The 112,387-nt window shown below is 63.4% G+C and carries 95 protein-coding genes, 3 tRNA genes and 2 pseudogenes (2 of these 100 cut by a window edge); 53 read left to right on the top strand and 47 right to left on the bottom strand.

What is annotated here, in order from left to right:
- A protein-coding gene (locus ACN8M7_RS02115; RefSeq protein ID WP_490259608.1) for a phosphodiesterase crosses the window boundary here: on the top strand, window positions 1–608 show its 3' portion. Its footprint begins 244 nt before the window's first position; only the last 608 of its 852 coding nucleotides appear in the window; the start codon falls outside the window, past its left edge; the stop codon is at window positions 606–608.
- Window positions 609–633: 25 nt separating this feature from the next.
- On the opposite strand, the gene ACN8M7_RS02110 is transcribed toward ACN8M7_RS02115, so the two are convergent.
- On the bottom strand, window positions 634–1,758 hold the full coding sequence (locus ACN8M7_RS02110; protein WP_490259607.1) for a methyltransferase: 1,125 nt from the start codon (window positions 1,756–1,758) through the stop codon (window positions 634–636).
- 257 nt (window positions 1,759–2,015) lie between these two features.
- Between ACN8M7_RS02110 and ACN8M7_RS02105 the strand changes: the two genes are divergently transcribed.
- Complete coding sequence (locus tag ACN8M7_RS02105) at window positions 2,016–2,792, top strand: ferredoxin--NADP reductase (protein ID WP_490259606.1); 777 nt, start codon at window positions 2,016–2,018, stop codon at window positions 2,790–2,792.
- On the opposite strand, the gene ACN8M7_RS02100 is transcribed toward ACN8M7_RS02105, so the two are convergent.
- Complete coding sequence (locus ACN8M7_RS02100; RefSeq protein WP_490259605.1) at window positions 2,793–3,818, bottom strand: CNNM domain-containing protein; 1,026 nt, start codon at window positions 3,816–3,818, stop codon at window positions 2,793–2,795.
- Between the two features lie 198 nt (window positions 3,819–4,016).
- Here ACN8M7_RS02100 and ACN8M7_RS02095 point away from each other — a divergent pair, with 198 nt between their 5' ends.
- Both ACN8M7_RS02095 and ACN8M7_RS02090 read left to right on the top strand, forming a co-directional pair.
- Window positions 4,017–4,265 carry an HP1242/YdcH family protein gene (locus tag ACN8M7_RS02095; protein WP_061240475.1) on the top strand — a complete coding sequence of 83 codons (249 nt, stop codon included), beginning with the start codon at window positions 4,017–4,019 and terminating at the stop codon, window positions 4,263–4,265.
- Between the two features lie 68 nt (window positions 4,266–4,333).
- Window positions 4,334–4,612: an HP1242/YdcH family protein gene (locus ACN8M7_RS02090; RefSeq protein ID WP_061240476.1), complete on the top strand. Its 279-nt coding sequence runs from the start codon at window positions 4,334–4,336 to the stop codon at window positions 4,610–4,612.
- 74 nt (window positions 4,613–4,686) lie between these two features.
- Here the strand turns inward: ACN8M7_RS02090 and ACN8M7_RS02085 are convergent, their stop codons facing one another.
- The gene (locus ACN8M7_RS02085) at window positions 4,687–5,181 is read right to left on the bottom strand and encodes a GNAT family N-acetyltransferase (RefSeq protein ID WP_490259604.1); all 495 of its coding nucleotides are present in this window, start codon (window positions 5,179–5,181) and stop codon (window positions 4,687–4,689) included.
- Between the two features lie 96 nt (window positions 5,182–5,277).
- On the opposite strand from ACN8M7_RS02085, the gene radA reads away from it, so the two are divergent.
- The 3 genes from radA to yjiA all read left to right on the top strand — a co-directional run bounded on the left by radA (window position 5,278) and on the right by yjiA (window position 8,196).
- Window positions 5,278–6,636, top strand: coding sequence for a DNA repair protein RadA (gene radA / locus ACN8M7_RS02080; RefSeq protein ID WP_061240478.1), 1,359 nt, complete (start codon window positions 5,278–5,280; stop codon window positions 6,634–6,636).
- A 217-nt stretch (window positions 6,637–6,853) separates the two neighbouring features.
- Complete coding sequence (locus tag ACN8M7_RS02075) at window positions 6,854–7,003, top strand: hypothetical protein (RefSeq protein ID WP_197432195.1); 150 nt, start codon at window positions 6,854–6,856, stop codon at window positions 7,001–7,003.
- A gap of 218 nt (window positions 7,004–7,221) precedes the next feature.
- Window positions 7,222–8,196 (top strand): GTPase, encoded by a 975-nt coding sequence (gene yjiA, locus ACN8M7_RS02070; protein WP_490259603.1) that lies wholly within the window; start codon window positions 7,222–7,224, stop codon window positions 8,194–8,196.
- A gap of 5 nt (window positions 8,197–8,201) precedes the next feature.
- On the opposite strand, the gene ACN8M7_RS02065 is transcribed toward yjiA, so the two are convergent.
- Window positions 8,202–8,573, bottom strand: a complete 372-nt coding sequence (locus ACN8M7_RS02065) for a PilZ domain-containing protein (protein ID WP_061240480.1) — start codon at window positions 8,571–8,573, stop codon at window positions 8,202–8,204.
- Window positions 8,574–8,742: 169 nt separating this feature from the next.
- Here ACN8M7_RS02065 and ACN8M7_RS02060 point away from each other — a divergent pair, with 169 nt between their 5' ends.
- The gene (locus tag ACN8M7_RS02060; protein ID WP_490259602.1) at window positions 8,743–9,249 is read left to right on the top strand and encodes a DUF3015 domain-containing protein; all 507 of its coding nucleotides are present in this window, start codon (window positions 8,743–8,745) and stop codon (window positions 9,247–9,249) included.
- 61 nt (window positions 9,250–9,310) lie between these two features.
- Here ACN8M7_RS02060 and glyA read toward each other — a convergent pair whose 3' ends face one another.
- Complete coding sequence (glyA, locus tag ACN8M7_RS02055; RefSeq protein WP_061240482.1) at window positions 9,311–10,564, bottom strand: serine hydroxymethyltransferase; 1,254 nt, start codon at window positions 10,562–10,564, stop codon at window positions 9,311–9,313.
- 125 nt (window positions 10,565–10,689) lie between these two features.
- The gene (locus ACN8M7_RS02050; RefSeq protein ID WP_490259601.1) at window positions 10,690–14,910 is read right to left on the bottom strand and encodes a sensor domain-containing protein; all 4,221 of its coding nucleotides are present in this window, start codon (window positions 14,908–14,910) and stop codon (window positions 10,690–10,692) included.
- A gap of 410 nt (window positions 14,911–15,320) precedes the next feature.
- Here ACN8M7_RS02050 and ettA point away from each other — a divergent pair, with 410 nt between their 5' ends.
- Window positions 15,321–16,988: an energy-dependent translational throttle protein EttA gene (gene ettA, locus ACN8M7_RS02045; RefSeq protein ID WP_061240483.1), complete on the top strand. Its 1,668-nt coding sequence runs from the start codon at window positions 15,321–15,323 to the stop codon at window positions 16,986–16,988.
- A gap of 96 nt (window positions 16,989–17,084) precedes the next feature.
- Here the strand turns inward: ettA and ACN8M7_RS02040 are convergent, their stop codons facing one another.
- Both ACN8M7_RS02040 and ACN8M7_RS02035 read right to left on the bottom strand, forming a co-directional pair.
- A complete protein-coding gene (locus ACN8M7_RS02040; RefSeq protein ID WP_061240484.1) occupies window positions 17,085–17,417 on the bottom strand; it encodes a PilZ domain-containing protein in 333 nt (110 codons plus the stop codon).
- A 9-nt stretch (window positions 17,418–17,426) separates the two neighbouring features.
- Entirely contained in the window at window positions 17,427–19,751 is a 2,325-nt protein-coding gene (locus ACN8M7_RS02035) for a DUF1631 domain-containing protein (RefSeq protein WP_490259600.1), read from the bottom strand.
- A gap of 206 nt (window positions 19,752–19,957) precedes the next feature.
- On the opposite strand from ACN8M7_RS02035, the gene ACN8M7_RS02030 reads away from it, so the two are divergent.
- From ACN8M7_RS02030 to ACN8M7_RS02020, 3 genes are all read left to right on the top strand, one after another.
- A tRNA-Asn gene (locus tag ACN8M7_RS02030) sits at window positions 19,958–20,033 on the top strand.
- Window positions 20,034–20,042: 9 nt separating this feature from the next.
- A tRNA-Pro gene (locus ACN8M7_RS02025) sits at window positions 20,043–20,119 on the top strand.
- A gap of 5 nt (window positions 20,120–20,124) precedes the next feature.
- Window positions 20,125–20,200, top strand: a tRNA-Lys gene (locus ACN8M7_RS02020).
- A gap of 165 nt (window positions 20,201–20,365) precedes the next feature.
- On the opposite strand, the gene ACN8M7_RS02015 is transcribed toward ACN8M7_RS02020, so the two are convergent.
- The 4 genes from ACN8M7_RS02015 to ACN8M7_RS02000 form a co-directional block, all read right to left on the bottom strand.
- Window positions 20,366–21,667, bottom strand: a complete 1,302-nt coding sequence (locus ACN8M7_RS02015; protein ID WP_490259599.1) for an NAD(P)/FAD-dependent oxidoreductase — start codon at window positions 21,665–21,667, stop codon at window positions 20,366–20,368.
- A 63-nt stretch (window positions 21,668–21,730) separates the two neighbouring features.
- The gene (locus ACN8M7_RS02010) at window positions 21,731–21,904 is read right to left on the bottom strand and encodes a DUF3094 domain-containing protein (RefSeq protein WP_490259598.1); all 174 of its coding nucleotides are present in this window, start codon (window positions 21,902–21,904) and stop codon (window positions 21,731–21,733) included.
- 24 nt (window positions 21,905–21,928) lie between these two features.
- The gene (locus ACN8M7_RS02005; protein ID WP_490259597.1) at window positions 21,929–22,477 is read right to left on the bottom strand and encodes an MOSC domain-containing protein; all 549 of its coding nucleotides are present in this window, start codon (window positions 22,475–22,477) and stop codon (window positions 21,929–21,931) included.
- Window positions 22,474–23,103 (bottom strand): DUF1780 domain-containing protein, encoded by a 630-nt coding sequence (locus tag ACN8M7_RS02000; RefSeq protein WP_061240489.1) that lies wholly within the window; start codon window positions 23,101–23,103, stop codon window positions 22,474–22,476. Before ACN8M7_RS02000 ends, ACN8M7_RS02005 begins: the two co-directional genes overlap by 4 nt.
- Window positions 23,104–23,328: 225 nt before the next feature.
- Between ACN8M7_RS02000 and ACN8M7_RS01995 the strand changes: the two genes are divergently transcribed.
- Window positions 23,329–24,018, top strand: coding sequence for an energy-coupling factor ABC transporter permease (locus ACN8M7_RS01995; RefSeq protein WP_490259596.1), 690 nt, complete (start codon window positions 23,329–23,331; stop codon window positions 24,016–24,018).
- Between the two features lie 106 nt (window positions 24,019–24,124).
- Window positions 24,125–24,340: a hypothetical protein gene (locus ACN8M7_RS01990; RefSeq protein WP_490259595.1), complete on the top strand. Its 216-nt coding sequence runs from the start codon at window positions 24,125–24,127 to the stop codon at window positions 24,338–24,340.
- A 76-nt stretch (window positions 24,341–24,416) separates the two neighbouring features.
- Here ACN8M7_RS01990 and yacG read toward each other — a convergent pair whose 3' ends face one another.
- The 5 genes from yacG to pilB all read right to left on the bottom strand — a co-directional run bounded on the left by yacG (window position 24,417) and on the right by pilB (window position 29,257).
- A complete protein-coding gene (yacG, locus tag ACN8M7_RS01985) occupies window positions 24,417–24,611 on the bottom strand; it encodes a DNA gyrase inhibitor YacG (protein ID WP_061240492.1) in 195 nt (64 codons plus the stop codon).
- Window positions 24,608–25,216 carry a dephospho-CoA kinase gene (coaE, locus tag ACN8M7_RS01980; RefSeq protein WP_490259594.1) on the bottom strand — a complete coding sequence of 203 codons (609 nt, stop codon included), beginning with the start codon at window positions 25,214–25,216 and terminating at the stop codon, window positions 24,608–24,610. The genes yacG and coaE overlap by 4 nt, the downstream gene beginning before the upstream one ends.
- 246 nt (window positions 25,217–25,462) lie before the next feature.
- Entirely contained in the window at window positions 25,463–26,329 is an 867-nt protein-coding gene (locus tag ACN8M7_RS01975; RefSeq protein WP_490259593.1) for a prepilin peptidase, read from the bottom strand.
- 3 nt (window positions 26,330–26,332) lie between these two features.
- On the bottom strand, window positions 26,333–27,553 hold the full coding sequence (locus ACN8M7_RS01970; RefSeq protein ID WP_490259592.1) for a type II secretion system F family protein: 1,221 nt from the start codon (window positions 27,551–27,553) through the stop codon (window positions 26,333–26,335).
- Window positions 27,554–27,556: 3 nt separating this feature from the next.
- A complete protein-coding gene (gene pilB, locus ACN8M7_RS01965; RefSeq protein WP_490259591.1) occupies window positions 27,557–29,257 on the bottom strand; it encodes a type IV-A pilus assembly ATPase PilB in 1,701 nt (566 codons plus the stop codon).
- A gap of 275 nt (window positions 29,258–29,532) precedes the next feature.
- Between pilB and ACN8M7_RS01960 the strand changes: the two genes are divergently transcribed.
- The 5 genes from ACN8M7_RS01960 (at window position 29,533) to ACN8M7_RS01940 (ending at window position 32,869) form a co-directional block, all read left to right on the top strand.
- Window positions 29,533–29,718 carry a prepilin-type N-terminal cleavage/methylation domain-containing protein gene (locus ACN8M7_RS01960; protein WP_490259590.1) on the top strand — a complete coding sequence of 62 codons (186 nt, stop codon included), beginning with the start codon at window positions 29,533–29,535 and terminating at the stop codon, window positions 29,716–29,718.
- A 15-nt stretch (window positions 29,719–29,733) separates the two neighbouring features.
- Window positions 29,734–30,165: a hypothetical protein gene (locus ACN8M7_RS01955; protein ID WP_490259589.1), complete on the top strand. Its 432-nt coding sequence runs from the start codon at window positions 29,734–29,736 to the stop codon at window positions 30,163–30,165.
- A gap of 147 nt (window positions 30,166–30,312) precedes the next feature.
- Window positions 30,313–31,119 carry a hypothetical protein gene (locus ACN8M7_RS01950; protein ID WP_490259588.1) on the top strand — a complete coding sequence of 269 codons (807 nt, stop codon included), beginning with the start codon at window positions 30,313–30,315 and terminating at the stop codon, window positions 31,117–31,119.
- Entirely contained in the window at window positions 31,116–31,961 is an 846-nt protein-coding gene (locus ACN8M7_RS01945) for a hypothetical protein (protein WP_490259587.1), read from the top strand. The genes ACN8M7_RS01950 and ACN8M7_RS01945 overlap by 4 nt, the downstream gene beginning before the upstream one ends.
- Window positions 31,958–32,869 carry an ABC transporter ATP-binding protein gene (locus ACN8M7_RS01940; protein WP_490259586.1) on the top strand — a complete coding sequence of 304 codons (912 nt, stop codon included), beginning with the start codon at window positions 31,958–31,960 and terminating at the stop codon, window positions 32,867–32,869. Before ACN8M7_RS01945 ends, ACN8M7_RS01940 begins: the two co-directional genes overlap by 4 nt.
- Before the next feature lie 136 nt (window positions 32,870–33,005).
- Here ACN8M7_RS01940 and nadC read toward each other — a convergent pair whose 3' ends face one another.
- The gene (nadC, locus tag ACN8M7_RS01935; protein WP_490259585.1) at window positions 33,006–33,854 is read right to left on the bottom strand and encodes a carboxylating nicotinate-nucleotide diphosphorylase; all 849 of its coding nucleotides are present in this window, start codon (window positions 33,852–33,854) and stop codon (window positions 33,006–33,008) included.
- 423 nt (window positions 33,855–34,277) lie between these two features.
- On the opposite strand from nadC, the gene ACN8M7_RS01930 reads away from it, so the two are divergent.
- The 5 genes and pseudogenes from ACN8M7_RS01930 to ACN8M7_RS01910 all read left to right on the top strand — a co-directional run bounded on the left by ACN8M7_RS01930 (window position 34,278) and on the right by ACN8M7_RS01910 (window position 40,516).
- The gene (locus tag ACN8M7_RS01930) at window positions 34,278–36,578 is read left to right on the top strand and encodes a DUF1631 domain-containing protein (RefSeq protein WP_490259584.1); all 2,301 of its coding nucleotides are present in this window, start codon (window positions 34,278–34,280) and stop codon (window positions 36,576–36,578) included.
- A 160-nt stretch (window positions 36,579–36,738) separates the two neighbouring features.
- Window positions 36,739–37,290 carry a 1,6-anhydro-N-acetylmuramyl-L-alanine amidase AmpD gene (ampD, locus tag ACN8M7_RS01925; protein WP_490259583.1) on the top strand — a complete coding sequence of 184 codons (552 nt, stop codon included), beginning with the start codon at window positions 36,739–36,741 and terminating at the stop codon, window positions 37,288–37,290.
- Window positions 37,291–37,292: 2 nt separating this feature from the next.
- Entirely contained in the window at window positions 37,293–38,126 is an 834-nt protein-coding gene (gene ampE, locus ACN8M7_RS01920) for a regulatory signaling modulator protein AmpE (RefSeq protein WP_490259582.1), read from the top strand.
- A gap of 392 nt (window positions 38,127–38,518) precedes the next feature.
- Window positions 38,519–39,661, top strand: a pseudogene (locus ACN8M7_RS01915) (HAMP domain-containing protein); the annotation flags it as partial.
- Between the two features lie 141 nt (window positions 39,662–39,802).
- On the top strand, window positions 39,803–40,516 hold the full coding sequence (locus tag ACN8M7_RS01910) for a methyl-accepting chemotaxis protein (RefSeq protein WP_490259819.1): 714 nt from the start codon (window positions 39,803–39,805) through the stop codon (window positions 40,514–40,516).
- 84 nt (window positions 40,517–40,600) lie between these two features.
- Here ACN8M7_RS01910 and ACN8M7_RS01905 read toward each other — a convergent pair whose 3' ends face one another.
- Window positions 40,601–41,380, bottom strand: a complete 780-nt coding sequence (locus ACN8M7_RS01905) for a TatD family hydrolase (RefSeq protein ID WP_490259581.1) — start codon at window positions 41,378–41,380, stop codon at window positions 40,601–40,603.
- 136 nt (window positions 41,381–41,516) lie between these two features.
- Between ACN8M7_RS01905 and ACN8M7_RS01900 the strand changes: the two are divergent.
- A pseudogene (locus ACN8M7_RS01900) lies at window positions 41,517–43,571 on the top strand (AsmA family protein).
- Window positions 43,572–43,577: 6 nt separating this feature from the next.
- Here the strand turns inward: ACN8M7_RS01900 and cra are convergent.
- Entirely contained in the window at window positions 43,578–44,564 is a 987-nt protein-coding gene (cra, locus tag ACN8M7_RS01895; RefSeq protein WP_490259580.1) for a catabolite repressor/activator, read from the bottom strand.
- A 341-nt stretch (window positions 44,565–44,905) separates the two neighbouring features.
- On the opposite strand from cra, the gene ptsP reads away from it, so the two are divergent.
- From ptsP to ACN8M7_RS01875, 4 genes are all read left to right on the top strand, one after another.
- Complete coding sequence (gene ptsP / locus ACN8M7_RS01890; RefSeq protein WP_490259579.1) at window positions 44,906–47,767, top strand: phosphoenolpyruvate--protein phosphotransferase; 2,862 nt, start codon at window positions 44,906–44,908, stop codon at window positions 47,765–47,767.
- Window positions 47,767–48,687 carry a 1-phosphofructokinase gene (pfkB, locus tag ACN8M7_RS01885; protein ID WP_490259578.1) on the top strand — a complete coding sequence of 307 codons (921 nt, stop codon included), beginning with the start codon at window positions 47,767–47,769 and terminating at the stop codon, window positions 48,685–48,687. Before ptsP ends, pfkB begins: the two co-directional genes overlap by 1 nt.
- A 12-nt stretch (window positions 48,688–48,699) precedes the next feature.
- The gene (locus ACN8M7_RS01880) at window positions 48,700–50,427 is read left to right on the top strand and encodes a fructose-specific PTS transporter subunit EIIC (protein ID WP_490259577.1); all 1,728 of its coding nucleotides are present in this window, start codon (window positions 48,700–48,702) and stop codon (window positions 50,425–50,427) included.
- 147 nt (window positions 50,428–50,574) lie between these two features.
- On the top strand, window positions 50,575–52,755 hold the full coding sequence (locus tag ACN8M7_RS01875; RefSeq protein WP_490259576.1) for a hypothetical protein: 2,181 nt from the start codon (window positions 50,575–50,577) through the stop codon (window positions 52,753–52,755).
- A 144-nt stretch (window positions 52,756–52,899) separates the two neighbouring features.
- On the opposite strand, the gene cobB is transcribed toward ACN8M7_RS01875, so the two are convergent.
- The 4 genes from cobB to ACN8M7_RS01855 all read right to left on the bottom strand — a co-directional run bounded on the left by cobB (window position 52,900) and on the right by ACN8M7_RS01855 (window position 58,182).
- Window positions 52,900–53,607: a Sir2 family NAD+-dependent deacetylase gene (gene cobB / locus ACN8M7_RS01870; protein WP_490259575.1), complete on the bottom strand. Its 708-nt coding sequence runs from the start codon at window positions 53,605–53,607 to the stop codon at window positions 52,900–52,902.
- A 37-nt stretch (window positions 53,608–53,644) separates the two neighbouring features.
- A complete protein-coding gene (locus ACN8M7_RS01865; RefSeq protein WP_490259574.1) occupies window positions 53,645–53,950 on the bottom strand; it encodes a hypothetical protein in 306 nt (101 codons plus the stop codon).
- 154 nt (window positions 53,951–54,104) lie between these two features.
- Window positions 54,105–54,812 (bottom strand): response regulator, encoded by a 708-nt coding sequence (locus tag ACN8M7_RS01860; RefSeq protein WP_490259573.1) that lies wholly within the window; start codon window positions 54,810–54,812, stop codon window positions 54,105–54,107.
- Entirely contained in the window at window positions 54,787–58,182 is a 3,396-nt protein-coding gene (locus tag ACN8M7_RS01855) for an ATP-binding protein (protein ID WP_490259572.1), read from the bottom strand. Before ACN8M7_RS01855 ends, ACN8M7_RS01860 begins: the two co-directional genes overlap by 26 nt.
- Window positions 58,183–58,468: 286 nt before the next feature.
- Here ACN8M7_RS01855 and urtA point away from each other — a divergent pair, with 286 nt between their 5' ends.
- The 11 genes from urtA to ACN8M7_RS01800 all read left to right on the top strand — a co-directional run bounded on the left by urtA (window position 58,469) and on the right by ACN8M7_RS01800 (window position 72,234).
- The gene (gene urtA, locus ACN8M7_RS01850; protein ID WP_061240515.1) at window positions 58,469–59,701 is read left to right on the top strand and encodes an urea ABC transporter substrate-binding protein; all 1,233 of its coding nucleotides are present in this window, start codon (window positions 58,469–58,471) and stop codon (window positions 59,699–59,701) included.
- Between the two features lie 87 nt (window positions 59,702–59,788).
- A complete protein-coding gene (urtB, locus tag ACN8M7_RS01845; protein ID WP_061240516.1) occupies window positions 59,789–60,706 on the top strand; it encodes an urea ABC transporter permease subunit UrtB in 918 nt (305 codons plus the stop codon).
- Between the two features lie 163 nt (window positions 60,707–60,869).
- Window positions 60,870–62,048, top strand: coding sequence for an urea ABC transporter permease subunit UrtC (urtC, locus tag ACN8M7_RS01840; protein ID WP_490259571.1), 1,179 nt, complete (start codon window positions 60,870–60,872; stop codon window positions 62,046–62,048).
- Window positions 62,045–62,806: an urea ABC transporter ATP-binding protein UrtD gene (gene urtD / locus ACN8M7_RS01835; protein ID WP_061240518.1), complete on the top strand. Its 762-nt coding sequence runs from the start codon at window positions 62,045–62,047 to the stop codon at window positions 62,804–62,806. The genes urtC and urtD overlap by 4 nt, the downstream gene beginning before the upstream one ends.
- Window positions 62,807–62,868: 62 nt before the next feature.
- Window positions 62,869–63,558 (top strand): urea ABC transporter ATP-binding subunit UrtE, encoded by a 690-nt coding sequence (gene urtE, locus ACN8M7_RS01830; protein WP_061240519.1) that lies wholly within the window; start codon window positions 62,869–62,871, stop codon window positions 63,556–63,558.
- A gap of 304 nt (window positions 63,559–63,862) precedes the next feature.
- Window positions 63,863–65,092, top strand: coding sequence for a formamidase (gene fmdA / locus ACN8M7_RS01825; protein ID WP_061240520.1), 1,230 nt, complete (start codon window positions 63,863–63,865; stop codon window positions 65,090–65,092).
- A gap of 95 nt (window positions 65,093–65,187) precedes the next feature.
- On the top strand, window positions 65,188–65,535 hold the full coding sequence (locus tag ACN8M7_RS01820) for an FmdB family zinc ribbon protein (RefSeq protein ID WP_490259570.1): 348 nt from the start codon (window positions 65,188–65,190) through the stop codon (window positions 65,533–65,535).
- 203 nt (window positions 65,536–65,738) lie between these two features.
- Window positions 65,739–66,782: an aliphatic amidase gene (locus tag ACN8M7_RS01815; protein ID WP_490259569.1), complete on the top strand. Its 1,044-nt coding sequence runs from the start codon at window positions 65,739–65,741 to the stop codon at window positions 66,780–66,782.
- 96 nt (window positions 66,783–66,878) lie between these two features.
- Entirely contained in the window at window positions 66,879–67,901 is a 1,023-nt protein-coding gene (locus ACN8M7_RS01810) for an AAA family ATPase (RefSeq protein WP_490259568.1), read from the top strand.
- A gap of 162 nt (window positions 67,902–68,063) precedes the next feature.
- A complete protein-coding gene (locus ACN8M7_RS01805; protein ID WP_490259567.1) occupies window positions 68,064–70,463 on the top strand; it encodes a membrane-bound PQQ-dependent dehydrogenase, glucose/quinate/shikimate family in 2,400 nt (799 codons plus the stop codon).
- A 196-nt stretch (window positions 70,464–70,659) separates the two neighbouring features.
- Window positions 70,660–72,234 carry a methyl-accepting chemotaxis protein gene (locus tag ACN8M7_RS01800; protein WP_490259818.1) on the top strand — a complete coding sequence of 525 codons (1,575 nt, stop codon included), beginning with the start codon at window positions 70,660–70,662 and terminating at the stop codon, window positions 72,232–72,234.
- 60 nt (window positions 72,235–72,294) lie between these two features.
- On the opposite strand, the gene ACN8M7_RS01795 is transcribed toward ACN8M7_RS01800, so the two are convergent.
- From ACN8M7_RS01795 to ACN8M7_RS01785, 3 genes are all read right to left on the bottom strand, one after another.
- A complete protein-coding gene (locus ACN8M7_RS01795; protein ID WP_490259566.1) occupies window positions 72,295–73,878 on the bottom strand; it encodes a peptide chain release factor 3 in 1,584 nt (527 codons plus the stop codon).
- A 96-nt stretch (window positions 73,879–73,974) separates the two neighbouring features.
- The gene (locus tag ACN8M7_RS01790) at window positions 73,975–74,703 is read right to left on the bottom strand and encodes a tetratricopeptide repeat protein (protein ID WP_490259565.1); all 729 of its coding nucleotides are present in this window, start codon (window positions 74,701–74,703) and stop codon (window positions 73,975–73,977) included.
- Complete coding sequence (locus ACN8M7_RS01785; RefSeq protein WP_490259564.1) at window positions 74,700–75,380, bottom strand: Fe2+-dependent dioxygenase; 681 nt, start codon at window positions 75,378–75,380, stop codon at window positions 74,700–74,702. Before ACN8M7_RS01785 ends, ACN8M7_RS01790 begins: the two co-directional genes overlap by 4 nt.
- Before the next feature lie 176 nt (window positions 75,381–75,556).
- On the opposite strand from ACN8M7_RS01785, the gene ACN8M7_RS01780 reads away from it, so the two are divergent.
- The 3 genes from ACN8M7_RS01780 (at window position 75,557) to ACN8M7_RS01770 (ending at window position 82,152) form a co-directional block, all read left to right on the top strand.
- Complete coding sequence (locus ACN8M7_RS01780; RefSeq protein WP_490259563.1) at window positions 75,557–77,884, top strand: TonB-dependent receptor; 2,328 nt, start codon at window positions 75,557–75,559, stop codon at window positions 77,882–77,884.
- 165 nt (window positions 77,885–78,049) lie between these two features.
- Window positions 78,050–80,575 (top strand): PepSY domain-containing protein, encoded by a 2,526-nt coding sequence (locus ACN8M7_RS01775; protein ID WP_490259562.1) that lies wholly within the window; start codon window positions 78,050–78,052, stop codon window positions 80,573–80,575.
- 413 nt (window positions 80,576–80,988) lie between these two features.
- Window positions 80,989–82,152 carry a type III PLP-dependent enzyme gene (locus ACN8M7_RS01770; protein WP_061240531.1) on the top strand — a complete coding sequence of 388 codons (1,164 nt, stop codon included), beginning with the start codon at window positions 80,989–80,991 and terminating at the stop codon, window positions 82,150–82,152.
- 107 nt (window positions 82,153–82,259) lie between these two features.
- Here the strand turns inward: ACN8M7_RS01770 and ACN8M7_RS01765 are convergent, their stop codons facing one another.
- Window positions 82,260–84,491: a TonB-dependent receptor domain-containing protein gene (locus tag ACN8M7_RS01765; RefSeq protein WP_490259561.1), complete on the bottom strand. Its 2,232-nt coding sequence runs from the start codon at window positions 84,489–84,491 to the stop codon at window positions 82,260–82,262.
- Window positions 84,492–84,719: 228 nt separating this feature from the next.
- Between ACN8M7_RS01765 and ACN8M7_RS01760 the strand changes: the two genes are divergently transcribed.
- Window positions 84,720–85,463 carry a 5-oxoprolinase subunit PxpA gene (locus ACN8M7_RS01760; protein WP_490259560.1) on the top strand — a complete coding sequence of 248 codons (744 nt, stop codon included), beginning with the start codon at window positions 84,720–84,722 and terminating at the stop codon, window positions 85,461–85,463.
- A gap of 4 nt (window positions 85,464–85,467) precedes the next feature.
- On the opposite strand, the gene ACN8M7_RS01755 is transcribed toward ACN8M7_RS01760, so the two are convergent.
- Both ACN8M7_RS01755 and ACN8M7_RS01750 read right to left on the bottom strand, forming a co-directional pair.
- On the bottom strand, window positions 85,468–85,758 hold the full coding sequence (locus ACN8M7_RS01755) for a DUF2218 domain-containing protein (RefSeq protein WP_490259559.1): 291 nt from the start codon (window positions 85,756–85,758) through the stop codon (window positions 85,468–85,470).
- Between the two features lie 43 nt (window positions 85,759–85,801).
- Window positions 85,802–86,443, bottom strand: coding sequence for an NAD(P)-dependent oxidoreductase (locus ACN8M7_RS01750; RefSeq protein WP_490259558.1), 642 nt, complete (start codon window positions 86,441–86,443; stop codon window positions 85,802–85,804).
- A gap of 100 nt (window positions 86,444–86,543) precedes the next feature.
- Here ACN8M7_RS01750 and ACN8M7_RS01745 point away from each other — a divergent pair, with 100 nt between their 5' ends.
- Both ACN8M7_RS01745 and ACN8M7_RS01740 read left to right on the top strand, forming a co-directional pair.
- Window positions 86,544–87,431, top strand: a complete 888-nt coding sequence (locus tag ACN8M7_RS01745; protein ID WP_490259557.1) for a LysR family transcriptional regulator — start codon at window positions 86,544–86,546, stop codon at window positions 87,429–87,431.
- 87 nt (window positions 87,432–87,518) lie between these two features.
- Complete coding sequence (locus ACN8M7_RS01740) at window positions 87,519–88,406, top strand: PA4780 family RIO1-like protein kinase (RefSeq protein ID WP_490259556.1); 888 nt, start codon at window positions 87,519–87,521, stop codon at window positions 88,404–88,406.
- A gap of 87 nt (window positions 88,407–88,493) precedes the next feature.
- On the opposite strand, the gene cueR is transcribed toward ACN8M7_RS01740, so the two are convergent.
- The 3 genes from cueR to ACN8M7_RS01725 form a co-directional block, all read right to left on the bottom strand.
- A complete protein-coding gene (cueR, locus tag ACN8M7_RS01735; protein WP_490259555.1) occupies window positions 88,494–88,931 on the bottom strand; it encodes a Cu(I)-responsive transcriptional regulator in 438 nt (145 codons plus the stop codon).
- Window positions 88,928–91,309, bottom strand: coding sequence for a heavy metal translocating P-type ATPase (locus ACN8M7_RS01730; protein ID WP_490259554.1), 2,382 nt, complete (start codon window positions 91,307–91,309; stop codon window positions 88,928–88,930). Before ACN8M7_RS01730 ends, cueR begins: the two co-directional genes overlap by 4 nt.
- Window positions 91,310–91,477: 168 nt before the next feature.
- Complete coding sequence (locus ACN8M7_RS01725) at window positions 91,478–91,870, bottom strand: hypothetical protein (RefSeq protein WP_061240540.1); 393 nt, start codon at window positions 91,868–91,870, stop codon at window positions 91,478–91,480.
- A gap of 112 nt (window positions 91,871–91,982) precedes the next feature.
- Here ACN8M7_RS01725 and ACN8M7_RS01720 point away from each other — a divergent pair, with 112 nt between their 5' ends.
- A complete protein-coding gene (locus tag ACN8M7_RS01720; RefSeq protein WP_061240541.1) occupies window positions 91,983–92,180 on the top strand; it encodes a heavy-metal-associated domain-containing protein in 198 nt (65 codons plus the stop codon).
- A 75-nt stretch (window positions 92,181–92,255) separates the two neighbouring features.
- Here the strand turns inward: ACN8M7_RS01720 and ACN8M7_RS01715 are convergent, their stop codons facing one another.
- Both ACN8M7_RS01715 and ACN8M7_RS01710 read right to left on the bottom strand, forming a co-directional pair.
- Window positions 92,256–92,876: a TetR family transcriptional regulator gene (locus tag ACN8M7_RS01715; protein ID WP_490259553.1), complete on the bottom strand. Its 621-nt coding sequence runs from the start codon at window positions 92,874–92,876 to the stop codon at window positions 92,256–92,258.
- A 26-nt stretch (window positions 92,877–92,902) separates the two neighbouring features.
- Window positions 92,903–93,040, bottom strand: coding sequence for a hypothetical protein (locus tag ACN8M7_RS01710; RefSeq protein ID WP_490259552.1), 138 nt, complete (start codon window positions 93,038–93,040; stop codon window positions 92,903–92,905).
- A gap of 93 nt (window positions 93,041–93,133) precedes the next feature.
- Here ACN8M7_RS01710 and ACN8M7_RS01705 point away from each other — a divergent pair, with 93 nt between their 5' ends.
- Window positions 93,134–94,303 (top strand): multidrug effflux MFS transporter, encoded by a 1,170-nt coding sequence (locus tag ACN8M7_RS01705; protein ID WP_061240543.1) that lies wholly within the window; start codon window positions 93,134–93,136, stop codon window positions 94,301–94,303.
- A 7-nt stretch (window positions 94,304–94,310) separates the two neighbouring features.
- On the opposite strand, the gene ypfJ is transcribed toward ACN8M7_RS01705, so the two are convergent.
- Both ypfJ and ACN8M7_RS01695 read right to left on the bottom strand, forming a co-directional pair.
- A complete protein-coding gene (gene ypfJ / locus ACN8M7_RS01700) occupies window positions 94,311–95,171 on the bottom strand; it encodes a KPN_02809 family neutral zinc metallopeptidase (RefSeq protein ID WP_061240544.1) in 861 nt (286 codons plus the stop codon).
- A 52-nt stretch (window positions 95,172–95,223) separates the two neighbouring features.
- On the bottom strand, window positions 95,224–95,658 hold the full coding sequence (locus ACN8M7_RS01695) for a DUF411 domain-containing protein (RefSeq protein ID WP_490259551.1): 435 nt from the start codon (window positions 95,656–95,658) through the stop codon (window positions 95,224–95,226).
- A 129-nt stretch (window positions 95,659–95,787) separates the two neighbouring features.
- Between ACN8M7_RS01695 and ACN8M7_RS01690 the strand changes: the two genes are divergently transcribed.
- Entirely contained in the window at window positions 95,788–96,171 is a 384-nt protein-coding gene (locus tag ACN8M7_RS01690; RefSeq protein ID WP_061240546.1) for a DUF4345 family protein, read from the top strand.
- A 93-nt stretch (window positions 96,172–96,264) separates the two neighbouring features.
- On the opposite strand, the gene trmA is transcribed toward ACN8M7_RS01690, so the two are convergent.
- Both trmA and ACN8M7_RS01680 read right to left on the bottom strand, forming a co-directional pair.
- Window positions 96,265–97,353, bottom strand: coding sequence for a tRNA (uridine(54)-C5)-methyltransferase TrmA (trmA, locus tag ACN8M7_RS01685; RefSeq protein ID WP_490259550.1), 1,089 nt, complete (start codon window positions 97,351–97,353; stop codon window positions 96,265–96,267).
- 202 nt (window positions 97,354–97,555) lie between these two features.
- Window positions 97,556–98,848, bottom strand: a complete 1,293-nt coding sequence (locus tag ACN8M7_RS01680) for an NCS2 family permease (protein WP_490259549.1) — start codon at window positions 98,846–98,848, stop codon at window positions 97,556–97,558.
- 200 nt (window positions 98,849–99,048) lie between these two features.
- Here ACN8M7_RS01680 and ACN8M7_RS01675 point away from each other — a divergent pair, with 200 nt between their 5' ends.
- A complete protein-coding gene (locus ACN8M7_RS01675) occupies window positions 99,049–99,600 on the top strand; it encodes a DJ-1 family glyoxalase III (RefSeq protein WP_061240549.1) in 552 nt (183 codons plus the stop codon).
- Window positions 99,601–99,675: 75 nt separating this feature from the next.
- Here the strand turns inward: ACN8M7_RS01675 and ada are convergent, their stop codons facing one another.
- Window positions 99,676–100,704 (bottom strand): bifunctional DNA-binding transcriptional regulator/O6-methylguanine-DNA methyltransferase Ada, encoded by a 1,029-nt coding sequence (gene ada, locus ACN8M7_RS01670; protein ID WP_490259817.1) that lies wholly within the window; start codon window positions 100,702–100,704, stop codon window positions 99,676–99,678.
- A gap of 171 nt (window positions 100,705–100,875) precedes the next feature.
- Here ada and ACN8M7_RS01665 point away from each other — a divergent pair, with 171 nt between their 5' ends.
- Window positions 100,876–102,048 carry an HD-GYP domain-containing protein gene (locus tag ACN8M7_RS01665; RefSeq protein ID WP_490259548.1) on the top strand — a complete coding sequence of 391 codons (1,173 nt, stop codon included), beginning with the start codon at window positions 100,876–100,878 and terminating at the stop codon, window positions 102,046–102,048.
- 61 nt (window positions 102,049–102,109) lie between these two features.
- Here ACN8M7_RS01665 and ACN8M7_RS01660 read toward each other — a convergent pair whose 3' ends face one another.
- The 7 genes from ACN8M7_RS01660 to ACN8M7_RS01630 form a co-directional block, all read right to left on the bottom strand.
- The gene (locus tag ACN8M7_RS01660) at window positions 102,110–103,081 is read right to left on the bottom strand and encodes a peptide ABC transporter ATP-binding protein (protein WP_061240551.1); all 972 of its coding nucleotides are present in this window, start codon (window positions 103,079–103,081) and stop codon (window positions 102,110–102,112) included.
- On the bottom strand, window positions 103,081–104,037 hold the full coding sequence (locus tag ACN8M7_RS01655; RefSeq protein ID WP_490259547.1) for an ABC transporter ATP-binding protein: 957 nt from the start codon (window positions 104,035–104,037) through the stop codon (window positions 103,081–103,083). The genes ACN8M7_RS01660 and ACN8M7_RS01655 overlap by 1 nt, the downstream gene beginning before the upstream one ends.
- A 159-nt stretch (window positions 104,038–104,196) precedes the next feature.
- On the bottom strand, window positions 104,197–105,099 hold the full coding sequence (locus tag ACN8M7_RS01650) for an ABC transporter permease subunit (RefSeq protein ID WP_490259546.1): 903 nt from the start codon (window positions 105,097–105,099) through the stop codon (window positions 104,197–104,199).
- A 117-nt stretch (window positions 105,100–105,216) separates the two neighbouring features.
- Window positions 105,217–106,227: an ABC transporter permease subunit gene (locus ACN8M7_RS01645; RefSeq protein ID WP_061240554.1), complete on the bottom strand. Its 1,011-nt coding sequence runs from the start codon at window positions 106,225–106,227 to the stop codon at window positions 105,217–105,219.
- Window positions 106,228–106,411: 184 nt separating this feature from the next.
- Window positions 106,412–108,013 (bottom strand): ABC transporter substrate-binding protein, encoded by a 1,602-nt coding sequence (locus ACN8M7_RS01640; protein ID WP_490259545.1) that lies wholly within the window; start codon window positions 108,011–108,013, stop codon window positions 106,412–106,414.
- A gap of 41 nt (window positions 108,014–108,054) precedes the next feature.
- Window positions 108,055–109,653, bottom strand: a complete 1,599-nt coding sequence (locus tag ACN8M7_RS01635) for an ABC transporter substrate-binding protein (protein WP_061240703.1) — start codon at window positions 109,651–109,653, stop codon at window positions 108,055–108,057.
- Window positions 109,654–109,874: 221 nt separating this feature from the next.
- Window positions 109,875–110,588: an SIMPL domain-containing protein gene (locus ACN8M7_RS01630; RefSeq protein WP_061240556.1), complete on the bottom strand. Its 714-nt coding sequence runs from the start codon at window positions 110,586–110,588 to the stop codon at window positions 109,875–109,877.
- Between the two features lie 194 nt (window positions 110,589–110,782).
- Here ACN8M7_RS01630 and ACN8M7_RS01625 point away from each other — a divergent pair, with 194 nt between their 5' ends.
- Both ACN8M7_RS01625 and ACN8M7_RS01620 read left to right on the top strand, forming a co-directional pair.
- Window positions 110,783–112,036, top strand: a complete 1,254-nt coding sequence (locus tag ACN8M7_RS01625) for an ATP-binding protein (RefSeq protein WP_490259544.1) — start codon at window positions 110,783–110,785, stop codon at window positions 112,034–112,036.
- A gap of 15 nt (window positions 112,037–112,051) precedes the next feature.
- On the top strand, window positions 112,052–112,387 hold the 5' portion of the coding sequence (locus ACN8M7_RS01620; RefSeq protein ID WP_061240558.1) for a response regulator transcription factor. It continues 225 nt past the right edge of the window; only the first 336 of its 561 coding nucleotides appear in the window; it begins with the start codon at window positions 112,052–112,054; its stop codon lies off the right edge, out of view.

Here is a 112,387-nt window from a genome sequence, read left to right as displayed (position 1 = left end):
TGCCCTATTACCTGGTGCCCGGCAACCATGATGATCGCGCCCATCTGCTGGCAGCCTTCGCCGATCACACCTATCTTCCACCATCGCCCGAGGCGCCGCTGGACTGGGTCGTCGATACCCATCCCGTGCGCCTGATCGGTCTCGACACCACGATTCCCGGCAGCCACGGCGGGCAGCTACAGGACAGCCAACTGCGCTGGCTGGATGCCCAGCTGGCGTTGCGCCCGCAGGTGCCGACGGTGCTGGTTCTGCATCACCCGCCCTTCATCAGCGGCATCGGCCATATGGACCGCGAGCCGTTTGGCCAGGCGGTGGCGCTCGAGCGCGTGATTGCCGGCCATGCGCAGGTCGAGCGCTTGCTCTGCGGGCACCTGCACCGGCCAATCCTGCGGCGCTTCGGTGGCAGCCTGTGTTGCGTGTGCCCCGGGGTTTCCCATCAGATCGTGCTGGACCTGCAGCCCAGCGCCCCGGCGCATTTCAATCTGGAGCCACCTGGCTATCTGCTGCACCACTGGCACGCGGAACATGGGCTGGTCACGCACAGTGGCGTGTTCGGTGAATATCCGGGGCCTTATCCGTTCTATGACGCCCATGGCCTGATCGACTGAACGGTGGCTCCCCGGTACTCGCGGCTTACTTGGTCGCCTTGAGCACCACGAACTTCGGGTTGGCCGCGACCTGTTCGACACCACGGAACAGACGCTTGAGCTTGGCGTGATAGCCCAGGTGGCGGTTGCCGACGATCCACAGTTCGCCGCCCGTGACCAGCGCCGCGCGGGCCTGCTGGAACATGCGCCAGGCGAGGAAGTCGCCGACCACCTGCTGCTGGTGGAAGGGCGGGTTGCACAGCACCAGATCCAGCGAGTCGGCCGGCTGCTCGGCCAGGCCATCGCCGGCGCGGATGGTCACCGGGCGCTGGCCCAGGGCCGCCTGCCAGTTCTCTGCAGCGGACTGCACGGCCATATAGGACTCGTCCACCAGGGTCAGCTCGGCTTGCGGGCTGCCGAGGGCATAGGCGATGCCGAGCACGCCGTTGCCGCAGCCGAGATCGGCAACCCGACGCGCGTCCAGATGGTGCGGCAGATGCGGCAGGAAGGCGCGGGTGCCGATGTCCAGGCCGTCGCGGCAGAACACGTTGGCATGGTTGAGCAACTCCAGTGCCGGTTTGTCCAGGCGATAGCGAGTCGGGTAGGGCGAGCGGGGTGCTGCCTTGGTTTCTGGTGTCGCACTGAGCAGGCGGGCTTTCTTCACCGCCAGCGAGGCCTGCACCGGGCCGATGTATTGCTCCAGCAGATCGCCAGCGGCGCGGGGCAGGTGCTTGATCATCGCGCCGGCAATCACCTGGGCGCCCGGCGCCAACTGGCCGTGCAGGCGAAGCAGTTGCTCCTCCAGTAGCGCCAGGGTCTTGGGTACGCGGATCAGCACCCAGTCGAACGGCCCCTGTGGCGTTTCGCTGCTCGGCAGAAAACTCACCCGGTCATGGCTCAAGCCGTTGTTGGCGAGGTTCTTCTGCAGGGCCAGATAGCCCAGGTGCGAGTCGCCACTGCTGGTCACCTGGCAATGCCCGGCCAGCGAGCAGGCCAGGGCGCCGAAGCTGTCGTTGAGCAGCAGCACGCGGCTGCCTGCTTCGAGACCTTGTTCATGCAGGTGGTTGAGCAAGTATTCGTCGGCCGCGTCGAATGCCTGCAGAGGTTCGTTCTGCTGCTCGGGCTGGCGAATCAGATCGAGGTTGGCGAATGGGGTGTCGAGAATAGGCATGCAAACCTTCGGTGTTTGTCGTCGGCCGATTGCGCCAGACTGGGCGGGTATTCAATTAAGAGGTGCCTCTCAACACGTAGGCGAGGCAGTCAGCACAAGGCCGATGGCGGCCCCGCAAAAACAAGCGAAAAACGGTCGGAGTCGCGCTCGACTTTACGAGTTGTAAATGAGCATTTGACCGAGCTGGCGTTCCAGCTTGTTTTTAACGCAGTGATGACAACGCAGGTAGTGTTTAGAGGCGCCTGAAGGGGGCGATTATGACCGTCAGCGATGACAAGTTCACCCGTCAGACCCTGCTCGATGTGCAGACGCTGACGCCGAGTCTGTTCACCCTGCGCACCACGCGCGATGCCGGGTTTCGTTTTCGTGCCGGGCAGTTCGTGCGCCTGGGGGTGGAAAAGACCGACGGTTCGTTGGTGTGGCGCGCCTACTCGCTGGTGTCTGCGCCGCATGACGAGTTCCTCGAGTTCTTCTCCATCGTGGTGCCGGGCGGTGAGTTCACCAGCGAACTGAGTCGCTTGCGCGTTGGTGACAGCCTGCTGGTGGAGAAACAGGCCACCGGCTTTCTGACCCTGGATCGCTTCGTCGATGGCCGCGATCTGTGGCTGCTGGGTAGCGGCACCGGTATCGCCCCATTCCTGTCGATCCTGCAGGACTTCGAGGTGTGGCAGCGCTTCGAGCGCATCGTATTGGTCTACAGCGCGCGAACTGCCTCCGAGCTGGCTTATCAGCCGATGATCCGTGGTTTCGCCGAGCTCGAGCACCTGGCCGAGTTCGCCCACAAGCTCACCTACTTGCCGGTTGTCACCCGCGAACAGGTGCCGGGTTGCCTGGCGGCGCGCATCACCGACTTGCTCGACAACGGCGAACTGGAGCGTGCCGCTGCTCTGCAACTGACACCGGAGCACTCGCGGGTGATGATCTGCGGCAACCCGCAGATGATCGACGACATTCGTCAGCGTCTGAAGGCGCGCGGGCTGAACCTGAGCCTTACGCGGCGGCCCGGGCAGGTGGCAGTCGAAAACTACTGGTGATCAATCGGCGCGGATTGCCTTGATCCGATGCTCCCAGCGGCGCTTGGCGAACCGGCGCATGTTGGGGATATCGTCGGTTTCGTCGAGGATCGGTTTACCGATGATGGTTTCCATGATGTCTTCCAGCGTCACCAGGCCGCGCCAGCTGCCGAACTCGTCGTACACCAGGCACATGTGCTGACGCTCCTGCATCAGCAGGGTCATCAGGTTTTCCACGTTCATGCTTTCCGGCACGACCTTGAGCGGCTTCATGATCTGGGTGATCGGCTCGCCATCGTTCTCGGCTGCTAGGGCGTCATAACGGAACACCACGCCCAGCGGCGACTCGTCTTCGCCGATTACCGGGTAACGGGAGAACTGGCTCTCGCGGGCGCGCGCCTTGAACGCAGCGATGGACTCGTCCGGCGCCGCCGATTCGCAGACGATACGCGGGGTCATGATGTCGCGCAGACGAATTTCGTGCAGGTCGAGAATGTTGCTGATCACCCGGTGCTCGTCTTCGTCGAGCTTGCCCACTTCGCGGCCTAGCAGGGTCAGCGCCTTGATTTCCTGGCGAATGTCGTGCTCCGGCTCCTTGCCGCCGAACAGGCGCATGATCAGGTCTGACATCACGATAAACGGCTTGAGCAGCAGGATCATCGCCCGCAGCAGGCCCGGCAGGATGGGCGCCAGGGTACGCCAGTAGCGGGCACCGATGGTCTTCGGCAGAATTTCCGAGAGCACCAGAATCAGCAGGGTCATGATCGCCGAGGCGACGCCCAGGTAACCGTCACCAAAGACGATGGTGACCTGTGCACCGACGCCGGTCGCACCGACGGTATGTGCGACGGTGTTGAGGGTCAGGATGGCCGCCAGCGGCTGGTCGATCTTGTCTTTGAGTTCTTTCAGCCTTTCGTACAGCTGCGGTCTTTCGACCTTCTGCTGAGCGATGTAACTGGGCGTGAGGGAGAGCAGGGCGGCTTCGAGGATGGAACAGATGAACGAAACCAGAATGGAGAGGACAGCGAACGCTATCAGGAGTGTCATGTAGGGGGATAAGTGACCAAGGGCCTGCCAATCTAACGCAAGCTCCGTGGAAAAAGCAGAAAAGCTGCAACATTTCATTTCGTGATGCCGGCGCAGGCAGCGTTCGCTGGCCCGACCTCTTGCTTGCCCGGATATCACCGACTGCACCTGGCCAAGCTTCGACTAGGCTAAAGGAACAATCTCTGGGGAGGCTCCTCCATGCCGCTTGAACATCACCCGCTGAATCGCGAGTTTCCGCAGCATCACGATGCGCTGCGCCAGCTGATGCAAAGTGACCCGCACTTTCCTCGCCTGGCAGAGGAATACGAGGCGCTGGACAAGCGCATCTACGAAATCGAGGACGGTCGCGAGGCTGCTGACGACCTGATCCTGCAGGGGCTCAAGCTGCAGAGGGTGGGGCTCAAGGATGAAATCGCCGAACTGCTGCGCAAGGCAGGCGGTGCTTGATCCTGATCAAATGAAAGGTCGACGTGTGGCGCTAGGCTGGAGCCCTCTTTCCTGTCGGAGGCTTCATCATGCACGTCGACCATCATCCGCTGGTTCATGACTTTCCCGAACTGCGCAGCGAACTGCAGCGCCTTAGGCAGAGCGACGAACAGTTCTCTCGCCAGGCCGAAGAATACGAAGCGCTGGACAAGCGCATCTGTCGTATCGAAGACGGTATCGAGTTGCTCGATGACGTCACTCTCAGCGCCCTGAAACTCAACCGCGTCGCGCTCAAGGACGATCTGGCGCGCCAGCTCAAGCGTGCCTCCGGGCAGTGCTGTGGGTGTGGCAACGGTTGCAAGGGGTGATCGCCTAGCAACTACGGTGCGCGCAGCGGCCCTCTCGGAATTCATCCGGGCGATGCCAGCAAAACTGACAGCCTTCAATGCACGGGCGGGTTGATCAGATAGGTCAGCAACCCGTCCGCCTCGTCTTCCGTCCAGACTGCCCTTGGCGGTCTCGGCAACTCGCTCAACAACTGCTGCCAGAAGGCCAGGGCCACTTCGTCCTGGCGGTAGAAGCGCAGCAGCCAGGGGGTGCCGTCGCCCATCGCCTGATGCACCAGTGCGCGGCCGATACCCAGGCGGCGGTAGCGTTTGAGAATGAACAGGTCGGCGAACTCCGGCGCATCGATACCGGGCAGCTCGCTGCGTTCGACCAGCAGGAAACCGGCGATGAAACCATCGGCGAGGATCAGGCTGGCGCTCCAGCCTGGCTCCTGCCAATAGCGCAGCAGATGCTCCTCGTGGATATAGAAGCGGCCGTCCGTTTCGACGTCTTCCTGCTCCCAGTCCGAACTGTCGTAGGAGTAGAACTGGTAGAGGTTGCGGATCAGTGGCAACTGCTCGGCAGTGGTGGGCAGCAGTTCGATCTGCATGGCGTTTCCTGGTGAGGGTCAGTGTCGGCGGTCTGTAAATCTATCCAGTAGTTCGGTATCGTTCCAGCCTTCGCTCAACAGGCAGGACGATTTCCCATGGCCAAGGCAAAACGCATGTACGGCTGCACCGAGTGCGGCGCCACCTTTCCCAAGTGGGCAGGGCAGTGTGGCGAGTGTGGCGCCTGGAATACCCTGGTGGAAACCGTGGTCGAGGGCGCCACGCCCAGCGGCCGTACCGGCTGGGCCGGCGACAAGGCCAATATCAAGACCCTGGCTGAAGTCAGTGTCGAAGAAATTCCGCGTTTTTCCACTGCCTCCGGTGAACTCGATCGCGTGCTCGGCGGTGGCCTGGTGGACGGCTCTGTGGTGCTGATCGGCGGTGATCCCGGTATCGGCAAGTCGACCATCCTCCTGCAGACCCTGTGCAACGTCGCCCAGCGTCTGCCGGCGCTGTACGTCACCGGCGAGGAATCGCAGCAGCAGGTGGCCATGCGCGCGCGGCGCCTGGACCTGCCGCAGGACAAGCTCAAGGTGATGACCGAGACCTGCATCGAGTCGATCATCGCCACCGCGCGCCAGGAAAAGCCCAAGGTCATGGTGATCGACTCGATCCAGACCATCTTCACCGAACAGCTGCAGTCGGCGCCAGGCGGCGTTGCCCAGGTGCGCGAGAGTGCGGCGCTGCTGGTGCGCTTCGCCAAGCAGAGCGGCACGGCGATCTTCCTCGTCGGTCACGTCACCAAGGAGGGCGCACTGGCCGGCCCGCGCGTGCTGGAGCACATGGTCGACACCGTGCTGTATTTCGAGGGCGAGTCCGATGGCCGCCTGCGCCTGCTGCGGGCGGTGAAGAACCGCTTCGGTGCGGTCAACGAGCTGGGTGTGTTCGGCATGACCGACAAGGGCCTCAAGGAGGTTTCCAACCCATCGGCGATCTTCCTCACCCGCGCTCAGGAGGCAGTGCCCGGCAGTGTGGTGATGGCCACCTGGGAAGGGTCGCGGCCGATGCTGGTGGAGGTGCAGGCGCTGGTCGATACCAGCCACCTGGGCAATCCGCGCCGCGTCACCCTGGGCCTGGATCAGAACCGTCTGGCCATGCTCTTGGCCGTGCTGCATCGCCACGGCGGCATCCCCACCTATGACCAGGACGTGTTCCTCAACGTGGTCGGTGGCGTGAAAGTGCTGGAAACGGCCTCCGACCTGGCGCTGATGGCGGCGGTGATCTCCAGCCTGCGCAACCGTCCCTTGCAGCACGACCTGCTGGTATTCGGCGAAATCGGCCTGTCCGGTGAGATCCGCCCGGTGCCGAGTGGCCAGGAGCGCCTCAAGGAGGCGGCCAAGCACGGCTTCAAGCGCGCCATCGTGCCCAAGGGCAACGCCCCCAAGGATGCCCCGCCTGGCCTTCAGGTCATCGCCGTGACGCGTCTGGAGCAGGCACTGGACGCCTTGTTCGAGTAGCGCCATTGATAGCCGGGGCAATCCAGGGTTGGTGCGGTCCTGTCCTCGGTTGCATCCGGGCTCTGCCGATTTGTGGCGGGCGCGCAAGCGGCTTTGGCCGCGCTCCGGCATGCGGCGTTCTGCCGCGACCAGGCACCGGCGGAAATTGATCGAGGTCAATGGGTAGCAGGCTAACGGAGCGCAGCATGAAACCGTACTCACTGAGGGAGACAGCATCATGTTCCTGTTCTTCGATTTCTTTTCCCGTGCCTTCAACTTCGACGCCCGGGCCGTGCAAACGCGTGATTCAGCGCAACGCGAGCGGCAACGTATCGAAGCCCGTCGTCAGCGCCGCCAGGAGTCCGAGGCTGCCTGCCGCCTCCACTGAGTGTTGCGGCTCGCTCTGCGCTCAGCAGGGTAGCAGCGCCTGCGGCGTACGGCTCTCGGCCAGCAGCGCCGAGGGGTAGTCTGAACCGGTCACTTGTTAGTCCTTGCAGCGCGCAGCCGAGGCTTGCTTCACGGCGGTCGGTGAGCGCGCTAAGGTGTCGGCCCTTTACGCCACCTCTGATCGTGGCGTGCACCTGATGCTCTGCGAGGACTGACTGCATGCCGCCATCCGCTATTCCCGTCACCGTACTCACCGGTTTTCTCGGCGCAGGCAAGACCACCTTGTTGCGTCACATGCTCAAGGCCGAGCATGGCCTGCGCCTGGCGGTGATCGAGAACGAGTTCAGCGCCACCCCCATCGACGGCCAGTTGCTCGGCGATGAACCGGTGAAACTGGTCACCCTGGCCAATGGCTGCGTGTGCTGCTCGATCCATGTCGAGCTGGAAAAGGCGCTGTACCTGTTCCTGGAGAAACTCGACAGTGGCGAACTGGCCTTCGACCGCCTGGTGATCGAGTGCACGGGGTTGGCCGACCCGGCGCCCGTGGCGCAGACCTTCTTCGCCAGCGAGGAGCTGGCGGAGCGTTACCGGCTCGATGGCATCGTCACCTTGGTCGATGCGGTCAACGCCGAGCGTCATCTGAGCGAAACCATCGCCCAGGCCCAGGTCGGTTTCGCTGACCTGATCTTGCTGAGCAAGACCGACCTTGCCGGCTCGGCAAGTGTCGAGGCGCTGCGGGGACGGCTGCAGCGGATCAACCGTCGTGCGCCGATCGAGGTGGTCGAGTATGGTCATATCGACCTGGCAGCGTTGCTCGATCTACGCGGCTTCGAACTCGATCCGACGCCGGCGCGCGGCCTGACCTTGCGTCCTCTGCTGCCAGCGGGCAAGACAGCGGACCGCATCCGCACGCTGGTGCTGGAGAGCGGAGAGGCAGTCGATCTGGAACGCCTCAGTGCATTCATGGAGGCTTTGCTGGCGCGTTTCGGCGATGCGCTGCTGCGCTACAAGGGGGTACTCGCGGTGGCCAACGAGCCGCGTCGCCTGGTGTTTCAGGGCGTGCTGCGACTCTATAGCTTCGACTGGGACGGGGAATGGGCGGCGGATGAGGCGCGCGAGAGCGTACTGGTGTTCATCGGCGACGATCTACCCGAGGACGAAATCCGCCAGGGTTTCGCCGAATTGCTCGGGTAGTCAGATCAGGGCTGCTCGCCGAGGGCGGCAAGTTCCCGTTCCAGCAGGCTCTCGTCGCCCAGGTTGAGCTCGACCAGGCGACGCAGGTGGCTGATCGAATCCAGGTCGATATGGCGGCAGACGAAGCCGAGATAGCCCGCCTGGGTTCGGGTCAGCAGCACTTCCATTTTCACCCGCGCCTCGTCGCCGAGCTGGATATGCGCTTCGAGCGGCTGGTCCGGGTCAGCGTTCCAGTTTGTCGGGGTCTCGACCATCAGGCCCTTGAGCGACAGGTCATGCAGCACCGCCGACCAGCGCCGTTCGCCTTGCACGAGCTCGGTAGGGGCGTCGAAGGCGATGCGCTGAAAGCGCCGACGCTCGTTGGCTGTATCACTCATTCCTGAACTCCGATCTGCAGGTTTCCCAACACTATAGCCAAGGCGGCTGTGGTCGGTGGCGAATTGTATCGAGTTGCACGAACGGTAGCGCGGGTTGTTTGACAGCAGGGGTGACCTGACCAAAGCTCCTTATGCAGTTTCAATCAATCGATATTGCGGGGCGATAGATATGGGCAAGCGAATGTTGGGCAAAGGTTTGATCTTTGGTGTCCTGAGCATGGCCAGTGTTGGCGCGTTCGCCGACGCGGCTGGGGGCAATGGCTGCGGCTGGGGCAACATGCTCTTCGAAGGACAGCGTGGCATGGCTCCTCACTTCCTCGCCACCACCACCAATGGCACCTTCGGCAACGCGACCTTCGGCATGACCTCCGGTACCAACGGTTGCGATACCAGCGGCGCGTTGGGCTACAACGGTCGCTCCATGCTGGCGATGAACGGCATGCTCGATTCCATCGCCGAAGGCATGGCCATGGGCCAGGGCGAAGCGCTGGACGCCTATGCCACCTTGCTGGGCGTCGAAGCCCAGGACCGTGCGCACTTCGCCAAGGTCACCCACGACAATTTCGGCAGCATCTTCAGCAAGGCCGACGCCACCAGCGAGCAGGTGCTCGCCGCTACTCTCGATGTGATGAGCCGTGACGCGCAACTGGCGCGCTACGTTAAACAGCCGGCCTGAGGTGGAATCCAGGCAAAAAGAAGCCCGCCAATAGGCGGGCTTCTTCATTTCAGTTGCTGCTTCAGTTGCCGTATACCGGGAACTTGGCGCAGAGGGCTTTGACCTGATCGCGCACGCGGCCTTCGACTTCGTCGTTGCCGAGGTTGGCCAGCACTTCGCAGATCCAGCCCGCCAGCTGACGGCACTCGTCTTCCTTGAAGCCGCGAGTGGTCACGGCCGGGGTGCCGATACGCAGGCCTGAGGTGACGAACGGCGAGCGCGGGTCGTTCGGTACGCTGTTCTTGTTCACGGTGATGAAAGCGCGGCCCAGGGCGGCGTCTGCGTCCTTGCCGGTGATGTCCTGCTTGATCAGCGACAGCAGGAACAGATGGTTCTCGGTGCCACCGGAGACCACGTCGTAGCCGTTGTCGATGAATACCTGAGCCATGCTCTGGGCGTTCTTGATCACCTGCGCCTGGTAGGCCTTGAACTCGGGCTGCAGGGCTTCCTTGAAGCACACCGCCTTGGCGGCGATGACGTGCTCCAGCGGGCCACCCTGGCCGCCCGGGAAGACGGCGGAGTTGAATTTCTTCTCCAGCTCTTCGTTCTTGCGCGCCAGGATCAGGCCGCCGCGCGGGCCGCGCAGGGTCTTGTGGGTGGTGGTGGTGACCACGTCAGCGAACGGCACCGGGTTCGGGTACAGGCCAGCAGCGACCAGGCCGGCAACGTGGGCCATGTCGACGAACAGGTAGGCACCGACCTGGTCGGCGATGGCGCGGAAACGCGGAAAATCCAGCACCTGCGAGTAGGCGCTGAAACCGGCGATGATCATCTTCGGCTTGTGCTCGACGGCCAGGCGCTCGACTTCGTCGTAGTCGATCAGGCCCTGGTCGTTGATGCCGTACTGCACGGCGTTGTAGATCTTGCCGGAGAAGCTGACGCTGGCGCCGTGGGTCAGGTGACCACCGTGGGCCAGGCTCATGCCCAGCACGGTGTCGCCGGCTTCGAGCAGGGCCATGTACACGGCGCTGTTGGCCTGGCTGCCGGAGTGCGGCTGGACGTTGGCATAGTCGGCGCCGAACAGCTGCTTGGCGCGGTCGATGGCGAGCTGCTCGACCACGTCGACGTATTCGCAGCCACCGTAGTAGCGCTTGCCCGGATACCCTTCGGCGTACTTGTTGGTCAGCACGCTACCCTGGGCTTCCATCACCGCCGGGCTGGTGTAGTTTTCCGAGGCGATCAGCTCGATGTGCTCTTCCTGGCGCAGTGCTTCCTGCTCCATGGCGGTAAAGAGTTCGGCGTCATAACGAGCGAGGGTCAAATCACGGCTGAACATGGCGGTCCCCTGAAATCAGCTGGGCGGTAGAAGAAGGGGGCGGATTCTACCGCAAAGGTCGCATTCAGGCATATGAGGGTCGGTCATGAGGCAGACAAATGCCCCTCATGCGCCTTTCGCGCCGCTCAGTCGAGCATGAACAACGCGGCGCCGCTGAACTGCGCGCTGAACTGTTGCGCGGACATCGGCTTGCCCAGCAGGTAGCCCTGTACCTCGTCGCAGTCGTGTTCGCGGAGGAAATCCAGCTGTTTCTGCGACTCGACGCCCTCGGCGATCACGGCCAGGTTCAGGCTGTGGGCCATGGCGATGATGGCGCGAGCGATCTGTGCATCCTGCTCGCCCTCCGGCAGGCCGTCGACGAAGCTTCGGTCGATCTTCAACACGTCGATGGGGAACTGCTTGAGATAGTTCAGCGACGAGTAGCCGGTGCCGAAGTCATCCACCGCGATGCACAGGCCCAGTTGCTTCAGGTCGGCCAGAGTCTGCATGGCGCTGGCGACATCGCGCATCAGGATGCTCTCGGTCAGCTCCACTTCCAGGGAGGAAGGGGCAATGGCTGCTTTAGCAATGATGGCCGAGATGCGCGAAGTCAGGTCGCCTTCGGCGAACTGACGCGCGGAGAGGTTGACCGACACTTTGGGGATGCGAATCTTCTGCTCATGCCAGGCCTTGAGCTGGCTGCAGGCTTCCTCGAGCACCCATTCGCCGACCTGGACCACCAGGCCGAGCTCTTCCAGTACCGGAATGAAGTCGTTGGGCGGAACCAGGCCACGGGTCGGGTGATTCCAGCGCAGCAGCGCTTCCACGCCAGTCAGGCGACGGCCATCGCCGGAGAACTGCGGCTGATAGTGGAGCACGAACTGGCCCTGTTCCTGGGCGTGGCGCAGGTCGCTTTCCAGTTCCAGGCGTTCCAGGGCGCTGGCGTTCATGTCGGCCTGGTAGAACTGGAAGTTGTTTTTGCCGCGTTCCTTGGCGTGGTACATCGCGGTGTCGGCGTTCTTCATCAACTGGCTCAGCTCGTCACCGTCTTGCGGGGCAAGGGCGATGCCGATGCTGGCAGTGACGAAGAACTCGCGGCCTTCGAGCACGAAGGGGCGGGCCAGGCTGGAAAGAATCTGCTCGGCGACATGGATGGCGCGATTCAGGGCACCTTCACGGGTGGCGCGCGGTTGCAGCAGCAGGGTGAACTCGTCGCCGCCCATGCGCGCTACGGTGTCGTCGCCGTCGACGCAGGCGGACAGACGCACGGCCACGTCCTTGAGCATGCGGTCGCCGGCCGCATGGCCGAGCGAGTCGTTGATCGGCTTGAAGCGGTCGAGGTCGAGGAACATCAGCACGACCCATTCGTCGTGGCGTTCGGCATGCTGCAGGGCGCTGTGCAGGCGATCCTGGAACAGGGTGCGATTGGGCAGGTGGGTCAGAGCGTCGTAGTAAGCCAGGCGGTGGATGCGCTGTTCGCTGGCCTTGCGCTCGCTGATGTCGCTGAAGAAGCACACGTAGCTGACCAGGTCGCCTTCCTCGTCATGCACCGCAGTGATGCCGACCCAGGCCGGGAAGTTCTCGCCGCCCCGGCGCTTGAGCCAGACCTCGCCCTCCCAGCTACCGCGCTGGTTGAGCTGGCCGAGGATGTACTGCATGTGCGTTGCCTGCTGGCGGTCGGCGGTGAGCATGCCGGGCAACTGGTCGAGCACCTGGCCGGCGGAGTAGCCACTGACGCGGCTGAACGCCTTGTTGACCTGAACGATGTAGCCAGCCGGGTCGGTTACCAGAATCGCCGCGGTAGAGTGCTCGAATACCGTGGCGGCCATGCGCAGATCCTTTTCCGCGCGGCGCTGCTGGCTGATGTCACGGCCGACGCCGAGGATGCCTTCGAAGCGACCGTTCTCGTCCCACATCAGCACCAGGCGCAGCTCGACCGGGATCTTGTGGCCGTCGGCACGCAGGCAGTCGAAGACGAACAGCTGGTCCGGCAGCTCGTCGCGCAGGCGGTTGAGGCGGTCACGCTCACCGAGCGCGTCCTGGATGCGCTCGAGCAATTGGTTGAGCCCGATCAGTTGCTGCGGATTGGCCGCCATGCTGGCAAAGCCATTGGTCATTACCCAGTTGACCGAGTAGCCCATCACCGGCTCGACAGAGGGGCTGACATAGTTCAATGCCAGGTTGCTGTCGGTAGAGAAAATCACGTCGCTGATGCTTTCTGCCAGCAGGCGATAGCGCTGCTCGCTGTCACGCAGCGACTGGTTGCGCTCGATCTGTTCGGTGATGTCCTTGGCCACGCCGATCAGTCGGCTGACCCGGCCCTGTTCATCACGCGCCAGAGCCTGCTCGCGGATGCTGAACCAGCGCCATTGACCGTCGCGGTGGCGCCAGCGCAATACCGACTCAAGCAGCAGGCCGTCGCCGACCACTTTCTGCAGGTTACGTATGCGCCAGTAATAGTCGCTGTCGTCGGGGTGCAGCACCTGGACCCAGAAATCCTCGCGCATGGCGCGCAGCTCGGCCTTGCTGTAACCCAACTGCAGGCCCAGGCTGTGGTTGCTGAACAGCACCTGGCGGTTCTGCATGTCGTGTACGTAGAGCAGGTCCGGGACCGAGCGCACCACTTCCGACCAGAAACGCTCGCGTTCGATCAATGACAGCTCGATACGCTTGCGGCTGGTGATGTCGCTGATGCTCAGGGTCACCGCCTGGTAGTCCTGGATCATTTCCGGCAGGCGCAGCACCAGCCAGACATGGCGCTGCAAACCTTGCGCGGTGACCAGCTGGGTTTCCAGTTCCACCAGGTTGGGGCCTTCGACCACTGCCACCGCCAGGCGATAGCGCAGATCGTCCTGCTGCACCGGGCCGTTGTCCATCAATTGCTGCCAGGCTTGCTCGGTGGACTTCACCCCGAGCAGGTTGAGCGCCACCTGGTTGGCCTCGGTGATGCGCAATTGATCGAGCAGTTGCTCCTGATGCCCAGCATCGGCCTGCAACCAGCGCTGCAGTCCCCCGGCATCACGCAGCTTGTGTTGTAGCAAGAGGCTGCGCAAGCCGGAAAGATCGAGCACGCAGAGGGCTACGCCGGTGCCTTCGAAAATGTCCTGATAGCGCCTGCGGGTCTCTTGCAGCACGCGCATCGCCTGCTGTTCGTCGGTGACGTCACGCAGTACCCACACGTAGCCGGCCTGTTGGCCGGCTACGCCGATATCGCTGCGGGTCACGGCGAACAGGCGGGCGCGGCCGTCGTCTTCCACCCTGACCAGTTCCGGCCCCAGGTCATGAGTCAGTTGCGGGCTGTTGAGCAACAGGGGGTCGAGGTCGGGTAGCAGGTCGAGCAGGTGGACATCCCAGGCCGCTTCACTGCTCAGCCCGAACAGGGCTTCGGCCTGCGGGTTGAGGTAACGCAGCTTGCCATCGGCCTGGGTCACCAGAATGCGCTCTTCGACGGCGCCGAGTGCGCTGGCCGCCTGGCGCAGCGAGCGGCGTGATTCGGTATTCAGGCGTTGCAGGCGGCGTTGCTCACGCTGCAGGCCATAGAGCGCCAGCAGGGTGAGCAGGCTGCACAGGGTAAACAGCAGGAACTTGCCGGCCAGGCTCGGCATCAGCTCGTTTCCGGCGCGGCCGGCGTCGAACAGCGCACGCAGTTGCCAGTCGCTGCCGGGCAGAGGGATCAGCTGCAGGCTCTGCGCCTGCTCCGCAGCGGTCACCGGTGCAACGATGTTGCGCGCTTGCCCCAGATCATCGGCACGCGCGATGACACGCTGGCTGAGGAGGTCTTCGAGCAGCCATAGGTGTTCACTCTGATGCTGTTCGCGCAGCCAACTGCGTAACGCGCTGGTGCGCATGCGCAGTACACGGTGGCTGTCATCGGCCTGGCGCAACAACAGGTACAGCACGCCGTCGTCCTGCGCGCTGAAGGCGAAGTGGTACGGCGCGGACCCGCTGCGCTGCTGCTGATTGCGGATGAAGCTGAGGTCACGCGATTCGCTGGCACTGTCGGCCAGCAAGCGTCCGTGGGCGTCGAGCCAGGCCACGCTGTTCAACGTTGGGAAGATGCTGCGCAGTATCGTGACCAGCTCGTCGCCATTGCTGTCTCGCGCCGTAACGCTCTGCAGCATCGCCTGGCCAGCCTTGGCCTTCAGGCGCATGTTCAGGCTCACATGCCTGGCCAGCTGGGCGCTGTAGCCCTGGCTCAGTTGCTTCTGGCTGTCGAGCAACTGGCGGTATTCCTGCGTCAGCTGCCAGGCCAGCAGCGTCAGGATCGCCAACACCAGCACCACCAGAGCACGCCGCAACGCTTCGCGGCGCTTTGGTGCGCGCGACTCGCCGGGAGGAGGAGACGGCAGGGAGGAGGGGGTCGACACGTTCTGTGAACCTGCAGCTAGTGCTGGGCTATTGTAGCGTTACGGCGCGCGGTTAGGCCTGCGCTCGCGCGAGCCGGCTAGCATGCCTGTAAACGTGGCCAAGTGCCAGCTGTGCCGACGAGCGTGGGTTTGCCCTGACCCCCACATTCCGGTAGCTTTGCGCCGCGCGCGTGAACTGTCCGCGCGGTACTTGGCGTTCGCTCCGACAGGGGCTAAGGTCTCTGCACGACGCCCCCGCTGCGGCCTCCGTGAAAACTGGCGGCAGCCGGTGATACGGCGGCCAGGCCGGCACATGTCAGGGGTGATCGCCTGTTAGACTACGCGTCTTGCCGGTGTCGTCACTCGCAATCTTTTGCAGTGTCTGCCAGGCCCGCCACTTCCAGCTCTCATTCTCACCAGTCAGGTTCTCCATGGCTCAGTACGTCTACAGCATGCATCGGGTCAGCAAGGTCGTCCCGCCGAAGCGTGAAATTCTCAAGGACATCTCCCTCTCTTTCTTCCCGGGCGCCAAGATCGGCGTGCTGGGTCTCAACGGCGCCGGTAAGTCCACGCTGTTGCGCATCATGGCTGGCGTCGATACCGAGATCGATGGCGAAGCCCGCCCGATGCCCGGTATCAAGGTCGGCTATCTGCCGCAGGAGCCGCAGCTCGACCCGAGCAAGACCGTGCGTGACATCGTCGAAGAGGCGGTAGGCGAGATCAAGCAGGCCCAGGCCCGTCTCGACGAGGTCTACGCTGCCTACGCCGAACCCGACGCCGACTTCGATGCGCTGGCGGCCGAGCAGGCCAAGCTGGAGGCCATCCTCCAGGCCTCTGACGGTCATAACCTGGAGCGCCAACTGGAAGTCGCCGCCGATGCCCTGCGTCTGCCGGCCTGGGATGCGAAGATCGAGCACCTCTCTGGTGGTGAGAAGCGCCGCGTGGCGCTGTGCCGCCTGCTGCTGTCGGCCCCCGACATGCTGCTGCTCGACGAGCCGACCAACCACCTGGATGCCGACTCGGTGGCCTGGCTGGAGCGCTTCCTGCACGACTTCCCCGGTACCGTGGTGGCCATCACCCACGACCGTTACTTCCTCGACAACGTTGCCGGCTGGATTCTCGAACTCGACCGTGGCCACGGCATCCCCTACGAGGGCAACTACTCCGGCTGGCTGGAATCGAAGTCCAACCGTCTGGCCCAGGAAGCCAAGGCCGAGGCCTCGCATGCCAAGGCCATGAAGGCCGAACTGGAGTGGGTACGCCAGGGTGCCAAGGCGCGTCAGTCCAAGTCCAAGGCGCGTCTGCAACGCTTCGAGGAGATGCAGTCGCAGGAATTCCAGAAGCGCAGCGAGACCAACGAGATCTACATCCCCGCCGGTCCGCGCCTGGGTGACAAGGTCATCGATTTCCACAACGTGTCGAAGTCCTTCGGCGACCGCGTGCTGATCGACGACCTGTCCTTCAGCATCCCCAAAGGCGCCATCGTCGGCGTGATCGGCGGCAACGGCGCGGGTAAATCGACCCTGCTGCGCATGATCACCGGCAAGGAGCAGCCGGACGCCGGCCAGATCGAAATCGGTGAAACCGTGCAGATTGCCAGCGTCGAGCAGAGCCGCGAGGCGCTCGAAGGCAACAAGACCGTGTGGGAGCAGGTCTCCGACGGCTTCGACATGATCAAGGTGGGCAACTACGAGGTGCCGTCGCGCGGCTACGTCGGTCGCTTCAACTTCAAGGGCGCCGACCAGCAGAAGTTCGTCAAGGACCTCTCCGGTGGTGAGCGCGGTCGTCTGCACATGGCGCTGACCCTGAAGCAGGGCGGCAACGTGCTGCTGCTCGACGAACCGTCCAACGACCTCGACGTGGAAACCCTGCGTGCGCTGGAAGACGCGCTGCTGGACTTCCCTGGCGCCGCCATCGTGATTTCCCACGATCGCTGGTTCCTCGACCGTATCGCCACGCACATCCTCTCCTACGAGGACGATGGCAAGGTCAACTTCTTCGAAGGCAACTACACCGAGTTCGAAGCCGACCGCAAGAAGCGCCTGGGCGATGCAGCCGCGCAGCCACACCGCGTGCGTTACAAGAAGCTGGCGCAGTAAGTGTTCGCCAGATGAAAAAACGGAGCCTTCGGGCTCCGTTTTTCGTTGCGGTATTTGCGCGGGCCGGCTGCGTGCGCCTGCTGCCCCGCCAGCGGCTCAGAGTTTTGCCAGCAGGCTGTCCAGTGCCTTGGCCTGATCCTCGGCCAGGTCGATGATATGAAAGCCCGCCCAGCAATGCTGGCCATCGGCGCCGGGGCGACTCCACAGGCAGTCGGCACCCAGGCGCACCTCCTGAACCTTGTCGCTGCCCGCGGTGCACACCAGTCGGCATTGCAGCACCGCGTCCGCGGTCTGTGGCGTATCGCTGAACAGCATGAAACCGTCGGCGGACAGGTCGACGATGCGGCCCAGGCGCTGGCCGCTGTTGAGGTCGAAGACCTCCAACTGCATCTCGGTGCCATGGCGGCTGTGTTGGCGACGCTCTTCCATGGAAATTCCTCAGCGGGGTTCGGCTGTGCGCCCAGTGAAGCGCTGCAGCACACGGTAGATGGCGGTCAATGCACGATCCACCAGAGGCGTCGCGCGTTCGGGAGTGACGATGCGGGCCAGGCCCTTTTCCATTTCGCTGGCCAGCAGGGTCAGCGGCTTGATCGCCACGCGCTGGCCGCTGTTGTCGACGAACATGTAGTTGTGGGTGGTCGGGCTGAACCAGGAAAGCTTGAGTACGCGGCTCTTGCTGTCCTCGACGAACTCGAACCAGGTGCCGAACTCGACGTTGGCCAGTTCCTTGGCCAGCATCTGTGCGCGGGCCGAGAGTTTGCTGCGCGGGGGCGCCTGGCGAGCCAGGTCGGCATCTTCGCCGAGCATCGCGCCCAGCGGGCTTTCCGGCAGGTTGGGCTTGAGCTGCGCCGCCAGCTGCGGCTGCTTGGCCTGTACCGCGTGCTGGCAGGCCACCAGGTCCTGCAGCAGGCGGCGGATGCCGTCTTCGTGATAGCCACCCAGCAGTTCCAGGCCCTTGCGCAGGTCGCTGAGCATGGGCACGCGTATCTCCTGCAGGTGCTGTTTGTCAGCATCGCCCAGTGGCGTGCCGCTCCAGGCCAATTGTTCGGCCACTTCGCAGGCGCGTCGCCACTCTGCGTTGTGCTCGCCGTGGCGCAGCAGGACGAACACCAGCACGTCGGCCCAGGTCAGTTCGAGGAAGTTGCGGATGATCGCCGGCAGGTCGCGCTGCGCAACGCATTGCTGAACCACCTCCAGCGCCTGCTCACGAGCACCGAGCAGGCGGTCGCGGCCCTTGGCTGCCTCGACCGCACGGCGCTCACGCAACTCGACCTTGTGACGCAGGGTCTCGACGTACTCGTTGAATTCTTCGATCAGGCTGTCGAACAGCCCCAGGTCACCACTGAAGCCGTGAATCACTCGCTCGACCACCCACTGCATCTTGGCCAGCAGACCACGCTCGTCACCTTCGCTGCCATACAGCACGCCAGCCTGGGCCATCGCATTGAGCAGGCGACGAGCTGGATGGTGGTGCTGGGTGAACAGTGCCTTGTCCAGCAACGCGATTTTCAGATAGGGCGTATGCAAGTGTGAGAGTGCGGTCTTGCAGGCGTCCGGCAGGTTCTCGTCGTCGAGGATGAAGTCGAACAGCATGCCGACAAGGTCGATCACGTCGGCCTCCTGATCGGATACCTTGCTGTCGCCTGGCAAGCTGCTGTGCGATTCAAGCTGCTGTTGCAGGTCTGCTTTGAGGCCTTCCACGGCCTGTGGCTTGTGCAGGCGCTGGGCTAGCTCGCTGGCAGACTGCTGCTGCATGCGGTTGAGCGCATCGAGCAGTTCGCTGGCGCTGTAGGTACGGCTGGCCTCGCGTGGCGAGAAGCTGACGATGCTGCGCGTGCCGCCCAGCAACGGCGCATCCGGATGGCTGTGGCGGTGCTCGTCGAGCAGGCTGGAGAGGCCGCTGAACAAGGCGCTCGGGTCGCTTGGTGGCGGTGCGTTGAGGTCGAGATCGAGCAGTACCGGCGCTGGGCTGGCGGGTGCGGTGCCTGGCTGGCCGGGCACCTGTGGTTGGCTCGACGGAGCCTCTGCCTTGGGTGGCTCTGGGCGACTGACGCTCGGATTGATCTGCGCGCTGTACTTGAGATTGGGCAGTACGCCGGCATCGATCAGACGCTGGTTGAGCGCAGCGTAGAGCGAGTCCAGGCTCTGCATCACATGGCGATCGAAGAGCATGTACAAAATGGTCTTGATCTGCAGCGGGAACGGGCAGGGGGCCAGTGCATCACGAAACGCCTGGGCGATGGCCTGCGGGCCGAAGGGGTTGCTGTCCTCGCCGAGCTTCTGGCCATTGTTGAGCAGTGCCAGGCGCTGCTCCAGTGCGAACAGAGGCTGGGTGCAGCGAGCCTTGACCCGGCTGACCATGTTGGTGACCTGCAGGGTCTCTTCGTAATCCTCGTTCTGCACCAGTGCCAATTGCTCCGCGTCCAGTGGAGCAGCGGTCTGATTCTGCAATTTGCCGTCGAGGAAGTCGGAGAAATTGTTGGCGATCGCCTGGTGATAGCTGCGTTCTATCTGCGGACGCTGGCGGCGAATCTCGCGCATGCTGTCGAAGAACAGCGTCTGCACCTTGTTGTTCTCGGCCTTCTCGGCGCACTCGAAGAGCGTGTCGTCGACCTGGCCGAAAACGCCGTTGAGGTGTTCAGCCAAACGGTTCATCACCAATTTGCGGCAGGCCTGCACCAGATCGCTGAAGCGCGGCTGGATACCGCGGCTCGCGAGGCTGACCACCTTGGGATGAATAGGGGGCTTGTCCTGGTTACTCATGGACTGTCCTGGCTGGCGTCGTCGGCTGGCGCGTCCTGCGTCGTGCCGTAGTTCGATGAAACATATAGTAGTCCATGCTCGCGCTGCAAAGCATTGTCGTAAAAGCAGTTTGCAGGGGTTGACAGGGAAAATTTGCTACGTAAAATGGCGCGCCTCTGAAGCGGTAAAGCGAAAGCCGAAGCGCAGCAGAGCTGGAAGACCGAAGTTCCGCGATAGCTCAGTCGGTAGAGCAAATGACTGTTAATCATTGGGTCCCTGGTTCGAGTCCAGGTCGCGGAGCCAACTTCCTATCGGGGTATAGCGCAGTCCGGTAGCGCGCTTGCTTTGGGAGCAAGATGTCGGGAGTTCGAATCCCCCTACCCCGACCATATTTGGGTCGTTAGCTCAGTTGGTAGAGCAGTTGGCTTTTAACCAATTGGTCGTAGGTTCGAATCCTACACGACCCACCACCACAACGAACAAGCCCGCCTAGTGCGGGTTTTTTCGTTTCTGCATTCCCGCATTCGGGCAATGTGCTTGCTTCCCCTTTCCCACTTGCGGGAGAGGGGCCGGGGGGAGAGGGCTAATTGGCTGCAGAGTCACCTGCCGAACCCTCTCCCGCCCTGCGGCCGCTTTTAGTGCAGCTTCAGACGTGGTTCGGTGCTGCGCCCGATCCGGTCGCTGAGCATCAGCAGCAGTGTGCGCGGTACGCCATACAGAGCCATCTGGTGCATGCGATAGAGCGATACGTAGAACACGCGCGCCAGCCAGCCTTCGAGCATTACGCTGCCGGTCAGGTTACCCATCAGGTTACCCACCGCAGAAAAGCTCGACAGTGAGATCAGCGAGCCGTAGTCGCGATAACGGTATTCCGGCAGGGGCTGGCCGCTGATCTTCAGGCGTAGCGACTTGGCCAGCAGTGACGCTTGCTGATGCGCGGCCTGGGCGCGAGGCGGTACGTTGCGCCCATCGTTGCCTGGCTGAGGGCAGGCGGCGCAGTCACCGAAGGCGAACACGTCATCATCCAGCGTCGTTTGCAGCGTCGGACGCACCTGCAGCTGGTTGATGCGATTGCTCTCGAGTCCGTCTATATCCTTGAGAAAACCCGGTGCACGGATGCCGGCCGCCCAGACTTTCAGGCTGGCCGGAATGAAATTGCCGTCAGCGGTTTTTAGGCCGTCGGCGGTCACTTCGCTGACGGCGGCGCCGGTCAGTACGGTGACGCCAAGTTTCTCCAGCGTCTGGTGCACCGGGCGAGCGATGCGTTCCGGCAGCGCCGGCAGTACGCGTGGGCCTGCTTCGATCAGGGTGATGCGCATGTCTTCCGGGCGAATGCGATTGAGGCCGTAAGCGGCCAGCTGCTTGGCGGCATGGTGCAGTTCGGCGGCCAGTTCGACGCCCGTAGCGCCCGCGCCGACGATGGCGATGTTGATCTGAGCGCCCTGTTCGTGTTCGCTGGCATGGGCGCGCAGGTAGTGGCTGAGCATGCGTCGGTGAAAGCGCTCGGCCTGCGCCCGCGTGTCGAGGAAGATGCAGTGTTCGGCAGCGCCGACCGTGCCGAAGTCGTTGGTGGTGCTGCCGACGGCGATCACCAGGCTGTCGTAGCTGATGCGGCGCTCGGGCATCAATACCTGGCCATCATCATCCAGCGTAGGCGCCAGGGTGATGTGCTTGTTGGCACGGTCCAGGCCGGACATGCGCCCCAGCTGAAACTCGAAATGATTCCACTTGGCCTGCGCCACGTAGTTCAGTTCGTCTTCCGAGGAGTTCAGCGAGCCAGCGGCCACTTCGTGCAGCAGGGGCTTCCAGATGTGGGTGAGGTTGGCGTCGACCAGAATGATCCGGGCAGCGCCACTCTTGCCCAGTTTTCTACCCAGACGGGTGGCCAGCTCCAAACCGCCGGCGCCGCCGCCGACAATCACGATGCGATGGGACATGGATATTGCTCACAAGGCTTTGAAAAAGACGGTGTGAGTACGAGAGGGCGAGCGCGAAGCAGCTCATAGCACCAGTCGACTCAGAAAGCGGCTCAGCAGGCCCAGGCCGATGACGACGGCCAGCACCACGGCGAGCAGTCGCCAGACGCGAAACGGCTGACGTTCCACCTGGTGCTGCGGTGCGCTCAGGTAGTGGTCGACTTTTTGCTGGTCTTCGGGGCTCAGGCGGCTGGTCATGGGCGGGCCTCTGCTTGAATGCAGCTATTCTAGGCGTGCCCGCCAGCCTTGGCGAGCGTCGTTGTCCTGCGGGTCAGGTAGCGTTTCGAGGGTTTGCACGGTTACCGCGTCATCCAAGCGGATGATGCCGCCTTCGATCACCCGGGCGGTGATGCCGCCGTGGCCGCGCATGGCCTGGAAGGTGCCGCGCCCGAGGCGCTCCTCCAGGCGGGCGCAGGGTTGGCACCAGCCAGTGGTTTCCAGCAGTGCCTGTCCGATGCGAAAGCGTCGGCCCTTGAGGCTGAACAGGTTGATGCCGGCGACCGCGATATTGCGGCGCAGCTCGCTCGGCTGCATGGGCGCATCGCGGCCGAGCAGCCCGGCGACGACGGCCAGATGCTCCCATTGAATCAGGGTGACCTGCCGCGCATTGCGCGGCCCTGGGCGGCTGTGATCGCCCGTCAGGCCGGCCTCACGCCGAGCCTCCACGGCTTCGACTTCGAGCATGGCCTCGCGCGCCCTCGGGCGCACACCTATCCAGCGCACCTGGCCGACCTGTGGTACCTCTGCCAGCAACTCCTGCAGCGGGCTCATAGGCCAATCCCGATGTCGAACAGCAGGCTGCGCCCGAGGTTCTGGCGTAGAAAATCCGGCGCGTCGGGGTGGGCGAACAGTACCCGGGCGAAGCGCGGGCCGACCAGCGACAGCGAGCGCCAGCCCTGGCGCAGGTATTCGGTTGGGGGTGGGAAGTGGCTGTTGCAGTCGAGTACGGCACGCTTGAGGCTGACGAAGGCAACCAGGTCTAGGTCGCCCGGATCGAGGCCGCGTTCGCGATAGTTATGCGCCTTCTTGCGCAAGGTTGGCGCCAGGCGCGCCTGCATCTCGCTGGCGGGAATGCGTTTGGGGCGTATTTCGCGGCGCACCAGTTGGCTCAGGGAGAAGGCACTGCGGCGCCGTTCCAGCTCGGCGCGCCACTCGTCATTCAGTCGGCGGCCTTCGTCGAGGACGAAGAACACCTCGAAATTGGCATCGCGAAACAGCACGTCCGGTGGCTCCTGGCCACTGGGGGTAAAGTCATCGTTGTGATGGCGCACGTTCAGCGCTTGTAGCAGGCGCTGGCAGACCCAACGCTCGCGCTCCCATTTCTTCGCGTTGGAAAGGAAGGCATTGGCCTGCTCGGCCTGGTGGGTAAGTAAGCGCAGGTAGTCGGAGTCGTCCATGCCCAGAGCTTAGCCGCAGCGCCGACCTGCATGCCAGTGCCGGTCGTGTAGCGGTTAGCCGATAGAGCAGCCGTCATTGCCACGCGGGCGTTGATCTGGCTGCAGTCGTGGGGCCGTTTCAGTGGCCAATCCAGTCTGTTCCACTGCGCAGGTGTCCGCCTGGCCAGGACTGCCGGTGTAGACTGCCTGCACTCATGGCGATGAATGAAGGAGAAGGGCGCACACATGATCGCTTCCAACCTGCTGGCGTTCTCCACCTTGCTGTGTGGCTGGTTGATTTATGGGCTGGCGCTGCTCTGGGCGATTGCGCGAGCGCCCTGGGTCGAGCTGTTCAGCGACCTGCGCCGCCAGCATCTGCTGTTTGGCACCATGCTCGGCCTGTTCCTGCTCTGGCTGGTGCGCCGCGATTTCGACTCCGGGCTTTCCTACCATTTCATCGGCATGACGGCTGTGACGCTGCTGCTCGATTGGCCGCTGGCCGTGCTTGCAGGCCTGGCGGCGCAGCTTGGCCTGCTGGCCATCGGCCGTATGGATCTGGCCTCGCTTGGCGTCAACGGCGTGCTGCTGGTGCTGACCCCCGTGCTGATCACCGAGTTATGCGCGCTTCGCGTGGAGCGCGCGCAGCCGCGCAACCTGTTCGTCTACATCTTCTTCTGCGGCTTCTTCCCTGCAGCATTGGCGACGCTGGCGACTCTGCTCGGTGGTCTTGCGCTGTTGTGGCTGGATGGGCTGTTCCCCATGCCACCCTGGTTGGACGACTTCGCCGGCTATTTATGGCTGGTGGCATTTCCCGAGGCGTTCATCAACGGCACCATCGTCACCGCGCTGGTGGTGTTCTGCCCGGACTGGCTGGAAACCTTCAACCGCAGCCGCTACCTGCAGGCGCCCTGGAAGGAAAGTGATCGCGGCGATTGAATGACGCCGTATTGGCCGATTGAATGCCGCTGGCGGATTGATCCCCGTCAATATCTGAAACCTGTCTGGCGACATGCTGTGCAAAACACTGCCGAGGAAGCCGAACATGAGTGTTCACAGCTGGGCGAGAAGCACTGTTCAACGCAATCTGCATGACGCCCAAGTGCAAGGCCATGAGCCTGTCATGGCACTGCGTGCGTTGCTGTCGGAGGTCGTGCAGCAGAGCAGGGCGCTGCGTGACGCTCAGGAGCTGGCGCACGAACTGCAGTTTCTCGCCGACAACCTCGACGATGACCGCGATTACGCCTTCATGCGCCCCTGAGAAGCGCAGGGCGCTGTGGTTTCCCGCAGTTCATCCAAACACTCGTTGTAGGAGCGGCTTCAGCCGCGATTGCTTATTAATGCGGCCGTGTCGGCAGGTCGCCGCTGAACATCTCGTCCTCCAGGTCATTGCCCGGAATCGCATGTTCCTCGGCGGCCCAGGCGCCCAGATCGATCAGCTTGCAGCGCTCGCAGCAAAACGGGCGGTAGGTGTTCTCGACTTTCCACTCGACGGGCGCACCGCAGGTGGGGCATTGAACGGTCGTGGTCATGGTTGGCCTCCGCGCAGGGTCAGATAGAAGTTGTGCAGGCGCTCGACCTCCGCGTCCAGCCAAGCCCTGTCTCGATCATTGACCAGTACGTCGTGGGCGTGGCGCAGGCGCTCTTCGCGGCTGGCCTGGGCCTGCATGATGGCGCGAACCTGCTCTTCCGAGCTCTGGTCGCGCGCGATGGTGCGTTGGATCTGCAGCTCTGCAGGTGTGTCGACTACCAGCACGCGCTGGGTCATATGTCGCTGGCCGGATTCGACCAGCAGCGGTGATACCAGGATGGCGTAAGGGGACTCGGCGCGTGCCAGAACCTGAACGATTTCGTCGCCGATCAGCGGGTGCAGCAGGCTTTCCAGCCAGCGGCGCTGTTCGGCGTCGGCAAAAACCAGCTTGCGCAGCGCGGAGCGGTCCAGCTCGCCATTGGTTTGCAGCATGCCCTCGCCGAAGTGTTCGACGATCTTTGCCAGCGCGGGGCGGCCTGGCTCGACCACCCAGCGCGCCGCATGGTCAGCATCGACCACATGTACACCGCGCTCGATGAAGCCCTGCGCTACCGCGCTCTTGCCGCTCCCAATGCCGCCAGTCAGGCCGAGTATCCAGGGTTTCATGACGCCAATGCAGCCTCGTTATTGCTCAAGGCCGCGATTGTAGGGGGGATTGGGATGCGATGCGAATCGCGTATGCCGAGAATCGCCATCCCGCGAAGGCAAGAACTGGGTTGGCGCCATGCCGGCGGTAGCCCGGATGAAATCCGGGATTGGCCGATAGGTTTCCCCGGATTGCATCCGGGCTACAGACTGCAGGAGCGACGCCGTGCTGCGAGTCCGTGCTTGCTGGTGGCAGAGCTGAGCGCGTTAGAACCCGGCAAACTTCAAATAACTGCCGGTAATCACGTCGCCCCAGAGCAATGCGATCCAGCCGGCAATCGCCAGATAAGGCCCGAAGGGAATTGGTGTGCTGGAATCGCTACCGCGCATGCGCAGCAGAATCACCCCCAGCACGGCGCCGACCAGCGACGACAGCAGAATGGTCAGCGGCAGAATCTGCCAGCCACCCCAGGCGCCGAGCATGGCCAGCAACTTGAAGTCGCCATAACCCATGCCTTCCTTGCCGGTGATCAGCTTGAACAGCCAGTACACCGACCACAGGCTCAGGTAGCCGGCAATGGCCCCCCAAAGCGCGTCCTCCAGGCTGGTGAACAGCCCGAAGTAATTGACGATCAACCCCAGCCACAGCAGTGGCAGCACCAGAACATCAGGCAGAATCTGGTGATCGGCATCGATCAGACTCATCGCCAGCAGGCCCCAGGCCAGCACCAGCATCGCCCCTGCCTCCCAGGTAAAGCCGAAATGCCAGGCTATGTAGCCGGAAAGCACACCGCAGGCCAGTTCGACGATGGGGTAGCGTTTGCTGATCGGCGTCTTGCAGTTCGAACACTTGCCGAGCAGGAACAGGTAGCTGATGACCGGGATGTTCTCCCAGGGGCGAATCTCATGGCCGCAGCTAGGGCATGCGGAGTTGGGCAGGATCAGGTTGAAGGTTTCTGATTGAGGTGCTTCTGGTAACTCAAGCACCTCACGCGCCTGGCTTTGCCAGTCGCGCTGGAGCATCAGCGGTAGACGGTAGATCACTACGTTGAGGAAGCTGCCGATCAAAAGACCGAAAATAACGCAGACCAAAGCGAAGGCCGACGCATTGTCGGCCAGAATCTCAAGCGCCATGTTTTAGCCGACCACCGCACCCAGTTGGAAGATAGGTAGGTACATTGCAACGATCAGGCCGCCGACCAGTACGCCGAGCACAGCCATGATCATTGGTTCCATCAACGTGGTGAGGTTGTCTACTGCGTTGTCGACTTCTTCTTCGTAGTAACTGGCAGTCTTGTCCAGCATTTCGTCCAGCGAACCGGCTTCTTCGCCGATGGCTGTCATCTGTACGGCCATGGTGGGGAAGATGCCGGTACTGCGCATGGAGAAGTTCAGCTGAGTGCCTGAGGAGACGTCGACTTTGATCTTGTGCACGGCGTTGCGGAACACGACATTGCCGGTGGCGCCGGCTACCGATTCGAGTGCGTCGACTAGTGGAACGCCGGCTGCAAAGGTCGTTGCCAGGGTGCGGGCGAAGCGCGCGACCACTGCTTTGTACAGGATGTCGCCGATGATTGGGGCCTTGAGCAGTACTCGGTCCAGTGCATCACGAAATTTTTCCGAACGCTTGTAAGACTGGGAAAAAGCGAAGGCAGCGGCAAAAATTACGGCCAGGACCACAAACCACCAGCGCTGCAGGCCTCGTGACAGATCGACGACGACTTGGGTAAAGGCCGGTAGCTCGGCACCAAAACCTTGGAACACCGACTCGAATTGCGGCACGACCTTGATCAGTAGAATGGCTGTCACGATCACTGCAACTACAACGACCGCGATCGGGTAGGTCATCGCCTTCTTGATCTTGGCTTTGAGAGACTCGGTCTTTTCCTTATAAGTGGCGATACGGTCCAGCAGTGTTTCCAGGGCACCTGACTGCTCGCCGGAGTCAACCAGGTTGCAGTACAGGTCATCGAAGTACATTGGTTTCTTGCGCAGCGCTGACGCAAAGCTATTGCCGGCGGCAACCTCCTGTTTAACCTCATCGATCAGTTTGCGCATATTGGGGTTGTCAAAACCCTCCGCGATGATGTCGAAAGACTGCAGCAGCGGCACGCCGGCCTTCATCATGGTCGCCATCTGCCGAGTGAACAGGGCGATGTCCATCGGCTTGATTTTCTTGCCTGCGCCGAACAACGAAACCGCCTTCTTGCGCACCTTGATCGGGTTGATACCCTGCTTGCGCAGTTGTGCCTTGACCAAGGCAGGCGACTGCCCGCTAAGCTCACCTTTTACCTTGCCTCCCTTTCTATCGGTGCCTTCCCAAGCGAATACGCTGGTTTTCAGTGCTTTTTCCGCCATGGATTAATCCTTGGTCACGCGGTTGACTTCTTCCAGGCTGGTGATGCCTTGCATCGCCTTGAATAGCCCCGAAGTACGGAGGTCGTTGAAACCATCGGCTCGTGCCTGCTTGGCGATTTCGATGGAGTTGCCTTCCTCCATGATAATGCGTTGCAGTGAGGGCGTGATTTTAACTACTTCATAAATCCCAACCCTTCCTTTATAGCCGCCTTTGCAATTGTCGCAGCCGTTGGGTGCATAGAGCTTGAAGGTGCCGATCTTGTTTTCCGGGAAGCCTTCCTTGAGTAGTGCCTCGCGCGGTAGCTCCAATTCCTTCTTGCAGCTGCAAAGTTTGCGAGCCAGGCGCTGGGCGATGATCAGGTTGACAGAGGTCGCGATGTTGAACGCCGGCACACCCATGTTGCGCAAGCGGGTCAGGGTTTCTGCGGCGCTGTTGGTGTGCAGGGTCGACATCACCATATGGCCTGTTTGCGCGGCCTTGACTGCAATCTCCGCTGTTTCCAGGTCGCGGATCTCCCCCACCATGATCACGTCAGGGTCCTGGCGCAGAAAGGCGCGCAGGGCCTGGGCGAAATCCATGCCGTGCTTCGGGTTGACGTTGACCTGGTTGATGCCTTCGAGGTTTATTTCCACCGGGTCTTCTGCGGTGGAGATATTGATGTCTGTGGTATTGAGGATATTCAGGCCGGTATAGAGCGATACCGTTTTGCCGGAGCCGGTGGGGCCGGTGACCAGGATCATGCCCTGAGGCTGCTTTAGGGCGGTCATGTAGAGATTTTTCTGCTCCTCCTCGTACCCCAGGGCATCGATACCCATCTGCGCGCTGGTAGGGTCGAGAATCCGCATCACGATCTTCTCGCCCCACAGAGTGGGCAAGGTGTTGACTCGAAAGTCGATGGCTTTGCTTTTCGAAATCTTCATCTTGATCCGGCCATCTTGCGGCTTGCGCCGCTCGGATATATCCAGTTGCGCCATGACTTTCAGGCGAGCGGATAAACGGCTTGCAAGCTGAATAGGCGGGCGTGCAACCTCATGCAGCATGCCGTCGGTACGAAAGCGCACGCGGTAGGACTTCTCGTAGGGCTCGAAATGCAGGTCGGAGGAGCCCCCTTTGATCGCGTCCAGTAGCATCTTGTTGATAAAGCGCACCACAGGTGCATCATCGGCATCGCCACCATTGCCGGCATCATCCCTGTCGTCGTTGACGGCTTCTACATCCAGGCCGTCCAGGTCAACATCAGCCAAGTCCTCCATGCCGGTATTACCGGTATCGAAAAAACGCTCCAAGGCATCGCCCAGCTTGTCATCCTCGACCAGCAGCGCCTCGGTGCTAAGCCCGGCGCTAAATTGAACGTCGGTGAGTGCCTGATGGTTGGTGGGGTCGGAAAGCGCGATAAACAGCTTGTTGCCCCGACGGTATAGCGGCAAAACACGATGCTGGCGGCAGAGCTTTTCGCTGAGCACCTCTCGCGGCTGACTGTCCTTGTCGATGGCGGTCAGGTCGAAATACGGCACGCCAAACTGTTCGGCCGCCACCTCGGCCAGTGCGCGGCTGCTTACCAGCTTGTTCTGTACCAGATAAGACACCAGGGGGATCTTGTTGCGGGCTGCCTGCGCCTGAGCATTACTGGCTGCGCGTTCGTCGAGAATCTCTGCATTAACGAGTTGTCGGGCAAGGCCGGTGGCGATCACGGTGTCATTCATTGCAATAGGTATCGAACTGATGGCTAGAACATCCTTATAGCCTAAAGCCATGCTGTCGCCCAAGCGCGTTTTGTGTGGGTGACATAAAGTGTCAGTTGGTGACTGTTTTGTAAGGAGCGCCTTGCCAGTCATCAGTTGGAATCTAGGTCATTAGAGGTCGATTTGTAGTCAAATGTCGCGGTTTGATGGGCGTGCTTCAGTTGGGTTTGTATTTGGCACGATACCTGCTTGGTTGGGATAAGGTCCATGACCTCAACCACAATAGGAGTTCGTCCATGAAGTCTCTTAAGAAGCAAAAAGGTTTTACTCTGATCGAGTTGATGATTGTGATTGCAATCATCGGTATTTTGGCCGCTATTGCTATTCCTCAGTTCAACGAGTATCGCGCTAAAGCGAACGATACTACCTCTACTGCTGACGCCAAGAATGGTATCACTGCCATTATTTCTTCTCTGCGCTAATTTAAGGGGTATATGATGAAAAAGATTGCACTAGTAGCCTTTGGTATTTTGGCGTCTACAGCTGCACATGCAGTGCAGTTTGAAAATAGTGGCGCATTTCGCATGACCGATTGCACCCTCTTGAATGAGAACGTGCAAATCAACCTTTCCGCCGGGGTAAGGGCGGGCGTGGTATGTAACGCAGCAACAGGCGTTGCTATTGGGACCTGCCATATCGGTGGTCGTACAGCCGCTCGTGAGGTTGAAGTTCTTGTTGCTTCTACTGATCCAAATGCGCCTGCGGGTACTCTGGTGTCTCAGAACCCACCGGTATTTCAGACTCGCACCGGCCCGGTAGTAGCTACTGCGTCCACTCGTCAGGGTACCGTTGTACCTCTTTACCCTCAGGGTGATGCCTGTACTGCTGAGATCGCTGAAGCTCAGGCCACTGCCCGTCTTGCGCAGTAAGTGATCTTTTATGTGTGGGAAGGGATTCTCCACACATACTTGATTTTTGTATAAGGGCTCTGTTTTTGTTCTGGGGTGACTCTCATAGCTGTCGTTAATGAATTGAATGGTTTTCAATGAGCGTTAATTTGGTGCTAAATTTTACTCATGATGAATTTTTCTGGTGTTTTGGTCGGGCTGGTTCTGGCTTTTCGTGCTCGTTATTTGTGGCTTAGTTTTATTTCTTTATCATTTCTGATCGTTGCTGTCTTCTTGGCTGCCCAGTTTAGTGGGAGGCAGCCTGCAACTGTGGCCTTGGATGTTGGCCTTTCAGTAATGAGGTTTGCGCTGCCTGTGGTATCCATTCTGGTAGTTCAGGCAATAATGTCTCAGGAATTTGAGCGTCGCTATTTTCTGAGCTTTCTGCCTTATCCACGTCCTCGGTTTAAATTCCTATTTGAGCGCTTTGCGGCGGTCGCTATATTGACTGTTGGCCTCCTGTTGGTCATGGCGTTGGTGTTGGCGATTATGGTCAGGGTGGTGTCTGGTTATCAGCAGGCGACGTCGGTTGACTTGGGGGTGATTTATGTTTTTGTCGTTGCTTTTTTGTTAGTGGATTTGATGCTTATATCTGCGTTTGCACTTATGTTATCAGTAGTGGCTTCTACTGCTAGTTTTGTGTTGATTGGTGCTGTTGGTTTTATGGTTTTGGCTCGCTCCTATGCAGCTGTAATTGGCTTGTTGCTTCATGATGGGGCTCTGGTGAGTGGAGTGGAAAGTTACAGGAATGGTCTTGGTGCTCTTTTTTATGTTCTTCCTAATTTAGGGGCGCTTGATGTACGGTCGGCTGCCTTGTATGGGAAAGCTGAGTTCTTTCCTTCGGATTGGCCTTGGTTGATTATTTCTTGCCTATTTTATTTGGTCGCGATTTTGGCTTTTTCGGTGTGGGGCCTGCATCGTAAGCGGTTAGCATGAATATCAAAAAACAAAATTTTTCACTGTTGGTTGGTTTTTTTTCAATTTCTTTTTTTTGGGGGGGTTATTTTTTTGAGGGGCAGCGTCCTCTTGTAAAATTTGCTCCAGAAGTTTCGGATAGAGTTGTTGTGTCTGCGCCAGTGCTGTTAATGCTCTATGGTGGGGACCGTTTTCTAGCGGCTGATATGGAGGTTATGCGATTAGCTGCGACAGGGATGGATGATGGATTTACTGATGCGGACTATCTTGTTCGTGCTCAGCGTGTGGTTTCAGAGTTAAATCCGTGTCATGAAGATAACTACTATATAGCCAATGGCCTTCTGGCTTGGGGGGGCGCTGTCGCAGAAGGTAACGAAATTCTGCGTAGGGCTATAAGTTGCCGATTCTGGGATGGACTGCCTGGTTTTTTCTATGGCATCAACCTTTCTTTCTTTGATCGAAACGCTGAGGCGGCAGCTTTGGCTTTGGAACAGTCAGCGGAGCGCTGGCCAGAGAATGCTGCTGCACTACGTAAATTAGCCATAATGCTGAAAGTGGAAGAATTCTCCGATGAGCGTTTAGCTATTAGTTATCTAACTCAGCAGCGGGATTCCACTGCTGATGCTCAATTGCGAGAGATGCTTGATCGCCGAGTTATTCGTTTGCAAGGCTTGGCGGATCTTCGCGCTGCTCAGGCACGTTACGAATCCAAGCATGGTCCCCTAAGTGTGCTGACACAACTCGTTGATTCTGGAGAAATTGTAACTATTCCTGAGGATCCCCTGCGTCTGGGGTACGAGTTGCGTGAAGGGCGTATAGAGTTGCGTAAGTTGAAAATTGTGGGTTTGGAGGAGCAGCCTTGAGCGCTGTACTGGAGTTCAAAGGCGTAAGTCATACCTTTCGCACTAAGGGCAAAGAAGTTCGTGCGTTAAATTGCGTGAATTTTGCCCTCACCGAAGGTGAGGTTTTTGGTTTCGTTGGCCCTAACGGTGCCGGCAAGTCCACCACTATCAAGGTGATGCTGGATATCATCAACGACTATCAGGGCGAGGTGAGCATCTACGGTGTCGATGCGCATCGAGCCGAGGCGCGTCAGCCTTTGGCTTTCGTGCCTGAGTCGCCAGCACTTTACGAGCAATTTACCCCGCTGGAAATCCTGCGCATGGGCCTGTCCATGTACGGCATCAAGCGGGCGGACGCCGATGCCTGGTGCATGCACTGGCTGGAGCGTTTCTCCGTCGATATGAACGCCAAGCGGCGTATTCGCGAGTTGTCCAAGGGCAACGTTCAGCGGGTGGCGTTGGCCCATGCGATGGTTGTACAGCCGAAGTTGCTGGTGCTGGATGAGCCGCTTTCGGGCCTCGATCCGGTTGGGCGCAAGGATGTGGTGGACATCCTGACCGAGTTCAAACAACAGGGTGGGGCGATTTTTTTCACCTCTCACGTTTTGCACGATGTCGAGCGTATCGCCGACCGCTTTGGTTTTATCAATAAAGGCGAGCTGCTGACCGTGCGCTCCCCGCGTGAGCTGGCGGCTGAGCGGGCTGACGATATGCTGGTGCGTTACCACGCGGCGCAGCCGATTGGTGAGCCGTTGCGTGTACTGCGTGAAGGTGAGTTTGAATGCGAGGTTTTGCAGGCGGACTTGCCGGCGTTCATTGCGCAGTTGAATCAGCTTGGCGGCCATTTGCTGACGATCAAGCCGGCCGTTTCGCTGGAGACCGTGTTCTTCAATATTCTTGATGGCGCCGCTCGAAAGACGAGTGCCTGACGTAGGGTGCGCTGCGCGCACCGACTACTCGTTGCGATTTTTCTCGATCCTGCAGCAGCCGCTCTTTGGGAGGGGCAGTGCGATTGTGGGAGGCCGCTATTCGCCGCGAGGCGCGGCTCTTAGGGTTGGCGTTGTGTTACAGCGCCAACCTCATCGACAAATCCACCGCCTTCACATCCTTGGTCAGCGTCCCCAGCGAAATGTAATCCACGCCGGTTTCTGCAATCACGCGCAATGTGCTGTCATTGATCCCGCCCGAGGCTTCGAGCTTGGCGCGGCCGGCGGTGAGTCTTACGGCTTCGCGCATATCCTCGAGTGACAGTTCGTCGAGCATGACGATATCGGCGCCCGCTTCCAGGGCTTCGCGCAGTTCTTCCAGGCTTTCCACTTCCACTTCCACCGGCTTGCCCGGGGCGATCTGGTGGGCGGCGCTGATGGCCTGGGCGATGCCGCCGCAGGCGGCGATGTGGTTTTCCTTTATAAGGAAGGCGTCGTACAAACCGATGCGGTGATTGTGGCAGCCGCCGCAGGTCACGGCGTATTTCTGCGCCAGGCGCAGACCGGGCAGGGTCTTGCGGGTGTCCAGCAGTTTCACCTGGGTGCCTTCGACCAGGTCGGCGTAATAACGGCAGCGGGTGGCGACGGCAGACAGGGTCTGCAGGAAGTTCAGCGCGCTGCGCTCGCCGCTGAGCAGGGCGCGGGCCGGGCCTTCGAGGCGGAACAGGGTCTGGTCGGCGTGAACACGGTCGCCATCCTGCACCTGCCAGTGCACCGCGACGCGCGGGTCGAGCTGACGAAATACCGCATCGACCCAGGCAGTGCCGCAAATCACAGCATCTTCACGGGTTATCACCCGGGCGCTGGCCAGGCGCTCGGCCGGAATCAGCTGGGCGGTGATGTCGCCGCTGCCGATGTCTTCGGCCAGGGCACGGCGGACATTGGCTTCGATTTCGCTGCTGAGTTCGGCGAGGGTCAGGTTGGGCATGATCGGCTCCGGTGTAGGCGAGCGGCGATTATAGAGGCAGGTGGTGGCAGGGCAATGCTCCATCACGATGCCGCGCCCTTATGTCGTTCTGCAAAATGAGCAGGCACTTTTACACGTTGTCGTGGTTCTCAATGAAGCGAGCAGGTCCAGTGATCTGACCGCCGGTGCAGCGTTACCGGGCTGTCAGCGTTAGGCTGTAAGGGTGCCGCTGTCGTGTATTGGCTACCGTCCGGAGGTGGCGTGTGGCTATCTGTGATCTGCATCATGTCTGTAGGAAAAATTGGCTTGGTATGGCGCGCAGCCTCCCTATAATGCCTTTACTTTTTTCATTATTGACGCCAGGCCTTTGACGTTACGGACGACGCTCGGTTGACGCTGTGCAGACCAGGAAGCTCGGGTTCGGGCAGTCTGCGGGAGACTAGAATGAAGACCGACGCGAATGTGGTGCACCTTAACAAGGCCACCGCAGAGCAATCGCCAACTTCGCCGGTAGGAAGACTGCCCGTGGCGCTGATTCAGGTGCGTGACAAAGCCGCGCAACAGCTCAAGCAGAATCTGCAGAGCCTGTTCGACAATGCCGACGATACCCTCTTCGAGATGGCGGATCGGGCGACCAGTAATGCCGAGCAGAATGCCTTCTTCGAGGCCATGCGCGACCTGCGCCTGAAGCGCAAGAGCATCGAGCGCGGTTTCCTGCAGAAGGTGTTCGAGTCCTTCGCCAACCTCAATCAGTACGAGATTGGCAAACCACAGCCTGCGCTGGATGCGGTGTCGTTCGATAGCCTGAGCCTGGTGCAGAATGACGAACTGGAAGAGACCGTGGCGCTGGATGCCATGGTCGCCAGGGTGATGAGCCGCGACGCCGTCGCGCTGGGCCATCTCACCACCCGTCTCAATGCGCTGATCAGCAAGAAGCTCGATGACAAGAGCAATCCGCTCGGTCCCACCCTGCTCAGTGAATACTTTCTCGACTCCTGCAGCGGCCTGGGTGTGGAGATCAAGGTCAAACTGATCATTCTCAAGCTGTTCGAGAAGTACGTGCTGGGCGGCTGTGACACGCTCTATGCCGAGGCCAATCAGGCGCTGATCAGTGCCGGTATTCTGCCTGAACTGAAATCCGCACAGCCGCGTCGTCAGCAGCGCCCGACAACGCCCACTTACGCTCAAGGCGCCGGTGAGGAAGGTATTCCTCTGCTCGAAGGCGCCGATCAGAGCGTGCAGGAAGTGTTCGGCGCGTTGCAGGACCTCCTTTCTCAGGTGCGTGGCACTGCCATGCCGCGCCGTGCCCAGACGCGCGACGCGCTGCCGATCACCAGTAATGACCTGATGCGCCTGTTGTCGCATATGCAGCAACGTGCGCCGGCGCAGGCCAACGTCGAGGATTTCGACCTGCGCGACCAGCTCGAACAGCTGCTCGAGCGTGCCAGTGCCAAGAGCGGCAAGGCGCGGGTCGTCGGTGAAGTCGATGAGGACGTGATCAACCTGGTGTCGATGCTGTTCGAATTCATTCTCGACGATCGCACCCTGCCTGATTCGCTCAAGGCACTTATCGGCCGCCTGCAGATCCCGATGCTCAAGGTCGCCGTGCTGGACAAGACTTTCTTCAGCCGTGGTAGCCATCCGGCGCGCCGACTGCTCAACGAGATCGCCTCTGCGGCGCTGGGTTGGGTCGACCAAGACGATGCGCAGCGCGACAGCCTCTATCAGAAGATCGAGCAGGTGGTTCAGCGCCTGCTCAATGATTTCGTCGATGATCCGGCGATCTTCTCCGAACTGCTGGCCGAGTTCATGGCCTTCACCGGCGACGAGCGTCGCCGCAGCGAGCTGCTCGAGCAGCGCACGCGTGACGCCGAGGAGGGCAGCGCCAAGGCCGAACTGGCTCGCCGCCAGGTCGAGCACGCGCTGAACGAGCGTCTGCTGGGCAAGACCCTGCCGGAAGTGGTGGTGCGTCTGCTGCAGGAGGCCTGGAGCAAGGTGCTGATGCTCACCTGTCTCAAGCATGGGGTGGACTCGGACGAATGGCATGCCGCCCTGCAGACCATGGACGATCTGGTGTGGAGCGTCGCTCCGCATGAAGATCCGGAAGCACGTCTGCGTTTGCTCGAGCTGGTGCCCGGTTTGCTCAAGGCGTTGCGTGAGGGCATGGCCAGCGCGGCCTTCGATCCTTTCTCCACCAGCGAGTTCTTCAGTCAGCTGGAGGTGCTGCATGTGCAGGCCTTCCAGCGTTTCAAGCGTGCCGCAGCGGAGCCCGAGGTGGTGCCGGAGCCGTCCGGGGAGACGAGCGACGCCGAGCAGACCGGTATCGAGCTGCCGCTGCTTGAGTTGCCTGCTGCCGAAGAGGTGCAAGGCGCTCCGGCAATGATCGAAGTGGTCGAAGAGATCATTCTCCTGGCGCCTGGGCAGACCCGGCCTCAGGAGCCTGACGTGATGGCCCCGGACGATGACGAGGCGCTGCAGTACGTAGACAGTCTGCGCGTCGGCAGCTGGGTCGAGTTCCAGGAAGATGAAGAGCACAAGCTGCGTTGCAAACTGGCGGCGATCATCAAACCGACCGGCAAGTACGTGTTCGTCAATCGCACCGGCATGAAAGTGCTGGAGAAGAGTCGCAACGCGCTGGCCGTGGAGTTCCGCCGCAATGCCATCCGCCTGCTCGACGATGCACTGTTGTTCGACCGTGCGCTGGAGTCGGTAATCGGTAACCTGCGCAAACTGAAGAACGCCTGACCCGTTTGGCCGGGGAGCGCACCGCTCCCTATTTCAGCAGTAACCGCGCCGCGAGGCGCGGATGCTCGCGAATTTCCCGCCTTTGCACATCCTGTTGCGGCCTCGCTCTTGGCCGCCGTAGCCTCCTGCTCTAGAGTGGGGGCTCGTTCAGGAGCATTCCATGCAGCTCGACCCCTCAACCGGCTGGTTTCAGGGCATTGATCACTGTCCTTCGCCGAATTTCAATGCTCGCCCCTGTGGCGAAATTTCTCTGCTGGTAGTCCACAACATCAGCCTGCCGCCTGGGCAGTTCGGTACCGGCAAGGTGCAGGCGTTCTTTCAGAATCGGTTGCCCACGGGTGAGCATCCCTTCTTTACCGAGATTGCATCCCTGCAGGTTTCCGCGCATTTCTTCGTCGAGCGTGATGGCAGGCTGACGCAGTTCGTCTCCTGTCTGGATCGTGCCTGGCACGCCGGCGTTTCATGGTTCGACGGGCGCGACAACTGCAATGATTTTTCGCTAGGAGTGGAGCTGGAAGGGACGGATGATCTGCCCTACACCGACGCTCAGTACGCCAGGTTGACCGAGCTGACGCGGCAGTTGCTGGACGCTTACCCGGCGCTGTCGACGCAGCGTATTCGTGGCCACTGCGACATCGCACCAGGGCGCAAGACCGACCCGGGGCCGGCATTCGACTGGTCGCGCCTGCATGCCGACTTGAAGGAGAGGTAGCAATGAGTTTTCTGGTGATTCTGCTGGTGCTGTGGGTCGAGAAGTTTTCCGCCTGGCGCCTGCGCATCCAGCAGGACGGCCCCTGGCTGGCGCAATTGCAGCGCTTGCAGAGCGGCGGCCTGCAACAAGCCCCCTGGCTGTGTCTGCTGCTTCTGGTGCTGCTGCCGGTGTCGCTGCTGGGGCTGCTCCTGTTGATCCTCAAGCCCCTGGCGTACGGCTGGCTGGCCCTGCCCGTGCACCTGTTGGTACTGATCTACAGCCTGGGTCGTGGTGACCTCCTTGCCGCGCTGGGGCCGTTCCGTGATGCCTGGCGGCGCGGTGATGGTCAGGCGGCCTACCACGTAGCCGAGCGTGACCTTGCGCTGGCACCGGAGGAGGGCGCCGAGCTGCTCCAGCAGGTGCAAGGGCACCTGCTGTGGCAGGCCTACCAGAGTTTCTTCGCGGTGATCTTCTGGTACCTGCTGCTGGGGCCCATGGCTGCGCTGGCATACCGCCTGTTGGCGTTGTGTGCGGAGCATGCCGAGCAGCCGGCCCTGCGTGAACGAGCCGTGCAACTGCGGCATGCCTTCGATTGGCTGCCGGCGCGGGTGCTGGCGTCGAGTTTCGCCCTGGTCGGCAACTTCGTCGCGGTCAGTCGCGCCTTGCTGCACGAGCTGCTGAGCTGGGACATCTCCGCCGCGCAACTGGTGATCAAGGCCGGGCGTGCCGCCGGCGAGATGCCTCCGCCAGTGATGGGCGAAGAAGGCGTCGATACCCTGGATCAACTGTGGCAACTGCTGATACGCGCTGCGGTGGTCTGGTACGCCGGTTATGCGGTCTGGGTGCTGTTCATCTAGCGCCTGATCCAGGCGACACCCTGCCGGGCGGGGCGACCTGCTGCCACACCATAAGTGGCAGGTTGCACCCGCCCTGTTTCCTTCTGTCATGCGTTGGCGAACTACGCTTACCCGGCTCGGGGCGAGCGAGGCGCGCTGCGCGCGTTTAACCTTAAGTTACAGAGAGGCGTGTCGATAAGGGGTATAAGTAGGCGCTAGCCGGGCCTGTTTGGTGATTTTCGCCACATTTATATGGCTGTATTGACCGCGTTGATCGACGCGTAACAGGTCGGGCTGCCCAGGACGCCGCTGTCAGCCCGCAAGAGGCGCGGCGGCCGTTCAGCGACACCAATAACAATAATGGCAACTGGAGACGTCTAGTGAAGACCGTGTTGTATCCGGCCATCGCGCTGATGAATCGCCTCAGCTTCGGCATGAAGTTCAGCCTGATCAGTGTTCTGTTCTTCCTGCCCATGCTCGTCACCAACTTCTACCTGGTGCGCGACTCCTATCGACAGTTCGTCGGCACCCAGACTGCCCTGGAGAGCCTCGAACTGCTGGGCAACAGCCTGCAACTGCGCCGCGACCTGGAAAGCCTCAACGATCTGGTACAGATCAACTCGATGATCGGTCAGTCCGGTCAGGCGGGCGACCTGGAGGGGCGCATCGATCAGTTGGAGAGCTCGCTCAATACCGGTTTGCAAGGCCTTGAGCCGGTTACCCAGGATGCCGAGCAGAGTGCCGAGTTCACTGCCAAGCGCGATGAGCTGCTGGCCGATTTGCAGAGCGCCGCCACCGAGACGTCGTTGCAGAGCAAGGCGGTGATCGTCGAGAGACTGCTCGGTTCTTCCCAGGTATTCATCAAGCTGGTGGCCAGCCAGGCCGGCCTTAGCCAGGACCCTCAGCGTCAGGTGCGGCAGATCAGCGAGCTGATCACCAATGTCACCCCGCAGGTCACCGCTGCGCTGAGCCAGGGGCGCGCCATTGGCGCCTATTCCCTGGGGCAGGGCTTCCTCAACTCCTCGGCCAGCACCAAGTTCGATGAGCTGCTGTTGCTGCTGGAGAAGCTCCACGCCGAGTATGGCCTGAACCTGCAGGACGCGCTGGCCGGCAACGTCGCCGCGCAGAATGGCCTGGGCAGTCTTGCCGAGGCCAGCCGGCAGACGCTCAAGGACAGTGCCGTGCTGTTCGAGGATCAGGTGATCATCGCCGACAGCCTGGATACGCCCTGGACGCAGTTCTACGATCAGGTCAGCCAGGAAATGGCCAAGACCTATGCGTTCAACGACGGCCTGCTGGCCTTTCTCGACAGCCAATTGAGCGAGCGCCTGAGCGAGAACCGCGCGCAGATGCTGCTGCTGGTTGTGGCGCTGGTGGTGGTGTTCCTGCTGATCGTCTATCTCTACGGCGGCTTCTACGTTTCCACCCGTGCGACGCTGAAGAACCTCGGTCAGGTGATGGACAAGGTGGCGGCTGGCGATATGACGGTCAACTTCCGGGCGCAGAGTCGCGATGAGCTGGGCGAGCTGGGCCAGGTATTCAACCAGACCGTGGTGCGTATCCATGACCTGATCGAGCGCGTCGGGCACACCGTCGGCGAAGTCGGCGGCCAGGCGGATCGCGTCGAGCTGGTCTCGGGCGAGAGCAACCAGGCCGTGGCCAGCCAGCGTGCGCAGATCGAGCAGGTAGCGACGGCGATGAACCAGATGGCTGCCACGGCGCAAGAGGTGGCGCGCAGTGCCGCCGCTGCGGTGGGCAGTGCGCAGAGCGTGAATCAGGAGACGGTCACCGGGCGTGCCCTGGTCGAGACGCAGGTCGGGGCGATTCAGCGTCTGGCCGGCGAGATCGATCAGTCGGTGACGGTGGTCAATCAACTGGCCAATGACAGTGCGGCCATCAGCCAGGTGCTGGACGTGATCAAGGGCATCGCCGAGCAGACCAACCTGCTGGCGCTCAATGCCGCCATCGAAGCGGCGCGCGCGGGTGAGCAGGGTCGTGGTTTCGCCGTGGTGGCCGACGAGGTGCGTAACCTGGCCAAGCGCACGCAGCAGTCCACCGAGGAAATCGAGGCGATGATCGTCAAGCTGCAGGGCGGCGTCGGTGCGGCGGTCAAGGCGATGAACGCCAGTCATCAGATGGCTGACGGTACGGTGAGCGAGTCCGCCAAGGTGCAGTCGGCCCTGGAGAACATCCTCGGTGCGGTGGGCATGATCGTCGATCAGAATCAGCAGATCGCGGCGGCGGCCGAGCAGCAGACCGCCGTGGCGCACGATATCGATCAGAACATCGTCGAGATCAACCACGCGGGTGAGCGCACCGCAGCCGGTGCCAGCCAGACCGAGCAAGCCAGCCGCGAGCTGAGCGAACTGGTGTCGCGTCTCAAGCAGTTGATCAGCGCATTCCGGGTCTAGTTGCTGCGTGGCAGGCGCTTCGGCGGCGATGCTTATGCAGTGATCGCGGCTGAAGCCCCTCCCACGGAGGCGACCGATCTCGCCTCAGTTCCAGCCGAACAACTCATCCGCATTACGGCTGCTGGCTGCTGCCAGTTCTTCGGCTGTCACACCACGTAGTGTTGCCAGCTCGCTGCAGATGTCCTGCAGATGCTCCGGGCTGTTGCGCTGGTTCGGGTGCATGGCGGGCGCCATGTCCGGGGCGTCGGTTTCCAGCACGATGGCGTCCAGTGGCAGCTGCGCCACCACCTTGCGCAGTCGATTGGCTTGCGGCCAGGTGGCGGCGCCGCCCAGGCCGAGACGAAAGCCCAGCTTGATGTACTCGCGGGCTTCTTCCTGGCTGCCGGCGAAGGCGTGGATGATGCCGCCGCGCGCCAGGCGAAAGCGCTTGAGCGTGGCGATGGTCGCGGCATGGGCACGACGCACGTGCAGCAGTGCCGGCAGTTCGAACTCCACCGCCAGCTCAAGCTGCGCTTCGAACAGCTTCTGCTGGCGCTGCCGATCCAGGTGCTCCAGGTAATAGTCCAGGCCGAACTCGCCAACGGCGCAGAGCTTGCGATGCCCGGCCAATCTGCCCAGCCAGTCGCGCAGTTCATCGAGATGCTCTGGGCTGTGCTCGTCCAGGTAGACCGGATGCAGGCCGAATGCGGCATGCAGCTCTTGATGTTCCTCGACCAGTTGCCACAGTCGCTGCCAGTTGCCCTGGTAGACCCCGAGTACCACTATGCGGCTTACGCCGAGCGCGCGGCTGCGCGCGAGCACTGTGTCGCGATCAGCATCGAATTCGGGGAAATCGAGGTGGGTGTGGGTGTCGATCAGGCGCATCGGTCGGCTCGCGGATGGGTGTTCAGGTTCGGCTATTTTCGTCTTTCCCGCCAGCATGAGGGAGCGTTGGCCGATCTTTTCAGTCGTATGGCTATGGAGGCGTTTCACTCGGGTAGTGAAATAAGGAGGTCGCTGGGTGCGCCATGTACGCAAGCTGTTGAGCCTGTTGTTCGCCGTGTTTCTGCTGATGGTGGCCGCGTCGCTGCTGTTTCTGCAGCTGTTCGACTGGAACCGCGCGCGGCCGTTGATCAACGAGCAGGTTTCTGCCGCCCTGAATCGGCCGTTCGCCATCGAGGGCGATCTGCGTGTGTTCTGGCAGCGAGAGGCCGGCGAGGAGGGCTTGAGCGCCTGGCTGCCCTGGCCGCATTTCGCCGCCTAGCACTTGCGCCTGGGTAATCCCGATTGGGCGCAGGGCGAGACCTTCGTCAGCCTGGAAAGCGTGCGCTTTCACCTGTCTCCGCTGCCACTGCTGTGGAAGACGGTGAGCATCCCCGCTATCGAACTCGGCGCACCGGTCGCCGATCTGCAGCGGCTGGCCGATGGTCGCGCCAACTGGGTGTTCGATCTGGGCGAGGAACAGTCCGCCGATACGGCTCAGCCCAGCCCCTGGACGCTGGATATCGGCACCATCGCTTTCGACAAGGGGCAGGTGAAGCTCGATGACGCGCTTAGCGACACCCGCCTGCAGGCGCTTATCGAGCCACTGGGCAAGCCGATTGCTTTTGCCGATATCGTCGGCAAGAGCACGGCCGAGCGCCTGGCACAGAGCAATGCCAGCGCCCAGGATTATGCGTTCGCCTGGCAAGCCAAGGGCCGCTTGCGTGGTCAAGCACTGACCGGCAGCGGCAAGGTGGGTGGCCTGCTCGCGTTGCACGATGCCGCGCAACCCTTCCCCTTGCAGGCCGATCTGCGCATTGGCGCGACCCGCATCGTGCTGGCCGGCAGTCTGACCGATCCACAGAACCTGGGCGCTCTGGATCTGCGCTTGCGCCTGTCCGGTGCCAGCCTTGGGCATTTGTATCCGCTGACCGGTGTAACGCTGCCGGAGACTCCGCCCTACAGCACCGATGGCCGTTTGCAGGCCGACTTGCACAATGCCGACGGGGCGATCTTTCGCTACCTCGGCTTCAACGGCCAGATCGGCGCCAGCGATATCCATGGCGACCTGACATTCGTGGCGCGTCAGCCGCGACCGAAACTGTCCGGCCAACTGACTTCCAATCAGCTGCTGTTCAGTGACCTGGCGCCGCTGATCGGCGCCGACTCCGGCGAGGACAAGCGTGAGCGTGGTGAGCGGGACGTGCAGCCCGCGAACAAGGCGTTGCCCGTTGCGCAGTTTCGTACCGACCGCTGGCGTGCGATGGACGCCGATGTGCGCTTTGTCGGCAAGCGCATCGTGCATGGCGAACAGTTACCGATCACCGACCTCGACACCCATGTGCTGCTCAACGACGGCGCGTTGAGCCTGGAGCCGCTGCGCTTCGGCATGGCCGGTGGTGTGCTCGATGCGCAGATCCGCCTCAATGGCGCGACCACGCCGTTGCAGGGGCAGATGCATGTGCGCGCGCGTGAACTCAAGCTCAAGCAACTGTTTCCCACCTTCGCCCCGATGCAGACCAGTTTCGGTGAGCTCAACGGCGATGCGCGTATCAGTGGGCGCGGCAACTCGGTGGCCGCGTTACTCGGCAGCGCCGATGGCGAGCTGAAGATGTTGATCAACGATGGTGCGGTCAGTCGCGGGCTGATGGAAATCGCCGGGCTGAACGTCGGCAACTATCTGGTGGGCAAGCTGTTCGGCGATGAGGATGTGAAGATTCACTGCGCGGCAGCGGACCTCGGTATCAAGCAGGGGCTGATGAGCACGCGACTGTTCGTCATCGACACCGACAATGCGGTGATCAAGGTCGACGGCAGCGCCAACTTCGCCAGCGAGCAGCTGGACTTCACCGTCACGCCGTCGACCAAGGGCTTTCGTATCTTTTCCCTGCGCTCGCCGCTGTATGTGCGTGGCACGTTCAAGCAGCCGTCGCCGGGGGTACAGGCCACGCCGCTGGTGCTGCGTGGTGTCGGCCTGGTGGCGCTGGGCGTCGCGGTGGCTCCGGCAGCCGGCTTGCTGGCGCTGGTGGCGCCCAGTGCTGGCGACGAGCCGAGCCAGTGCGCGCCATTGCTGCAGAAAATCCAGGGCGGCTAGGGAGGTTCAGGTTCGAGCCTTGAAGCTGCGGTCGATGGCCTCGATGCCGGGCTGATAGTCGTTGAGTTCGACCGCGCGCAGTGCCCAGGCCAATACACGCTCAGCGATGCGTTTGTGCTGCTGGCTCATGGCATTGACCCGCAGCGGCAGATAATCCAGCAGCTGGGTATCGCCGAAGGTGGCCAGGCGCACTGCCGGCCATTGCTCACGATCCTGTTCACGCAGGGCGTCGAGCACCCCTTCGAGCAGCACGTAGGCGGTGGTCAACAAGGCATCGGGCGGGCCGGCTTGCTCCAGCAGCGCTTGCATCTGCCGATAGCCGCAGGCGCGGCTGAACAGCTCGCCGTGGTAGACGCTGATGCGCCCGTCGAAGCCGGCCAGCGCGGCATGGAAGCCTCGCTCGCGCGCCTGGCTGATGACCAGCTCCGCACGCGCGCCGAGCAGGGCGATATGCCGAGGCTTGGGCGTCAGCAGGCTTTCGGTCAGGGTGCGCCCGGCCTGTTCGTCGTCGCTGACCACCGAGCGGATGTGTACGGGTGAAAGCGCCCGGTCCACGGCTATCACCGGCAGACCGGCAGCGACGATGGCGGGGTACAGCGGGTCATCGGCCGGCAGGCAACTGGCGACGATCAGCGCCTCGCAGCGGCGTGAGCGGAACAGTTCGAGCAACTGTCGCTCGGTGCCCGGATCATCATCGGAGCTGGCGATCAGCAACTGGTAGCCGGCGGCGCGGGCCTTCTGTTCGAGCAGTTTGGCCAGGCGCGCATAACTCGGGTTTTCCAAGTCTGGCAGGATGAAACCCAGGCAGCGACTTTGCCCGCGGCGCAGGCTGGCGGCCTGCTGGTCAGGGAGATAGCCATGCTCCTCGACCACTGCCAGCACTCTGGCCACGGTCGCAGGGCTGATACGCCGCCGTTCGGCCTGACCGTTGATCACGTAGCTGGCGGTGGTCACCGAGACCTGAGCCAGGCGGGCGATGTCACTGAGTTTCACGGGCGCAGCACCATGCAGGGAAAAGGGTTCGAGCGGGCGAACGCGGCGAGTCTACACCGACTCGACGACGACCGGGCTTCAAGGATTACCCATTATCGGATAAGGTGCCAACACTTGGTGAAACGTTTCAGCATTCCATTTCATCAGCTAGTCTAGAACCTGTATCAAGCCCCGCGAGGCAGAGCCGGGCAAGGCGAAAACGCGCCGTCTACCCGTGGTAAATGCCTGCTGCTTGACTCGCGTTGTTCGCCCTTCGAGCCGCCTGTCAACGCAGCATCAGCGAAGCGCAGCGGGGCATTGATCATGCTCTGAGCCAAAAACAATAAGTCGGAGATATTCATATGCTCGAACTTGATGCCAGCCAAATTCAGATGGGCCAGGCGGCGGCGACCAAGGGCGAAGCCCTGGCCATGCTCGGCGATGCACTGGCGCGTAGCGGTCTGGCTACTCCGGCTTACCTCGAAGGTCTGCAGGCACGCGAGGCGCAAGGCTCGACTTTTCTCGGCCAGGGCATCGCCATTCCCCATGGCACGCCGCAGACCCGCGACCAGGTGCTGCGCACCGGTGTCAGCCTGATCCAGTTCCCCGCAGGCGTGGACTGGGGCAACGGTCAGCAGGTCTATCTGGCCATCGCTATCGCCGCCCAATCCGATGAACACCTGCACCTGCTGCAACTGCTGACCCGCGCCCTGGGCGAGGGGGATCTGAGCCAGGCGCTGCGTGAGGCCCGCGAGCCGGCGCAGATACTCGAGTTGCTGCAGGGCGCTCCGCAGGCGCTGGCGCTGGACGGCCAATTGGTGGCGCTGGCGCAGCCTGCCGAAGACTTCGACGAATTGCTCTGGCAGGGCGCACGGCTGCTGCGTCAGGCCGGTTGCGCGCGTAGCGGTTTCGCCCTCGGGCTGGCGCGTGGCGAGCCGCTGCCGTTGGGCGATGGCCTGTGGTGGCTGCACAGCGAGGCCAGCGTCGAGCGGCCTGGCCTGGCTTTCGTCACGCCGGCGCAGCCGCTGACTTTTCGTGGTGAGGCGCTGCGTGGTCTGTTCTGTCTGGCCAGCCAGGGCGAGGCGCATCGCCAGGCCCTGGAGCGGCTGTGCGACGTGCTGATCGGCGGTCGTGCGGCGGCGTTCAGCGAAGCCAGCGATAGCCGCCAGGTGATCGAGGCGCTGGGCGGCGAGGTAGCGCCGGACTGGCCCAGCCTCAGCGTGCCGCTGCTCAATGCCCATGGTCTGCATGCGCGTCCGGCCAAGGCGCTGAGCGAGCTGGCGCAGGGTTTCGCGGGTGACATTCGCGTGCGCTTGCTGGGCGATACGGGCGCAGGGGTGTCGGCCAAGAGCCTCAGCCGCCTGCTGGCGCTGGGTGCACGACGTGGCCAGATGCTTGAGTTCAGTGCCGAAGCGGCGATTGCAGGCAGCGCCCTGCCGGCCATTCGCGCGGCTATGGAAAGTGGCCTGGGTGAGGCGGTCGAGCCGCTGAGCGGTGCCCTGCCCGAAGTCGCTGCGCAGCTTGAACCTTTAGAAGCGGTTGCCCCGGTCGCCGGCAGTCGCTTGCTGGCGGTCGGCGCCTCGCCCGGCATTGCCATCGGTCCGGTACTGGTGCGTACGCCGCCGACCTTTGAATTCACCGAACAGGGGCAGGGCGTCGAGCAGGAGTGCGCGCGCCTGGATTCAGCCCTGGCGGTCGTCGCTGCACAGATCCAGCGCCTGGTCGATGGCGCCGGTGTGGCGAGCATTCGCGAAATCTTCAGCGCCCACCTGGCCATGCTCGATGATCCGGCGCTGCGCGAAGACGTCGACGCTCGCCTGCACAAGGGCGCGAGCGCCGAAGCGGCCTGGCAGGTCGAAGTCGAGGCGGCGGCCAAGCGCCAGGAAGCCTTGCATGACCCGCTGCTGGCAGAGCGCGCGGCCGACCTGCGTGATATCGGCAACCGTGTGCTGGCGCACCTCTGTGGCGTAGAGCTACCCAGCGAGCCGAACGAACCTTACATCCTGGTCATGGCCGAGGTCGTGCCGTCGGACGTCGCCAGCCTCGACCGTCAGCGCGTCGCCGGTATTCTGACCGCCCGCGGTGGCGCTACCGCGCACAGTGCGATCATCGCCCGGGCCCTGGGCATTCCCGCCGTGGTCGGTGCCGGCGATGCTGTGCTGGCGCTGGCTCAGGGCACGCCGCTGCTGCTCGATGGCGACTGCGGCCTGTTGCGCATCGCCCCGGATGCAGAGGAACGTGATCGGGCGTTGCAAGAGCGCGAGGCCGCGCAGCAACGCCGGGAGCTGGCTCATGTAGCACGTTTTGACAGCGCGCAGACCCGGGACGGTGTGCGCGTCGAAGTCGCTGCCAATATCGGCGCCAGCGGCGAAACCGCGGATGCGGTCGAACTGGGTGCGGAGGCGGTGGGCCTGCTGCGCACCGAGCTGGTGTTCATGGAGCATGCCCAGGCGCCGGATCACGCTGCGCAGGAACGCGAGTACCGACGCGTACTCGATGCGCTGGCCGGGCGGCCGCTGGTGGTGCGCACGCTGGATGTCGGGGGGGACAAACCCCTGCCGTACTGGCCGATGCCGGCCGAGGAGAATCCCTTCCTCGGCGTGCGTGGCATTCGTCTGAGCCTGCAACGCCCGGAGATTCTGGAAACCCAGCTGCGCGCCTTGCTTGCCTCGGCCGATGGTCGTCCGCTGCGGATCATGTTCCCCATGGTCGGCTCGGTGGAGGAATGGCGCGCGGCGCGTGACATGGTGCAACGCCTGCGTGAAGAGATCGAGGTGCGCGACCTGCAGATCGGCATCATGATCGAAGTGCCCTCGGCCGCGCTGCTGGCGCCGGTGCTGGCGCGCGAGGTGGACTTCTTCAGCATCGGCACCAATGACCTGACTCAGTACTGCCTGGCCATCGACCGTGGCCATCCGCAGCTGTCGGCGCAGGCCGATGGCCTGCACCCGGCGGTGCTGCGCCTGATCGAGATGACCGTGACCGCTGCCCATGCGCAGGGCAAGTGGGTCGGTGTCTGCGGCGAGCTGGCCAGCGATCGCCTGGCCGTGCCGCTGCTGGTTGGCCTGGGCGTGGACGAGTTGAGCGTGACGCCGCGTTCGATTGCCCTGGTCAAGGCCTGCGTGCGCGAGCTGGACAGCCGCCAGGCGCGAACCCTGGCCGACCGCGCCCTGACCCTGGACAGTGCCAGCGCCGTGCGCGCGCTGGTGGCGGAGATGCACTGATGGCCCGAATCCTGACCCTGACCCTGAATCCGGCGCTGGACCTGACCCTGCGTCTCGACCGCCTGCAGCCCGGCGCGATCAACCGCTGTCATGAGCTGCGCAGCCACGCCGCCGGCAAGGGCCTGAACGTCGCCCAGGTGCTGGCCGACCTTGGCCACAGCCTGAGCGTCGGTGGCTTTCTCGGGCGCGCCAATGCCGCGCCGTTCGAGAGCCTGATGCACAGGCGCGGTTTTCACGACCTGTTCGTTCGCGTACCGGGCGAGACGCGCAGCAACGTCAAGCTGGCCGAGGCCGATGGCTGCATCACCGATCTCAACGGCCCCGGCCCGCAGGTCGAAGTCGAGCACCTGCAGCGTCTGGAGGAGACGTTGCAGCCGCTGCTCGCCGGGCATGATCTGGTGGTGGTCGCTGGCAGCCTGCCGCGCGGCGTCACCCCGCAGTGGTTCGCCGCTCTGTTGCGCCTCATCAAGGCCAGTGGCGTGCCGCTGGCGGTCGACAGCAGTGGGGCGGCCCTGCAGGCGGCGCTAGGCGTCGCGCCCTGGCTGATCAAACCCAACGAGCAAGAGCTGGCCGAGGTGTGCGGCAGTGACTTGGCCGCTGCCGTACAGACGTTGCGCACCCAGGGGATCGAGCACGTGCTGCTGTCGCGCGGTGCGGAGGGCGTCGACTGGCATGGCCCGGACATCGCCCTGCACGCTGTACCGCCGCGTGTCGAGGTCGCCAGCACGGTCGGTGCCGGTGACTCGCTGCTGGCGGCCAGCCTGCATGGCCTGCTCGAAGGCTGGCCGGCCGAGCGCACGCTGCGCCTGGCCACGGCAGTGGCGGCGCAGGCAGTCACCCAGATCGGTTTCGGTATCCATGATCGCGAGCAGTTGGCCCGTCTTGAAGCGGCCGTGCAACTGCAGCGTCTAGAACAATAAGAGGCACCCACCATGAAGTTGCTGATCGTCACTGCCTGCCCCAATGGCCAGGTCACCAGCGTGCTGTGTTCGCGCCTGCTGCAGGCCGCCGCCGAGCGTCTGGGCTGGCAAACCCGCGTCGAAGTGCATGACGCGCGCGCCATTGGCTCGCCGCTGAGCGAAGCCGAAATCGCCGCTGCCGATTGGGTGCTGGTGGTCAAGACCGGTGAGCTGCCGCTAGGCCGCTTTGCCGGCAAGCGCCTGCTGCAGGCCTCGCCTGCCGAGGCGTTGGCTGACCCGCAGCGTTTCTTGCGCGACGCCGCCGAGCGTGCTCAGCCTTATGGCGAAGGCAGTGAGGCTGCGCCTGGCGGCCGCCGCCGGCTGGTCGCGGTCACCGCTTGCCCGACTGGTGTAGCGCATACCTTCATGGCCGCCGAGGCGTTGCAGCAGGCGGCGCAGCGGGTGGGCATCGAGCTGCAGGTGGAAACCCGCGGTTCGGTCGGTGCGCGCAATCTGCTCGACGATGCCGCCATCGCCGCTGCCGATGCGGTGCTGCTGGCCACCGATATCGAAGTGGATACCAGCCGCTTCGTCGGCAAGAAGATCTACCGCTGCGGTACCGGTGTGGCGCTCAAACAGCCGCAGCAGACGCTCGAACGGGCGTTGAGCGAGGCACGTCCTATGAGCGAAGCAGCGCCCGCCGAAGGCAAGTCCGCCGCCAGCAGCGGCGAGAAGACCGGCCCCTACAAGCACCTGCTCACTGGCGTTTCCTACATGCTGCCGATGGTGGTGGCGGGCGGTCTGCTGATCGCGTTGTCCTTCGTGTTCGGTATCGAGGCGTTCAAGCAGGAGGGCACCTTCGCCGCCGCGCTGATGCAGATCGGTGGTGACGCCGCGTTCAAGCTGATGGTGCCGGTGCTGGCCGGTTATATCGCCTATTCCATCGCGGATCGCCCGGGCCTGGCGCCGGGGATGATCGGCGGGATGCTCGCCAGCTCGCTGGGGGCCGGTTTCATCGGTGGCATCGTCGCCGGTTTCATCGCCGGCTATTCGGCCAAGGCCATTGCCCGCTGGGTGCGCTTGCCGGAGAGCCTGGAGGCGCTCAAGCCGATTCTGATCATCCCGCTGCTGGCCAGCCTGATCACCGGCCTGGCGATGATCTATATCGTCGGCAGTCCCGTGGCTGATGTGTTGCAGTCGCTCACCCAGTTTCTCGACAGCATGGGCAGCACCAACGCCATTCTGCTCGGTGCGTTGCTCGGCGGCATGATGTGCGTGGATCTCGGCGGGCCGATCAACAAGGCGGCCTATGCCTTTTCGGTCGGCCTGCTGGCCTCGAGCAGTTACGCGCCGATGGCCGCGACCATGGCCGGCGGCATGGTGCCGCCGATCGCCATGGCCATCGCCACCGTGCTGGCGCGGCGCAAGTTCGCCCAGAGCGAGCGCCAGGCCGGCAAGGCCGCCGGGGTGCTGGGGTTGTGCTTCATTTCCGAAGGTGCGATTCCCTTCGCCGCGAAAGACCCGCTGCGGGTGATCCCGGCGAGCATCGCCGGTGGCGCGCTGACCGGTGCGCTATCGATGTACTTCGGCTGCAAGCTGATGGCGCCGCATGGCGGTCTGTTCGTGTTGCTGATCCCCAACGCCATCAACCACGCGCTCCTGTACCTGCTGGCCATCGTTGCCGGCAGCCTGCTTACTGGCGTGCTCTATGCGCTGATCAAGCAGCCCGAGGCGCAGCCGATGACGGTCGAGGCGCGATAGGCGCACGGCGCTGCGCCTCGGTTACACTGAGGCGAACAGCGCCTGGGTAGTAGGAGTCTGTTGGCTGATCCACGCGCCGATGTGCAGGGCGGGATCATCGCCGGCTTCGTGGCGCAGTCGCCCTCACAAAGAAAGGATCTTTTGTAGATGACTCAAGCTCTTGCCCATCGCTGGCGCTTCTTCCGTGCCGGCGGCTTCGATCAGGTGCAACTGGAAACGCCTGCCGATCTCGCCGCCCTGCGTGGTCTGGACCAGAAGCTCTGGGCCAGCCTGGCCTGCCCGGTGAACAACCTGGAACTGGATCGGCGCATGCTGCAATACATCGACCTGAACAAGGATGGTCGTATCCGCGCCCCGGAAATTCTCGACGTGGTGGACTGGACGCTGGCGCGCCTGCGCGATCCCGCTGTGCTGTTCCAGGCCGGGTCGCTGCAATTGTCGTCGCTCACCGACGATGCTGTCGGCGCGCACCTGCGTCTGGCTGCACAGCGCCTGCTGGGCGTGATCGGGCGGCCCGATGGCGACAGCCTGACACCCAGTGACACCGCCGAACTGGCCAAGCTGTTCCCACCAAACCAGGCCAATGGTGACGGCCTGGTGCCGGCGACCCTGACCGAGGATGCCGAGCTCAAGTCCGCTATCGCCGACATCATTGCCTGCCTGGGCGCGCAGACCGACCGAAGCGGCGAGCCGGCCGTCGGCGTCGAGCAGATCGGCGCCTTCTTCGATCAGGCGCGCCAGCTGCATGCCTGGCATGCACGGGCTGCCGAGCAGGGGCTCGATGTCTTCGGTGAGGGGACCGTGGCGGCGGTCGAGGCGCTGAGCGCGGTGCGCGCCAAGATCGACGATTACTTCACGCGCGTGGCCATGGCTGAATTCGACTCGCGCGCCGCAGCCCTGATGAACGCCAAGGAAGAGGAACTGGTGCGCCTGGCAGCGCTCTCGCTGGCCGATGCCAGCGAGGTGGCCGACCTGCCGCTGGCGGTGGTGCAGCATGGCGATGAGTTGCCGTTGCACAAGGGCCTCAACCCGGCCTGGCAACACGCCATCGGCGAGTTCCGTCAGCGTGTGGTGGTGCCGGTCTACGGGGAGCTGGACTGCCTGTCGCGTGAGCAGTGGCAGCACCTGGTGGCGCTGTGCAGTAACTACCTGGCCTGGCGCGCCGAGACGCCCAACGTGGCGATTGCCGACGTGCTGCCGCGCGGGCGTATCCTCGAACTGGTGGAGCAGGGCGCCGAGGCGCGCCTGCTGGCGCTGGTCGAAGAGGACAAGACCGTCGCCGAAGCGGCGGACGGGCTGGTCGAGCTGGACAAGCTGATTCGTCTGCGTCACGGCCTGGTCACGCTGCTGCGCAACTTCGTGTCCTTTCAGTCCTTCTATTCGCGTCACGAGAAGGCCGTGTTCCAGGCTGGCGTGCTGTATATCGATGGCAAGAGCTGCGAGCTGGTGGTTGAGGTCGACAACGTCGAGGCCCACGCCAAGGTGGCGGCGGCCAGCGATTGCTTCCTGCTCTACTGCGCCTGTACCCGCCGTGGCGAGCCGGTACGCGGCAAGGAAACCCTGAACATCGTGGTGGCCGTGACCGCTGGCAACGAGGGCGACCTGCAGGCCGGTCGCCATGGCCTGTTCTATGACCGCGACGGCAACGACTGGGATGCCACCGTGGTCAAGGTGGTACAGAACGCGGTCAGCATCCGCGAGGCGTTCTGGTCGCCGTATCGGCGCATTTCCAAGCTGGTGTCCGACCAGGTGCAGAAGCTTGCGGCCAGCCGTGACGCCGACATGGTCAGCAAGACCGCGGCCAAGGTCGGTGAAACTGGCGCGGCGCCTGCGACTACCCCGACACCTGCATTCGACATCGCCAAGTTCGCCGGTATCTTCGCGGCCATCGGTCTGGCGGTCGGTGCCCTGGGTACGGCGTTGGCGGCGGTGATTACCGGGATTCTCTCGCTGGCCTGGTGGCAGGTTCCGCTGCTGCTGCTCGGCGTGCTGCTGGCCATCTCCGGGCCGGCCATGCTGCTGGCCTGGTTCAAGCTGCGGCGCCGCAGCCTGGGGCCGATCCTCGACGGTAACGGCTGGGCGGTGAATGCCCAGGCGCGCATCAGCATTCCCTTCGGCACCGCGCTCACGCAGATGGCGGAATTGCCCGAGGGCAGCGACCGCGCGCTGCGTGATCCCTATGCCAACAAGCCGGTGCTGTGGCCTTGGCTGCTGGCGTTGCTGCTGGCCCTGGGGCTGGGCTACTACGCCTGGAGCAATGGTGTGTTCAACCCGCAGCCAGAAGTGCCGGCCGAGGCGGCGGCGCCTGTTCAGGACGCTGCCGGTTAGGGGGTATGGCCGGGCGTTGGGCCCTTGTAGGAGTGGTTGGGCGGCATTGCGCTTCAGCCACGAGCAGCTTTCGCGGCTGAAGCCGCTCCTACGGGTTGGAAGCCATTTGCGTATTGGCGGGTTTCACCCGCCCTACGGTCTCTCTCAGCCAGCCAATAGCTCCGCGACCCAGCGGGGCAACTGTTCGGTGGCCAGGCCATAGCGTTTCTCGGCGAACAGCGAGTGGCCCTGGCTCGGCTCCAGATTGATCTCCAGCGTATGCGCCCCGGCCCTGCGCGCCTGCTCGACGAACCCCGCTGCCGGGTAGACATGGCCCGAGGTGCCGATGCTGACGAACAGCTCGCACTGCTCCAGCGCGTCATAAATGCGCTCCATGTGATAGGGCATCTCGCCGAACCAGACGATATCCGGACGCAGGGTACCGACCAGCCCGCAGCAGGCGCACGCCTGGCTGACCGGCATGTCCTCAAGCAGCGAAAAACGCTGCTGGCTGGTGCTGCACAGCATCGATTGCAACTCGCCGTGCATATGCAGCAGGCGCCTGGAACCGGCGCGCTCGTGCAGATTGTCGACGTTCTGCGTGACCAGCAGGAACTCGCCCTGCCAGCCAGCCTCCAGCTCGGCCAGGGCTCGGTGCCCGGCATTCGGCGCGATGGCCGGATCGCGCAACTGAGCGCGGCGCATATCGTAGAAACGCTGCACCAGCGCCGGGTCGCGGGCGAAGCCTTCGGGCGTGGCGACTTCCTCGATGCGGTGGTCTTCCCAGAGCCCATCAGCGGCACGAAAGGTACGGATGCCGCTTTCGGCGGAGATACCGGCGCCGGTAAGAATGACGATATTGGGATGGGGCATCATGGTTCCGAGGCAGGTCGCCATTTAGTGCAGAGGTTCAGCAGGGTTTGCCGTTGGTACGGGTGTCGGTCGGCTGCACGCACACCTGCTCGACAATAGACTGCAGCTGAGGACTCTTGTCACGAATGCTGCTGGTGAAACTGCCGATGAAACGTTCGGCTGAAGCAGCATCGTCAAAACGACGCGCCCCATTGAGGCTGCCCGTATAAGAGCCGTTACTGGACGCGTAGCAATGCTGGTAGCCTTCGCATTGCAGTGCAACGACCCATACCGTCGAGTTGACCAGTACTCCAGCCTGAGCGATGCCTGCGCTGAAAAGCAGGCAGAAAAGAGCGGTACGCATATCGAGAACTCCTGTAGTCGAGAGTGCGAGATTAGCCGTTGGCGGGTATTTCGGCTATCGGGCACTGACTCCGAAGTTCGGTTTTCTCTGCTACCTGAGGCGAGAGTACCTGTCGACTCGATAATTGCTGGCTGCATCTGTCCGGTGTAGTGCGCTATGCCCGTTCGCTCATTGCCGCCAGGGCCACCGAGGCGGCCGCGGTTCGGGTTTCCACGCCGAGCTTCACGTACACATGCTCCAGGTGCTTGTTCACCGTGCGTGGACTGAGGCCGAGAATGTCGCCGATATCGCGGTTGGTCTTGCCGCAGGCCACCCAGCGCAGTACCTGCACTTCGCGCTCGGTGAGCTGGAAGCGTGCTGACAGCCTGGCATGTGCCGGAGCATCGTCGAGGCTCAGGCTGATCGGCTTCGAGGCCGCGCGTGCAGACTGGAGCGTGCGCGCGGTACGCAGGTGCGAGGCGACCCTGGCGAGCACTTCGTCGGGATTGATCGGTTTGGTCACGTAGTCGATACCACCGGCCGCGAAGCCCTGCACCACGTGCTCGCTGTCGGTCAGGGCGGTCATGAACAGCACCGGGATGTCGGTGCTGCTCGGCTCGGCCTTGATCCGCCGGCAGGTCTCGAAACCATCCAGCCCGGGCATCATCGCGTCGAGCAGGATCAGGTCGGGCCTACGCCGCTGGATACGTCCCAGCGCGCTGCTGCCGTCCAGCGCCACCAGCACCATGTAGCCGGCATCGTCGAGGGCGTCGGAGAGCAAGGCGAGGTTGTCCGGCGTGTCGTCGACGATGAGGATGATGCCGCGTTCGCTCGGCAGGCCGCTTGGCCTGCCCGACTCAGTCTGGTGGAGCGGCGCATTCATGTTCGGCCTCCTTCAGTTGGCGGTTGAGTTCGTCGAGCTGGAAGTTCTTTACCAACAGGCGCAGGGCGGCGGTGAAGCCGGCGCAGGCTGGATCGCGCTGGTCGATGTCATCCAGGCGTTGCTGAAGACCGCGCACGTAGCCGAGCGCGCCCAACTCGCGCAGCGCCTGCAGGTCGTCGTTGCCCGGCAAGGTTATGGCCATCGGCGGTGGCGACTGCTCCTGAGTACGGCGCAGCCAGGTCAGGTCGAGCTGGTGCTGGATGCGTTCGAGTAGCTGCGGGGTGTACACCGGTTTGGCCAGGTAGTCGTCGCAGTCGGCGGCGACGCTGCGTTCGCGGTCGTCGGTAAAGGCGTTGGCGGAGATCACGATGATCGGCGCCTGGCACTGCGTGTTGCGGCGAATCAGGCGGCTGGTTTCCCAGCCGTCCATCTGCGGCATGGACAGGTCCATCAGGATCAATGCCGGGTTGTGCAGCGCTCCCTGGCGAATCGCCTCCTGGCCGCTGGCCGCCTGGATCACCTCGAAACCCAGCGGCTCGAGCATGCCGGCGAGCACGCGGCGATGTTCGAGGTGATCGTCCACCACCAGGATCAGGCGACGCTCACCCTGGTAGCCGATGATGTCGTGTTCGACGTGCACCACCGCCTGCGGCACACGCACTTCGGAGAGAAACAGACGCACCTGGAAACAGGTGCCCTGGCCGGGGTCGCTGTGCACCGAGAGCTCGCCGCCCATCAGTGCAGTGAGCATGCGGGTGATGGTCAGGCCGAGGCCAACACCGTTGTCCTGACGCATCAGGTCGCCGCGCTCGAAGGGCTGGAAGATGCGCTCGATCTGCTCCGGGGCGATGCCGATGCCGGTATCGATGATCTCGAAGGTGGCCGTCTCGCGCATGTAGCCGACGCGCAGGCGCACCTCGCCACGCTCGGTGAAGCGCACCGCGTTGCCGAGCAGGTTGATCAGGATCTGCCTGACGCGCTTCTCGTCGCCACGCACCACTGCTGGCATGCGGCCGATGCATTCGAGACGAAAGCGCAGGCCTTTCTCGGCCGCCTGCGGGGTGAACATGCGTTCGAGCTGGTCGATGAACTCCGGGAAGGGAATTTCCGCCAGTTCCAGATGCAGCTTGCCGGCTTCGATCTTGGCCACGTCGAGCAGGCCATCGATCAGCGACAGCAGGTGCGAACCGCTACGCAGGATGGTGGCCAGGGCATCTTTGTGCTGACTCGGCATGGCGGCGTCACGCTGCAGGATCTGGGTGTAGCCGAGGATGCTGTTGAGCGGTGTGCGCAGCTCGTGGGACAGGCCGGTGACGTAGCGGCTCTTCGCTGCATTGGCCGCTTCGGCGGCCTCCTTGGCTTGCTGCAACGCTTCGTCGGTCTTGCGGTGGGCTTCGATCTCCTGCATCAGCAGCAGGGTCTGTCGATCCGATTCTTCTTGCGCAACGCGCCGGCTTTCGCGGGTCAGTACCAGCCACCAGGCGAGCATGGCGGCGAACAGCGAGAGGGTCAGGAAGGCCTTGAGAAAAGCCTGATAGAGCGTCTGGCGGACTTCCGGCTCCTGCGTCAGCAGGCTTAGCGATACCTGGCTGTAGATCAGCGCCAGGGCGCCGAACAGCATCAGCACCAGCAGGCTCAGCAGGCCCAGGTACTGCGCCAGACGGCTGTGCAGGCGCGGGATGGAGACCCGCGGGAACAGCCAGCCGATGAAGTCGTCGAGCTGATCGCTCAGGCGTGCACGCGGCTTGCAACGATCCTCACAGCGCGCGTCGAGCGAGCAACACAGCGAGCAGATCGGTGCGCCGTAGGCCGGGCAGTGCGCGGTGTCCGGCTCCTCGAAACGGTTGTTGCACAGGCAGCACTGCACTTGCCCGGCCTCGGTGTGCGGGTAGAGCAGGTGTGGCTGGCGTTCGCGAGCGATGTAGTAGCGCCCGCCGGTCAGCCAGGCCAGCAGCGGTGCCAGCAGGAAGGCCGAGATCAGCGCCACGGCCGGGGAGGCCGCTTGTGCCAGGTCGCCGAACAGGCCGCCATGGGCGAGCACCGAAAGCAGCGAGGCGATCAGCATGGCGCCGACGCCCACCGGGTTGATGTCGTAGAGGTGCGCGCGCTTGAACTCGATGTACTTCGGCGACAGGCCCAGCGGCTTGTTGATGACCAGGTCGGCCACCAGTGCGCCGATCCAGGCGATGGCGATATTGGCGTAAAGACCGAGCACTTCCTCGATCGCCTCGAACACCCCCAGTTCCATCAGCATCAGGGCGATGGCCACGTTGAACACCAGCCACACCACGCGCCCCGGATGGCTGTGGGTGATGCGGGCGAAGAAATTCGACCAGGCCAGCGAGCCGGCGTAGGCGTTGGTGACGTTGATCTTCACCTGACTGACGATGACGAACAGCACCATGGCTGCCAGCGCCCACTGTGGTGAGGCGAACACGTAGTTGAAGGCCACCAGGTACATCTGCGTTGGTTCGGCGGCGCGCTCAATGGGAATTTCATGTTGCAGGGCAAGGAACGCGAGGAAGGCGCCGGCAAGCATCTTCAGCGCGCCGGGAATGATCCAGCCGGGCCCGGCGAGCAGCAGCGCCGTCCACCAACGCACGCGGTTGGCGCGGTTCTTTTCCGGCAGGAAGCGCAGGTAGTCGACCTGCTCGCCGATCTGCGTGATCAGGGCCAGGGCCACGGTGCAGGCGGCGCCGAAGTGCAGCAGGTTGAAACTGCCGGGTTCGCCCTCGCGGCCGGCGAAGCTGGTCCAGTCCGACAGCGCCTCGGGGTTCTTGGCGATGACAAAGACGTAGGGCAGCACCAGCAGGAACAGCCACACGGGTTGTGTCCACATCTGCAGACGGTTGATCAGGGTGATGCCGTAGGCCACCAGCGGAATGATGATGATCGAGCAGATCACATAGGCCAGGGCCAGCGGGATGTTGAAGTAGAGCTCCAGGGCCAGCGCCATGATCGCCGCTTCGAGGGCGAAGAACAGGAAGGTGAAACTGGCGTAGATCAGCGAGGTGATGGTCGAGCCGATGTAGCCGAAGCCGGCGCCGCGGGTCAGCAGGTCCATGTCCAGGCCGGAGCGGGCCGCGTAGTAGCTGATCGGCAGCCCGGTGAGGAAGATCACCAGGCTGACCGCGAGGATCGCCCACAGGGTGTTGGTAAAACCGTAGGACAGCGCCAGAGCGCCGCCGATGGCTTCCAGGGCGAGGAACGACACAGCGCCGAGCGCGGTGTTGGCGATACGCAGCTCCGACCATTTGCGGAACGACCTGGGCGTGAAGCGCAGGGCGTAATCCTCCATGGTCTCGTCGGCGACCCAGGCGTTGTAGTCGCGGCGGATCTTGATGATGCGCTGGGGGCCGGTTGGCTGCACGGGCGGATCCTGGTCGGGGGCGAGTTGTCGGGGCGGCTTCGGCCGCTCCTACGGCAGATCTCAGCAACTTCCATGCCCTGACTCAGCGAGGCCTCTGGCGCGCGCGTGAGCTTCTGTCTGCCTGGTTTTTCTGCGCTCAGCTTGCACCAGGCTGGCGCAGGCTGCTGTACGTCAGATGACGTATGCCGTTACGTCATGCTGCGTATACCCCGCTTGCCGGGGCGAACGCATCCTTGCTGCGAAGCCGGCGTGGTTCGGCACGAATAACCAGCACAGGAGCACGACCATGGACTCTCAACCGATTCGACTTCTTCCTCGCCGGCTGGCGGTAGGGGCGGCAGCGCTCTCGCTGCTGGCCGCCAGCCTGTTCAGCCATGTGGCCAGCGCCGAGGTCAACAGCACCGGCCTGGCGGTGACCGACACTGAGGTGACGGTCGGTATCCTGCATTCGGCCACCGGCACCATGGCGATTTCCGAAACCGGGTCGATCCAGGCCGAGCGCCTGGCCATCGAGCAGATCAACGCCAGTGGCGGCGTGCTCGGCCGGCAGATCAAGGTCATTCAGGAAGATGGGGCTTCCGACTGGCCGACCTTCGCCGAGAAGGCGCGCAAACTGCTGGTTGGTGACAAGGTCGCGACCGTGTTCGGCTGCTGGACTTCGGCCTCGCGCAAGGCGGTGCTGCCGGTGTTCGAGAAGGAAAACGGCCTGCTCTACTACCCGACCTTCTACGAAGGCCTGGAGCAGTCGAAGAACGTCATCTACACCGGCCAGGAGGCCACTCAGCAGATCCTTGCCGGTCTGGACTGGGTGGCCAAGGAGAAGGGCGCCAAGACCTTCTACCTGCTGGGCTCGGACTACATCTGGCCGCGTACCTCGATGAAGATCGCGCGCAAGCACATCGAGAACGTGCTCGGCGGCAAGGTGGTCGGCGAAGAGTACTACCCGCTGGGCAACACCCAGTTCGGCTCGCTGATCAACAAGATCAAGTTGCGCAAGCCTGACGTGGTGTTCGCTGCCGTGGTCGGTGGCTCCAACGTCGCCTTCTACAAGCAGATGAAGGCCGCCGGTGTCACTGCCGACAAGCAGACCCTGCTGACCCTGTCGGTCACCGAAGACGAGCTGCTGGGTATCGGTGGCGAGAACATGGCCGGCTTCTACGCCTCGATGAAGTACTTCCAGAGCCTGGACAACCCGAACAACGCCGCCTTCGTCGAAGCCTTCAAGGCCAAGTACGGCAAGGACGCGGTGATCGGTGACGTGACCCAGGCCGCCTACCTCGGCCCGTGGCTGTGGAAGGCCGCCGTGGAGAAAGCCGGCAGCTTCGACATCGACAAGGTGGTTGCCGCTTCCCCGGGCATCGAGCTGGACACCGCGCCGGAAGGCTACGTCAAGGTGCACGACAACCATCACCTGTGGAGCAAGACCCGCATCGGTGAAGTGCAGAAGGACGGCCAGTTCAAGGTGGTCTACGAGTCCGACCTGATCGAGCCGAATCCCTTCCCGGAAGGCTACCAGTAACACCTGTGCATGGCTTGCCGGCGATCGCTGGATCGTCGGCAAGCCGGCTCCTACAAGGCCTTCTCTTCTCTATTGGAGACCATCAACATGGAATGGCTATCGGAATTCGGCGCCATCGCGGCCATGCAGGGGTTCAACGGCTTGTCCGTGTTCTGTGTTCTCCTGCTGATGGCGCTGGGGCTGGCGATCATCTTCGGGCAGATGGGCGTGATCAACATGGCCCATGGCGAGTTTCTCACCATCGGTGCCTACACCACCTTCGTGGTGTCCTCGCTGACCTCCAGCTATGCACCGGCCTTCGGGCCTTACTACTTCTTCCTCGCGATCATCCTCTCGTTCTTCATCGCCGGCGCCATCGGCTGGCTGGTGGAGTGGGCGATGATCAGCAAGCTCTACCAGCGTCCGCTGGACACCCTGCTGGCGACATGGGGCCTGTCTCTGGTGATGCAGCAGGGCTTTCGCTCGATCTTCGGTGCGCGCGAAGTCAGCGCCACGCTGCCGGAGTGGCTGATGGGCTCCTGGAACCCGACCGAGGCCATCGACATTCCGCGTAACGGCCTGTTCGTCATGGGCCTGACCCTGCTGCTCACCGTGCTGCTGTTCATCATGCTCTACCGCTCGCGCTGGGGCCTGCAGGTGCGCGCCACCATGCAGAACCGGGTGATGGCGCGTTCCGTGGGCATCAACACCAAGCGCGTCGACCGTATGACCTTCGCCCTCGGCTGCGGTGTCGCCGGCGTCGCTGGCGCGGCTTTCACCACCATCGGCTCGACCGGGCCGACCGCAGGTTCGCTGTACATCGTCGACACCTTCCTGGTGGTGGTCTTCGGCGGTGCGTCCAGCCTGCTCGGCACCATCGCTTCGGCGTTCAGCATCGCCCAGGCGCAATCGCTGCTGGAGTTCTTCACCAGCGGTTCGATGGCCAAGGTGCTGACCCTGTCCGCCGTGGTGCTGATCCTGATGCTGCGCCCGCAGGGGTTGTTCTCCATCAAGGTGCGCAAATGAACAGTCACTTTCAACCTACTGCGCGCTCCATCTGCGGCGGCGCGCGGTGCTCATTTGCTCGACGTACTGTGTGTACGCCTTCGTCGCTGCGCTCCGGGCTTCTTGCAGCTGGAGCTGCTCACTACGGTTCGAAGCGACTTTTTGTCTGCACGGAGGGCTTCTGATGAATCCGACACTCGACAAACTGCTCGGCGGCAAGCAGGGCGCCATCGGCCTGGCCTTGCTCGCCACGCTGATCCTGGTGGTGTTTCCGCTGGCGCTGGATGCCTTTCGCCTGAATATGGTGGGCAAGTACCTGACGTACGCCTTCGTCGCCGTTGGTCTGGTGCTGTGCTGGGGGTACGGCGGCATCCTCAGCCTTGGCCAGGGCATCTTCTTCGGCCTCGGCGGCTACTGCATGGCGATGTTTCTCAAGCTCGAGGCATCCGACCCGGAAAGCACCAAGATCCAGTCCACCCCTGGTATTCCGGACTTCATGGACTGGAACCAGATCACCGAACTGCCGCTGCTCTGGGAGCCCTTCCACAGCCTGAGCTTCACCCTGATCGCCGTGGTGGCGGTGCCGGTGCTGCTGGCGCTGGTGATCGGCCTGGCGATGTTCAAGCGGCGCGTGGGCGACGTGTACTTTTCCATCGTCACCCAGGCCATCGCGCTGATTCTCACCGTACTGATCATCGGCCAGCAGGGCTTGACCGGTGGGGTCAACGGCATCACCGACCTGCGTACGCTCAAGGGCTGGGACATCCGCAGCGACGAGGCCCGGTTGATCCTCTATTTCGTCAGCGCGGCATTGCTCATCGGCTGCATTCTCATCGCCCGTTTTATCATCGCCTCCAAACTTGGCCGCCTGCTGCTGGCGATGCGCGACAAGGAAGAGCGGGTGCGTTTCTCCGGCTACGACGTGGCCAGCTTCAAGATCTTCGTGTTCTGCGTGGGCGCGGCGTTCGCCGGTATCGGCGGAGCGATGTTCACCCTGCAGGTGGGCTTCATGTCGCCAAGCTTCGTCGGCATCGTGCCATCGATCGAAATGGTCATCTTCGCCGCCGTCGGTGGGCGTCTGTCACTGCTCGGTGCGGTGTACGGCGCGCTGCTGGTCAATTTCGGCAAGACCTACTTCTCCGAGAGTTTCCCCGAACTGTGGCTGTACCTGATGGGCGGGTTGTTCATCGTCGTGGTGATGTACTTCCCCAATGGGCTTGCCGGCCTGTGGGACAGCCACGGCAAGCGCTGGCTGGCGCGCGTGCAGCGCAAGCCACAGGCGTCGATTGCCGCTGCGCCGCCTGTGCCCCCTGCGAGCACGCCAAGCAAACGTCCTGCCCCTGAACTGGAGACTACGCGATGAACAGCCCAGCAGGCTTTCAGGCCGCCAAGCCGGTACTGGCCATCGAGGGGCTTACCGTGTCCTTCGACGGCTTCAAGGCGGTCAACGATCTCAACCTCTACGTCGACCGCAACGAAGTGCATGTGGTGATCGGCCCCAATGGGGCCGGCAAGACCACGGTGCTCGACCTGATCTGCGGCAAGACCCGCGCCACCGCCGGCAGCATCGATTTCGACGGCCGTGAGCTGACCAAGATGCGTGAGTACGACATCGTCCGCGCCGGTGTTGGGCGCAAGTTCCAGAACCCGTCGATCTACGAAAACCTGACGGTGTTCGAGAACCTGGAGATGTCCTACCCGGCCGGGCGCAAGGTGTTCGGCGCGCTGTTCTTCAAGCGCACGCAAGAGGTGATCGAGCGGGTCGAGCAGGTGGCGCAGGAGATCATGCTCGGCGATCACCTGCACCGGCAGGCCGATCTGCTTTCGCACGGGCAGAAGCAGTGGCTGGAGATCGGCATGCTGCTGATGCAGGACCCGCAGTTGCTGATGCTCGATGAGCCGGTGGCCGGCATGAGCGTCAGCGAGCGGGTGGCCACCGCCGAACTGCTCAATCGCATCAGCCAGGGCCGTTCGGTGCTGGTCATCGAGCACGACATGGAGTTCGTCAAGAGCATCGCCCACCGCGTCACCGTGCTGCACCAGGGCAAGGTGCTGGCCGAGGGCAGCATGGAGGCGGTGCAGAGCAATCCCAAGGTCATCGAGGTGTACCTGGGGCATTGATCCGGGTCGGTCGTTTCTGTAGCCCGGATGAAATCCGGGACTCGCTCAGCAAGGAGCCATCTATGTTCCAGATCAGCAACCTCGCCTCCGGCTACGGCCAGAGCCAGATACTTCACGAGCTCAACCTCGACGTGGCGAAGAAGGAAATCGTCGCGGTGATGGGCCGAAATGGCATGGGCAAGACCACCCTGTTCAAGAGTCTGATGGGCGTCCTGCCGCAATGGGGCGGGCAGATCCGCATCGATGGCAAGGACGTGTCGCAGCTGGAAACCCACCAGCGGGTGGAGAGCGGCATCGCCTATGTGCCCCAGGGGCGGATGATCTTTTCGCACATGACCGTGCTGGAAAATATCCAGACCGGCCTGCCGGCCTCCGCTGGTGGCAAGGTGCCGGATGACCTCTATGCGCTGTTCCCGGTGCTGCACGAGATGCGCCACCGCAAGGGCGGCAATCTTTCCGGTGGCCAGCAGCAACAGTTGGCCATCGCCCGCGCGCTGGCCACCAACCCCAAGGTGCTGCTGCTCGACGAACCGACCGAGGGTATCCAGCCGTCGATCATCAAGGACATCGCCCGCAGCCTGAAGGAGATCCGCAACATGCGTGACCTGACCATCGTGGTGTCCGAGCAGGTGCTGTCGTTCACCATGGAAATCGCCGACCGCTTTCTGGTCATCGAGAAGGGCAAGTTCGTGGTCGAGGAAACCCGCGACAAGGTCGACGAGGCGAGCATCAGCCGGTATCTGTCGGTGTAGGTTTCTGCGTAGTCGACGTAGGAGCGGCTTCAGCCGCGAATCCCTCGCCATTCGCGGCTGAAGCGGAATGCCGCCCAGCCGCTCCTACGAAGATGCAAGCGCTTGGTTTTTACGCTTTACGGTCGGTGTGTTCTCCATGCACCGGCCGCTTTTTCGCGTCCGCGAAAAATGCCTGCAGGCCCCGTAAGGTCGGCGTTCCGGGCATACGTCATCCAACGTATTGGCCGATTTCTCTGCGCATTCGAGACTGGCTCCGTACCCCGGCACAGGCCGGCATTCCTCACAGGTCTTATGGAGCTCAGTCATGACCGATACCCTGATCAAGGTCGACCTCAACCAGGCTGCTACCGATAACGAACAGGTGCACAACCGCTGGCACCCGGACATTCCCATGGCCTGCTGGGTCAACCCGGGCGATGACTTCATTCTCGAGACCTACGACTGGACCGGCGGTGCGATCAAGAACGACGACGACGCCAGCGACGTGCGCGACGTCGACCTGTCCACCGTGCATTACCTGTCCGGCCCGGTGGGTGTGAAAGGCGCTCAGCCAGGCGACCTGCTGATCGTCGAGCTGCTCGATATCGGCGCCAAGCAGGACATGCTCTGGGGCTTCAACGGTTTCTTCTCGAAAAACAACGGCGGCGGTTTTCTTACCGACCACTTCCCTTCGGCGCAGAAGTCGATCTGGGACTTCGAGGGCATGTTCACCAAGAGCCGGCACATTCCCGGCGTGCGCTTCGCCGGCCTGATCCACCCCGGCCTGATCGGCTGCCTGCCGGATCACAAGATGCTCGCCGAGTGGAACAAGCGCGAGCAGGCGCTGATCGACACCAACCCGACCCGCGTACCGCCGCTGGCCAACCCGCCGTTCGCCAGCACCGCGCACATGGGCAAGATGCAGGGCGAGGCTCGCGACCTGGCGGCTGCCACCGGCGCGCGTACCGTGCCGCCGCGTGAGCATGGCGGCAACTGCGACATCAAGGATCTGTCGCGCGGTTCGAAGATCTTCTTCCCGGTCTACGTCGATGGCGCTGGCCTGTCGGTCGGCGACCTGCACTTCAGCCAGGGCGACGGCGAGATCACCTTCTGCGGCGCCATCGAGATGGCCGGCTGGGTGCACATGAAGGTCGAGCTGATCAAGGGCGGCATGGCCAAGTACGGCATCAAGAACCCGATCTTCAAGCCCAGCCCGATCGTGCCCACCTACAACAACTACCTGATCTTCGAAGGCATCTCGGTCGACGACGACGGCAAGCAGCACTACCTGGACGTCAACCTGGCCTACAAGCAGGCCTGCCTCAACGCCATCAACTACCTGACCAAGTTCGGCTACTCGCCGGCCCAGGGCTACTCGCTGCTCGGCTCGGCGCCGGTGCAGGGGCATATCAGCGGCGTGGTCGATATTCCCAATGCCTGCGCCACGCTGTGGCTGCCGACCGACATCTTCGAGTTCGACATCAACCCCAGCGCCAGCGGCCCGACCAAGTTCCTCGACGGCAGCATCGACCTGCCCATCGCCTACGACAAGTGAGCTACCCGCCTGTGGGAGGGGCTTCAGCCGCGACAATCGCCGCTAAAGCGCCTCCCACAATGCGCCGTCGTCCTATCTTTTGCGAGGAACCAGTCATGCCCATCTACGAATACGACTGCCCGAGTTGCGGCGACTTCAGCGTGCTGCGGCCAATGGCCGAGCGCGATGTGGCCTGCGCCTGCCCGCACTGCGACAGCCTCAGTGAACGAGTGATCCTCAGCGCGCCGGGGCTGACCAGTATGGCCGGCAGCCAGCGCCGCGCCCATGAAACCAACGAACGCAGCGCCCACGCGCCGCAGAGCCTCGAAGAGTACAAGGCCAACCGCAAGCACCCGGCCGGTTGCAGTTGCTGCGGCCCGAGCAAACCGGTGGAGCGCACCAAGGCCAACCCCCACGGCCTCAAGGCCAGCCCATCGACACGGCCGTGGATGATCAGCCACTGAGGCTGTTTCTTGGGGCCCCGCCTGCGCGGGGGGACGCGGGTTGTCACCGTCATTCCCGCGCAGGCGGGAACCCAGTTCGCAGAACGTTCCGTAGGAGCGGCTGGGCGGCATTCCGCTTCAGCCGCGATAACCAGCGACACATAGAGCATTTCGCGGCTGAAGCCGCTCCCACAAACAAGCAGTCAACCGGAGGACATACAGCCATGCGCCACGGCGATATTTCCAGCAGCCCTGATACCGTTGGCGTTGCTGTCGTCAACTACAAGATGCCGCGCCTGCACAGCAAGACCGAAGTGCTCGACAACGCGCGCAAGATCGCCGAGATGATCAAGGGCATGAAGCTCGGCCTGCCCGGCATGGACCTGGTGGTGTTCCCCGAGTACAGCACCATGGGCATCATGTACGACAAGGACGAGATGATGGCCACCGCCGCCACCATCCCTGGTGAGGAAACCGCGATCTTCTCCGCCGCCTGCCGCGAGGCCAAGACCTGGGGCATCTTCTCGCTCACCGGCGAGCGTCACGAGGAACACCCGCACAAGGCACCGTACAACACCCTCATCCTGATCAACGACCAGGGCGAGATCGTCCAGCGCTACCGCAAGTGCATTCCCTGGTGTCCCATCGAGGGCTGGTATCCGGGCGACCGTACCTACGTCTCCGAAGGCCCCAAGGGCATGAAGATCAGCCTGATCATCTGCGACGACGGCAACTACCCGGAAATCTGGCGCGACTGCGCCATGAAAGGCGCCGAGCTGATCGTGCGCTGCCAGGGCTACATGTACCCGGCCAAGGATCAGCAGGTGCTGATGGCCAAGACCATGGCCTGGGCCAACAACTGCTACGTGGCGGTGGCCAACGCCACCGGCTTCGACGGCGTGTACAGCTACTTCGGGCACTCGGCGCTGATCGGCTTCGACGGCCGCACCCTGGGCGAATGTGGCGAGGAAGAAATGGGCATCCAGTACGCCCAGCTGTCGGTGTCGCAGATTCGTGATGCACGGGCCAACGACCAGTCGCAGAACCACCTGTTCAAGCTGCTCCATCGCGGCTACACCGGCGTCTACAACTCCGGTGATGGCGACAAGGGCGTGGCTGATTGCCCGTTCGAGTTCTACCGCACCTGGGTGCTGGATGCGCAGAAGGCCCAGGAAGACGTGGAGAAACTCACCCGCTCGACCATCGGCGTGGCTGACTGTCCAGTCGGTGAGTTGCCGCATCCTGGCAAGGAACGCACCGCCGGATGAATACGGTGGGAGGGGCTTTAGCCGCGACTGTCTCTTTCGCGGCTAAAGCCCCTCCCACGTAATTTCAGCAACCCCGTCATCAAATCGAGGCGGTCTATGCCCTTCGCCAACGACCTGATCGACAGCAACCGCGAGCGCCTTGAGCAGCAGGGCGTTGCCCGGCTGCAATCACGCTTCCTCTTCGAGCCCGTTACCGTGATGGCCTTGCTGCGTTCGCGCATCGTCGGCCAGGACGTGGTGCTGGCGCAGGTCGAGGCCATGCTCAAGGTGGTCAAGGCCGATATCGGCGAGCGCGAGCGGCCATTGGCGGTCAACCTGTTCATGGGCCCGACCGGTGTCGGCAAGACCGAGATCGTGCGCCTGCTGGCGCAGGCCATTCATGGCCGCGCCGACGCCCTGTGCCGCATCGACATGCACACCCTGGCCCAGGAGCACTACGCCGCGGCCCTGACCGGTGCGCCGCCTGGTTACGTTGGCAGCAAGGAGGGCACCACGCTGTTCGATGCCGAGGCCATCGCCGGTAGCTTCGGCCGGCCCGGTATCGTGCTGTTCGACGAGCTGGAGAAAGCCAGCCCGGAAGTGCTGCGCAGCCTGCTCGGCATTCTCGAACATGGCCGCCTGACGTTGACTGCCGGCAGCCGTACCCTGGATTTCCGCAACAGCCTGATCTTCATGACCAGCAACGTCGGTGCGCAGCAGGCGCAGCGCTACCGCGAGCGCTTCGCTCGCGGCTGGCGACGCTGGTTAGGACTGGCACCGAAGGGCGAGGGTGCATTGTTGGAGCAGGTGCTGCACGAGCGTTTCGAGCCGGAATGGCTCAACCGTCTCGACCGCATCCTGGTGTTCGAGCGTGTCGACGAACAATGGCTCGAAGCGCTGCTGGACATCGAACTGGACAAGCTCAACCAGCGCCTGGGGCGCCAGGGCCGCTCGCTACATGTGGAGCAGAGTGCCCGCACCTGGCTGTGTCGCGAGCACGATGTCCGCTTCGGTGCGCGCGCCCTGACACGTCGCATCCGCACCGAGCTGGAGCCGGCCATTGCCGAACGGCTGTTGGCGCAACCGGCTGTGGTTCGGTTGTCCTGCACGGTGAAAGAGGCTCGCCTGTTGATCAATTAGCCACCGGTCAGCCTGCGTGCTTCAGAAGAGTCCGCTAGCGACCGCCAGTATGCGAGCCTGCAATTTCCGCCTTGTGCGCAGCGTCGCTGAACTCTCTGCTTAACTTTGCATCCACAGATCATGGCCCTGTTCTGGACGGGGCATTGGATCGGGGAGCGAGCAATGAGCGAGAACAACAAGGCGCAGCCCCTGCGTATCACACTGACGGCCTGGGTGGCTGCCGCTCTGGGCGCGCTGCTGGCCGTTGGCGGGGCATACCTGCTGTGGCTGGGCGGGTCCTGGTACTACCTGCTGGCTGGGTTGGGTTTGCTGCTGGTGGGCGTACTGATTCATCGTCGCCTGCGTGCGGCATTGTGGCTATATGCCCTGATATTGCTGGCCAGTCTGGCCTGGACGATCTATGAGGTGCGCTTCGACTGGTGGCAGATCGCACCGCGCATCGACCTGTGGTGCGTGTTCGGCCTGTGGCTGTTGCTGCCTTTCGTCAACCGGCATATCGGCACGCGTGGTCAGTGGCGCGATGGCCCCAGCGGGCTGTTGGCGCTGGGTTTGCTGCTCGGCGCGGCGATGGCCGGTTATTCGCTGACTCAGGACTATCATCGCCTACCCGGTAGTTTCGATGCCGAGCGCATGGCGGCAAGCGAGGCGAAAGCGGCCGCTGAGTGGCCAGCCTATGGCGGTGCACGACGCGGCGAGCGTTACGCCGCCGCGCAGCAGATCGACGCGCAGAACGTGGGGCGTTTGAAAAAGGCCTGGGAATTTCATACCGGCGACTTGCCGGGTGCAGGTGACCCCGGCGAGCTGACCAATCAGGTAACGCCACTGAAGATCGGCGACAACCTGTTCATCTGCACCCCGCACAGCATCGCCATCGCCGTGGATGCCGACACCGGCCAGGAACGCTGGCGCTTCGATCCGAAGATCAATCGCGACGCCGAGTATTACCAGCACATGACCTGCCGGGGCCTGGCCTATCACGACGCCACGGCCTACACCCAGCCGTCGCCGGGCGATGTGGCGGCGCTGGCTGCCGAGGGCGAGCCACGCTGTACCCGGCGCCTGTTCCTGCCAACCGCCGACGCCACCCTGTATGCGCTGGATCTGTACGACGGCAAGCCCTGCGAGGATTTCGGCGCGGGCGGCAAGGTCGACCTCAAGGTCGGCCTGGGCGACGGCGCGCTGGGCGTGTACCTGCCCACTTCGCCGCCGGTGGTCACCGAGCATCTGCTGATCATCGGCGGTGCGGTGACTGACAACGGCTCGGTGGATTCACCTGGCGGGGTGATCCGCGCCTATGACGTGAACAGCGGCAAGCTGGTGTGGAACTTCGACCCCGGCCGCCCGGATGCCACCGAGCCGCTGCCGGCCGGTGAAACCTACGTGCGCAGTACGCCGAACTCCTGGACCATCGCCACCGCGGACGAAGCGCTTGGCCTGGTCTACATCCCCATGGGCAACCAGACGCCCGACCAGTGGGCGGTGCAGCGCAGCCCCGAAGCCGAACGCTTCACCGCAGCATTGGTGGCGCTCGACCTGGCCACCGGCAAGGTGCGCTGGGAGTTGCGCACGGTCAATCATGATCTCTGGGATCGCGACCTGCCGTCGCAGCCGACGCTGGTGGAGATCGACGGCCCCGACGGGCCGGTGCCGGCGCTTATCCAGCCGACCAAGCGTGGCGATCTCTACGTGCTCGACCGGCGTACCGGCAAACCCATCGTGCCAGTCACCGAACATCCCGTGCCGCAGGGCACGGTGGAGGGCGATTTCACCGCGCCGACCCAGCCGGCATCAGCACTCAGCTATGCGCCGCAGGAACCGCTGCGCGAGCGCGACATGTGGGGCGGCACGCCATTCGATCAACTGGCCTGCCGCATCCAGTTCCACCGCCTGCGTTACGAGGGCGACTTCACGCCACCATCGGAGCAGGGCTCGCTGATCTATCCGGGCAACGTCGGGGTGTTCAACTGGCCGTCGGTGGCGGTCGATCCGCAGCGGCAGATCCTCTTTGGCGCACCCAACTACCTGGCGTTCGTCTCGCGCCTGGTCAAACGTGAAGACGGGCAGGACGTTCGCCATGGCGGCGGCGAAACCGGTCTGCAACCCAATCGCGGCGCGCCTTACATGGTCAGCCTGAAGCCGTTCCTGTCACTCCTCGGCCTGCCATGCCAGGCGCCGCCATGGGGCTACGTGACCGCGGTGGATCTGCGCAGCATGGAGAAGGTCTGGCAGCACAAGAACGGCACCAGCCGTGACAGCGCGCCGCTGGGCATCCCCCTGAGCGTCGGCGTGCCGAACCTTGGCGGCCCATTGGTCACCGCCAGCGGTCTGGGCTTTCTCAGCGGCACGCTGGATTACTACCTGCGCGCCTACGATCTGCGCACCGGCGAAGAGCTGTGGAAAGACCGCCTGCCAGCCGGTGGCCAGGCCACGCCGATCAGCTACGTGTCGGGCAAGACCGGCAAGCAGTACGTGGTGGTGATGGCCGGCGGCCACGGCTCGTTCGGCACGCGCATGGGCGACTCGCTGGTGGCCTGGACGCTGGAGGACGATGCGCCCGAGTAGTCTCGCGGGCATCGAGCGAGTTTCCCCTGGCCCGCCTCGCCTGTGGCGGGCCTACTTCTTTAGTACTGGATATGGCTCCTCGACCCGGCGCTGAGTAATACTGCGCGCGCATGCTCAGGTGGGTGCAACGCCTGCCGATAATCTGTGCAGTTCGAATCTCCGGAGAGTGAACGTGAACGTCAGTATTACGCGTTTGATGTGGGGTAGTGCGCTTTTCATTCTGGTGACGATGCTGGGTCTGGCGACCTGGATATCGCTGGAAATCGATCAGGTGGAATTGGGGGAGGGGCGTGCTGCGCAACTGAGCGAGGCGCGTGAAGCAACCCAGGAGCTGCGCTACCACCTGGCCCAGGTGCAGCAGTTCTACACCGATGCCAGCCTCACCCAGGAGAACGAGCCTGCCGCCGAGGCGGCGCAGCATTACCGTGAGGCGAAGGCGCTGGTCGAAGATTTGCGTGCACTGTTGCCGGCCTATGCTGACCAGCTTGTCGCACTCAACGAACCGGTGGATCGCCTCGACGAAACCGGCCGCCGGATGTTTCAGGCCTACAGCCAGCAGGGCAAGCAGGCAGGGGACGTGGTGATGGAGGCCTTCGACGCACAATCGGCTGCGGTGATTGCTCGCTTCAACGAACTGCAGCAACCACTTAGCAAGGAGTTCGCCGAGGTTCGTGCCAGCAATGCCTCTCTGCTGGAAGAACTGCACCTGGTGACCCTGGTCGCGCTGGTGGCCATTGGGCTGGTGGTCTTCGCCGCTCTGCTGCTGATCAATCGTCGCGTGCTGCCGCCGATCCGCCGGCTCAATCATTCGATGCAGGATCTGGCGTCCGGCTCCGGCGATCTGACGCGTGAGATCAATCGCGAGGCCCAGGACGAGATTGGCGCGGTGGTCGACGCCTTCAATCTGTTTAGTCGCAACCTGCGTCAGCAGATCGCCAGCGTCGGTGAGGTGGCCGGTACCCTGGAGCATTCTTCCGGGCAGTTGATCAGCGACGCTCAGGCCTCCGAGCGCAGTGCTGGCGTACTGCGTGAAGAGATCGATCAGGTGGTCACCGCTGTGCACCAGATGTCAGTGACCGTGCAGGGCGTGGCCGAGCACGCGCGTGGCAGCTCGGAGCAGACCGCCGAGGCCGACCGCGAAGTGCGTTCGGCGCTCAAGGTGATCGACAGCACCATCAATGACATCCGCCAACTGGCCGGTGAGGTGGGCAGTGCGGCGCGGGTGATCAGCGAACTGGAGACCCATACCCAGGAAATCGGCGGCGTGCTGGAGGTGATTCGCACCATCGCCGAACAGACCAACCTGCTGGCGCTCAATGCCGCCATCGAGGCCGCACGGGCGGGCGAGCAGGGGCGTGGATTCGCCGTGGTAGCTGACGAGGTACGGACCCTGGCCAGTCGCACGCAGGCATCCACCGCCGAGATCGACAGCATGATCCAGCGCTTGCAGGGCGCCTCGCGCCAGGCTGTGGATGTCATGCATGCCAGTCAGCAGCATGCCGAGAAGGGTGTGGCGCAGGCCGAAACGGCCGGCAAGACACTGGGCAGCATCGGCGGGCTGGTCGAGGCCGTTTCCCGTAGCAGCCAGCAGATTGCCGAAGCCGCGCGTGAGCAGTCGCAGGTCAGCGACGAGATCAATCAGCGCGTGGCCAACCTGGGTGAGGAGGCCGCGCGCAGCGTGAGCCTGGCGGAAAACACCCTGCAGCGTGGGCGCCATGCCGGTGAGAACTCGCAACGTCTGCACGGTATCGTCGGGCGCTTCCGTTACTAGTCGCGCAGGCGAGCTTGCGGCGAAATGAACAACGGCCCGCGAAGCGGGCCGTTTTCTTGATCAGTGGTGTTCGCGGGTGGCGCGGAATTTCACGTCCGGCCAGCGCTCTTCCATCAGACTCAGGTTGACGCGGGTCGGGGCCAGGTAGGTGAGGTGACCGCCGCCGTCCACGGCGAGGTTCTCATAGGCCTTGTCCTTGAACTCCTTGAGCTTCTTCTCGTCGCTGCACTCGATCCAGCGCGCCGACCAGACGTTGATCGCCTCGTAGGCGCACTCGACCTTGTATTCCTCTTTCAGGCGGCTGGCGACCACGTCGAACTGCAGCACACCGACCGCGCCGAGGATGATGTCGTTATTACGCTCGGGGAAGAACACCTGGGTGGCGCCTTCCTCGGCCAGTTCCTGCAGGCCCTGGCGCAGCTGTTTGGATTTCAGCGGGTCTTTCAGGCGCACGCGGCGGAACAGTTCCGGGGCGAAGTGCGGAATACCGGTGAAGCCGAGGTTCTCGCCTTCGGTGAAGGTATCGCCGATCTGGATGGTGCCGTGGTTGTGCAGGCCGATGATGTCGCCGGCGTAGGCTTCTTCCAGATGCTCACGCTCGCTGGAGAAGAAGGTCAGCGCATCGCCGACGCGCACGTCCTTGCCTAGGCGCGCGTGGCGCATTTTCATGCCCTGGGTGTACTTGCCCGAGCAGATGCGCATGAAGGCGATGCGGTCGCGGTGTTTCGGGTCCATGTTCGCCTGGATCTTGAACACGAAGCCGGAGAACTTTTCCTCGGTCGGCTCCACGCTGCGCTCGTTGGCCGCGCGCGGCAGCGGGCGCGGTGCCCAGTCGACCACGGCGTCGAGCACATGGTCGACGCCGAAGTTGCCCAGCGCGGTGCCGAAGAACACCGGGGTCATCTCGCCCTTGAGGAAGGCGTCGGGCTCGAACTCGTGGCAGGCGCCCTGCACCAGCTCCAGCTCCTCGACGAAGCGCTCGTACATGTCGCCCAGGTGGTTGCGCGCCTCGTCGGAGTCCAGATTCCGGATGATCTTGGCCTCGGTGCGCTCGTGGCCGTGGCCCGGGGTGTAGACGATGATGTAGTCGCCGGTCAGGTGGTAGACACCCTTGAAGTCCTTGTAGCAGCCGATCGGCCAGGTGATCGGCGCGGCCTTGATCTTCAGCACCGCCTCGATCTCGTCGAGCAGCTCGATGGGGTCGCGGATGTCGCGGTCGAGCTTGTTGATGAAGCTGACGATGGGCGTGTCGCGCAGGCGGCACACGTCCATCAGGGCGATGGTGCGCGGCTCGACGCCCTTACCGCCGTCGAGCACCATCAGCGCGCTGTCCACGGCGGTGAGGGTGCGGTAGGTATCTTCGGAGAAGTCTTCGTGGCCGGGGGTATCGAGCAGGTTGACGATGTGCTCGCGGTAGGGGAACTGCATCACCGAGGTGGTGATGGAGATGCCGCGCTGCTTTTCCATCTCCATCCAGTCGGAGGTGGCATGGCGGTCGGACTTGCGCGACTTCACGGTTCCGGCCACTTCGATGGCCTTGCCCATCAGCAGCAGCTTCTCGGTGATGGTGGTCTTACCGGCGTCCGGGTGAGAAATGATGGCGAACGTGCGGCGCTTGGCGACTTCGGCGGCCTGGGTGGTCATGGTGGAGAGGTCCTGTCGACGATGAGTCGAGCTGTCGAAAAAAGCCGCGATTATACCGGCAAAACACTGCGCAGCGGTGGCCGCCTGGCACTCGCCTCAGGGCATTGCGGCAGCCAGTGCCGTTCGGTCATCGTCATCACCAAGTTCGGCCGCACGCTGGTGATAGGCGAAGCCCAGAGCGTCAAAGCCTGGCAGTGCCAGTACGCGGGCGCGCGCGGCGCGCAGGAAGTTCAGGTTGCCGCCGGCCAGCGCCTGTTGCAGCCAGTGCCGCGCTTCCTCTGCTTTACCCAGTTCAAGCAGGCGTAAGGCGTAGCTGAACTGGCCGCGAAAGTCCCCGGCCAGCGCCGAGCGCTGGAACCAAGTCAGTGCCGCCTCGCGATCCGGCGCGGTGAGCACGCCTTCGTCGAGGTAGCGGCCGAGCAGGTTCATCGATTTGGCGTGTCCCTGTTGTGCTGCGCGCTGGTACAGGGTGAAGGCGGCGCTGTGGTTCTGCGTGATGCCACGCCCGGTGGCGAGCAGGTTGGCCAGGTTATACATGCCCCAGTCCAGCCCCAGCCCGGCGGCACGTTGGTAGTAGCCGAGGGCGGCGGACAGATCGGCGTTGCAGCCCCAGCCGTGTTCCAGGCAGCGGCCGAGCATGTTCAGCGCCATGGCGTGGCCCTGCCGCGCGGCTATACCGAACCAGGTGAAGGCCAGTTTGGCATCGCGGGCGATGCCGTGACCTTCCAGCAGGATCTGCCCGAGCATCGTTTGCGCTTCCGCCTCGCCACGGCCGGCAGCGGCGAGCAGCAGGCCGGCGGTGGCACGCGGGTTGTCCGCGCTCACACGTCCACCCAGCGGCGCAGCAGGTTGTGGTAGGTGCCGGTGAGCTGGATCAGCGAGGGGTGGTCTGGCACGTCGCGTGTCAGGGTCTGGATCGCCACGTCCATCTCGAACAGCAGTGCGCGCTGGCTGTCTTCGCGCACCAGGCTCTGCGTCCAGAAGAACGACGCCAGGCGCATGCCGCGCGTTACTGCCTGCACGCGGTGCAGGCTGGTGGCCGGGTAGAGCAGGAGATCGCCAGCCGGCAGCTTGATTTCGCGGGTGCCGTAGGTGTCCTGGATCACCAGCTCGCCGCCGTCGTAGTCCTCCGGTTCGTTGAAGAACAGGGTGGAGGACAGGTCAGTGCGTACCCGCTCGCCGGTTTCACGCACGGCGCGCACGGCATTGTCGATGTGATAACCGAAGGTATCGCCGGTGCGGTAGCAGTTGAACAGTGGCGGGAAGATCTTGCGCGGCAGGGCCGCTGACATGAACAGGGCGTTGTGCTGCAGGCGCTGCACGATGGCTTCGCGCAGTTCTACCGCCAGCGGATTGTCATCGGCCAGTTGCAGGTTGTGTTTGGCCTTGGCCGATTGGTAGCCGGCGGTGGCCTTGCCGTCTATCCATTCGGTGCCTTCAAGGGCCTGGCGGATGTTGAGGACTTCGTCGCGGGTGAAAATCTGGGGAATATGCAAAATCATGGGGTGATCCAGGCGGTATCAGGGGGCATTTTCGCTTTATGAGTCGTTTTTCTCGGCGCTGAAACGAAGGCTTCTGATGTATTTGCGAAATTGTTTACTAATTATTCTCATTTGTATTGAAAAATACAATTTGTTGCAAATAAGATTCGTCCGCCTTTTCACGTGAGCACACGTCAATGCATAAAAACGAGTCAACACTGCCCGCTGCACAGCCACAAAAATCGCTACTGGTTTCCGCTATCGGACTCGCCATCGTCTCTCACGGCAGTGCCGTGGTCGCTGCCGAAGCGGACACGAAGAAGACCTCGCAAATCGAATTGGAGAGTGTGTCGGTCACGGGGACTGTCGAAGCCGACGACTACCAGCCCGATGCCCCGGCGTCGCCGAAGTACACCGAGCCGCTGCGCGACATCCCGCAGACCATCACGGTGGTGCCGAAGCAGGTCATGGAGGATCAGAACCTGCTGACCATGCGCGACATCCTCAGCACCGTACCGGGCATCACCTTCGGCGCGGGTGAGGGCGGTGGCGGTTATGGTGACAGCATCAACCTGCGCGGCTTCTCGGCCAGCAACGACATCCAGGTCGATGGTGTGCGTGACAGTGCTCAGTACAGCCGTACCGACCCGTTCAACCTGGAGCAGGTGGAAGTGGTCAATGGCGCCAGCTCGGTGTATTCCGGCGGCGGTTCGGTGGGCGGCACCATCAACCTGGTGACCAAGAGCCCGCAATTGCGTGACTTCAACACCGTCAGTGCCGGTGTTGGCACCGATAGCTACAAGCGCATCACCCTCGACAGCAATCACACGCTCAACGACACCACGGCGTTTCGTCTCAACCTGATGGCCCACGGTAACGATGCGCCGGGCCGCGATCATGAAGACTACGAACGCTGGGGTATCGCCCCTTCGATCGCCTTCGGTCTGGGCACGGCGACCCGTGTGACCGCTGCGTTCGAGCACCAGGAAGACGACAACCTGCCGCAGTTCGGCGTGCCGATCTACGATGGCAAGATCATGCAGGGCGCGGATTGGGACAACTACTACGGCTATCGCAACGTCAACAAGCAGGAAATCACCACCGATGCCTTCAGCCTCAAGCTGGAGCATGACTTCAACGACGCGCTGTCACTGCGCAACTTCAGCCGCGTGGCGCGCGTGCGTCAGGAAACCTGGGTGTCCGGTCCGGAAGGGGCGTCGACTGCCTGTCTGGCCAGTGGCACACGCCCGGACGGCAGCGCCTGTACGGGGGGGCTGACCCCTGGCTTCTTTCAGCCCAGCGGCGGTTCGCTGGGTAATGCTCGCGATACCGAGAACCGAATCTTCACCAACCAGACCGACCTGACCAGCCGCTTTGCCACAGGCTTCATCGATCACACGCTGGTCACCGGTTTGGCCTTCAGTCGCGAAGAATACGAGGCCGATACCGGTAACTGGCGCTATGACGCCAGCGGCACGCTGGTCACGCCGCCGCCGGTGAGCATCAGCAATCCGGATTCGCATTGGAATGGCCCGGTCAACTTCCGCAAGACCGCACAGATCGATGGCGAACTGAACAACCGTGCCGTGTACGCCTTCGACACCCTCAAGTTCAACGAGCAATGGGAACTCAACGGCGGTGTGCGCTATGAGCGCAACGAGGGCAGCTCGGCGACCGACACCATCGATGCTGCTACCGGCGCTGTGACTCGCGGAGGTCGATATCACAACAATGACGACCTGGTGTCGTATCGTCTTGGCCTGGTATACAAACTTGCTGAGAACGGCAGCATCTACGTGGCCTACGGCAACAGCCAGACCGCCTCACAGGCTACGGTCAACGGCAGTTGCTTCAGCACCGGGCGCCGCGGTGGCGCGAGCAGTAACAACTGCGATGCCGACCCGGAAAAATCCGTCAGCTACGAGATCGGCACTAAGTGGGATCTGCTCGATGAGCGCCTGTCGCTGACCGCGGCAGTGTTTCGCAATGATCGCACCAACTACAAGGTGGCCAGTAACGACCCGAGCAACCTCTCCGGCGAGCAGGCGCTCGATGGTCAGGCCCGTGTCGATGGCTTAGCGCTGGGAGTGATGGGGGCGATCACCGACCGCTGGAAGGTATTCGCCAACTACACCTATCTGCATACTGAAGTGCTGCAGGGCGTGAGCGACTACACCCGCCAGACCACCGGCGTCGATGCGCAGAAGGGCAAGCCGTTGACCTTCACGCCCAAGCATGCGGCAAGCATCTGGACCACTTATGACCTGCCCTACAACCTGCAGGTCGGTTACGGCCTTACTACCCAGAGTAAACAGTACCTGGCTAGTGCCGATGGCGCTCCGACCGCTTCAGGCTACACCGTGCACCGGGCAATGCTGGGCTACAAGGTCAACCGCAATCTGGACCTGCGCCTGAACGTCAACAACCTGTTCGACAAGCAGTACCTGACCCGCATCCGTAACAATGGCTGGGCTACGCCGGGCGATGGTCGCGCGGCGATTCTGACTGCCAACTACAGCTTCTGATGCTGTGAAGCCGGTCCCCGGTGCGGTTTTTCCGTGCCGGGGACTTTCTGCGTCTGGGGGTGGGTAAATTCGATGTAAAGCCTATTCATTGAAAACCTATCTCAAATAGAATCGCATCTCGTTTGCCAGGGTGGCATTCTCAATCGTGATGCAAGAGTGATCGTCGTGTTCAAGAAAATCATCTTCCAGCTGCACTGGTTCTTCGGCATCACTGCCGGCCTGGTGCTGGCCATCATGGGCATCACCGGCGCCCTGTACAGTTTCGAGGGCGAGATCACCCGGGCGCTCAACGCTGAGCGCTGGCAGATTCAGCCAAGCGAGCAGGGGCACTTGCCTCCGGCCGAACTGGCTGCGCGGATCGAAGCGGCCACCGCCGACCGCGTCACCAGCCTGTGGGTCGATGTCCGGCATGACGGCCCCGGCACGGCCTTCCTGTCGCCGCTGCCGGGTGAGCGACGCGGCCCGCGTATCATCTTCGACCCCTACACCGGTGAGGTCTTGGCCAATCCCGTTGGCCAGGATTTCTTCCGCCTGATCCTGAATCTGCACCGCTTTCTCACCATGGGTGAGGTGGGTAAGCAGATCACAGCCTTCAGTACCCTGGCGCTGATCTTCTTCTGCCTGTCCGGGCTGTATCTGCGTTGGCCACGCCAGGCGTTGAACTGGCGTACCTGGCTGACCCTGGACTGGAAGAAGAAAGGCCGCAGCTTCAACTGGGACCTGCATGCCGTCGCCGGCACCTGGGCGCTGCTGTTCTACCTCTGCGCCGGGCTCACCGGCCTCTATTGGTCCTATGACTGGTACCGTGAAGGGCTGACACACCTGCTCGCCGACAAGCCGCCGCAGCAGCGCTCGGCAGGCCGTGGTGCTCACAAGGTGTCCAGTGGCTCGGTGCCCGAAGTCGACTACGAGGCCATGTGGCAGGGCATTCGCCAGGCGACCGGGGCGCATCTGGTGGCCTGGAACCTGCGCCTGCCGGCTGCAGCCGGAGAGCCGGCGACGGTCTTCTATATGCTTGATGACGCCGAGCATCCGCGCGCCCTCAGTCAGTTCCAGATCGATCCGCAGAGTGGCGCAGTCAGCGGCCACGAGCGCTATGCCGAGCAAAGCCTCAAGGCGCAGTTGCTGATCAGCGTGTATTCGCTGCATACGGGGGAGTACTTCGGCATGCCGGGGCGCATCCTGATGATGATTGCCAGCGGCGCCATGCCGCTGTTTTTCATCACGGGTTGGCTGCTGTACCTGGATCGCCGGCGCAAGAAGCGTGCAGCGCAGGCGGCACGTGGCACGCTGACGGCTGACGATTCAGGCGACGGCTGGTTGGTGGGCTTCGCCAGCCAGAGCGGCTTCGCCGAGCAACTGGCCTGGCAGAGCGCCGGGCAGTTGCAGGCGGCCGGCATCCCGGTGCGGGTCGAGCCACTCTCGCGCCTCGATAGCGACAGCCTGCGCCAGACGCAGAAGGCTCTGTTCGTGGTCAGCACCTTTGGTGATGGCGAGGCGCCGGATGCCGCGCAGGGCTTCGAGCGCAAGGTGCTTGGCAGCTCGTTGCCGCTGGGGCAACTGAGTTATGCGGTGCTGGCCCTGGGTGACCGGCAGTACCAGCATTTTTGCGGTTTCGCCCGGCGCATCAACGATTGGCTGGGGCTGCAGGGCGCCCAGCGGCTGTTCGACAGCGTCGAGGTCGACGGTGCCGACGAGGCCGCGCTGCAGCGCTGGCAACAGCATTTGAGCGACCTCACCGGCGCCGCACCGATGCGCTTCGAGCACGCGCCGTGGCAGAACTGGACGCTGGTCGAGCGCCGTCTGCTCAACCCTGGCAGCCAGGGCGCAGCGGTATTTTTCATCGGTCTGACACCTCCAGCGCAGAGTTCCTGGCAAGCCGGTGACATCCTCGAGATGCGTCCGCGTCACGCGCCAGAGCGGGTACTGGGCTGGCTGCAGCACTGCGGCTTGGATGGCCGCGAGTCGGTGATGCTGGATGGCCGGTCGATCAGCCTCGAGGAGGCGCTGGCCGAACGGCAACTGCCGGACAGTTTCGCGCACCTGGTGGGCTTGCACGCTCAGGCGTTGGTCGATGCGCTGGTGCCGCTGGGCACGCGGGAATACTCCATCGCCTCGGTCGCGGCTGATGGCGTGCTGGAGCTGATCGTGCGCCAGGCCGAGCAGGCCGACGGCAGCCTCGGCCTGGGCTCCGGCTGGTTGACCGAGTACCTGCCTCTTGGCGGGCAACTTATGGCGCGGGTGCGGCGCAACAGCGGCTTCCACCTGCCGGACGATGACCGCCCGCTGATCCTGATTGGCAATGGCACCGGTCTGGCCGGGCTGCGCTCGCTGTGGCGGGCACGCGCGCTGGCGGGGCAGGGGCGCAACTGGCTGCTGTTCGGCGAGCGCAACCGCGCGCAGGACTTCTTCTGTGGCGAGGAGTTGGAGGCGGCGCTGAGCAGGGGCGAGCTGCAGCATCTGGATCTGGCGTTCTCCCGCGACCAGGCCGATAAGCGCTATGTGCAGGGGCTGCTGCGCGAGCAAGCCGAGCGCCTGCGCGCCTGGCTGAACGACGGTGCGGCGATTTACGTCTGCGGCAGCTTGCAGGGCATGGCTGGCGGCGTCGATGCGGCGTTGCGCGAGCTGCTCGGCGACGAGGCGCTGCAGGCGCTGGTCGAAGAGGGGCGTTATCGCCGTGACGTGTACTGAAAAGCGGGGCGTTCTCGCGCTTGAAATGGCCCTGAAACACGGCTGCGTCAAACTGTCTGAAAGCCCCGCCTGTTCAGCATTTCAGGACGTTTTGTGTGATATCCGGAACGAGATGAAATTAGGGTCAATTTCCGGTTGATCTGAGGGGCGCATGGTCTTAAAGTCCGCGCCCGAACGTCCATGCTGGAAACGATCCATCCGGCTCAAGTACTGACGACGAGAGATCGCTGGTGGCCCACCGCGATCAGTGATGCTCGGCGACATGCCTTGGGAAGTAGGCGAACCAAAGTGGGGAAACTGTCAGACGTTCAGGCTTGTGCTTTGCGCGGCCACCCCCGACACGTAGCGGAACCTGTCAGGCGTTTCGCTGCCCGAATTCATGTGTTCCTGGTTTTGCCATTGGAGTCCCCAGCATGTCGATCAAGGTCGAAGACTACTACGCACCCGCCACTTTCCAGCGCATGAAGGCATTCGCCGATCAGCACGAGACACCCTTCGTGGTGATCGACCGGCAGATCATCGCTGACGCCTACGATCAACTGGGCAACTGCTTCCCGTTCGCCAAGATCTATTACGCGGTCAAGGCCAACCCCGCCACCGAGATCATCGAGCTGCTGCGCGACAAGGGCTCGAGCTTCGACATCGCCTCGATCTATGAGCTGGACAAGGTCATGGCCACCGGCGTTGGCCCGGAGCGCATCAGCTACGGCAACACCATCAAGAAATCCCGCGATATCCGTTATTTCTTCGACAAGGGCGTGCGTCTGTTCGCCACCGACTCCGAAGCCGACCTGCGCAACATCGCCAAGGCCGCACCGGGTTCGAAGATCTACGTGCGCATCCTCACCGAAGGCTCCACCAGCGCCGACTGGCCACTGAGCCGCAAGTTCGGTTGCCAGCCGGACATGGCCCTGGACCTGCTGATCCTGGCCAAGCAACTGGGCCTGGTGCCGTACGGCATCTCCTTCCACGTCGGTTCGCAGCAGCGTGACATCGACGTCTGGGACGCCGCCATCGCCAAGGTCAAGGTGATCTTCGAGCGCCTCAAGGAAGAAGACGGTATCACCCTGCAGATGATCAACATGGGTGGTGGCTTCCCGGCCAACTACATCCAGCGCACCAACGACCTGGAAACCTATGCCGAGGAAATCACCCGCTTCCTCAAGGAAGACTTCGGTGACGACTTGCCGGAAATCATCCTCGAGCCGGGTCGTTCGCTGATCGCCAACGCCGGCGTTCTGGTCTCGGAAGTGGTGCTGGTGGCGCGCAAGTCGCGTACCGCCGTGGAGCGCTGGGTCTACGCAGACGTGGGCAAGTTCAGCGGCCTGATCGAAACCATGGACGAGGCCATCAAGTTCCCCATCTGGACCGAGAAAAAGGGCGAGATGGAAGAAGTGGTGATCGCCGGCCCGACCTGTGACAGCGCCGACATCATGTACGAGAACTACAAGTACGGCCTGCCGCTGAACCTGGCCAGCGGTGACCGCCTGTACTGGCTGTCCACCGGTGCCTACACCACCAGCTACAGCGCGGTGGAGTTCAATGGTTTCCCGCCGCTGAAGTCCTACTACCTGTAAGGCAGCTTAGGGAGGCCAGGCTGCAGTACGCGTCCAGGCGTCCAGCGCAGCGCCCCTAAAGCAAAACGCCAGCCCTTGGGCTGGCGTTTTGCTTTGTTCAGCTGTGCTCAGAACTCGATGACTGTCGACAGCCACAGGCGGCGACCTTCTTCGAGCGTGCCGCTGGTGGACTGCGCGATCTGCGTGTAGTCAGACGCCCAGCCGGTGGTGCCGGTGTTGGTGGTGTAGTAGCTGCCGCTGGTGAAGTCCTTGTCGAACAGGTTGTAGATCGTGGCGCTGAAGGTCACGTTTTCCGATGCCTTGAATGAGCCGCCGAGGTGGAAGACCTCATAGGCTTTCAGGTCGCCGGCGGCGTCATACAGGGCCTTGTTCGCCGCACTCAGGTTTTCGTAGCGGTCGGTAAAGCGGGCGCGTTCGCCACGGTATTCACCCTTGAACCACAGGGTCAGGCGATCATTGGCCGTCCAGCTCAGGCGCGCGTGAGCCATATGTTCCGGTGTATTGGTCAGGGGCGCGCCCTTGTTGATGCCGCTCTTCTGCTTGCTGTCGGTGTAGGTGTAGTTGACGGCCAGTGCCCAGGCCGGGGCGAATTCCCAGCGACCGGCCACCTCGAGCCCCTTGGTAACGGCTTCGCCGATGTTCACGCTCTGGGCGAAGTTCTCCTGAGTGAAGCCCGAGCCGTAGCTGACGCAGCCAGGCTGGTTCGGATTCGCAGCGTAGAAGCAGTTGGCCAATGGCGTGCCGTCGTCGATCTTGTCCTTGAACTTGTTATGGAACAGGGTGACGTTGGCGTTGAAGCCGGAGAGGTTGTCGTAGTAGGCACCGATCTCGGTATTGGTGGTGATTTCCGGATCGAGGTCGGGGCTGCCGATGGTGATGGTCGAGCCCTGCCCGGTTACGCCGTTGATGCCACTGTGCAGCTGGTTGAGTGTCGGAGTCTTGTAGCCACGGCTTACGCCGCCCTTCAGGGTCCAGGTGTCGGTGGTGTTCCAAACCAGGTAGGCACGCGGGCTGACGTGGCCGCCAAAGGCTTCATGATCCTCGTAGCGGGCGCCCAGGGTCAGCGCCAGATCTTCATGCAGGCGCCACTCGTCCTCGGCGAACAGCGCCCAGGAGGTTTGCTGGAAATCCTCATCGGCGATGCCGTCGGTAACCTTGGCATCCCACCACTGCGCACCGACGGTGGCGATATGAGAGTCGCCCACCGGGGCGACCAACTTGCTGTCGACGACCAGATCGGTCGACTTCAGCTTACGGTCATCGCCGATGATGATCGACGGGAAGCCGGTGTACGCGTTGCCAATCGGATTCCCGGGAATGGTGCGGCCGAAGGTTTGCGTGGTGTTGTGGGTGATGCTGCTTTCCAGCGTGCCGAAGCTGAGGCGCCCTGTATGGCTGAGGGCGAACTGATCGCGCTCGAAGCGCAATTCATCCTTGTAGCCATTGGCACGTAGTGGGGCGTTGCTGGTGCAGCCATCGACGGCGCTGCCACCATTCTTGCCATCGAGATTGCCCAGCTGGCAGTCGTCGTTGTTATAGACCTGGCGGCCCCGTTCGAAGTCGAGGGAGAAGTCGTGGGCTTCGTTCGGGGTCAGGGTCAGGCGGGTGCCGAAAGTGGTGTTACGTCCCTCGACGGGTGAGGCTCCGCGCTTGCTGACGGTGCTGTCGTTGTCGAACTGCAGGTCCGACTCGCCGCGGTCATACAGGCTGCCACGTACGGCCAGGCCGAGCAGGCCGTCGATCAGCGGGCCGCTGGCATACAGGCTGGTGTTGCTGGCTTCACCGTAGTCGCGGTTTTCCTGGAAGGTGTGATCCAGGCTCAGGCTGGCGCCCCATTCCTTGGCCACCTTGCGGGTGATGATATTGACCACGCCGCCCATGGCGTCGGAGCCGTAGAGCGTGGACATCGGCCCACGAATCACTTCGATACGCTCGATGGCCGACATCGGTGGCATGAAGCTGGTGGACGTTTCGTTGAAGCCGTTGGGGGTGACGTTGCCTGCCGTGTTCTGGCGACGGCCGTCGATCAGAATCAGGGTGTAGTCGCTGGGCATGCCGCGAATGCTGATATTCAGGCCGCCGGTCTTGCCGGTGCCCTGACGCACGTCGATGCCTTCCACGTCTTCCAGGGCCTGCGCCAGATTGTTGTAGCGCTTCTGCTGCAGTTCTTCGCGGCTGATCACGCTGATGCTGGCTGGGGCTTCAGTGATCTTCTGCTCGAAGCCGGACGCACTGACGACCACGTCACCCAAAGTGATGGGCTCGTTGGCCTGAACGCCAAAACTGGCGGCCAAGGCAATGGCGCTGGCCAAGGCAGTACGGGAATTGAGGGGGGACATCGATCTACTCCTGGCGGTAAAAGGGTGCAGTCGTAACGAGTGCAAACGGCCGGGATGATAGTGATTTGCATATAAGGTTCAATTGCGAATGATATGTATGCCCATGCGCTTCGGCTGCAGAGCCCGTGGTGGCTGGGCTGCAGGTAGGTGTAAATTTTGTAAATACGAGCAATTCTCGAGTGGCTCCAGGGCTTTACGCAGCCTTTCCAGGCGCTCTAATCTGCAGATATGAACCGTATTCTTCTCAACTGCGACATGGGTGAAGGCTTCGGCGCCTGGCGCATGGGTGACGACCGACTGGCCATGCCGCTGATCGATCAGGCCAACCTGGCGTGCGGCTTCCATGCCGGGGATCCGCTGATCATGGCGCGTGGCGTCGAGCTGGCGGTGATGCACGGGGTGAGTGTTGGCGCGCATCCGTCCTACCCGGATCTGCAAGGCTTCGGTCGGCGTCATCTGCAGTGTTCGCCCGAGGAGGTCCGGGCACTGGTGCTCTACCAGCTCGGTGCGCTGGATGCCTTCTGCCGAGCCGCCGGCAGTCAGCTGGCATACGTCAAGCCGCATGGCGCTCTGTACAACGATCTGGTGCGTGACGATGCGCTGCTGATGGCGGTGCTCGACGCCTGTGCCAGTTACCGCAAGGGCCTGCCGCTGATGGTCTTGGCGCTGGCCGACAATGGCCGCGAGCTGCGCCTGGCTGACGAAGCCGATGTGCCGCTGATGTTCGAGGCGTTCGCCGATCGCGCCTATCTGTCAGATGGTCAATTGGCACCACGCCGGCTCAGCGGCGCGGTGCACCAGGATGCCGAGCGCATCCTCGATCAGGCGCTGGCCATTGCCCAGGGCGAGTCTTTTGCCGACATCGATGGCAAGCCGCTGCAGCTGCGGGCTGACAGCCTGTGCGTGCATGGCGACAACCCCGAGTCGCTGGCGGTGCTGCGCCGTTTGCGCGCCAGGTTGGATGCGCTCTGAGCGATCAGCTGGGTTGCCAGTTCAGCGTCAGTTGCTGCTGCCAGGCAAAGCGCTCGAAGTGACTGCCGACTACGCCCTCCAGGCGTTGCAGGTTCTCGCTGTTGGCGCTCTCGACCAGCAGGCGCAAACCCTGATTTTCTGCTGTCAGGGTGGCCTGGCCGGTGCCGAACTCGATACGGCCCTGATGTTCATCGAAGCTGACCGGAATCTTGTGGGCGAAGTGCTTGCACAGGCGGCTGATGTAGCGCGCCGGAGTGTCGGTTGTGACGAAAGCACAGCTGCTGAATGGGCTCATGAAAGATCCTCTGGGTTATTGGCGTGGGCAGCGGCCGCGATGTTCAGTACGCCACGGTGAAGCGTTGGCGGATATGTTGCGGCCGCTCGGCTTCGTCGATCAGCGCCACGGCCAGGTCGGCGACCGAGATGCTGCCCGGTTCGTCGCCATTCATCAGCAGCTCGTCCTGACCCAGGCGGAACTTGCCTGTGCGTGGCCCCGGAACGAGCAGGGCGGCTGGCGAGAGAAAGGTCCACTCCAGCCCGGGCTCTTCACGCAGCATGTTCAGCGCCTGACGCGCGCCCTCGGCGCCTTCCTTGTACTCGGCGGGAAAGTCCGGGGTATCGATCAGTTGCACGCCGGGTGCGACGTATAGACTGCCGGCACCGCCCACTACCAGCAGGCGCTTGACGCCTGCCTGCTTGCTGGCCGCGATGATCGAGCGGCTGCCAGCGATGAACTGCTCACGAATGTCCGCCACACCCCAGCCGGGGTTGAAGGCGCTGATCACAGCGTCGTGGTCGTGCAAGTGCCTGGCCAGCGCTGCGCTGTCGTGAACGTCGACCGCAACGGCAGTGAGCTGCGCATGCGCGCTCAGCTTGTGTGGGTGGCGCACCAGGGCGGTGACCTGATGACCACGGTTCAGGGCCTCTTGCAGTAGTGGGGCGCCGACGTAACCAGTAGCGCCGATCAGTGCGATCTTCATTGGGGAAATCTCGAATAGTGATGGTGAACACATGATCGCTGCTGGATAAACGCGGGAAAAAGTGGCCTGATGCACTTGGATAATTAAGCAGGGCTTCATAATGGAGCAGCTCAAACACATGGCGCTGTTCGCCACCGTGGTGGAAAAGGGCAGCATGGTGGCCGCTGCCGAAGCCCTGGGGATGAGCGCCTCTGCGGTCAGCCAGCAGATCCGCCGACTGGAGGAGGCCACTGGCGTCACGCTGCTGCATCGCACCACGCGCAAGCTGACGCTGACCGAGGCCGGTGCAAGCTTCTACGACAGCTGCCGGCAGATCGTCGAACTGGCGCAGCGGGCCGAACAGCGCCTGGCCGAGCAGCGCGATGCCCCGGTAGGAGAGCTGCGTGTCGCCGCGCCGGTCGGCTTTTCCGGGCCACTGCTGTGCGAAGCGCTGTCGCCCTTGCTCAGTGCGCATCCGGGGCTGAGCCTGAGCCTGTTCTTTCACGATGAGCCGATCGACCTGGTCGAGTCACGCATCGACCTGGCCGTGCGTGTCGGCCGCCAGGAGGATTCCAGCCTGGTGGCCCGTTACGTGACCGACTGGCGCATGATCCTGTGCGCGGCGCCGACCTATCTGGCTCGTGTCGGTGTGCCGGTCGAACCGCAGCAGTTGCTCAGGCTCGACTGGATCGGCCTGCATCTGGAGCGCAACCAGCACCTGACATTGACTGGCCCCGGCGCAGTGCAGCAGCGTCTGCGGCTGGAGACGCGCATCAGCTGCAACAACATTCTGGCTGCGCGCCAGTTCACCCTCGCCGGCATGGGCGTGTCGTTGCAGCCCGAACCGGAAATCCGTGACCTGCTGGCCCGTGGCGAACTGCTGCCGCTGCTAGCGGATTGGCAACTCGAATCCATCGGCCTGTATATCGTTACGCCCCGTCGCGATGCGCAACCGGCCAAGGTGCGCTACGCCATGGAGGCGCTCAGGCGTCATCTGGTCAGTGCATGAACATCAACAGTCGGCATCCGCCTCTGGCTATGCGAGGATGGGGCCGTAATCAATTTCTCCGCCAGAAAGGACCCGTGATCCACACCGATGAAGACGCCCAAACGTATTGAGCCCCTGGTCGAGGACGGCCTGGTGGATGAGGTGCTGCGGCCGCTGATGAGCGGCAAGGAAGCAGCGGTCTATGTGGTGCGGTGTGGCGACGAGCTGCGCTGCGCCAAGGTCTACAAGGAAGCGAATAAGCGCAGCTTCCGCCAGGCATCGGAATATCAGGAAGGTCGCAAGGTCCGTGGCAGCCGTCAGGCTCGGGCCATGGCCAAGGGCAGCAAGTACGGGCGCAAGGAGCAGGAGCAAGCCTGGCAGAACGCCGAAGTCGCCGCGTTGTTTCGTCTGGCCAATGCCGGCGTGCGGGTCCCCAAACCCTACGACTTTCTCGATGGCGTGCTGCTCATGGAACTGGTCGGCGACGGCGAGGGCGACGTTGCGCCCAGGCTCAATGACGTTGACCTGCACCCGGACGACGCGCGTGAGTTCCATGCCTTCATGATCCAGGAAATCGTCAAGATGCTCTGCGCCGGCCTGGTGCACGGCGACCTGTCGGAATTCAACGTGCTGCTCGGCCCTGAAGGCCCGGTGATCATCGATCTGCCGCAAGCCGTGGATGCGGCGGCCAACAACCACGCTTTCAGCATGCTCGAGCGCGATGTACGCAACATGGCCGAATATTTCGGCCAGTTCGCCCCCGAGTTGAGATACACCAAATACGCCAAGGAAATGTGGGCACTGTTTGAGGCCGGCAAGCTACAGCCCGACACGGCGTTGACCGGCGAGTTCGCCGACGTCGAGGACGCTGCCGATATTGACGCGGTAATGCGCGAGATCAAGGCAGCCCTGGCCGAGGAAGCGAAGAAGCAGGCCCTGCTCAACGCCGAAGACGAACCCAAGGACGCCGAACCGATTCCGCCCTGGATGCGCTGAAAGGGCTCCACTGCGTAGGGTGCGCCGCGTGTACCTGGCTTTGTGGGGCTCAGGGGTGGCGCTCAAATGCCCCGGATTGCATCCAGGCTACGCAGTGCCTTCGTTGTGATGCGAGCACCTCGTAGCGCCACAGCCTACGCCCTGCTCGATGCCTTTGAGGATCGGGCAATCTGGCCGGTCGTTGCCTTGGCAGCTGGTCGCCAGCTCGACCAGCGTGTCGCGTAGCGCACTCATCTCGGCGATCTTGCGTTCCAGCTGCGCGATATGCCCTTCGGCCAGCGCCTTCACATCGGCACTCGCGCGCTGCTTGTCCTGCCACAGGGCCAGCAGCTTGCCGACTTCCTCCAGCGAGAAACCCAGGTCCCGCGCGCGCTTGATGAACGCCAGGCGGTGTAGGTCGCTCGCGCTGTACTGTCGGTAGCCACTCTCCGAGCGCCCGGCATGGGGCAGCAGATCGATGGCCTCGTAGTAGCGAATCATCTTGGCGCTGAGGCCGGTGTGCTTGGCGGCTTGGCCGATGTTCATCGCATTTGATCTCCCTTCGGCTTCCAGCGACTGAGCAGCAGCGCGTTGCTCACCACGCTGACGCTGGACAGGGCCATGGCGGCGCCGGCGAACATCGGGTTGAGCAGGCCGGCGGCGGCCAGCGGGATGCCGATCAGGTTGTAGATGAAGGCCCAGAACAGGTTCTGGCGGATCTTGGCGTAGGTACGCCGGCTGATGTCCAGCGCCGCTGGTACCAGGCGCGGATCACCGCGCATCAGGGTGATGCCGGCGGCATGCATGGCTGCATCGGTACCGCCGCCCATGGCGATGCCGACATCCGCAGCCGCCAGGGCCGGCGCATCGTTGATGCCATCGCCGACCATGGCCACGCTGCCCTGTTGACGCAGCTCGCCGATCAGGCGTGCCTTGTCCGCTGGCAGCACCTGGGCGTGTGGCTCGTCGATGCCGAGTACGCTGGCGACCGCCGCGACGCTGCCCTGGTTGTCGCCACTGATCAGGTGGCTGGTGATGCCCTGTTCGCGCAGTTCGGCGATGGCTTGGGCGGCGCCGTCCTTGAGCTGGTCACCGAAGGCCAGCAGGCCAAGCAGGCGCGGCGCGCTGGTGGTCTCGATCAGCCAGGACAGGGTGCGGCCTTCTGCTTCCCAGGCTTGTGCCGACTCGGCCAGTGCCCCGGCCAGCAGTTGGCTTTCTTCCAAAAGGCGGCTGCTGCCCAGTTGCAGGCTGCGGCCTTCGACCTCGCCGGCGATGCCGCGCCCTGTCAGCGCACGGCTGTCGCTCAGCGCTGGCAGGCTGATGTGCTGCTCGCCACAGCGCTCCAGCACGGCCTTGGCCAGCGGGTGTTCGCTGCCCTGTTGCAGGCTGCCGGCCAGGCGCAACAGTTCCGCCTCGCTGGCATCGCCCAGGCCGATATGGACGATGCGCGGCTTGCCTTCGGTGAGGGTGCCGGTCTTGTCGAAGGCAACGTGCTGCACGGCATGCGCCACTTCCAGCGCTTCGGCGTCCTTGATCAGGATGCCGTGGCGCGCGGCGACACCGGTGCCGGCCATGATTGCGGTCGGCGTGGCCAGGCCCAAGGCGCAGGGGCAGGCGATCACCAGTACCGCCACGGCATTGAGCAGAGCACTTTCCACTGGCGCGCCCAGAGCCAGCCAGCCGAGTAGCGTAGCCAGGGCGATCAGCAGCACGGCGGGGACGAACACCTGGCTGACCTTGTCCACCAGTTTCTGGATCGGCGCCTTGGCTGCCTGGGCGTCCTCCACCAGGCGGATGATCCGTGACAGCACGGTTTCCGCACCGAGGGCGGTGGCCTCCACCAGCAGGCGGCCTTCGCCGTTGATGGCTCCGGCCGTGACCTTGTCGCCCGCTTGCTTGGCCACTGGCAGGCTCTCGCCGCTGATCAGCGCTTCGTCGGCATGGCTGCTGCCTTCCACCACCTGACCGTCGACCGGGAAGCGCTCTCCCGGCTTGACCAGAACGCGATCGCCCAGCGCCAGTGAGTCGATCTCGACGCGCTCCTCGCGCCCCTCCACCAGGCGCACCGCATGATCCGGGCGCAGCGCCTGCAAGGCGCGAATGGCGCTGGCGGTCTGGCGCTTGGCGCGGCTCTCCAGGTACTTGCCGAGCAGGATCAGGCTGATGATCACCGCCGAGGCCTCGAAGTACAGGTGCGGCATCTGTCCGGCCGGTGTCACGGCCCACTGGTACAGGCTCAGGCCGTAGCCGGCGCTGGTGCCGATGGCCACCAGTTGATCCATGTTGCCGGCACGAGCCTTCAGCGCTTGCCAGGCCGCGCGATAGAAGCGTGCGCCGAAGATGAACTGCACCGGTGTGGCGAGCAGGAACTGCGCCCAGGCGGGCAGCATCCAGTGCAGGCCGAAGGGCGCGACCAGCATCGGCAGCACCAGCGGCAGGGTCAGGGCGATGGCGGCCAGCAGGGGCAGGCGTTCACGTTGCAAGCGGCGCTGCGCCAGGTCTGTGGTTGGGCGTTCGTCCAGCAGGCTGGCCTTGTAGCCGGCTGCGTCCACGGCCTTCAGCGCCTGTTGCGGGTCGAAGCCGGCGAGCACCTGCAGGCGCGCCTTTTCGTCGGCGAGGTTGACGGCGATTTGGCTGACGCCCGGCAGTTTCCCCAGCGCACGCTCGATGCGGCCGACGCAGCTGGCGCAGGTCATGCCTTCGATGGCGAGCTCCAGGGGCTGGCTGGGTACGCTGTACCCCGCAGATTCGATGGCGGTGATCAGTTGCGGCAGGCTGCCGCCGGGCGCTTCGATACGCGCCTGCTCGTTGGCCAGGTTGACGCTGGCGTTGCTTACCTGCGGCAACTTGCGCAGCGCGCGCTCGACACGGCCAGCGCAACTGGCGCAGGTCATGCCCTGGATCGGCAGGTCGAAGGTCGTCATGGTTGCGCTCCCTGTGACAGGCCGTTGAAAAAACCAGGCGAGGCACTCTGACAGAGCTCGCACGCAAGGCCGTCTTTAACGCAGCAATGCCAACGCAGGTAGTTCTTCAACGGACTGGTAACGTTGTGGCTACAGGATCAACCTTGCCCCCATGGCAAGGTCAAGCCTTCAGTTCAGCGTCGGCGCGACATGCAGTCGCAGGCCATCGCTGCCCATGGCGATGCGGTAGCGGCGCACCTCACCAGCCCGCAGTTCCAGCGCCTGGCCGGCGAGCTGGTTGATGCCGTCCTGGCAGGAGCCGGTACCGGTCAGGCCAAGGCGCAGCGAAACCCTGCCAGGCGGCAGGTTGAAGGACACCGACTGGCCCTGGTGCAGGCGGGCGGCCATCTGATCATGCAAATACAGCGCGACTTCGCAGGTGGTGGCCACTTCGAGGCGTTCGCGCGAGACGATCAGCACCGCGTAGCCTTCGCCCTGGCTCGTCGCGGGTAATGGTGCCAGCGGTTCGGCCTGGGCCAGAGGCGCCATCAGCAGGACAAGGGTGGAGCAGAGCAGGCGCATGGCGAAGGGCCTCGTACACAAACGCGGTGAATGACATGGGGCAAAGGCTTGACCTTGCCATCGTGGCAAGGTCGAGACTACACCCATCGACCACTGATTCAAGGAGTCAGCAATGCAGCAATTCAAGGTTAGCGGAATGTCGTGCGGTCATTGCTCGCGGGCCATCACTCAGGCAATCCAGGCGCTGGAGCAGGCCGCCAGGGTCGAGGTCGACCTCGCCGCCGGCCTGGTGCGTGTCGATGCCCAGCTGGATGCCGCGCAGATTCAGGCGGCGATTCGCGAAGAGGGTTACGAGGTGGTGCCTGCGTAGCGTCGCGGGCAGCGCTGCATCAGTCAGGGAAACTGTTGAGAACCACCTCGGCATCCATGCAGTCGTCTACGCCTGCTACGGCCACTGCCGCAGTAGGCCGCGGAAGCAGCTGTCGATCATCGCCGGAGTGTCGGTCTGGGCGTCGAACAGATTGGGATCGCGCAGCCAGTCGCTGAACAGGCCGACGATCAGCGCGTGCAGCGTGCGCGAGGCCAGGCGTGGAGTGATGTCGGGCTGCAGGTGCGGTTGTACCGCTGGCAGGGCGAACTGTTGTTCGCACAGGGCGATGAACTGATTGACGAAGGTCTCGTGACGCTCCTCGGCTTCACGCAGGTCTTCGGTGAACTCGCAGCGGCGCAGCAGCACGGTGAGGATGCGCCGGCGCTGTTCGTCCAGCACCAGGTTGGCCATGGCCTCTATGCACAGGTCGCGCAGCAATTGCAGCGATGACAGGCCATCGACCGCCGCCAGCTGTTCGGCCAGTGGCTCGAGCGGCAGGCGTACCTGATTGAGCATTTCATGGAACAGATGGGCCTTGTTCTGGAAGTGCCAATAGACCGCACCGCGCGTGACCCCGGCATGCCGGGCGATATGCTCGAGGCTGGTATGGGCGACTCCGCGCTCGAGAAACAGGTGCTCGGCGGCGGCGAGGATGGCGCTGCGGGTTTTCTCCGCATCTTCTTTGGTTCTACGCATGGCGATCCGGTTTTTTGGAACTAGGCTCAGAGGGTGCCGAGTGTACCGATTTTGCCCTGCCTGCTGGTGGCGTGCTGCGTCATGCCGATGCTCCCTTTGCTGGTGAAGTCGGCGGCGTAGCAGGCTCGCTGCAGTGGCAAGTCGAGGATGAGCAGCGACCGCATTGGGCCACCTGGGGCGTGGTTCGACACCCCGCGCTTTCGTATGCGACCCGGTCGGTGAGATGATTAGCCGGCTAACAATAGTCCGGACTATTCATGAACCTGCGAACGCTGCTGATTCTGGGCGCGCTGTGCGCCTTTGGCCCCCTGGCCATCGATTTCTATCTACCGAGTTTCCCTACCCTGGCCCAGCAGTTCGGCACCGATGTCGAACATATCCAGCTATCGCTGGCCGCCTACTTCGTTGGTATCGCCATCGGCCAGCTGTTCTATGGGCCGTTGGCGGACCGTTTCGGCCGGCGACTGCCGCTGCTGGTCGGGGTGACGTTGTTCACCCTGGCGTCGCTGGCCTGTGCCCTGGCACCTAGCCTGGAGTGGCTGGTGACGGCGCGTTTCGTCCAGGCCTTGGGTGGCTGCGCCGGGATGGTGATTACCCGCGCGGTGGTGCGTGACCTGTGCGATCCCCTGGCCTCGGCCAAGGTGTTCTCGCAACTGGTGCTGGTGATGGGCCTGGCGCCGATCCTCGCGCCGCTGGGGGGCGGGTTGCTGCTCAATACCCTGGGCTGGCCGTGGATCTTCCATAGCCTGGCGCTCTTCGCCGGGCTGTGTCTGCTGGCCGTGCTGGCGTGGCTGCCGGAAACGCGCCCACAGCATCTGCCACCGGCGCCGCTGAGCGGTGCCTTCGGCCAATACCGTGCGCTGCTGTGCAACGCCCCGTTCATGGGCTACAGCCTGGCCGGCGGCGTGGCAATGGCCGGCATGTTCGCCTACATCGCCGGCTCGCCGTTCGTCTTCATCGAGTTGTACGGCGTGCCGGCCGAGCACTACGGCTGGTTGTTCGGCAGCAATGCGGCGGGTTTCGTGATCATGGCGCAGGTCAACGCGCGCCTGGTGCGCAGCGGCGGGCCGGCGCTGTGGCTGCGGCGTGTGGCGCTGGTGTACGTGGTCAGTGGGCTGTGCCTGCTGCTGTTGGCTCTGTGGCAGCCGGCGCAGTTGTGGCCGCTATTGATTCCACTGTTCATCTGCGTGGCCAGTCTCGGGTGCGTGCTGCCCAATGCCACCGCCTGTGCCATGGCCGGGCAAGGGCGGCACGCTGGCAGCGCGTCCGGGTTGCTGGGCAGCATGCAGTTCAGCGTGGCCGCTGGCGCGTCGGCGCTGGTGGCCTTCCTGCATGACGGTTCGGCCGTGCCCATGGCGTTGGTGATCGCCCTGTGCGGCGCTGGAGCCTGCGGCTTCGCCTGGTGGAGCAAGCGTTTCGTGGTCTGATCAGGCGTTACAGGCGCGCTGCCTTGAAGGTGTCGCAGCGCGCCGGCTGGCCGCTCTCGAAACCGGTGCTGAACCAGCGTACGCGCTGCTGTGAGGTGCCATGGGTGAAGGCGTCCGGCACCACCTGGCCTCGCGCCTGTTTCTGCAGGCGGTCATCGCCAATGGCGCTGGCCGCATTCAGCGCCTCTTCCAGGTCGCCTGCTTCCAGCCAGTCGTGTCGGCGCTGTGCGTGATGCGCCCAGACCCCGGCCAGGCAATCGGCCTGCAGTTCCTGACGCACCAACAGGCCGCCATCGCCCTCGACCCGCTCGCCGCGCTGGCGCGCCGCGTTGACCTTGGCGGAGACGCCGAGCAGGGTCTGCACGTGATGGCCAACCTCATGGGCGATCACGTAGGCCTGGGCGAAGTCGCCAGCTGCGGAAAAGCGCTGCTCCATCTCGCGGAAAAACGCCATGTCCAGATACACCCGCTGGTCACCTGGGCAGTAGAAGGGGCCGACCGCCGAACTGGCGAAACCACAGGCGGAATTGACGCCGCCGGAGAACAGCACCAGTTGCGGATCGCGATACTGCTGGCCAGCCTGCTGGAACAGTTCGCGCCAGGTGTCTTCGGTGTCGCCGAGGATGGCGCGGACGAACTCGCTCTGTTGATCATTGGCCGGCGGAGCGCTTTGTGTCTGGGCGACCTGCGGCTGGGTGGCCTGGCCGGCGATCTGACCAAGAATCTGCAACGGATCCTGGCCCATCAGCAGGCCGACGATGACGATAATCGCCACGCCGCCGAGGCTCAGGCCACCGCCGAGTCGCCTGCCGGAGCGGCCGCGCGCATCCACCACGTTGTCACTGCGTCTACCGCGTTGCCAGCGCATGGTCGTACTCCCAGGTTGGTTGTCGCCGCAGTGTAGCCGCGTTGGTGTCGACTCAGTTGGCCGGATAGTCGCTCAGCAGCTGATCCTGGCGTTCACGATCCAGGCCGATGACCTGATAGGCGTCGACACGATCGCCATATTCCATGCCCGGCGAGCCCATGGGCATGCCGGGTACGGCGGCGCCGATCAGGTCCGCACGTTGACGCAGTTTGAGAATGTCGGCGGCCGGTACATGGCCTTCGACGAACTTGCCGTCGATCACGCCGGTATGACAGGAGGCCAGGCGTGGCGGCACGCCGAGGCGCTGTTTGAGCGCACTCATGTTGGCCTCGACATGGTCGTTGACGGTGAAACCGTTATCCTGCAGGTGGCTGATCCAGGCCTTGCAGCAGCCGCAGTTGGCATCGCGATGCACGTCGATGGTCAGCGGCTCGCTGGCGTGAGCCAGGCCGGTAAGGAGGCAGAGGGCGAGCAGGGAACGATGCATGGCAGGACTCCAGGTGAACGAACGCCCAGCATAGCGCCGGCGCATGCGCTGCCCAAGTGATTGCGACTATGCGTCGCGACAGACGGCGCCTATGCTGGCAGGCAGTCGATCATTGCCTGGTAGTCGCCAATGCTGTTTGCCCGAATCGTCCTGCTGATCCAGATCGCTGTCCTGCTCGTGCTGGGGCTGGCCTACTTCATTCGGCCCGAGGAAATGGCCAGCTTCAGTGGTGCGCTGCTGATGGGCAACGCGGCGGTAACCGAGGTGCGCGCCTATTACGGTGGTTTGCAACTGGGTCTGGCGGCTTACCTGGCGATGGCGCTGTTACGCATGGATCTGCTGCGACCGGCGCTGCTTCTGCTGGTGCTGCTGTACAGCGTGCTGGCCCTGGCGCGCGTTGCCGGGTTGTGGCTCGACGGCGGCGCGCAGCAGACCTTCAACCTTTATGCGCTGCTGCTCGAAGTGGTGTCGGCCGCTCTGGCCTGGTGGGCGTTGCGCGGGCTTGCACGCTAGCAGCGCATTCCCCACCGGCTGTGTAGCCCGGATGCAATCCGGGGACGGTCTTGCGCATTGCCCCGGATTGCATCCGGGCTACGGGGATGTGAGTCAGCGCCGTTCCAGCAATACACCCGCTTCCATGTGATGGGTGTAGGGAAACTGGTCGAACAGCGCGCTGCGCGTCACCTTGTGGGTGTCGTTGAGCTGGGCGATGTTGGCGGCCAGAGTCTCCGGGTTGCAGGAAATGTACAGGATGCGCTGGAAACGCCGGGTCAGCTCGCAGGTGTCCGGGTCCATGCCGGCGCGCGGTGGGTCGACGAAGACGCTGCCGAATTCGTAGCTCTTCAGATCGACGCCGGCCAGGCGGCGGAACGGCCGCACATCGTTGAGCGCCTGGGTCAGCTCTTCGGCGGACAGGCGCACCAGCTCGACGTTGTCCACGCCGTTGTCAGCCAGGTTGGCCAGGGCGGCGTTTACCGAGGTCTTGCTGATCTCGGTCGCCAGCGCCTTGCGCACGCGGGTGGCCAGCGGCAGGGTGAAGTTGCCGTTGCCGCAGTACAGCTCCAGCAGGTCGTCGTCACGTTCGCCGAGCACGTCATAGGCCCAGCCGAGCATCTTCTCGCACACCCGGCCATTGGGCTGGGTGAAGGCGCCTTCGGGCTGGCGATAGCGGAAGCTGCGACCGGCTACGGTCAGTTTCTCTTCCACGTAGTCGCGACCGATCACCAGGCGCTGGCCACGGGAGCGGCCGACCAGGCTGACGTTGAGCTCGGCTGCCAGTTTCTCCGCCTCGGCCTGCCAAGCGTCGTCCAGCGGGCGGTGGTAGGCCAGGGTGATCAGCGCATCGCCGGCCAGGGTAGTGAGAAACTCCACCTGGAACAGCTTGAATGACAGCGCTTCGCTGGCCTGCCAGGCGGCGCGCAGGCGTGGCATCAGCTCGTTGATACGCAGGCTGGCGATGGGGAAGTCGTCGAGCAGGATCGGCGTGTGCTTGTCGCCTGGGGCGAACATCGCGTAGTGGCGCTGGCCGTCTTCACGCCACAGGCGGAACTCGGCGCGCATGCGGTAGTGCTCGCGCGGCGAGTCGAACACCTCAGGCTCTGGGGCGGCGAAGGGCGCCAGCAGTTCGACCAGGCGGGCCCTCTTCTCGGCGAGTTGGGCGTCGTAGGTGGCGGGGTCGAATGCGGGGCGGCTCATCGGTCACTCATGGGGCAGGAAAACGGGGGCGCCATTGTAGCGGAGGCGATGGGCGCGTGCCTTGGGTCGCTCGTCGGTATGGGCGGATGGTGATCATGTAGGTGGGGATGACGTTTTTTCATCCACCGTTTTTGTGGCCGCAGAGAAGGTATAGGTGGACATGAAAAACGATGTCCACCCTACGCCTCGAGATACCCGGTAGTCAGGTGAAGTAAGCCAGCTTGACGATGAACAGGGCGGAGAGCACCCACATCGCCGGGTTCAGTTCGCGCCAACGGCCAGCCAGTACCTTGACTGCAGTCCAGGCGATGAAGCCGAAGGCGATGCCGTTGGCGATGGAGAAGGTCAGCGGCATGGCCAGCGCCGCGACCACCACTGGGGCGGCGACGGTCAGGTCGTCCCAGTCGATCTGCGCCAGGCTGCTCATCATCAGTACCGCGACGAACAGCAGCGCCGGTGCGGTGGCGTAGGCCGGTACCGAGCCAGCCAGCGGAGCGAAGAACAGGCTGAGCAGAAACAGCGCCGCGACCACGCAGGCGGTCAGGCCGGTACGCCCGCCAGCACTGATGCCGGCAGCCGATTCGATGTAGCTGGTGGTGGTGCTGGTGCCCAGCGCGGCGCCTGCCATGGTCGCGGTGCTGTCGGCCATCAGGGCGCGGCCCAGGCGTGGCATCTTGCCGTCCTTGTCCAGCAGATCGGCCTTCTGCGCCACGCCCACCAGGGTGCCGGAGGTGTCGAACAGGTCGACGAAGAGGAAAGCGAAGATCACGCTGACCAGGCCGATATCCAGCGCCCCGGTGATATCCAGTTGCAGCAGGGTCGGCATCAGCGATGGCGGCATGGAGATCACGCCCGGCAGCTCGGACAGACCGAGGGCGATGGACAGGCCGGTGACCAGCAGGATGCCGATCATCACCGCGCCAGTGATCTTGCGGTAGGCCAGTGCCGCGATGACGAAGAAGCCCAGGCAGGCCAGCAGGGCGCCGCCTTTGCTCAGGTCGCCGAGGCCGACCAGGGTGGCCGGGTTATCGACCACGATGCCGGCGTTCTTCAGTGCGATGATCGCCAGGAACAGGCCGATACCGGCAGCGATACCGGCGCGCAGGGCCAGCGGGATGCTGTTGATGATCCATTCGCGGATCTTGAAGATCGACAGCAGGAAGAAGATCGCACCGGAGAGGAACACCGCACCCAGCGCGGTCTGCCAGCTGTAGCCCATGGTCATGACCACGGTGTAGGTGAAGAAGGCATTGAGGCCCATGCCCGGCGCCAGAGCGATCGGGTAGTTGGCCAGCAGGCCCATCACCAGCGAGCCGATGGCGGCGGCCAGGCAGGTGGCGACGAACACCGCGCCGTGGTCCATGCCGGTCTCGGCCAGCATGTTGGGGTTGACGAAGAGGATGTAGGCCATGGTCAGGAAGGTGGTGATCCCGGCCAGTATCTCGGTGCGCACCGTGGTGTGGTGGGCTTTGAGTTGGAACAGTCTTTCCAGCATGGTGGCTCCCCGAGGCGCGAGCGCGCCGAAATTGGTCTGCAGAAAGCAAAGCACATTCGTCCGTACAGGCCGGAAAATTGCCCCGGTTTCGCAAAAGCCGCGCATCATACCAGCAAGGTTTTGCCTGGTGAATTTACCGTCTGCCGTGTCTTTTTATGACCGGGTGGACAGTTTCATTTTCTGCCTCAAGGAGTTCCGAAATGAGCAAGCGAGCACTGATCACCGTCGCCGATGGCGTAGAGGATCTGGAGTGCGTGACCCTGATCGACGTGCTGCGCCGCGCCGATATCGAAGTGCTGGTGGCCAGTATCGAAGAACGGCGAATGATCACCTGTGCCCGTGGCACCCGGCTGACCGCCGATGCCATGCTGGTGGACGTACTGGCGCAGGATTTCGACCTGATCGTGCTGCCCGGTGGCATGCCGGGTGCCCAGCATTTGGCTGACTTCGAACCGCTGGCCGAGCGGGTACGCAAGCAGGCCAAGGCTGGCGAGCTGTTCGCCGCGATCTGCGCCGCACCGGCGCTGGCCTTGCAGCAGTACGGCGTGCTCAGACAGCGACGGATGACCTGCTATCCGGCGTTCAGCGACCGGCTGAGCGGCTGCACCTTCGTCGATGAGGCCGTGGTGGTCGATGGCAACTGCATCACCAGCCAGGGCCCAGGAACGGCATTGGCCTTTGCCCTGACCCTGGTGGAGCAGCTGGTTGGGCGCGGCACGCGTACCGAGGTGGCCAAGGCGATGCTGGTGTAAAGAGCGCGGCCTGACGCTGTAGCCCGGATGAAATCCGGGGCGCAGGTCATGGTGTTCCCTCAGATTGCATCCGGGCTACGTCTCCTGGCTTTCTTGCTCCAGCAGCCTGCGCTTGCGCTGCAGCCCCCAGCGGTAGCCGCTGAGGCTGCCATCGCTGGCCACCACGCGGTGGCACGGCAGTAGCAGGGCGATGGCGTTGCTGGCGCAGGCACGAGCGATTGCCCGCGGGTGACTGTGCAACTGGCCGGCGAGATCGGCATAGCTGCGTGTCTCGCCGCTGGGAATGTTCTGCAGCGCCTGCCAGACGCGTTGTTGAAAGGCCGTGCCGCGAATGTCCAGGGGCAGATGGGCGGCGCGCTGCGGTTCCTGCAATTGCGCCAGTACCTGCTGCAGCCAGTTGCGCAGCCCGCACTCATCCTCTTCTAGTTGGGCGGCGCCGAAGCGCTGTTGCAGCTCATCACGCAGGGCTTGCGGGTGATCGCCGAAGAGCAGGGCACAAACCCCCTTGTCGCTGGTGGCCAGCAGCATCTGCCCGAGCGGGCAGGCGGCGATGCTGTAGCGCAGGTGCTCGCCAGCACCGCGCTGGCGGCGCTGCGCCGGGCTCATGGCCTGGGGCTTTTCATAGAGTGCGCGGGTACCTGAGTAGCCCGCGGCCAGGGCCGCATCGAGCACGTTGCCCGCCTGGGGCAGCTGGGTATCCAGGCGCTGGCGGCGCTGCGCCGCGGCCCAGGCATTGGGCGTCATCCCGGTGCGCGTCTTGAACGCACGGGCCAGGTGTGACGGCGACAAACCGATGCGTGCCGCCAACTGCGGCAGCGTCAGGCGCTGTTCGCCGCGCAGCAGCTCACAGGCGGCCGCAACCAGCGTGTCGAGCTGCTGTGCCGGGCTTTGCCCCTGTGGCGAGCAGCGCTTGCATGGGCGAAAACCGGCTGCCTCGGCACTCGCGGCGTCGGCATGAAAACTGACGTTATCGCGCCTTGGCCGCCGCGCGGGGCAGCTTGGCCGACAATAAATGCCGGTGCTGCGCACGGCGAAGACGAAGCGTCCGTCGAACGCCTCATCGCGTTCGCAGACAGCCTGCCAGCAGCGGTCCTGGTCGAGCATGGCACAGCCCTTGTGGTAGCGATCGTGCTGACGATTGTCGGCGGTGAGCATTGCGCTGCCAATCCGCATTGCACTTTCAAACCCCTGCCGAGGTCATTTGTATGTCGGCCTGTGCGCGAATGCGGACCAGCGCCTTTAATGATGACTAGGCAGGTGCCGAGGGAGGTCGCCATGCGCGGGATGCTCGATAGGCCGGAGCAGGAGCTGATTCTGGTGGTGGACGATGTGCTGGAGGTGCGCGAGCGCATCGGCGCGCTGTTGGTTGGCCACTACCAGGTGCGTCTGGTAGCCGGCGACGAGGCGCTGGCAGCTGCTCGCGAGGTGCCGCAGCCTGACCTGATACTGCTCGGCTGGCAGGATGACTATGCACTCTGTCGCCAGTTCAAGTATGAAGCGCAGACCCGACATATCCCGCTGATTCTGGTGACCGCCAAGCGCGATGCCATCGACGAACAGATGGGCTTCGATCTCGGCGCCGCCGACTACATCACCAAACCGATCAGCCCTCCCATTGTGCTCGCCCGCGTGCGCGCGCAATTGCAGCTCAAGGCCGCTACCGATTACCTGCGCGACAAGAGCGAGTACCTCGAACTCGAGGTCAAGCGGCGCACCCGCGATATCCAGCGGTTGCAGGACGTCACCATCGAGGCCATGGCCAGCGTTGCCGTCATGCGTGACAACCCGAGCAGCCGGCGTCTGCAGCGCATCGAACGCTACATGACCTGTCTCGCCGCCGCACTGGGGCGGCAGCAGCCAGCGTTATCTGAGTACCTGAGCGAAGAGCGCATCGCCCAGTTGGGCAAGTCGGCCATGCTGCACGTGATCGACCGCCTGACCCTGCCGGATCGTGTGTTGCTCAGCCATGGCGAGCCGGACGAAAACGATCTGCGTCTGCTGAGCGAGGGGGTGATCGCCGGGCGCGATGCGCTCGAACGTGCAGAGCGCAAGCTGGGCAGCATCACCGACTTCCTGTCCGACGCCAAGGACATCGTCTATGGCCAGCACGAGCGCTGGGACGGCAAGGGCTACCCGCAGGGATTGGTCGGCGAGCAGATTCCCCTGTCGGCGCGCCTGATGGCGCTGGTCGGGCATTTCGAGGAACTGACTTGCCTGCATCCTTACTTGCCGCTTATCAGCCCCGCTCAGGCGGTGGCGAGGATCAGCGCTGCCAGTGGCACTCGGTTCGATCCGCTGGTGGTGCTGGCGTTCGTCGAGGCGACGCCCGAGTTCCTGCGTATCGCCGAAACCCTGGCCGATGACGCCGCCGCAGTCGGTGTCGAGCTGCAGCGGCTGGAGGATTCGCTGGCCGAGAACATAGAACTGACCCTGCCGCCGACATCATGACAGGGCGCCGGCCGGTGGCCGCTGCGCCCTGCGCAGCGCGAGGTGACGGATACGCCGCTACCTACGCACTGATCCGCTCCACATGGTGGCAGGCCACCTGCCGCGCATCGATCAATCTCAGCTGCGGGCGCTCGCCACGGCAGCGCTCGTCGGCATATGGGCAGCGCTTGTGGAAGGCGCAGCCCGACGGCGGATCCAGGGGGTTGGGCAACTCACCGCTGATCTTCACCCGTGGCTTGTCCGGATCGGGATGGATCGCCGGCGTCGCCGATAGCAGTGCGCGGGTGTAAGGATGCAGCGGACGACTGTAGAGCGCTTCGGCCGGGCCGATCTCCGCCGGGCGGCCGAGGTACATCACCAGCACGTCGTCGGCGACGTGGCGCACCACCGAGAGATTGTGCGAGATGAACACGTAGCCGGTGTCGAACTGCTCCTGCAGATCCATGAACAGGTTGAGCACCTGCGCCTGGATCGACACGTCCAGCGCCGAGGTCGGCTCGTCCGCTACCAGTACCTTGGGTTGCAGCATCATGGCGCGGGCCAGGGCGATGCGCTGGCGCTGGCCGCCGGAGAACATGTGCGGGTAGCGCTGGTAATGCTCGGGGCGCAGGCCCACCTGCTGCATCATCGCCTGCACTTTCTCGCGGCGTTCGCTGCGTGACAGGTCGGTGTTGATCAGCAGTGGCTCGGCCAACTGGTCGCCGATCTTCTGTCGCGGGTTGAGCGAAGCGTAGGGATTCTGAAACACCATCTGCACGTCGCGGCGCAGTTGCCGGCGTTCGCTATTGCTGGCGCCGGCCACTTCGCGACCGGCGATCTGCAGGGAACCTGCGCTGGGCTCTTCGATCAGGGTCAGGGCGCGGGCCAGGGTGGACTTGCCGCAGCCGGACTCGCCGACCACCGCCAGGGTCCGGCCAGCCTGCAGGTTGAAGGACACGCCATTGAGTGCCTGCACCGTGGCCGCCGGTTTGAACAGGCCGCGCGAAACGCTGTAGTGACGGGTCAGCTCATGGGCTTCGAGTACGGTACTCATCAGGCCACCTCCAGGGGGAAGAAGCAGCGCGCCGCGCCACGGTCATGTGGTTCCAGGGTCGGGCGCTGCTGGTGGCAACGCTCCTGCACGTAAGGGCAGCGCGGCGACAGCAGGCAGCCCAGCGGGCGGTCGTAACGACCGGGCACGATGCCGGGCAGGGTGGAAAGGCGGCTGGCGCCTGCGCTGTGTTCCGGAATGGCCTTGAGCAGTGCTTCGGTGTAAGGGTGGCTGGGGGCGTCGAACAGGGTCGGGATGCTCCCGAGTTCGACCGCCTGCCCGGCATACATCACGCACACACGCTGGGCGGTTTCGGCGACCACGGCCAGGTCATGGGTGATCAGCACCAGGGCCATGCCCTCATCGCGCTGCAGGTCCAGTAGCAGCTCCATGATCTGCGCCTGGATGGTTACGTCCAGAGCGGTGGTCGGTTCGTCGGCGATCAACAGCTTGGGTTCGGCGGCAATCGCCATGGCGATCGCCACACGCTGGCTCATGCCACCGGAAAGCTGGTGCGGATAGGCGTTCAGGCGGCTGGCGGCGCCGGGAATTTCCACCCGTTCCAGCAGCTCCAGCGCGCGTGCGCGCGCCGCCTTGCCTTTCAGGCCGAGATGCTGACGGAGTACTTCCTCGATCTGGAAACCCACGGTGTAGCTCGGGTTGAGCGCGGTCATCGGGTCCTGGAAGACCATCGCCAGATCCTTGCCGACGATGTGTCGGCGCTGACGGCCCTTCAGGCGCAGCATGTCGGTGCCGTCGAACTGCATGCAGTCGGCATGGACGATGCCGGGGGCGTCGATCAGGCCCATCAGCGCCATCATGGTCACCGACTTGCCCGAGCCCGATTCGCCGACGATGGCCAGCACTTCGCCCTTGTCCACGCTGAGGTCGAGGCCATCGACCACCGGCATGGACGAGCCGAAGCGTACCGATAGATTGCTGATATTCAGCAGGCTCATGGGCGTGCCTCCTGTCGTACGTTCATGGTGGATGAGAAGAGCGTCATCCACCCTACGGAGTGGCGGGGTGTTGGCATCGCAGCAGACTCAAGGGGCGCGGTGCGCGCCGAGAATGCTGCGGATTGCATCCGGACTATGCGGTTACTCATTCCGGGTTCCTCACTGCGCATTCTTGAGTTTCGGGTCGAGGGCGTCACGCAGGCCGTCGCCCATCAGGTTGATCGCCAGCACGCTGAGCAGGATGGCCAGGCCGGGCAGGCTCACCACCCACCAGGCGCGCTCGATGTAGTCGCGCGCCGAGGCCAGCATGGTGCCCCACTCGGGCGTCGGCGGTTGCACGCCGAGGCCGAGAAAGCCCAGCGCGGCGGCGTCGAGAATCGCCGAGGAGAAGCTCAGGGTGGCCTGCACGATCAGCGGCGCCATGCAGTTGGGCAGCACGGTGACGAACATCAGCCGGGGCAGGCTGGCGCCGGCCAGTTTCGCAGCGGTGACGTAGTCGCGGTTCAGCTCGCCCATCACCGCCGCACGGGTCAGGCGCACGTAAGACGGCAGCGAGACGATGGCGATGGCGAAGATGGTGTTGATCAGCCCTGGGCCGAGGATGGCGACGATGGCTACCGCCAGCAGCAGCGACGGCAGGGCCAGCATCACGTCCATCAGGCGCATGACGCTGGGGCCGAGCAGGCGCGGGAAGAAACCGGCGACCAGGCCCAGAAGAATGCCGGGGATCAGCGACATCAGCACCGAGGCCAGGCCGATCAGCAGCGACAGGCGCGCGCCGTGGATCAGGCGCGAGAGCAGGTCGCGGCCCAGTTCATCGGTGCCGAGCAGGAACTGCCACTGGCCACCTTCGAGCCAGACGGGCGGGGTGAGGAGGAAGTCGCGGTACTGCTCGCTGGGATTGTGCGGTGCGATCCAGGGCGCGAACAGCGCGCAGAACACCAGCAGGATCATGAACGCCAGGCCGCCGAGGGCGCCGGTATTTTGCGCGAAGGCCTGCCAGAACTCTTTGAGCGGCGACGGGTAGAGCAGGCTCTGGTCGAGTGAGGTTGCAGTGTTCATGGGCGCACCTCGGTTAGGGTGGGCGACGCTGCAGCCATCGACTGAGGTGCTGTCACGGTGGATGAAAAGAGCGTCATCCACCCTACGTGATCGTTGTGGCTATGCATGGCGCCTTCCTTACTTCTGATGACGAATGCGTGGATTGGCCAGGCCATAGAGGATGTCCACGATGAAGTTGACCAGGATCACCAGGCAGGCGATCAGCAGGATGCCGTTCTGCACCACCGGGTAGTCGCGCGCGCCGATGGCTTCGATCAGCCATTTGCCGATGCCCGGCCAGGAGAAGATGGTTTCGGTCAGCACCGCACCGGCGAGCAGGGCGCCGACCTGCAGGCCGAATACCGTCAGCACCGGGATCAGCGCGTTGCGCAGGCCATGCACGAAGACTACCCGTGCTGGCGACAGGCCCTTGGCCCGCGCCGTGCGGATGTAGTCCTCGCGCAGCACTTCGAGCATGGCCGAGCGGGTCATGCGCGCAATCACCGCCAGCGGAATGGTGCCAAGCACGATGGCCGGCAGGATCAGGTGACGCAGGGCATCGACGAAGGCGCCTTGCTCATCGCTGAGCAGGGTGTCGATCAGCATGAAACCGGTGACCGGCGGGATGTCGTAGAGCAGGTCGATACGCCCGGACACCGGCGTCCAGCCCAGCCCCACCGAGAAGAACATGATCAGCAGCAGGCCCCACCAGAAGATCGGCATCGAATAGCCGGTGAGGGCAATGCTCATCACGCCATGGTCGAGCAGTGAGCCACGTTTGAGCGCCGCGACCACGCCGGCGATCAGCCCCAGGGTGCCGGCGAACAGCAGCGCGGCCAAGGCCAGCTCGACGGTGGCCGGAAACAGGGTAAGAAACTCCTTCCACACGCTCTCGCGCGAGCGCAGCGATTCGCCCAGGTTGCCCTGGGCGAGTTGGCCGATGTAGTCGAAGTATTGCGCATACAGCGGCTTGTTCAGGCCCAGGCGCTCCATGGCCTCGGCGTGCATTTGCGGGTCGACGCGGCGCTCACCCATCATCACTTCCACCGGGTCGCCGGGGATCAGGCGGATCAGCGCGAAGGTCAGCAAGGTGACGCCGAAGAAGGTGGGGATCAAAAGCCCCAGGCGTCTGGCGATGAATGACAGCATCAGGCGGTTTTACTCCATGACGGTATGTAGTCACCGGACTGCATGGCCCGGTGTTGTTTTGGATAGTGCGTAGCCCGGATGCAATCCGGGGCATTCGAGCAGTGGCAGGTGCGTTGTGGGAGGCGCTTCAGCGGCGACAGGTTCGCGGCTAAATCCCCTCCCACAAAAGCTTGGCGCGGACGGCTCATGGCAGCTTCACCCGGGTGAAGTTGTTCGAACCCAGCGGGCTGAGCACGAAGCCCTCGACGCCTTTGCGCAGCGCAACGAACTGCTTCGGGTGAGCCAGGGCGATCCACGGCGCCTGCTCATGGAAGATCGCCAGGGCCTGGCGGTACAAGGCGGCCCGCTTGCTCTGCTCGGGCTCGCGGCGGGCCTGGGTGATCAGCTCATCGAAGGCCTTGTCGCACCAGCCCGCCTGGTTCTCGCCGCTTTCGGCGGCGGCGCAGGACAGGTTCGGGGTGAGGAAGTTGTCCGGGTCGCCGTTGTCGCCGGCCCAGCCCATGAACACCAGGTCGTGCTCGCCATTCTTGGCGCGCTTGATCAGCTCACCCCATTCGAACACGCGGATGTCGCTGTGAATGCCGATGGCGGCGAGGTCGGCCTGCAGCATCTGCGCGCCGATCCCCGGGTTGGGATTGGTCGGCCCACCGCCAGGACGGGTCCAGATCGACAGCTTGAAGCCGTCGGCATGGCCAGCCTCGGCCAGCAACTGGCGTGCGCGTTCGGGGTCATGCGGCCAATCTTTCAGCGTTGCGTCGTGGCCCCACAGGGTGGCCGGGTAGGGCGCCACGGCTGGCGTGGCATTGCCTTCACCGAACTGCGCACGAATGTAGGCAGCCTTGTCGAACGCCAGGTTCAATGCCTGGCGCACGCGCACGTCGTCCAGCGGTGGATGGCGGGTGTTGATGCCGATATAGGCGGTCAGCAGCGAATCCAGTTCCAGCACCTGCAGACTGGCGTCGGCCTTGAGCGCCGGGATATCCACCGGGCGTGGGAACAGGGTGATCTGGCAGTCGCCAGCCTTGAGCCGTTGCTGGCGCACGTTGGGTTCGGGGGTGATGGCCAGCACCAGGCGCTTGATCGCCGGGGCGCCGTTCCAGTAATCGGGGTTGCCGCGAAAACGCACCTGGGCGTCCTTGGCATAACGCTCGAAGATGAATGGGCCGGTGCCGATGGGCTCGTTGTTGAGCCGCTCCGGTGCGCCTGCAGCGAGCAGGTGAGCGGCGTATTCGGCCGAATAGATGGAGGCAAAACCCATGGCCAGGTTGGCCAGGAAGGGCGCCTCCGGGTGTTTGAGGACGAAGCGCACGTGCTGATCGTCGAGCTTTTCCACGCGCTCGATCAGTTGCGCCAGGCCCATCGCCTCGGCATAGGGGAAGCCGCGCAGCGACAGCCTGTGCCAGGGGTGAGCCGGGTCGAGCTGGCGCTGGAAACTCCACAGCACGTCGTCGGCGTTGAACTCGCGAGTGGGGGTGAAACTCCCGCTGCTGTGGAATTTTACCCCTTGGCGCAGGGTGAAGGTGTACGTCAGGCCGTCATCGCTGATGTCCCAGCTCTGCGCCAGGGCAGGCACGACCTGCGTGCTGCCGGGGGCGAAGTCCACCAGACGCTCGAACAGGGTTTCGGCGCTGGCGTCGGCCGTGGTCGCCGCCGTGTACTGGACGATATCGAAACCTTCCGGGCTGGCTTCGGTGCACACCACCAGGCTGTCGCTGGCCGCCAGCACATGGCCGGTAAATAGCGCGGCCAGCACCAGGCTGGCACGCACATAATGCAGGGTTTGCATGGGAACTCCTCAAGACGGCGCCCTTGCGGGCGCCGCCTGCATCACTTGCCGATGCTCACACCATAGAAGGAGTTCAGAGCGAACGGGCTGATGCGGAAGTCGTGCACTTCCTTGCGCATCGGCTGGTACACGGTGGAGTGTGCCAGCGGGGTGATCGGTACCTCACGCTTGAGGATCACCTGCGCCTGCTTGTACAGCTCGGTGCGCTCGGCCACGTCGGTGGTGCGCTTGGCGGCCTTGACCAGCTTGTCGTAGTCCTCGAAGCACCACTTGGAGAAGTTGTTGCCGTCGACCGCATCGCAGCCATACAGGGTGCCCAGCCAGTTGTCCGGGTCACCGTTGTCGCCGCTCCAGCCGATCAGCATGGCGTCGTGTTCGCCGGCCTTGGCACGCTTGAGGTACTCGCCCCACTCGTAGCTGACGATGCGCGCCTTGATGCCGATCTTGGCCCAGTCGGCCTGCAGCATCTCGGCGATCTGCTTGGCGTTGGGGTTGTACGGGCGCTGCACCGGCATGGCCCACAGGGTGATCTCGGTGCCTTCCTTGACACCGGCCTGCTTGAGCAGGGCCTTGGCTTTCTCGGGGTCGAAGGCGGGGTCCTTGATGTCCTCGTTGTACGACCATTGGGTCGGCGGCATGCCGTTGACGGCCAACTGCCCGGCATTCTGGTACACGGCGTTGAGGATCGCCTGCTTGTTCACCGCCATGTCCAGCGCCTGGCGCACTTCCAGCTTGTCGAACGGCGGGTGGGTGACGTTGTAGGCGATGTAGCCGACGTTGAAGCCCGCCTGCTCGGGCATCTGCAGGTTGGGATCCTTCTGCAGCGACTCGATGTCCGCCGGGCGCGGGAACAGGGTGACGTGGCATTCGCCGGCCTTGAGCTTCTGCATGCGCACGGAGGAGTCGGTGTTGATGGCGAAGATCAGGTTGTCGATCTTCACGTCATCGGGCTTCCAGTAGTCCTTGTTGCCCTTGTAGCGGATCACCGCATCCTTCTGGTAACGGCTGAACACGAAGGGGCCGGTGCCGATGGGCTTCTGGTTGATGTCGGCGGCCTTGCCGGCCTTGAGCAACTGGTCGGCGTACTCGGCGGACTGGATCGAGGCGAAGCTCATCGCCAGGTTCTGCACGAACGCGGCGTCGACCTGGTTGAGGGTGAAGCGCACCGTCATGTCATCGAGCTTTTCCAGCTTGGCAATGTTGCTGTCCATGCCCATGTCGGTGAAGTAGGGGAACTCGGTGGGGTAGGCCTTGCGGAACGGGTGGTCCTTGTCGAGCATCCGCTCGAAGGTGAACAGCACGTCGTCGGCGTCGAATTCGCGGCTGGGCTTGAAGTATTCGGTGGTGTGGAACTTCACTCCGGGACGCAGCTTGAAGGTGTAGACCAGGCCGTCATCGGAGACCGTCCAGCTTTCGGCCAGGCCAGGCTCGACCTTGGTGCCGCCGCGCTCGAACTGGGTCAGACGATTGAAAACGGTTTCCGCTGCTGCGTCGAAATCGGTACCGGTGGTGTACAGGCCCGGGTCGAAACCGGCGGGGCTGCCCTCGGAGCAGAACACCAGATTGGCGGCGCTGGCGAGGGGGGCGCTGGCGATCAGCCCAGCAGTGAGCAAAGCCTGGATAATGGCGTTCTTGCGCATCATGACCTCATCGTTGTTGTGTTTTTTGTCGAGGAGCCCCTTATGGGGGCCTCTTTCCAAGCTATGCAGGGCATGTGCCTGAGGCAAGTGCGTTGTCGCTGGAAACAGGGTTAGCGCTACAGTGCTATAAGCGGCTGTCGCATTTCTGAAAATTTGCGGGGAAAAGATGGCGAAACGCCGTTATCTGTTGATAACGGCGTTGCTTCGTTGCGGGGCAGGCGTCAGGGCATCTGCACTTCGATGACGCCATCGGCGCTGACGGTCACCTGGCTGGTGCCGGCTTCGATTTGTGGCGTGGGGGCCGAATCCATCATCGCCATGCCCTTGGCCTCGAAGTTGCGCATGGCCATCGGCGGTTGGAAACCACCGGTGTTGAGGCTCAGGCTGACCAACTTGTAGTCCTTGCCACCGAGCGCTTCGGTGGCCAGCTGGGCGCGTGCCTTGAAGGCATTTACGGCGTCCTTGAGCATGGCGTCTTCGCGCGTCTTGCGGGTGTCGGTGGCAATGCTGAAGTCCATGCCGCCGATCTTCATCTTCTGCAGCAGCTCACCGGTCAGCGAGGACAGGCGCGCAAAGTCGGCGCTTTCCAGGCGTACCTCGGCACGCTCGCGCCAGGCGGTGATCTTCTGGCCCTTGTCGTCATAGACCGGATAGCTGTGGCGGCTGCCCAGTTTCACCGAGACGCCGCGCACCTTGCGCACCTGTTCCAGGGTCTGGTTCAGGGTGTTGGTGATTTCCGCCGCCAGTTTGGCCGGGTCGCCATTTTGCGACTCGGTGTAGAGGGTGACGTGCATCAGGTCATGAGCGACCTCCTGGTTTACTTCCGCGCGCAGGGAAATCTGGTTGTAGCGCGCGTCGTCGGCCAGCAGTCCGGTGCTGGCCAGGCTAGCGATGGTCAGGGCGAGGGCGGAGGCGATACGAGGCATGGTGAGCATGTGCAGTTCCTTTTTCAGTGGCCTTGATGGCCGTTTCCCGAGGTTAGACGAAGGCAGGTGACCATTCGGGTTAAACCCGGTTCAAAAATTTCACCGGCGGTTGTTCAGGCCATCAAAGGTGTGCGTCCGGTTGCCGCAGCGGCGTAAGGCCGCGACAGCCTTGGTTATACTCGCCGCCATCAACTGGAGTCGCCATGCTCGAACCCGTGCAGTTACTTTCCGCCAGTCGCCAGAATCTGTGGCGCCTGACGCTTATCCGCATTCTGGTGCTGGCTGCTCAGGCCGGCTCGGTTGGGCTCGCCTACAAGTCGGGCGTGCTGCCGCTGCCCTGGTTGCAACTGTCGGTGACCCTCGGCGTGTCGCTTCTGCTGTGCCTGGGCACGGCGCTGCGCCTGCGTGGTCCCTGGCCGGTCACCGAGGTCGAATATGCCGTGCAGCTGGGTTGCGACCTGATCGTCCACAGCGTGCTGCTGTACTACTCGGGCGGTTCGACCAACCCCTTCGTGTCCTATTACCTGGTGCCGCTGACGATCGCCGCAGCGACGCTGCCCTGGATGTTCACCATCGTGCTCTCCGGCCTGGCGCTGGCAGGCTACACCCTGCTGCTGGTGTGGACCCATCCGCTGGAGTTGCCGGCGGCGCGCGAGAGCCTGCTGGTCTACGGCATGTGGCTGAGCTTTGCCCTGTCCGCTGCGCTGATTACCTTCTTCGTGGCCAAGATGGCCGAGGAGTTGCGTCGTCAGGATGAGCTACGGGCTGAGCGTCGTGAGGAGAGTCTGCGCGACCAGCAGCTGTTGGCCGTGGCCACCCAGGCTGCCGGCGCAGCTCATGAGCTGGGCACGCCGCTGGGCACCATGAGCGTGCTGCTCAAGGAGCTGCGCCAGGAGTACCGCGAAAAGCCGGCCCTGCAGGACGATCTGGCCCTGCTGCAGGAGCAGGTGAAGCTGTGCAAGTTCACCCTGCAGCAACTGGTGCGCGCCGCCGAGAACGACCGACGTCAGGCGGTGATCGAGCAGTCCTGCGTCGAATGGCTGGAAACCACCCTCAATCGCTGGCACCTGATGCGCCCCGAGGCCAGCTATCGCTATCAGTGCCTGGGGCGCGGCACGCCGCCACGTATCATGCCGCCGGCCGATCTCACCCAGGCGCTGCTGAACCTGCTCAACAACGCCGCCGATGCCTGCCCGGACAAACTCGACATCCGGCTGGACTGGGATCACCAGTGGCTGCGTTTGAGCATCCGCGATCATGGTGCCGGTGTGCCGCTGGCCATCGCCGAGCAGCTGGGCCGCCCGTTCTTCACCACCAAGGGCAAGGGTTTCGGCCTGGGGCTGTTCCTCAGCCAGGCCAGCGTGACGCGTGCCGGTGGCACGGTTAAGTTGTATAACCATGAAGAGGGCGGCACCCTCACCGAATTGAAGTTGCCGCGTGCCTATGGCGTGGCCTGATTAGGAAAACCCAGCATGAGCGAAGAACCCCTGTTCGAAGGCGAAGAGCAGCCCCACCTGCTGCTGGTGGACGATGACAGCACTTTCACCCGGGTCATGGCGCGTGCCATGAGTCGCCGCGGCCTGCGTGTGTCCACCGCGTCCAGCGCGGAAGAAGGCCTCGCCTTGGCCAAGGACGACTTGCCGGATTACGCCGTGGTCGATTTGAAGATGGAGGGCGATTCCGGCCTGGTGCTGCTGCCCAAACTGTTGGAGCTGGACGCCGAGATGCGTGTGGTGATCCTGACCGGATACTCCAGCATCGCTACCGCCGTCGAGGCGATCAAGCGAGGCGCGGCCAACTACCTGTGC

Origin of the sequence: Pseudomonas spartinae (genome assembly GCF_965197125.1) — a bacterium.
GTDB lineage: Bacteria > Pseudomonadota > Gammaproteobacteria > Pseudomonadales > Pseudomonadaceae > Aquipseudomonas > Aquipseudomonas composti_A.
This window is presented reverse-complemented; position numbering and strand designations above follow the sequence as displayed.

Excerpts from the sequence above, each read along its gene's own strand:
- ACN8M7_RS02110 (WP_490259607.1), bottom strand. The coding sequence starts at position 1,758 with ATGCCTATTCTCGACACCCCATTCGCCAACCTCGATCTGATTCGCCAG.
- ACN8M7_RS02105 (WP_490259606.1), top strand. The coding sequence starts at position 2,016 with ATGACCGTCAGCGATGACAAGTTCACCCGTCAGACCCTGCTCGATGTG.
- ACN8M7_RS02100 (WP_490259605.1), bottom strand. The coding sequence starts at position 3,818 with ATGACACTCCTGATAGCGTTCGCTGTCCTCTCCATTCTGGTTTCGTTC.
- ACN8M7_RS02095 (WP_061240475.1), top strand. The coding sequence starts at position 4,017 with ATGCCGCTTGAACATCACCCGCTGAATCGCGAGTTTCCGCAGCATCAC.
- ACN8M7_RS02090 (WP_061240476.1), top strand. The coding sequence starts at position 4,334 with ATGCACGTCGACCATCATCCGCTGGTTCATGACTTTCCCGAACTGCGC.
- ACN8M7_RS02085 (WP_490259604.1), bottom strand. The coding sequence starts at position 5,181 with ATGCAGATCGAACTGCTGCCCACCACTGCCGAGCAGTTGCCACTGATC.
- radA (WP_061240478.1), top strand. The coding sequence starts at position 5,278 with ATGGCCAAGGCAAAACGCATGTACGGCTGCACCGAGTGCGGCGCCACC.
- ACN8M7_RS02075 (WP_197432195.1), top strand. The coding sequence starts at position 6,854 with ATGTTCCTGTTCTTCGATTTCTTTTCCCGTGCCTTCAACTTCGACGCC.
- yjiA (WP_490259603.1), top strand. The coding sequence starts at position 7,222 with ATGCCGCCATCCGCTATTCCCGTCACCGTACTCACCGGTTTTCTCGGC.
- ACN8M7_RS02065 (WP_061240480.1), bottom strand. The coding sequence starts at position 8,573 with ATGAGTGATACAGCCAACGAGCGTCGGCGCTTTCAGCGCATCGCCTTC.
- ACN8M7_RS02060 (WP_490259602.1), top strand. The coding sequence starts at position 8,743 with ATGGGCAAGCGAATGTTGGGCAAAGGTTTGATCTTTGGTGTCCTGAGC.
- glyA (WP_061240482.1), bottom strand. The coding sequence starts at position 10,564 with ATGTTCAGCCGTGATTTGACCCTCGCTCGTTATGACGCCGAACTCTTT.
- ettA (WP_061240483.1), top strand. The coding sequence starts at position 15,321 with ATGGCTCAGTACGTCTACAGCATGCATCGGGTCAGCAAGGTCGTCCCG.
- ACN8M7_RS02040 (WP_061240484.1), bottom strand. The coding sequence starts at position 17,417 with ATGGAAGAGCGTCGCCAACACAGCCGCCATGGCACCGAGATGCAGTTG.
- ACN8M7_RS02035 (WP_490259600.1), bottom strand. The coding sequence starts at position 19,751 with ATGAGTAACCAGGACAAGCCCCCTATTCATCCCAAGGTGGTCAGCCTC.
- ACN8M7_RS02015 (WP_490259599.1), bottom strand. The coding sequence starts at position 21,667 with ATGTCCCATCGCATCGTGATTGTCGGCGGCGGCGCCGGCGGTTTGGAG.
- ACN8M7_RS02010 (WP_490259598.1), bottom strand. The coding sequence starts at position 21,904 with ATGACCAGCCGCCTGAGCCCCGAAGACCAGCAAAAAGTCGACCACTAC.
- ACN8M7_RS02005 (WP_490259597.1), bottom strand. The coding sequence starts at position 22,477 with ATGAGCCCGCTGCAGGAGTTGCTGGCAGAGGTACCACAGGTCGGCCAG.
- ACN8M7_RS02000 (WP_061240489.1), bottom strand. The coding sequence starts at position 23,103 with ATGGACGACTCCGACTACCTGCGCTTACTTACCCACCAGGCCGAGCAG.
- ACN8M7_RS01995 (WP_490259596.1), top strand. The coding sequence starts at position 23,329 with ATGATCGCTTCCAACCTGCTGGCGTTCTCCACCTTGCTGTGTGGCTGG.
- ACN8M7_RS01990 (WP_490259595.1), top strand. The coding sequence starts at position 24,125 with ATGAGTGTTCACAGCTGGGCGAGAAGCACTGTTCAACGCAATCTGCAT.
- yacG (WP_061240492.1), bottom strand. The coding sequence starts at position 24,611 with ATGACCACGACCGTTCAATGCCCCACCTGCGGTGCGCCCGTCGAGTGG.
- coaE (WP_490259594.1), bottom strand. The coding sequence starts at position 25,216 with ATGAAACCCTGGATACTCGGCCTGACTGGCGGCATTGGGAGCGGCAAG.
- ACN8M7_RS01975 (WP_490259593.1), bottom strand. The coding sequence starts at position 26,329 with ATGGCGCTTGAGATTCTGGCCGACAATGCGTCGGCCTTCGCTTTGGTC.
- ACN8M7_RS01970 (WP_490259592.1), bottom strand. The coding sequence starts at position 27,553 with ATGGCGGAAAAAGCACTGAAAACCAGCGTATTCGCTTGGGAAGGCACC.
- pilB (WP_490259591.1), bottom strand. The coding sequence starts at position 29,257 with ATGAATGACACCGTGATCGCCACCGGCCTTGCCCGACAACTCGTTAAT.
- ACN8M7_RS01960 (WP_490259590.1), top strand. The coding sequence starts at position 29,533 with ATGAAGTCTCTTAAGAAGCAAAAAGGTTTTACTCTGATCGAGTTGATG.
- ACN8M7_RS01955 (WP_490259589.1), top strand. The coding sequence starts at position 29,734 with ATGAAAAAGATTGCACTAGTAGCCTTTGGTATTTTGGCGTCTACAGCT.
- ACN8M7_RS01950 (WP_490259588.1), top strand. The coding sequence starts at position 30,313 with ATGATGAATTTTTCTGGTGTTTTGGTCGGGCTGGTTCTGGCTTTTCGT.
- ACN8M7_RS01945 (WP_490259587.1), top strand. The coding sequence starts at position 31,116 with ATGAATATCAAAAAACAAAATTTTTCACTGTTGGTTGGTTTTTTTTCA.
- nadC (WP_490259585.1), bottom strand. The coding sequence starts at position 33,854 with ATGCCCAACCTGACCCTCGCCGAACTCAGCAGCGAAATCGAAGCCAAT.
- ACN8M7_RS01930 (WP_490259584.1), top strand. The coding sequence starts at position 34,278 with ATGAAGACCGACGCGAATGTGGTGCACCTTAACAAGGCCACCGCAGAG.
- ampD (WP_490259583.1), top strand. The coding sequence starts at position 36,739 with ATGCAGCTCGACCCCTCAACCGGCTGGTTTCAGGGCATTGATCACTGT.
- ampE (WP_490259582.1), top strand. The coding sequence starts at position 37,293 with ATGAGTTTTCTGGTGATTCTGCTGGTGCTGTGGGTCGAGAAGTTTTCC.
- ACN8M7_RS01910 (WP_490259819.1), top strand. The coding sequence starts at position 39,803 with ATGAACCAGATGGCTGCCACGGCGCAAGAGGTGGCGCGCAGTGCCGCC.
- ACN8M7_RS01905 (WP_490259581.1), bottom strand. The coding sequence starts at position 41,380 with ATGCGCCTGATCGACACCCACACCCACCTCGATTTCCCCGAATTCGAT.
- ptsP (WP_490259579.1), top strand. The coding sequence starts at position 44,906 with ATGCTCGAACTTGATGCCAGCCAAATTCAGATGGGCCAGGCGGCGGCG.
- pfkB (WP_490259578.1), top strand. The coding sequence starts at position 47,767 with ATGGCCCGAATCCTGACCCTGACCCTGAATCCGGCGCTGGACCTGACC.
- ACN8M7_RS01880 (WP_490259577.1), top strand. The coding sequence starts at position 48,700 with ATGAAGTTGCTGATCGTCACTGCCTGCCCCAATGGCCAGGTCACCAGC.
- ACN8M7_RS01875 (WP_490259576.1), top strand. The coding sequence starts at position 50,575 with ATGACTCAAGCTCTTGCCCATCGCTGGCGCTTCTTCCGTGCCGGCGGC.
- cobB (WP_490259575.1), bottom strand. The coding sequence starts at position 53,607 with ATGCCCCATCCCAATATCGTCATTCTTACCGGCGCCGGTATCTCCGCC.
- ACN8M7_RS01865 (WP_490259574.1), bottom strand. The coding sequence starts at position 53,950 with ATGCGTACCGCTCTTTTCTGCCTGCTTTTCAGCGCAGGCATCGCTCAG.
- ACN8M7_RS01860 (WP_490259573.1), bottom strand. The coding sequence starts at position 54,812 with ATGAATGCGCCGCTCCACCAGACTGAGTCGGGCAGGCCAAGCGGCCTG.
- urtA (WP_061240515.1), top strand. The coding sequence starts at position 58,469 with ATGGACTCTCAACCGATTCGACTTCTTCCTCGCCGGCTGGCGGTAGGG.
- urtB (WP_061240516.1), top strand. The coding sequence starts at position 59,789 with ATGGAATGGCTATCGGAATTCGGCGCCATCGCGGCCATGCAGGGGTTC.
- urtC (WP_490259571.1), top strand. The coding sequence starts at position 60,870 with ATGAATCCGACACTCGACAAACTGCTCGGCGGCAAGCAGGGCGCCATC.
- urtD (WP_061240518.1), top strand. The coding sequence starts at position 62,045 with ATGAACAGCCCAGCAGGCTTTCAGGCCGCCAAGCCGGTACTGGCCATC.
- urtE (WP_061240519.1), top strand. The coding sequence starts at position 62,869 with ATGTTCCAGATCAGCAACCTCGCCTCCGGCTACGGCCAGAGCCAGATA.
- fmdA (WP_061240520.1), top strand. The coding sequence starts at position 63,863 with ATGACCGATACCCTGATCAAGGTCGACCTCAACCAGGCTGCTACCGAT.
- ACN8M7_RS01820 (WP_490259570.1), top strand. The coding sequence starts at position 65,188 with ATGCCCATCTACGAATACGACTGCCCGAGTTGCGGCGACTTCAGCGTG.
- ACN8M7_RS01815 (WP_490259569.1), top strand. The coding sequence starts at position 65,739 with ATGCGCCACGGCGATATTTCCAGCAGCCCTGATACCGTTGGCGTTGCT.
- ACN8M7_RS01810 (WP_490259568.1), top strand. The coding sequence starts at position 66,879 with ATGCCCTTCGCCAACGACCTGATCGACAGCAACCGCGAGCGCCTTGAG.
- ACN8M7_RS01805 (WP_490259567.1), top strand. The coding sequence starts at position 68,064 with ATGAGCGAGAACAACAAGGCGCAGCCCCTGCGTATCACACTGACGGCC.
- ACN8M7_RS01800 (WP_490259818.1), top strand. The coding sequence starts at position 70,660 with ATGTGGGGTAGTGCGCTTTTCATTCTGGTGACGATGCTGGGTCTGGCG.
- ACN8M7_RS01795 (WP_490259566.1), bottom strand. The coding sequence starts at position 73,878 with ATGACCACCCAGGCCGCCGAAGTCGCCAAGCGCCGCACGTTCGCCATC.
- ACN8M7_RS01785 (WP_490259564.1), bottom strand. The coding sequence starts at position 75,380 with ATGATTTTGCATATTCCCCAGATTTTCACCCGCGACGAAGTCCTCAAC.
- ACN8M7_RS01780 (WP_490259563.1), top strand. The coding sequence starts at position 75,557 with ATGCATAAAAACGAGTCAACACTGCCCGCTGCACAGCCACAAAAATCG.
- ACN8M7_RS01770 (WP_061240531.1), top strand. The coding sequence starts at position 80,989 with ATGTCGATCAAGGTCGAAGACTACTACGCACCCGCCACTTTCCAGCGC.
- ACN8M7_RS01765 (WP_490259561.1), bottom strand. The coding sequence starts at position 84,491 with ATGTCCCCCCTCAATTCCCGTACTGCCTTGGCCAGCGCCATTGCCTTG.
- ACN8M7_RS01760 (WP_490259560.1), top strand. The coding sequence starts at position 84,720 with ATGAACCGTATTCTTCTCAACTGCGACATGGGTGAAGGCTTCGGCGCC.
- ACN8M7_RS01755 (WP_490259559.1), bottom strand. The coding sequence starts at position 85,758 with ATGAGCCCATTCAGCAGCTGTGCTTTCGTCACAACCGACACTCCGGCG.
- ACN8M7_RS01750 (WP_490259558.1), bottom strand. The coding sequence starts at position 86,443 with ATGAAGATCGCACTGATCGGCGCTACTGGTTACGTCGGCGCCCCACTA.
- ACN8M7_RS01745 (WP_490259557.1), top strand. The coding sequence starts at position 86,544 with ATGGAGCAGCTCAAACACATGGCGCTGTTCGCCACCGTGGTGGAAAAG.
- ACN8M7_RS01740 (WP_490259556.1), top strand. The coding sequence starts at position 87,519 with ATGAAGACGCCCAAACGTATTGAGCCCCTGGTCGAGGACGGCCTGGTG.
- cueR (WP_490259555.1), bottom strand. The coding sequence starts at position 88,931 with ATGAACATCGGCCAAGCCGCCAAGCACACCGGCCTCAGCGCCAAGATG.
- ACN8M7_RS01730 (WP_490259554.1), bottom strand. The coding sequence starts at position 91,309 with ATGACGACCTTCGACCTGCCGATCCAGGGCATGACCTGCGCCAGTTGC.
- ACN8M7_RS01725 (WP_061240540.1), bottom strand. The coding sequence starts at position 91,870 with ATGCGCCTGCTCTGCTCCACCCTTGTCCTGCTGATGGCGCCTCTGGCC.
- ACN8M7_RS01720 (WP_061240541.1), top strand. The coding sequence starts at position 91,983 with ATGCAGCAATTCAAGGTTAGCGGAATGTCGTGCGGTCATTGCTCGCGG.
- ACN8M7_RS01715 (WP_490259553.1), bottom strand. The coding sequence starts at position 92,876 with ATGCGTAGAACCAAAGAAGATGCGGAGAAAACCCGCAGCGCCATCCTC.
- ACN8M7_RS01710 (WP_490259552.1), bottom strand. The coding sequence starts at position 93,040 with ATGCGGTCGCTGCTCATCCTCGACTTGCCACTGCAGCGAGCCTGCTAC.
- ACN8M7_RS01705 (WP_061240543.1), top strand. The coding sequence starts at position 93,134 with ATGAACCTGCGAACGCTGCTGATTCTGGGCGCGCTGTGCGCCTTTGGC.
- ypfJ (WP_061240544.1), bottom strand. The coding sequence starts at position 95,171 with ATGCGCTGGCAACGCGGTAGACGCAGTGACAACGTGGTGGATGCGCGC.
- ACN8M7_RS01695 (WP_490259551.1), bottom strand. The coding sequence starts at position 95,658 with ATGCATCGTTCCCTGCTCGCCCTCTGCCTCCTTACCGGCCTGGCTCAC.
- ACN8M7_RS01690 (WP_061240546.1), top strand. The coding sequence starts at position 95,788 with ATGCTGTTTGCCCGAATCGTCCTGCTGATCCAGATCGCTGTCCTGCTC.
- trmA (WP_490259550.1), bottom strand. The coding sequence starts at position 97,353 with ATGAGCCGCCCCGCATTCGACCCCGCCACCTACGACGCCCAACTCGCC.
- ACN8M7_RS01680 (WP_490259549.1), bottom strand. The coding sequence starts at position 98,848 with ATGCTGGAAAGACTGTTCCAACTCAAAGCCCACCACACCACGGTGCGC.
- ACN8M7_RS01675 (WP_061240549.1), top strand. The coding sequence starts at position 99,049 with ATGAGCAAGCGAGCACTGATCACCGTCGCCGATGGCGTAGAGGATCTG.
- ada (WP_490259817.1), bottom strand. The coding sequence starts at position 100,704 with ATGCTCGACCAGGACCGCTGCTGGCAGGCTGTCTGCGAACGCGATGAG.
- ACN8M7_RS01665 (WP_490259548.1), top strand. The coding sequence starts at position 100,876 with ATGCGCGGGATGCTCGATAGGCCGGAGCAGGAGCTGATTCTGGTGGTG.
- ACN8M7_RS01660 (WP_061240551.1), bottom strand. The coding sequence starts at position 103,081 with ATGAGTACCGTACTCGAAGCCCATGAGCTGACCCGTCACTACAGCGTT.
- ACN8M7_RS01655 (WP_490259547.1), bottom strand. The coding sequence starts at position 104,037 with ATGAGCCTGCTGAATATCAGCAATCTATCGGTACGCTTCGGCTCGTCC.
- ACN8M7_RS01650 (WP_490259546.1), bottom strand. The coding sequence starts at position 105,099 with ATGAACACTGCAACCTCACTCGACCAGAGCCTGCTCTACCCGTCGCCG.
- ACN8M7_RS01645 (WP_061240554.1), bottom strand. The coding sequence starts at position 106,227 with ATGCTGTCATTCATCGCCAGACGCCTGGGGCTTTTGATCCCCACCTTC.
- ACN8M7_RS01640 (WP_490259545.1), bottom strand. The coding sequence starts at position 108,013 with ATGCAAACCCTGCATTATGTGCGTGCCAGCCTGGTGCTGGCCGCGCTA.
- ACN8M7_RS01635 (WP_061240703.1), bottom strand. The coding sequence starts at position 109,653 with ATGCGCAAGAACGCCATTATCCAGGCTTTGCTCACTGCTGGGCTGATC.
- ACN8M7_RS01630 (WP_061240556.1), bottom strand. The coding sequence starts at position 110,588 with ATGCTCACCATGCCTCGTATCGCCTCCGCCCTCGCCCTGACCATCGCT.
- ACN8M7_RS01625 (WP_490259544.1), top strand. The coding sequence starts at position 110,783 with ATGCTCGAACCCGTGCAGTTACTTTCCGCCAGTCGCCAGAATCTGTGG.